At 64.4% G+C, this 112,850-nt stretch carries 107 protein-coding genes and 1 pseudogene (1 of these 108 only partly in view); 58 read left to right on the plus strand and 50 right to left on the minus strand.

The features are described 5' to 3' along the window. The 13 genes from flgC to ACQY6T_RS14505 all read left to right on the plus strand — a co-directional run. Positions 1-302 carry the 3' portion of a flagellar basal body rod protein FlgC gene (flgC, locus tag ACQY6T_RS14445; protein ID WP_428631797.1) on the plus strand. Its footprint begins 109 nt before the window's first position, so the window shows 302 of its 411 coding nt (coding positions 110-411); the start codon falls outside the window, past its left edge; its stop codon occupies positions 300-302. Position 303: 1 nt separating this feature from the next. After that, complete coding sequence (locus ACQY6T_RS14450) at positions 304-597, plus strand: flagellar hook assembly protein FlgD (protein ID WP_428631799.1); 294 nt, start codon at positions 304-306, stop codon at positions 595-597. A gap of 31 nt (positions 598-628) precedes the next feature. Further along, on the plus strand, positions 629-1,456 hold the full coding sequence (locus tag ACQY6T_RS14455) for a flagellar hook-basal body complex protein (RefSeq protein ID WP_428631800.1): 828 nt from the start codon (positions 629-631) through the stop codon (positions 1,454-1,456). 35 nt (positions 1,457-1,491) lie between these two features. Continuing rightward, complete coding sequence (locus ACQY6T_RS14460) at positions 1,492-2,235, plus strand: flagellar basal body rod protein FlgF (protein WP_428631802.1); 744 nt, start codon at positions 1,492-1,494, stop codon at positions 2,233-2,235. 12 nt (positions 2,236-2,247) lie between these two features. After that, positions 2,248-3,033, plus strand: a complete 786-nt coding sequence (gene flgG / locus ACQY6T_RS14465) for a flagellar basal-body rod protein FlgG (protein WP_428631803.1) — start codon at positions 2,248-2,250, stop codon at positions 3,031-3,033. Then, the gene (locus ACQY6T_RS14470; protein WP_428631804.1) at positions 3,014-3,682 is read left to right on the plus strand and encodes a flagellar basal body L-ring protein FlgH; all 669 of its coding nucleotides are present in this window, start codon (positions 3,014-3,016) and stop codon (positions 3,680-3,682) included. The genes flgG and ACQY6T_RS14470 overlap by 20 nt, the downstream gene beginning before the upstream one ends. Before the next feature lie 14 nt (positions 3,683-3,696). Further along, complete coding sequence (locus tag ACQY6T_RS14475; RefSeq protein ID WP_428631806.1) at positions 3,697-4,806, plus strand: flagellar basal body P-ring protein FlgI; 1,110 nt, start codon at positions 3,697-3,699, stop codon at positions 4,804-4,806. Next, a complete protein-coding gene (locus ACQY6T_RS14480) occupies positions 4,803-5,132 on the plus strand; it encodes a rod-binding protein (protein WP_428631807.1) in 330 nt (109 codons plus the stop codon). Before ACQY6T_RS14475 ends, ACQY6T_RS14480 begins: the two co-directional genes overlap by 4 nt. After that, the gene (gene flgK, locus ACQY6T_RS14485; RefSeq protein ID WP_428631809.1) at positions 5,129-6,454 is read left to right on the plus strand and encodes a flagellar hook-associated protein FlgK; all 1,326 of its coding nucleotides are present in this window, start codon (positions 5,129-5,131) and stop codon (positions 6,452-6,454) included. Before ACQY6T_RS14480 ends, flgK begins: the two co-directional genes overlap by 4 nt. A 13-nt stretch (positions 6,455-6,467) precedes the next feature. Then, positions 6,468-7,298, plus strand: coding sequence for a flagellin (locus ACQY6T_RS14490; protein ID WP_428631811.1), 831 nt, complete (start codon positions 6,468-6,470; stop codon positions 7,296-7,298). Between the two features lie 104 nt (positions 7,299-7,402). Further along, positions 7,403-8,266: a flagellar motor stator protein MotA gene (motA, locus tag ACQY6T_RS14495; protein WP_428631812.1), complete on the plus strand. Its 864-nt coding sequence runs from the start codon at positions 7,403-7,405 to the stop codon at positions 8,264-8,266. Next, entirely contained in the window at positions 8,266-9,123 is an 858-nt protein-coding gene (locus tag ACQY6T_RS14500; RefSeq protein WP_428631814.1) for a flagellar motor protein MotB, read from the plus strand. Before motA ends, ACQY6T_RS14500 begins: the two co-directional genes overlap by 1 nt. Before the next feature lie 183 nt (positions 9,124-9,306). Beyond that, positions 9,307-10,368 (plus strand): sigma-54 interaction domain-containing protein, encoded by a 1,062-nt coding sequence (locus ACQY6T_RS14505; RefSeq protein ID WP_428631817.1) that lies wholly within the window; start codon positions 9,307-9,309, stop codon positions 10,366-10,368. 189 nt (positions 10,369-10,557) lie between these two features. On the opposite strand, the gene fliS is transcribed toward ACQY6T_RS14505, so the two are convergent. The 17 genes from fliS to fliE are packed head-to-tail and all read right to left on the minus strand — an operon-like array spanning position 10,558 to position 24,200. Then, complete coding sequence (fliS, locus tag ACQY6T_RS14510; protein WP_428631820.1) at positions 10,558-10,947, minus strand: flagellar export chaperone FliS; 390 nt, start codon at positions 10,945-10,947, stop codon at positions 10,558-10,560. Positions 10,948-10,958: 11 nt separating this feature from the next. Continuing rightward, positions 10,959-12,332 (minus strand): flagellar filament capping protein FliD, encoded by a 1,374-nt coding sequence (fliD, locus tag ACQY6T_RS14515; protein ID WP_428631821.1) that lies wholly within the window; start codon positions 12,330-12,332, stop codon positions 10,959-10,961. Positions 12,333-12,377: 45 nt separating this feature from the next. Further along, entirely contained in the window at positions 12,378-13,517 is a 1,140-nt protein-coding gene (flhB, locus tag ACQY6T_RS14520) for a flagellar type III secretion system protein FlhB (protein ID WP_428631824.1), read from the minus strand. Positions 13,518-13,520: 3 nt separating this feature from the next. Beyond that, positions 13,521-14,300, minus strand: coding sequence for a flagellar biosynthetic protein FliR (fliR, locus tag ACQY6T_RS14525; protein ID WP_428631826.1), 780 nt, complete (start codon positions 14,298-14,300; stop codon positions 13,521-13,523). A gap of 7 nt (positions 14,301-14,307) precedes the next feature. Continuing rightward, complete coding sequence (locus ACQY6T_RS14530; RefSeq protein WP_428632670.1) at positions 14,308-14,553, minus strand: flagellar biosynthetic protein FliQ; 246 nt, start codon at positions 14,551-14,553, stop codon at positions 14,308-14,310. Between the two features lie 28 nt (positions 14,554-14,581). After that, a complete protein-coding gene (gene fliP, locus ACQY6T_RS14535) occupies positions 14,582-15,352 on the minus strand; it encodes a flagellar type III secretion system pore protein FliP (RefSeq protein ID WP_428631828.1) in 771 nt (256 codons plus the stop codon). Then, the gene (locus ACQY6T_RS14540; RefSeq protein WP_428631829.1) at positions 15,342-15,620 is read right to left on the minus strand and encodes a flagellar biosynthetic protein FliO; all 279 of its coding nucleotides are present in this window, start codon (positions 15,618-15,620) and stop codon (positions 15,342-15,344) included. The genes fliP and ACQY6T_RS14540 overlap by 11 nt, the downstream gene beginning before the upstream one ends. Further along, positions 15,620-15,958, minus strand: coding sequence for a flagellar motor switch protein FliN (gene fliN, locus ACQY6T_RS14545; protein WP_428631831.1), 339 nt, complete (start codon positions 15,956-15,958; stop codon positions 15,620-15,622). Before fliN ends, ACQY6T_RS14540 begins: the two co-directional genes overlap by 1 nt. After that, positions 15,951-16,883, minus strand: coding sequence for a FliM/FliN family flagellar motor switch protein (locus tag ACQY6T_RS14550; protein ID WP_428631833.1), 933 nt, complete (start codon positions 16,881-16,883; stop codon positions 15,951-15,953). The genes fliN and ACQY6T_RS14550 overlap by 8 nt, the downstream gene beginning before the upstream one ends. Then, positions 16,880-17,485 carry a flagellar basal body-associated FliL family protein gene (locus ACQY6T_RS14555; protein WP_428631835.1) on the minus strand — a complete coding sequence of 202 codons (606 nt, stop codon included), beginning with the start codon at positions 17,483-17,485 and terminating at the stop codon, positions 16,880-16,882. The genes ACQY6T_RS14550 and ACQY6T_RS14555 overlap by 4 nt, the downstream gene beginning before the upstream one ends. A gap of 17 nt (positions 17,486-17,502) precedes the next feature. Further along, complete coding sequence (locus tag ACQY6T_RS14560) at positions 17,503-18,813, minus strand: flagellar hook-length control protein FliK (protein ID WP_428631837.1); 1,311 nt, start codon at positions 18,811-18,813, stop codon at positions 17,503-17,505. Beyond that, the gene (locus ACQY6T_RS14565; protein WP_428631839.1) at positions 18,810-19,256 is read right to left on the minus strand and encodes a hypothetical protein; all 447 of its coding nucleotides are present in this window, start codon (positions 19,254-19,256) and stop codon (positions 18,810-18,812) included. The genes ACQY6T_RS14560 and ACQY6T_RS14565 overlap by 4 nt, the downstream gene beginning before the upstream one ends. Next, positions 19,253-20,584: a FliI/YscN family ATPase gene (locus ACQY6T_RS14570; protein ID WP_428631840.1), complete on the minus strand. Its 1,332-nt coding sequence runs from the start codon at positions 20,582-20,584 to the stop codon at positions 19,253-19,255. The genes ACQY6T_RS14565 and ACQY6T_RS14570 overlap by 4 nt, the downstream gene beginning before the upstream one ends. Continuing rightward, on the minus strand, positions 20,581-21,180 hold the full coding sequence (locus tag ACQY6T_RS14575) for a FliH/SctL family protein (protein ID WP_428631843.1): 600 nt from the start codon (positions 21,178-21,180) through the stop codon (positions 20,581-20,583). Before ACQY6T_RS14575 ends, ACQY6T_RS14570 begins: the two co-directional genes overlap by 4 nt. Then, positions 21,173-22,204, minus strand: a complete 1,032-nt coding sequence (fliG, locus tag ACQY6T_RS14580) for a flagellar motor switch protein FliG (RefSeq protein ID WP_428631845.1) — start codon at positions 22,202-22,204, stop codon at positions 21,173-21,175. The genes ACQY6T_RS14575 and fliG overlap by 8 nt, the downstream gene beginning before the upstream one ends. Then, positions 22,197-23,843, minus strand: a complete 1,647-nt coding sequence (gene fliF / locus ACQY6T_RS14585; RefSeq protein WP_428631847.1) for a flagellar basal-body MS-ring/collar protein FliF — start codon at positions 23,841-23,843, stop codon at positions 22,197-22,199. Before fliF ends, fliG begins: the two co-directional genes overlap by 8 nt. Before the next feature lie 3 nt (positions 23,844-23,846). Continuing rightward, positions 23,847-24,200, minus strand: coding sequence for a flagellar hook-basal body complex protein FliE (gene fliE, locus ACQY6T_RS14590; protein ID WP_428631850.1), 354 nt, complete (start codon positions 24,198-24,200; stop codon positions 23,847-23,849). Positions 24,201-24,445: 245 nt separating this feature from the next. Here fliE and ACQY6T_RS14595 point away from each other — a divergent pair, with 245 nt between their 5' ends. Further along, a complete protein-coding gene (locus ACQY6T_RS14595) occupies positions 24,446-25,276 on the plus strand; it encodes a flagellin (protein WP_428631852.1) in 831 nt (276 codons plus the stop codon). Positions 25,277-25,424: 148 nt separating this feature from the next. On the opposite strand, the gene ACQY6T_RS14600 is transcribed toward ACQY6T_RS14595, so the two are convergent. The 7 genes and pseudogenes from ACQY6T_RS14600 to ACQY6T_RS14630 all read right to left on the minus strand — a co-directional run bounded on the left by ACQY6T_RS14600 (position 25,425) and on the right by ACQY6T_RS14630 (position 37,961). Next, positions 25,425-28,691: an error-prone DNA polymerase gene (locus ACQY6T_RS14600; protein ID WP_428631853.1), complete on the minus strand. Its 3,267-nt coding sequence runs from the start codon at positions 28,689-28,691 to the stop codon at positions 25,425-25,427. After that, positions 28,688-30,224: pseudogene (locus tag ACQY6T_RS14605) on the minus strand (Y-family DNA polymerase). Before ACQY6T_RS14605 ends, ACQY6T_RS14600 begins: the two are co-directional and overlap by 4 nt. Further along, positions 30,130-30,918, minus strand: coding sequence for an ImuA family protein (locus tag ACQY6T_RS14610; RefSeq protein ID WP_428631856.1), 789 nt, complete (start codon positions 30,916-30,918; stop codon positions 30,130-30,132). The pseudogene ACQY6T_RS14605 and the gene ACQY6T_RS14610 overlap by 95 nt, the downstream one beginning before the upstream one ends. Positions 30,919-31,004: 86 nt before the next feature. Next, a complete protein-coding gene (locus ACQY6T_RS14615; RefSeq protein ID WP_428631858.1) occupies positions 31,005-32,414 on the minus strand; it encodes an efflux transporter outer membrane subunit in 1,410 nt (469 codons plus the stop codon). Then, positions 32,411-35,608 (minus strand): efflux RND transporter permease subunit, encoded by a 3,198-nt coding sequence (locus ACQY6T_RS14620; protein ID WP_428631861.1) that lies wholly within the window; start codon positions 35,606-35,608, stop codon positions 32,411-32,413. Before ACQY6T_RS14620 ends, ACQY6T_RS14615 begins: the two co-directional genes overlap by 4 nt. Before the next feature lie 6 nt (positions 35,609-35,614). Then, complete coding sequence (locus ACQY6T_RS14625) at positions 35,615-36,793, minus strand: efflux RND transporter periplasmic adaptor subunit (protein WP_428631863.1); 1,179 nt, start codon at positions 36,791-36,793, stop codon at positions 35,615-35,617. A gap of 103 nt (positions 36,794-36,896) precedes the next feature. Continuing rightward, positions 36,897-37,961: a LacI family DNA-binding transcriptional regulator gene (locus ACQY6T_RS14630; RefSeq protein WP_428631865.1), complete on the minus strand. Its 1,065-nt coding sequence runs from the start codon at positions 37,959-37,961 to the stop codon at positions 36,897-36,899. A gap of 212 nt (positions 37,962-38,173) precedes the next feature. Here ACQY6T_RS14630 and ACQY6T_RS14635 point away from each other — a divergent pair, with 212 nt between their 5' ends. The 4 genes from ACQY6T_RS14635 to ACQY6T_RS14650 all read left to right on the plus strand — a co-directional run bounded on the left by ACQY6T_RS14635 (position 38,174) and on the right by ACQY6T_RS14650 (position 42,226). Further along, a complete protein-coding gene (locus tag ACQY6T_RS14635; RefSeq protein ID WP_428631868.1) occupies positions 38,174-38,827 on the plus strand; it encodes an RpiB/LacA/LacB family sugar-phosphate isomerase in 654 nt (217 codons plus the stop codon). A 1-nt stretch (position 38,828) separates the two neighbouring features. Further along, the gene (kduD, locus tag ACQY6T_RS14640) at positions 38,829-39,584 is read left to right on the plus strand and encodes a 2-dehydro-3-deoxy-D-gluconate 5-dehydrogenase KduD (RefSeq protein WP_428631870.1); all 756 of its coding nucleotides are present in this window, start codon (positions 38,829-38,831) and stop codon (positions 39,582-39,584) included. A 118-nt stretch (positions 39,585-39,702) separates the two neighbouring features. Beyond that, positions 39,703-40,716, plus strand: a complete 1,014-nt coding sequence (locus tag ACQY6T_RS14645; protein WP_428631872.1) for a sugar kinase — start codon at positions 39,703-39,705, stop codon at positions 40,714-40,716. After that, positions 40,703-42,226, plus strand: coding sequence for a carboxylesterase/lipase family protein (locus tag ACQY6T_RS14650; RefSeq protein WP_428631875.1), 1,524 nt, complete (start codon positions 40,703-40,705; stop codon positions 42,224-42,226). The genes ACQY6T_RS14645 and ACQY6T_RS14650 overlap by 14 nt, the downstream gene beginning before the upstream one ends. A gap of 102 nt (positions 42,227-42,328) precedes the next feature. Here ACQY6T_RS14650 and ACQY6T_RS14655 read toward each other — a convergent pair whose 3' ends face one another. The 3 genes from ACQY6T_RS14655 to ACQY6T_RS14665 are packed head-to-tail and all read right to left on the minus strand — an operon-like array spanning position 42,329 to position 45,077. Next, positions 42,329-43,300: an alpha/beta hydrolase gene (locus tag ACQY6T_RS14655; RefSeq protein WP_428631878.1), complete on the minus strand. Its 972-nt coding sequence runs from the start codon at positions 43,298-43,300 to the stop codon at positions 42,329-42,331. 2 nt (positions 43,301-43,302) lie between these two features. Further along, on the minus strand, positions 43,303-43,701 hold the full coding sequence (locus tag ACQY6T_RS14660; RefSeq protein WP_428631880.1) for a cupin domain-containing protein: 399 nt from the start codon (positions 43,699-43,701) through the stop codon (positions 43,303-43,305). Continuing rightward, positions 43,698-45,077, minus strand: a complete 1,380-nt coding sequence (locus ACQY6T_RS14665) for a pectate lyase family protein (RefSeq protein WP_428631883.1) — start codon at positions 45,075-45,077, stop codon at positions 43,698-43,700. The genes ACQY6T_RS14660 and ACQY6T_RS14665 overlap by 4 nt, the downstream gene beginning before the upstream one ends. 260 nt (positions 45,078-45,337) lie before the next feature. Between ACQY6T_RS14665 and ACQY6T_RS14670 the strand changes: the two genes are divergently transcribed. Together ACQY6T_RS14670 and ACQY6T_RS14675 are read left to right on the plus strand one after the other, a co-directional pair. Continuing rightward, on the plus strand, positions 45,338-48,166 hold the full coding sequence (locus ACQY6T_RS14670; RefSeq protein ID WP_428631885.1) for a TonB-dependent receptor: 2,829 nt from the start codon (positions 45,338-45,340) through the stop codon (positions 48,164-48,166). A 75-nt stretch (positions 48,167-48,241) separates the two neighbouring features. Beyond that, entirely contained in the window at positions 48,242-49,861 is a 1,620-nt protein-coding gene (locus tag ACQY6T_RS14675; protein WP_428631886.1) for a family 43 glycosylhydrolase, read from the plus strand. Here ACQY6T_RS14675 and ACQY6T_RS14680 read toward each other — a convergent pair. After that, on the minus strand, positions 49,858-51,339 hold the full coding sequence (locus tag ACQY6T_RS14680) for a UxaA family hydrolase (RefSeq protein ID WP_428631888.1): 1,482 nt from the start codon (positions 51,337-51,339) through the stop codon (positions 49,858-49,860). The two genes, ACQY6T_RS14675 and ACQY6T_RS14680, sit on opposite strands and share 4 nt — an antisense overlap. 183 nt (positions 51,340-51,522) lie before the next feature. Between ACQY6T_RS14680 and ACQY6T_RS14685 the strand changes: the two genes are divergently transcribed. From ACQY6T_RS14685 to ACQY6T_RS14700, 4 genes are read left to right on the plus strand one after another with little or no spacing between them, the layout of a single operon-like run. Continuing rightward, positions 51,523-52,299 (plus strand): 2-keto-4-pentenoate hydratase, encoded by a 777-nt coding sequence (locus tag ACQY6T_RS14685; protein WP_428631891.1) that lies wholly within the window; start codon positions 51,523-51,525, stop codon positions 52,297-52,299. 20 nt (positions 52,300-52,319) lie between these two features. Next, positions 52,320-53,627, plus strand: a complete 1,308-nt coding sequence (locus ACQY6T_RS14690) for an MFS transporter (protein ID WP_428631893.1) — start codon at positions 52,320-52,322, stop codon at positions 53,625-53,627. Positions 53,628-53,632: 5 nt separating this feature from the next. Then, entirely contained in the window at positions 53,633-55,045 is a 1,413-nt protein-coding gene (uxaC, locus tag ACQY6T_RS14695; protein WP_428631895.1) for a glucuronate isomerase, read from the plus strand. Further along, positions 55,042-56,370, plus strand: coding sequence for a mannitol dehydrogenase family protein (locus ACQY6T_RS14700; RefSeq protein WP_428631897.1), 1,329 nt, complete (start codon positions 55,042-55,044; stop codon positions 56,368-56,370). The genes uxaC and ACQY6T_RS14700 overlap by 4 nt, the downstream gene beginning before the upstream one ends. 85 nt (positions 56,371-56,455) lie before the next feature. On the opposite strand, the gene ACQY6T_RS14705 is transcribed toward ACQY6T_RS14700, so the two are convergent. Continuing rightward, the gene (locus tag ACQY6T_RS14705; protein ID WP_428631900.1) at positions 56,456-57,343 is read right to left on the minus strand and encodes a LysR family transcriptional regulator; all 888 of its coding nucleotides are present in this window, start codon (positions 57,341-57,343) and stop codon (positions 56,456-56,458) included. A 145-nt stretch (positions 57,344-57,488) separates the two neighbouring features. Here ACQY6T_RS14705 and ACQY6T_RS14710 point away from each other — a divergent pair, with 145 nt between their 5' ends. The 9 genes from ACQY6T_RS14710 (at position 57,489) to mmsB (ending at position 65,239) form a co-directional block, all read left to right on the plus strand. Then, positions 57,489-58,928 carry an aldehyde dehydrogenase family protein gene (locus tag ACQY6T_RS14710; protein ID WP_428631901.1) on the plus strand — a complete coding sequence of 480 codons (1,440 nt, stop codon included), beginning with the start codon at positions 57,489-57,491 and terminating at the stop codon, positions 58,926-58,928. Positions 58,929-58,952: 24 nt separating this feature from the next. Continuing rightward, the gene (locus ACQY6T_RS14715; RefSeq protein WP_428631903.1) at positions 58,953-59,900 is read left to right on the plus strand and encodes a polysaccharide deacetylase family protein; all 948 of its coding nucleotides are present in this window, start codon (positions 58,953-58,955) and stop codon (positions 59,898-59,900) included. A gap of 47 nt (positions 59,901-59,947) precedes the next feature. Further along, positions 59,948-60,472, plus strand: a complete 525-nt coding sequence (locus ACQY6T_RS14720; protein WP_428631905.1) for a hypothetical protein — start codon at positions 59,948-59,950, stop codon at positions 60,470-60,472. Positions 60,473-60,495: 23 nt separating this feature from the next. After that, entirely contained in the window at positions 60,496-60,798 is a 303-nt protein-coding gene (locus ACQY6T_RS14725) for an I78 family peptidase inhibitor (protein ID WP_428631907.1), read from the plus strand. Continuing rightward, positions 60,791-61,195, plus strand: coding sequence for a RidA family protein (locus ACQY6T_RS14730; RefSeq protein ID WP_428631910.1), 405 nt, complete (start codon positions 60,791-60,793; stop codon positions 61,193-61,195). The genes ACQY6T_RS14725 and ACQY6T_RS14730 overlap by 8 nt, the downstream gene beginning before the upstream one ends. Further along, positions 61,192-62,337: an acyl-CoA dehydrogenase family protein gene (locus ACQY6T_RS14735; RefSeq protein WP_428631912.1), complete on the plus strand. Its 1,146-nt coding sequence runs from the start codon at positions 61,192-61,194 to the stop codon at positions 62,335-62,337. Before ACQY6T_RS14730 ends, ACQY6T_RS14735 begins: the two co-directional genes overlap by 4 nt. Further along, entirely contained in the window at positions 62,334-63,380 is a 1,047-nt protein-coding gene (locus ACQY6T_RS14740) for an enoyl-CoA hydratase/isomerase family protein (RefSeq protein ID WP_428631914.1), read from the plus strand. The genes ACQY6T_RS14735 and ACQY6T_RS14740 overlap by 4 nt, the downstream gene beginning before the upstream one ends. A 115-nt stretch (positions 63,381-63,495) precedes the next feature. Beyond that, complete coding sequence (locus ACQY6T_RS14745) at positions 63,496-64,278, plus strand: enoyl-CoA hydratase-related protein (protein WP_428631916.1); 783 nt, start codon at positions 63,496-63,498, stop codon at positions 64,276-64,278. Positions 64,279-64,324: 46 nt separating this feature from the next. Beyond that, a complete protein-coding gene (gene mmsB, locus ACQY6T_RS14750) occupies positions 64,325-65,239 on the plus strand; it encodes a 3-hydroxyisobutyrate dehydrogenase (protein WP_428632672.1) in 915 nt (304 codons plus the stop codon). 106 nt (positions 65,240-65,345) lie between these two features. On the opposite strand, the gene ACQY6T_RS14755 is transcribed toward mmsB, so the two are convergent. The 10 genes from ACQY6T_RS14755 to ACQY6T_RS14800 form a co-directional block, all read right to left on the minus strand. Next, positions 65,346-65,579 (minus strand): hypothetical protein, encoded by a 234-nt coding sequence (locus ACQY6T_RS14755; RefSeq protein WP_428631918.1) that lies wholly within the window; start codon positions 65,577-65,579, stop codon positions 65,346-65,348. A gap of 144 nt (positions 65,580-65,723) precedes the next feature. After that, the gene (locus ACQY6T_RS14760) at positions 65,724-67,757 is read right to left on the minus strand and encodes a 3-hydroxyacyl-CoA dehydrogenase NAD-binding domain-containing protein (RefSeq protein ID WP_428631921.1); all 2,034 of its coding nucleotides are present in this window, start codon (positions 67,755-67,757) and stop codon (positions 65,724-65,726) included. Between the two features lie 136 nt (positions 67,758-67,893). Beyond that, positions 67,894-69,096, minus strand: coding sequence for a serine hydrolase domain-containing protein (locus ACQY6T_RS14765; protein ID WP_428631923.1), 1,203 nt, complete (start codon positions 69,094-69,096; stop codon positions 67,894-67,896). Positions 69,097-69,249: 153 nt separating this feature from the next. After that, on the minus strand, positions 69,250-70,053 hold the full coding sequence (locus ACQY6T_RS14770; RefSeq protein ID WP_428632674.1) for an SDR family NAD(P)-dependent oxidoreductase: 804 nt from the start codon (positions 70,051-70,053) through the stop codon (positions 69,250-69,252). After that, positions 70,053-70,829, minus strand: a complete 777-nt coding sequence (locus tag ACQY6T_RS14775) for an SDR family NAD(P)-dependent oxidoreductase (protein WP_428631926.1) — start codon at positions 70,827-70,829, stop codon at positions 70,053-70,055. The genes ACQY6T_RS14770 and ACQY6T_RS14775 overlap by 1 nt, the downstream gene beginning before the upstream one ends. Next, a complete protein-coding gene (locus ACQY6T_RS14780; RefSeq protein ID WP_428631928.1) occupies positions 70,826-71,902 on the minus strand; it encodes a phosphotransferase family protein in 1,077 nt (358 codons plus the stop codon). Before ACQY6T_RS14780 ends, ACQY6T_RS14775 begins: the two co-directional genes overlap by 4 nt. Further along, positions 71,899-72,990, minus strand: a complete 1,092-nt coding sequence (locus ACQY6T_RS14785) for a Zn-dependent alcohol dehydrogenase (protein WP_428631929.1) — start codon at positions 72,988-72,990, stop codon at positions 71,899-71,901. Before ACQY6T_RS14785 ends, ACQY6T_RS14780 begins: the two co-directional genes overlap by 4 nt. A gap of 151 nt (positions 72,991-73,141) precedes the next feature. Next, on the minus strand, positions 73,142-74,431 hold the full coding sequence (locus ACQY6T_RS14790; protein ID WP_428631931.1) for an acyl-CoA dehydrogenase family protein: 1,290 nt from the start codon (positions 74,429-74,431) through the stop codon (positions 73,142-73,144). Positions 74,432-74,543: 112 nt separating this feature from the next. After that, entirely contained in the window at positions 74,544-76,004 is a 1,461-nt protein-coding gene (locus ACQY6T_RS14795; protein ID WP_428631934.1) for an MFS transporter, read from the minus strand. Beyond that, the gene (locus tag ACQY6T_RS14800; protein ID WP_428632675.1) at positions 76,001-76,858 is read right to left on the minus strand and encodes an SDR family NAD(P)-dependent oxidoreductase; all 858 of its coding nucleotides are present in this window, start codon (positions 76,856-76,858) and stop codon (positions 76,001-76,003) included. Before ACQY6T_RS14800 ends, ACQY6T_RS14795 begins: the two co-directional genes overlap by 4 nt. 171 nt (positions 76,859-77,029) lie before the next feature. On the opposite strand from ACQY6T_RS14800, the gene ACQY6T_RS14805 reads away from it, so the two are divergent. The 4 genes from ACQY6T_RS14805 (at position 77,030) to ACQY6T_RS14820 (ending at position 81,112) form a co-directional block, all read left to right on the plus strand. Continuing rightward, on the plus strand, positions 77,030-78,211 hold the full coding sequence (locus ACQY6T_RS14805) for an acyl-CoA dehydrogenase family protein (RefSeq protein WP_428631936.1): 1,182 nt from the start codon (positions 77,030-77,032) through the stop codon (positions 78,209-78,211). A gap of 138 nt (positions 78,212-78,349) precedes the next feature. Then, positions 78,350-79,468 (plus strand): acyl-CoA dehydrogenase family protein, encoded by a 1,119-nt coding sequence (locus ACQY6T_RS14810; protein WP_428631938.1) that lies wholly within the window; start codon positions 78,350-78,352, stop codon positions 79,466-79,468. 163 nt (positions 79,469-79,631) lie between these two features. Continuing rightward, on the plus strand, positions 79,632-80,435 hold the full coding sequence (locus ACQY6T_RS14815; protein WP_428631941.1) for an SDR family oxidoreductase: 804 nt from the start codon (positions 79,632-79,634) through the stop codon (positions 80,433-80,435). A gap of 161 nt (positions 80,436-80,596) precedes the next feature. Then, positions 80,597-81,112, plus strand: a complete 516-nt coding sequence (locus tag ACQY6T_RS14820; protein ID WP_428631943.1) for a hypothetical protein — start codon at positions 80,597-80,599, stop codon at positions 81,110-81,112. 111 nt (positions 81,113-81,223) lie between these two features. Here ACQY6T_RS14820 and ppc read toward each other — a convergent pair whose 3' ends face one another. After that, complete coding sequence (gene ppc / locus ACQY6T_RS14825; RefSeq protein ID WP_428631945.1) at positions 81,224-83,902, minus strand: phosphoenolpyruvate carboxylase; 2,679 nt, start codon at positions 83,900-83,902, stop codon at positions 81,224-81,226. A gap of 224 nt (positions 83,903-84,126) precedes the next feature. On the opposite strand from ppc, the gene ACQY6T_RS14830 reads away from it, so the two are divergent. Further along, complete coding sequence (locus ACQY6T_RS14830; protein WP_428631946.1) at positions 84,127-84,936, plus strand: hypothetical protein; 810 nt, start codon at positions 84,127-84,129, stop codon at positions 84,934-84,936. 55 nt (positions 84,937-84,991) lie between these two features. Here the strand turns inward: ACQY6T_RS14830 and ACQY6T_RS14835 are convergent, their stop codons facing one another. After that, the gene (locus ACQY6T_RS14835; RefSeq protein WP_428631947.1) at positions 84,992-85,417 is read right to left on the minus strand and encodes a YbaY family lipoprotein; all 426 of its coding nucleotides are present in this window, start codon (positions 85,415-85,417) and stop codon (positions 84,992-84,994) included. Between the two features lie 83 nt (positions 85,418-85,500). Beyond that, positions 85,501-86,067, minus strand: coding sequence for an HNH endonuclease (locus ACQY6T_RS14840; protein WP_428631949.1), 567 nt, complete (start codon positions 86,065-86,067; stop codon positions 85,501-85,503). Between the two features lie 170 nt (positions 86,068-86,237). On the opposite strand from ACQY6T_RS14840, the gene gluQRS reads away from it, so the two are divergent. From gluQRS to ACQY6T_RS14880, 8 genes are all read left to right on the plus strand, one after another. Continuing rightward, positions 86,238-87,089, plus strand: a complete 852-nt coding sequence (gene gluQRS, locus ACQY6T_RS14845) for a tRNA glutamyl-Q(34) synthetase GluQRS (protein ID WP_428631951.1) — start codon at positions 86,238-86,240, stop codon at positions 87,087-87,089. A gap of 9 nt (positions 87,090-87,098) precedes the next feature. Then, entirely contained in the window at positions 87,099-87,323 is a 225-nt protein-coding gene (locus tag ACQY6T_RS14850; protein ID WP_428631953.1) for an HIG1 domain-containing protein, read from the plus strand. 29 nt (positions 87,324-87,352) lie between these two features. Next, positions 87,353-87,934 carry a cob(I)yrinic acid a,c-diamide adenosyltransferase gene (locus ACQY6T_RS14855; RefSeq protein ID WP_428631955.1) on the plus strand — a complete coding sequence of 194 codons (582 nt, stop codon included), beginning with the start codon at positions 87,353-87,355 and terminating at the stop codon, positions 87,932-87,934. 239 nt (positions 87,935-88,173) lie between these two features. Further along, positions 88,174-89,442 (plus strand): ergothioneine biosynthesis protein EgtB, encoded by a 1,269-nt coding sequence (gene egtB, locus ACQY6T_RS14860; RefSeq protein WP_428631958.1) that lies wholly within the window; start codon positions 88,174-88,176, stop codon positions 89,440-89,442. 1 nt (position 89,443) lies between these two features. Then, positions 89,444-90,430, plus strand: coding sequence for an L-histidine N(alpha)-methyltransferase (egtD, locus tag ACQY6T_RS14865; protein ID WP_428631959.1), 987 nt, complete (start codon positions 89,444-89,446; stop codon positions 90,428-90,430). Positions 90,431-90,478: 48 nt separating this feature from the next. Beyond that, positions 90,479-91,348, plus strand: a complete 870-nt coding sequence (locus ACQY6T_RS14870) for a 3-hydroxyacyl-CoA dehydrogenase NAD-binding domain-containing protein (RefSeq protein WP_428631961.1) — start codon at positions 90,479-90,481, stop codon at positions 91,346-91,348. A gap of 38 nt (positions 91,349-91,386) precedes the next feature. Further along, positions 91,387-91,875 (plus strand): hypothetical protein, encoded by a 489-nt coding sequence (locus ACQY6T_RS14875; protein ID WP_428631963.1) that lies wholly within the window; start codon positions 91,387-91,389, stop codon positions 91,873-91,875. Between the two features lie 29 nt (positions 91,876-91,904). Further along, a complete protein-coding gene (locus ACQY6T_RS14880) occupies positions 91,905-93,047 on the plus strand; it encodes an epoxide hydrolase family protein (RefSeq protein WP_428631965.1) in 1,143 nt (380 codons plus the stop codon). Positions 93,048-93,069: 22 nt separating this feature from the next. On the opposite strand, the gene ACQY6T_RS14885 is transcribed toward ACQY6T_RS14880, so the two are convergent. The 3 genes from ACQY6T_RS14885 to ACQY6T_RS14895 all read right to left on the minus strand — a co-directional run bounded on the left by ACQY6T_RS14885 (position 93,070) and on the right by ACQY6T_RS14895 (position 95,489). Continuing rightward, positions 93,070-93,390 (minus strand): MliC family protein, encoded by a 321-nt coding sequence (locus ACQY6T_RS14885; protein ID WP_428631968.1) that lies wholly within the window; start codon positions 93,388-93,390, stop codon positions 93,070-93,072. Between the two features lie 14 nt (positions 93,391-93,404). After that, complete coding sequence (locus ACQY6T_RS14890) at positions 93,405-94,040, minus strand: beta/gamma crystallin-related protein (RefSeq protein WP_428631971.1); 636 nt, start codon at positions 94,038-94,040, stop codon at positions 93,405-93,407. A 108-nt stretch (positions 94,041-94,148) separates the two neighbouring features. Beyond that, on the minus strand, positions 94,149-95,489 hold the full coding sequence (locus tag ACQY6T_RS14895; RefSeq protein ID WP_428631974.1) for a NupC/NupG family nucleoside CNT transporter: 1,341 nt from the start codon (positions 95,487-95,489) through the stop codon (positions 94,149-94,151). Positions 95,490-95,605: 116 nt separating this feature from the next. Between ACQY6T_RS14895 and ACQY6T_RS14900 the strand changes: the two genes are divergently transcribed. From ACQY6T_RS14900 to ACQY6T_RS14925, 6 genes are read left to right on the plus strand one after another with little or no spacing between them, the layout of a single operon-like run. Next, on the plus strand, positions 95,606-96,277 hold the full coding sequence (locus ACQY6T_RS14900; RefSeq protein ID WP_428631976.1) for a queuosine precursor transporter: 672 nt from the start codon (positions 95,606-95,608) through the stop codon (positions 96,275-96,277). Beyond that, positions 96,274-97,182: an acetylglutamate kinase gene (gene argB, locus ACQY6T_RS14905; protein ID WP_428631978.1), complete on the plus strand. Its 909-nt coding sequence runs from the start codon at positions 96,274-96,276 to the stop codon at positions 97,180-97,182. The genes ACQY6T_RS14900 and argB overlap by 4 nt, the downstream gene beginning before the upstream one ends. 44 nt (positions 97,183-97,226) lie before the next feature. After that, positions 97,227-97,526, plus strand: a complete 300-nt coding sequence (locus ACQY6T_RS14910; protein WP_428632678.1) for a YggT family protein — start codon at positions 97,227-97,229, stop codon at positions 97,524-97,526. Continuing rightward, complete coding sequence (gene folD / locus ACQY6T_RS14915) at positions 97,526-98,431, plus strand: bifunctional methylenetetrahydrofolate dehydrogenase/methenyltetrahydrofolate cyclohydrolase FolD (protein ID WP_428631980.1); 906 nt, start codon at positions 97,526-97,528, stop codon at positions 98,429-98,431. The genes ACQY6T_RS14910 and folD overlap by 1 nt, the downstream gene beginning before the upstream one ends. Continuing rightward, on the plus strand, positions 98,431-99,105 hold the full coding sequence (locus tag ACQY6T_RS14920) for a hypothetical protein (protein ID WP_428631982.1): 675 nt from the start codon (positions 98,431-98,433) through the stop codon (positions 99,103-99,105). The genes folD and ACQY6T_RS14920 overlap by 1 nt, the downstream gene beginning before the upstream one ends. Then, positions 99,102-99,731: a MarC family protein gene (locus ACQY6T_RS14925; RefSeq protein WP_428631984.1), complete on the plus strand. Its 630-nt coding sequence runs from the start codon at positions 99,102-99,104 to the stop codon at positions 99,729-99,731. Before ACQY6T_RS14920 ends, ACQY6T_RS14925 begins: the two co-directional genes overlap by 4 nt. 55 nt (positions 99,732-99,786) lie before the next feature. Here ACQY6T_RS14925 and ACQY6T_RS14930 read toward each other — a convergent pair whose 3' ends face one another. Next, on the minus strand, positions 99,787-100,476 hold the full coding sequence (locus ACQY6T_RS14930) for an OmpA family protein (protein WP_428631985.1): 690 nt from the start codon (positions 100,474-100,476) through the stop codon (positions 99,787-99,789). 212 nt (positions 100,477-100,688) lie between these two features. Between ACQY6T_RS14930 and ACQY6T_RS14935 the strand changes: the two genes are divergently transcribed. Further along, complete coding sequence (locus ACQY6T_RS14935; RefSeq protein ID WP_428631987.1) at positions 100,689-102,014, plus strand: hemolysin family protein; 1,326 nt, start codon at positions 100,689-100,691, stop codon at positions 102,012-102,014. Positions 102,015-102,246: 232 nt separating this feature from the next. On the opposite strand, the gene ACQY6T_RS14940 is transcribed toward ACQY6T_RS14935, so the two are convergent. The 3 genes from ACQY6T_RS14940 to purD form a co-directional block, all read right to left on the minus strand. After that, positions 102,247-103,176: an alpha/beta hydrolase gene (locus ACQY6T_RS14940; protein ID WP_428631988.1), complete on the minus strand. Its 930-nt coding sequence runs from the start codon at positions 103,174-103,176 to the stop codon at positions 102,247-102,249. Positions 103,177-103,396: 220 nt separating this feature from the next. Beyond that, on the minus strand, positions 103,397-104,194 hold the full coding sequence (locus ACQY6T_RS14945) for a hypothetical protein (protein WP_428631991.1): 798 nt from the start codon (positions 104,192-104,194) through the stop codon (positions 103,397-103,399). Between the two features lie 105 nt (positions 104,195-104,299). Beyond that, on the minus strand, positions 104,300-105,577 hold the full coding sequence (gene purD, locus ACQY6T_RS14950) for a phosphoribosylamine--glycine ligase (RefSeq protein ID WP_428631994.1): 1,278 nt from the start codon (positions 105,575-105,577) through the stop codon (positions 104,300-104,302). Here purD and xseA point away from each other — a divergent pair. The 4 genes from xseA (at position 105,576) to ACQY6T_RS14970 (ending at position 111,443) form a co-directional block, all read left to right on the plus strand. Further along, complete coding sequence (xseA, locus tag ACQY6T_RS14955; RefSeq protein ID WP_428631996.1) at positions 105,576-107,000, plus strand: exodeoxyribonuclease VII large subunit; 1,425 nt, start codon at positions 105,576-105,578, stop codon at positions 106,998-107,000. The genes purD and xseA overlap by 2 nt on opposite strands. Positions 107,001-107,077: 77 nt before the next feature. Further along, complete coding sequence (locus tag ACQY6T_RS14960; protein ID WP_428631999.1) at positions 107,078-107,290, plus strand: DUF2093 domain-containing protein; 213 nt, start codon at positions 107,078-107,080, stop codon at positions 107,288-107,290. Then, positions 107,287-108,222, plus strand: a complete 936-nt coding sequence (locus tag ACQY6T_RS14965) for a M23 family metallopeptidase (protein WP_428632000.1) — start codon at positions 107,287-107,289, stop codon at positions 108,220-108,222. Before ACQY6T_RS14960 ends, ACQY6T_RS14965 begins: the two co-directional genes overlap by 4 nt. Positions 108,223-108,488: 266 nt before the next feature. Next, positions 108,489-111,443, plus strand: a complete 2,955-nt coding sequence (locus ACQY6T_RS14970) for a TonB-dependent receptor domain-containing protein (protein WP_428632002.1) — start codon at positions 108,489-108,491, stop codon at positions 111,441-111,443. Here the strand turns inward: ACQY6T_RS14970 and ACQY6T_RS14975 are convergent. Next, the gene (locus ACQY6T_RS14975; protein ID WP_428632005.1) at positions 111,440-111,853 is read right to left on the minus strand and encodes a hypothetical protein; all 414 of its coding nucleotides are present in this window, start codon (positions 111,851-111,853) and stop codon (positions 111,440-111,442) included. The two genes, ACQY6T_RS14970 and ACQY6T_RS14975, sit on opposite strands and share 4 nt — an antisense overlap. Before the next feature lie 3 nt (positions 111,854-111,856). Here ACQY6T_RS14975 and ACQY6T_RS14980 point away from each other — a divergent pair, with 3 nt between their 5' ends. Next, complete coding sequence (locus tag ACQY6T_RS14980; protein WP_428632007.1) at positions 111,857-112,822, plus strand: aspartyl/asparaginyl beta-hydroxylase domain-containing protein; 966 nt, start codon at positions 111,857-111,859, stop codon at positions 112,820-112,822. The last annotated feature ends 28 nt before the right edge of the window (positions 112,823-112,850 follow it).

The following is a 112,850-nucleotide window of genomic DNA, read 5'->3' on the forward strand; positions in this document are numbered from 1 at the left end:
TCGCGGGCAGCGAGGCCGAAGCCTTTCGCTCGCTTAAACCCGTCTTTCGCACCGTGATGGACAGCCAAGGCCGCGCGACGGTGCAGGTCGACCAGGTCACGACGTCGAAAATGGCGCCGTCGAAACGCCACGACCCGTCGAACCCGCTCGCCGACAAGGACGGCAACGTCTGGCAGGCGGCGGTCGATAGCGCCGCGGAAATGGTCGAGATGGTCGAAACCGCGCGTCAGTATCAGAACAATGTCCAGGTCCTGGAAACCGCCAAGGGCCTGATCAACGAAACCCTCAGGATGGGACAATAAAATGGCCGTGAACAACGTCACCGCGAACAGCAACATCGTGCTCCAGCCCAAGGGCAGCGGGCAGCAGATGGGGCAGAGCGATTTCCTGCGCCTGATGACCGCGCAGCTGTCGCAGCAGGACCCGTTCAATCCGGTCGATAACCAGCAGATGGTTGCCCAGATGGCGCAATTTTCCAGCCTCGCCGGGATCAGCGAAACCAACACGACGCTTCAGACAATTTCCGATCAGCTCACCGCGCAGACCCAGCTGCTGAAAGACATCAAGGCCGCCACCCCGGCGCCCCCTGCCGCTTAAGGCGCACCCACCACCTAAGGAAGGATAAGTCATGTCATTTTATACCTCGCTTTCGGGCCTCAAGGGCGCCCAGACCGAAATGTCGGTCATCTCGAACAACATCGCCAACGCCGGCTCGATCGGGTTCAAGCGTAGCAAGGCGCAGTTCGGCGACATTTTTGCCTCGTCGCCGACCCAGTCGACGAAGATGATCGCGGGTCAGGGCCAGCGATTGAACGGTATCTCGCAGCAATTTACCCAAGGGTCGTATGAATCGAGCGAAAAGACGCTCGACATGGCGATCGTCGGCGAAGGCATGTTCGTCGTGAAGGGCGAACCGCCGCGCGAGCAGGTAACCTACACCCGCAATGGCGCGTTTACGGCGACCCCCGATCGTAATGTGATCGATTCGACGGGCCAGAAACTCCAACTTTTGCCGGTCGATGCGAACGGCAACGTCACCAGCAACACGCTTGCCAGCGCGTTCGATTTCGTACTGCCCGCCGGCGCGCCGAGCGATCCCACGGCCCAGCTGGTCAATGTGTCGGTCGGGCTCGACGGCCTTGTTTCGGCGACCTTCGCCAATGGCGAGGCACAGACGCTCGGCAAGATCGCAATGGCGACCTTCCCGGCGATGGAGGGGCTGCGCCCCGTCGGCGACGCGCATTGGCAGTCGTCGGGCGAAAGCGGCCCGCCGACGATCGACGCTGCGACCAATGGCCCGATGGGCGCGATCCGGTCGGGTGCGCTGGAACGATCGAACGTCGATATCACTGAAGAACTGGTGATGCTGATCGGTGCTCAGCGCAACTTCCAGGCGAACGCCAAGGCGATCGAAGGCGCGTCGCAGCTGTCGCAAACCATCATCAACATGCGCTGATCGAGCGTATTTGGCCGCCTGCCGGGAGCATTCAGATGGACAAACTCATCTACACCAGCCTTACCGCGATGCGGGGCAGCATGTCCCGGCAGACGGCGATCGCCAACAATCTGGCGAACGCGCAGACGCCCGGCTTTCGCGCCGACATGGCCGAGGCGCAGGCGCTGTGGCTGAACGGCGGCGGGCTCGATGCACGCGCCATGTCTTCGGAAGAAGTGCTGGGCGCCGACATGCGCGCCGGCACGGTGACTGCGACCGGGCGCGACCTCGATATCGCGATCCAGGGCGACGCGTTGCTGGTGGTGCAGGCACCCAATGGTGAAGAGGCCTATACGCGGCGCGGCGATTTGCAGGTTTCGCCGAGCGGGCTTTTGACCACCGGCGACGGTCACCCCGTCCAGGGCGGTCAGGGGCCGGTGACGATCCCGCCCGCCGATTCGGTGACGATCGACGTCGAGGGCCGGGTGTGGATCGTACCCGCGGGCGGCGACGCCGAAAATCCGCAGGAAGTCGATAGGCTGCGGCTCGCAACTCCGACCGGTTCGGACATTGCCAAGGGGCTTGATGGCCTGTTCCGCGTCAAGGGCGACGGCATTCTGCCCGACGATCCCGAAGCGCGCCTCGTTACCCGCTCGATCGAAGGATCGAACGTCGCCGCGACCACCGCGCTGGTCGCCATGATCGAAGCAAGCCGCAGCTGGGATACCCAGCTCAAGCTGGTCAGCGACGCGCGCGACATGGACAGCGCGACCGCCAATCTGATGCAGCTTCCCCGTTAAGGAGATAGAATAATGAGCTTCGGTGCCTTGCACGTCGCGCGAACCGGTCTGGATGCCCAAGGCTTCCGGATGCAGGTGATCGCCAACAACCTCGCCAACGTGAACACCACGGGCTTCAAGCGCGACCGCGCCAGCTTTGAAACGCTGAGCTATCAGATGATGACCGCGCCCGGTGCGCCGTCGTCGGCCGAAAACCGCTATGCGACCGGGCTCAACCTCGGCACCGGCGTGTCGCTCGGGGGCACGTCGCGGATCGATACGCAGGGGACGTTCGCCACCACCGGCAACGCGCTCGACATGGCGATCGACGGCGCCGGATTTTTCCAGGTCGAAATGCCCGACGGGCGGACCGGTTATACCCGTGCCGGCAATTTCGGTCGCTCGCCCGACGGCACGATCGTGACCTCCGACGGCAAGCCGCTGACCCCCGCGATCCAGATCCCCGAGGATTCGACCAACGTGTCGATCGGCGCCGACGGCACCGTATCGGCGACCGGCGCCGACGGGACGCTCACCGAATTGGGCCGCATCGAACTGGCACGCTTTGCCAATCCGGCGGGGCTGCAGGCGATCGGCGACAATATGCTCGTCGAAACCGCCGCATCGGGCGCGCCGCAGGTCGGTGCCGCCGGTCTGGAAGGCCGCGGCAGTTTGCGCGGCGGGATGCTCGAGGGATCGAACGTCAACGTCGTCGAGGAACTCGTCGACATGATCGAGACGCAGCGCGCCTATGAGGTCAATTCGAAGATGATCCAGGCCACCGACGAAATGATGAAAAATGCCGCGCAGACGCTCTAATCTGTCCGTTGGTGTGGCATTTGCCCTCGCGCTGGTGCCGGTTGGCGCGGCGGCGAAGGACAAACTGCCGCCTGAAGCCTTTGCGGCCGCGACGCCTGCTCTGCCGGCGCCGCTCCCCGGCAATGGCTCGATCTTTCAGGGCAGCTATGTGCCGCTCACCTCGGGCGGGCGCGCAGGCGCGGTTGGCGACATCGTCACCATCCAGCTCGTCGAACGCACCGCCGCGACCAAAAGCAACGCCGCGGGAACGCAGCGTGACGGCAATATCGGCCTGACGCCGCCCGCCACCGGGCCGCTGTCATTGTTCAACCCCAGCGATATCGCGATGGGCGGCGGCCAGCAGTTCAAGGGCAAGGGCGACGCATCGCAATCGAACGCCTTGTCGGGCGAGGTCAGCGTGACCATCGCCGCCGTCTATCCCAATGGAACGATGCTGGTGCGCGGTGAAAAGCTGCTGACGCTCAATCGCGGCGACGAACGCGTTCAGATCTCGGGCATCATTCGCGCGATGGATATCGGCCCCGACAACCGGATCCTGTCGACCCGCGTTGCCGACGCGAACATTCGTTACGTCGGCAAGGGCGAGATCGCGCGCGCCAGCAAGCAAGGCTGGTTGCAGCGTTTCTTTGCCATCGTCAGCCCGTTCTGAAGAGGATTATTTTCGTGACCCAGCGTCCCACCCTGTTTGCCTTCCTCGCGTTCCTGCTCGCCAGTCTTGCCTTTGCGGCGCCGGCGCAGGCGCAGCGCATCAAGGACATGGGCCAGTTCCAGGGACTGCGCGCCAACCAGCTGACCGGCTATGGCATCGTTGTCGGGCTCGCGGGTACCGGCGACGACAGCCTCGACTATTCGACGCTGGGCATGAAGGGCGCGATCTCGCGCTTTGGCCTGACTTTGCCGCCGGGGGTCAATCCGGCGCTGAAAAATGCCGCGGCGGTGGTGATCACCGCCGAACTGCCGCCCTTTGGCAAGCCCGGCCAGCGCCTTGACGTCACGGTGTCGGCGATCGGCAAGGCAAAAAGCTTGCGCGGCGGCACCCTCGTGCTGGCGCCGCTCTATGGCGCCGATGGCCAGATTTACGCGATGGTGCAGGGCAACCTCGTCATCGGCGGGCTGGGCGTCGATGCCGCCGACGGATCGAAGCTGACGGTTAATGTTCCGTCGAGCGGCCGGATCGCCAACGGCGCAACCATCGAGCGCGCGGTCGATACCGGCTTTGCGTCCGGCGACTGGCTGACCTTCAACCTCCACCAGTTCGACGCCACCAATGCCAAGCGCGTCGCCGACGCGATCAATGCCGCGATCCCGGGCAGCGCGTCGATGATCGACGGCGCCAGCATCGCGATCCGCGCCGTCGGCAATGGCGATGAGCGGATGCGGTTGATGTCGCAGATCGAAAATCTGGGCGTCCAGCGCTCCGAACCCTCCGCCAAGGTGATCGTCAACGCGCGCACCGGCACCGTAGTGATCAACGGCGCAGTCCGCGTCGGCACCGCCGCGGTCAGCCACGGTAAGCTGACCGTGTCGATCAAGGAATCGCCGACGGTCGTCCAGCCCGCCCCGTTCAGCCGCGGCGAAACCGCGATCGAACCGTCGAGCGAAATCGATGTCGCCGAAGATTATCGACCGGCCTTTTTGATGAAACCCAACGCCTCGCTGTCCGAACTCGTCGATGCGATCAACCGTCTGGGCGTGTCGCCCGGTGATCTGGTCGCAATCCTCGAGGCGCTGAGCCAGGCGGGTGCCCTCACAGCAGAATTGGTGATCATATGACGACGCCCATTTCTTCGACCCCCGCCGCGCGGTCGTTCGTGCCGGCCTCGGCCACCCCGACCCTTGGCGGTGGTGGCGGCGACGGTGGCCTGCGCAAGGCGGCCGAGCAGTTCGAGGCGGTGATTTTGCGCCAGCTGCTGGCGTCGATGCGTCAGGCGAAGCTCGGCGAAGACATGATGGGATCGAGCGCGACCGACAATTTCCGCGAGATGGCCGACGCACGCACCGCCGATTCGATCGCCGCAATGCGCCAGTTCGGCATCGCCGACATGGTCGAGCGCCAGTTCCGCGGACGCCTCGGCAGCGCGGCCGGAGGTGTGCAATGAGCGATCTTCTCGGCATCGGCTATAGCGGCCTCAAGGCCTATTCGCGCGCATTGTCGACGATCGGCGACAATATCGCGAACGCGCAGACCCCCGGCTATGCGCGGCGGCGGCTGGATATGATGGAGCCGGTCAGCGGCAGCGATTCGGTTTTCTATCGCGGCAACATCAATCCCAGTGGGGTCGAGATTCGCGGCGTTAGCCGCTCTGTCGACGCCTGGCTGATTGCGGATTCGCGTATTTCTTCGGGCGATTCCGAACGGTCGGCGACCAAGCTCGGCTGGCTGGGCAAGGTCGAAGGCGCGCTGAGCGACGAGAGCAACGGCATCAAGACCGGCCTCACCAAGCTGTTCACCACCGCCGATCAATTGACCGCCGATCCGTCGAACAAGACGCTGCGCAGCCAGTTCCTGCAAGCCGCCGATGACGTCGCGTCGGGTTTTCGTACCGCGGCAGGTGAGCTCGACCGGATGGGCGACGGGATCGAGGGGGCCGCGGCCAGCACGGTCGAAAATTTCAACGCCAATCTGAACGCGCTCGAACAGATCAATATCGGGCTGCGCAAGGCGCGCCCGGGATCGACGAACGAGGCGAGCCTGCTCGACGAACGCGACCGGTTGCTCGATAAATTATCGTCGCAGGCCGGGGTCAGCGCGACCTTTGAAAACAACGGATCGGTGACCTTGCGCGCCGCCGGGTCGGGCGACCTGCTCGTCGGCGGCGGCGCGGTGAACCCGATCGCGGTGACCGCGGCGGCGGACGGACGGCTCTCGTACAGCGTCGGCGGTTCGCCGTTGACGGTGACGACGGGTTCGCTTGCCGGACAGGCGGAGGCGGCCAATCATGTCGCCGATCAGCGCGCCGGGCTCGATACGATGGCGACGTCTTTCGCTGCCCAGCTTAATGCAGCGCATCAGGCCGGCACCGATGCCGATGGCAACCCCGGCGCGGCGCTGTTCACCGGCACCAGCGCCGCAACGATGACCGCCGCGGCACTGGCGCCCGAACAGGTTGCCGCCGCCAATGCGTCGGGCAGCAACGGCAATATGCTGGCGCTCGGGACGCTGCGCGGAGCCAATGATCCAGAATCGCGCTGGTCGGGACATCTGGCGACGCAGGCGCAAACAACCGCGTCGGCGCGCGCCCAGGATGCCGCCGCCATGACGCGCGCCGATGCGGCTGCCGCCGCGCGCGACGGGGTGAGCGAGGTCGATCTCGACAAGGAGGCGGCCGAACTGTTGCGCTTTCAGCAGGCGTATCAGGCGGCGGCGCGGACGATTCAGGTCGCCCGCGAAACGATGCAAACGCTGTTGAGCTCGATCTAGGAAGGCGACGACGATGATTAACGCCGTGGGCAATCGCATGACGCGCGAAATCGCGCGCCAACAGAAACTGACCAGTCAGCTCGAACAGACGCAGATCCAGATCTCGAGCGGCAGGCGAATTCAGCGCATGTCCGACGATCCGGTGTCGGCGCGGCGAATCGCCACCATCGGGACGACCCAGGCCAGCATGTCTGCCTGGACCGCCAACATCAATTCGGGATCGGCGCTGGTGGCGCAGGCCGACGGGGTGATGAAGTCGGTCAGCAATCTGATGACCCGCGCCCGCGAACTGACGCTCGCTGCGGCGAATGACACCGCGAGCCCCGCCGACCGCGCGACGATGGCCGCCGAACTCGGGGCGATCGCCGACGAGATCGATAGCCTGACCGCAACCCGCGATGCGAATGGCGAGCCGATCTTTGCCGCTGGCACCGCGCGCGTGATGCGGTTCGATTCGGATATCAGCTTTGCCCCTGTGCCGTCGGCGGCCGACGTCTTTGTCGTCGGCGGCAACAGCCTATCGACAGGGATCCGCGATATCGCGGCGGCGGTCGCCGGGGGTAACGCACCGGCGATCGGCGCGGGACTTAATACGCTTGAGACCGCAATCGGCCATGTCGCCGACCGGCACGCGGCGCTCGGCCTGTCGGGCGGGCGGCTCGAACGGATCGGCGACGCGCTGGCGGCGCGCGGCATCACGCTCAAGGATGAACGCTCATCGGTCGAGGACACCGATCTGTCGGTGGCGATCGCGCAGCTGAATGCACAGGATCTGACGCTCAGTGCGGCCCAGGCCGCCTTTGCAAAGATCAACCGGCAGACTTTGTTCGATATTTTGAACTGATCGCGCTCAATGTCGCGGCGTTGCTGCCGTTAAGTATAATGACGTCCCTTTGAATTTGCGGGCGCCCGGTTTCCGAACCGGACCCCGAATGGAGTTGACCCCGCATGTTTCCCGTAATCGGCATCGTCGTTCTGATCCTGCTGGTGTTCGGGGGCTTTGCGCTGACCGGCGGCAATCTTGGCCCCGTGATGCACGCGCTGCCGCACGAGATGCTGATCATCGGCGGTGCGGCGATAGGATCGCTGATCATCGGCAATTCGGGCGCTGACCTGAAGGCGCTGGGCGGCGGGCTGGGCAAAGTGTTCAAAGGTCCGAAATATCAGAAGTCGGACTATCTCGACTGCATCCTGCTCGTCTCGACGTTGATGAAGATGATGCGGACCGAGGGTCCGGTCGCGGTTGAACCGCATATCGAAGATCCGGCCAACTCGACGCTGTTTCAGCAATATCCCAAATTGCTCAAGGACCAAACTCTGATCCATCTGATCTGCGACACGCTGCGCCTGGTCGTGGTGTCGTCGGGCACGCTCGATCCGCATGCGGTTGAGGACGTTATGGATGCGGCGCTGAAGAACCATCACCACCACGCGATCAAACCCGCCGACGGATTGCAAAATCTGGCCGACGCGCTGCCAGCGCTCGGCATCGTTGCGGCGGTGCTTGGCGTGGTGAAGACGATGGGCTCGATCGACAAGCCGCCCGAGGTTCTGGGCGGAATGATCGGGTCGGCGCTGGTCGGCACCTTCCTTGGCGTGTTGCTCGCTTATGGCCTGGTCGGTCCCTTCGCGACCCGCGCGCGGACGGTGATCGAGAGCGATGCCGCCATGTATCACACGGTAAAGCAGCTGATCGTCGCGTCGCTGCACGGCCATCCGCAGCCGCTGGTGATCGAAGCCGCGCGGTCTGGCGTCGAGCATGCCAACCAGCCGAGCTTTGCCGAAGTCTTCGACGGAATGCGCGGTCGCTGATGGCCGCGCGTCCCAACCTGCCGCGCCCGATTATCGTCAAGAAGATCATCGAGGCACCGCACGCCGGCCATCATGGCGGGGCGTGGAAGGTTGCCTATGCCGACTTTGTCACCGCGATGATGGCGTTCTTTCTGCTGATGTGGCTGCTCGGCGCGACGACCGAGAAACAGCGCAAGGCGCTGGCCGACTATTTCGCGCCGACGATCGTCGAAACGAAACAGGGCAGCGCGGGCTCGAACGGTCTGTTCGGCGGCGACTCGATCGTGTCGGCCGACGATTACCCGCATGCTGCGGGGCAGACCGGCACGCGCTCGATCACCATTCCCAAGGATGCGGTCGGCGGGCCGAAGGAAGCATCGGGGCGTGAGAGCGAAAAGATGAAGTTCCAGCAGGTCGCCAAGTCGCTGATGGAACGGGTGCAGAAACAGGGCGACCTCAAACGCCTCGCGCGCAACCTGCGTTTCACCGAAACCATCGAAGGGATGCGGATCGACGTGATCGACGATGCCGATTTTTCGATGTTCGCAATCGGCACCAGCCAGCTGACCGCCGATGGCGCGCGGCTGTTCAGCACAATCGCCGAACCGATCGCGACCGTCCCCAACCAGGTCATGGTACGCGGTCACACCGATGCCGCCCCCTGGTCGGCCAAATCGGGGACCAACAATTGGCGGCTGTCGGTCGACCGTGCCGAGGTCACACGGCACTTTCTGGAGTATCGCGGTATCGACAAAACCCGCTTCGCGCGCATCGAAGGCGTCGCCGATCGCGAGCCCTATGTTCCATCCGACCGATTCGATCCGCGCAACCGCCGCATCTCGATCACCCTCGGCTGGCGAACCGCCGCTGACAATTAGTGCCAGTTTGGCAGCATATCGGATCGTTAATAACGCATTTGCGCCGCCAATACATCCAATTTGGCAATAACCCTTTGTTTTGAATGGGTTATGAAGACGTGAATAATCTTTTGTTTACCACTTTCGTCAATCTCTGGATCCATCGAAAAGGCGCCGGATTTGGGGGGCGCGGTGGAGACTGAAATGACCGTGGGGCAGAACAACAGTGCAGCGCTCGAAACGCTGATCATCGGTAGCAGCGCGGCCGCCGCGCAGCTGCGCGACATGATCCGCCGCGTCGCACGATCCAACGCCTCGGTCATGCTCTGCGGTCCCTCGGGGTCGGGCAAGGAGCTTGTTGCCCGCGCCATTCACGATGAAGGCGCCCGCACCGGCAAGGCGTTTTCCGCGATCAACTGCGGCGCCATCCCCGGCGACCTGATCGAATCCGAATTGTTCGGGCATGAAAAGGGCAGCTTCACCGGCGCCCATGCCCGCCGCATCGGCCATTTCGAAGCGAGCGAGGGCGGCACGCTTTTCCTCGACGAAATCGGCGACATGCGTTTTGACATGCAGGTCAAACTGCTCCGCGTGCTGGAGGAACGGACGATCGTCCGCGTCGGCAGCAGCGATGTGAAGGCCGTCGACGTCCGCGTCATTTCGGCCACCCATCAAGATCTCGGCGCCGCGATCGCCGATGGCAAATTCCGCGAAGATCTGTTCTTCCGGCTCGGCGTGGTTGTGTTGCAGGTCCCCAGCCTCGCCAGCCGCGTCGAGGATATTCCCGCCCTCATCCGCCATTTCCAGCGCAAGATGCCGGGCGAAGCCAAGTGCCGCTTTGAAGACGAAGCGATGGTCTTGCTGATGCAGCACCGCTGGCCCGGCAATGTCCGCGAACTGCGCAATTTCGTGGAGCGCGCCAGCGTTCTCCATGGCGGCGAGACGCTGGGCGTCGAAGACGTCACCATGCTCCTGAACCCCACCGCAGCGCTTGCGCCGCGGCAGGCTGTCCCCAGCAGCTTTGCCACGGCGCAGGCCAGCGCGGATGATTTCGCCGCTCCGGCCGCTTCGCACGCCAAAACGCCGATGCCGGGCCGCCCGATCGACCTCAAGCGCGAGATCGAGACGATCGAACTCGAACAAATCCACGTCGCACTCGACCTGGCCGACGGCATCATTTCCGAAGCCGCGCGCCTGTTGACGCTCAAGCGCACGACGCTGATCGAAAAGATGCGCAAATATGGGGTTCAGCAGCAGGCCGCCTGACCGGCGCCCGCGATACGAGTTTCAGCACCCGCTGAAAAAAGGGGGCTCTGGTCCGCCCCTGTACCACCCGGCCGCCCGTCCCCACCCTGGGCGGCCGGGTACCCAGCGGGATCATTTGAAACGGCATCGGCCCGCACCCCTTAACCGGGTTGCGGGCCGATCCTGTATTGGGGAGCGATTAACCCGGGTTCAGCGCAGTTGCCGCCAAGCGGTACTGATTGTCAAAACGCCATCGAGCAGATCGGCCAGCGCCTCGCCGTCATTTTGTGCAACTGCCTCGTCCAGCTTGCGGCGCATACTGCGATAGACCCGCGACAGCGCGGCCGCGACGTCGCCGCCGGCATCGCGGTCGAGCCCGGCGTCGAGGCCGATCAGGATCGCGCGAGCGCGGTGTGCGGGTTCAGTTGCGGAAATGCGCTGGCCTTGGCGCAGCATCGCGCCCAGCACGCCGATCGCGGTTTCCAGCTCGTCATAGAGCATGGTCACCAGTTCGACGGGGTCGGCGGCGGCGGCGCGGCTTTCATGCTGCAACCGGCGATAGAGTCCGGTCGCCCGAACGGTCGAGGCGGTAGCGGTCACGATCAATGCCCCTAGTTACGCTCGTTGGTCCAGAGCTTGATTTGTTGTTCGAGATAGGTCTGCGTCGCTTTGAACGCCGCCAGGCGCGCGTCGAGCGAGCCATATTGCTTCTCCAGCCGGGCGCGATACGCGGTTTCGCGTTGCTCGACCTTTTCAAGCTGCTCGGCCAGATTTTCCTTCAGCCCTTGCAGCGATTTCGACACCCGGTCGATCGCACCATTGGCGCCGATCGCCTTGTCGCGGATCGCGTCGAGCGCAAAGGCGATGCCCGGATCGCTCTGCTCGGTGTGGGTGGCGTCGCGGCGCGGGTTGAACAGCGCCTCGACGGCGCCGGCGTCGGCGGCGAGCACCTTGTCGAGCTTGGCGGTATCGACGGCGAGCAAGCCCTCCTTGGTCGTGGATACCCCGATGTCGCTCAGCTTGTTGATGCTGCCGTGGCTCGAAATCACTTTGCCGATCAGACCCGACAGATCGCGTTCGAGTTCGCGAAGCGCGGCCGTCGATCCCGACGAACTGGCGGCGGCGGTCAGGCTCGTCTTGAGCTGGTTATAGACCGAGACGAAGTCGCCGACGGTCTGCTTGATGATGTCGAGCGGTCGACTGGCGCCGATATCGACCGCTTGTCCGGGCGCCGCCTTCTTCAGCGTCAGCGACATGCCGGGCACGACGTCGTCGATGATGTTCGTGGCGCGGCTGAACGCCACGCCGTCGACCGTGAATTCGGCGTTGGCGGCGCTCTGGCCCAAGGTCATGCCGCCGCCCGTGCCATAAGCAAAGGCGGACAGGGCGGGATCGGCACCGGCATCGACGGCGAGGGTGAAGGCGTTCGCGGCCCCCGATGGGCCTTTCAGGATCAGGCGATGCCCGCCCTCGTCGGCGATGATCGACGCGGTCACGCCGGCGCCGCTCGTGTTGATCGCATTGGCCAGACCGTCGAGGCTGTTATTCGTTGCGCCGATGGTGATCGTCTTGGCGACGCCGCCGACGGTCAACGTCATCGTGCCGGTGCCGATCGCTGCGGCGCGATCGGCGACCACCCCCGAATAGCTGCTTTGGGCGCGCGCCAGCTGGTTGACGACCATCGTTGCAGCGAAACTGTCGGCGTGGAGCCCCGCGCGCGTGGTCGCGCTCAATATGCTGGCATCGGACACCGTCGGGGTGCTCCGCAGCGTCCCGTCGCTGACCATCTGGCCCAGCGAATCGGCAAAGCCTTCGAGGTCGGACCGGGCCTGCGCCAGCGCGCTGATCCGGGTCTGGTTCTGATTCGCCAGGGTCGTGATGCGCGCCACCTTGGGCTCGCGCGACGCCGCCGACAGGTCGGTGACCAGCTGCTTGGTATCGATTCCCGACCCGTAGCCGAGGCTGTTGATGATGGAATTGACCATGGCGAAATATCCTTCGCACCTGTTAACGGCGGCGCGGGGATGGTGTTAAGCTTGGCGGCGCCCTTCAGGGTCGAAATGATGGGTTGGCGGAACGTCAACGACCGGCGGCGCCGCGCCTTCGGCGACCATGCGTTCGAGCTGGAAGACAAAGGCGAGGACGGTCGCGACCGCGACGAACAATTCCTCGGGGATCACGCGTCCCGCGCGCGCGGTAAAATAGATGGCGCGGGTCAGTTGCGGATATTCGAGCAACGGAACATTGGCGCCGCGCGCCAACTCGCGAATCGACAGCGCGACATCGCCGCGGCCGCGCGCGACGACTGTCGGTGCTGCATCGACCCCGGGGCGATAGCGTAGCGCGACCGAAAAATGGGTCGGGTTGGTCAGGACGACGGTCGCATCGGACACCGCCTTGCGCGCTGATCCGCTGAGGATGTCGTGCGCGCGCTGGCGTTGGGCCTGCTTCAGTTCGGGGGCGCCATCGGACTGCCGCATCTCCTCCTTGATTTCCTGCTTGCTCATCATCAGGCGCTGGTTGCGCTGGAACCATTGCACCGGCACGTCGATCAGCGCGATGACGACCAGCCCGCCGGCAAGCACCAGCATCGCATGCCCGATCGCCTGCCCGGCGAGGCCGATCGCGGCGAGCAGGTCGGTCGATGCCATCGTCATGATCGCGGGCAGGCTGTTTTTGACCAGCCAGTAACCGATGGTCCCGAGCAACCCGACCTTGGCCATCGCCTTGCCCAGTTCGGTGACGCCGTGCATTCCGAACATGCGCGTCAGGCCGCTCATCGGGTTCATCCGGTTGCCCTTGAACGCCAGCGCCTTGCCGCGCCACCCGAACGATCCGAGCATCGCCGGACCGGCAATCGCGGCGCCCAGCGCCATCGCGAACAGGCTGGCGAGCGGCAGCAAAATCTCGACCCCGTTGCGCATCAGCGCTTCGGCGGGGGCGAAGTCGGACACGTCGGCGGCGGTCAGCGTCAGGCCGCGGCGCACCAATTCGCCTGCCGATTGCACGAACCAGCCGCCCGCCGCGACGATCCACCCTGCGGCGGCCAGCATCATCAAAGCCGTCGCCAGCTCGCGCGACATCAGCACATCGCCTTCGCGCTTGGAGTCGGCGAGCTTCTTCGCGGTCGGCTGTTCGGTTTTCTGGTCCTTGTCGGGCTGGCTTGCCATCGGTCAGAGCCCCGCGAACATCCGCGCGCCGTCGAGCGCGTCGGACAGGATACGGATGATCGCCTCGGCCATGGCAGGGGTCGCGACGCCGAGCAGGACGATTCCGGCGAGCAAGGTCGCCGGGATGCCGACCGCGAACAGGTTTAACGCCGGGGCCGATCGACCGATCACGCCCATGATGATCTGGACCAGGATGAGCACGAAGCCGACCGGCATCGCGATCGTCAGCCCGGCCGCGAACATCAGCCCGCCGAACCGCAACAGCCCGCCGATCGCGTCGAACGAGGGAAAGGCATTGCCGGGCGGGAGCGCCGAATAGCTGTCGACGATGATGTCGATCAGCACGAGGTGGCCGTCAGCGGCGAGAAACAAGGCGGTCGCGAGCATCGAGAGAAACTGGCCGATCGCCGAGCTTGATGCGCCGCTGAGCGGATCCACCATCGAGGCAAAGCCCAGCCCCATCGCGTTGCTGATCGCCTCACCCGCAAGCAGCGCCGCGGCGAGACCCATCTGGAGGATGAAGCCGATACCGAGCCCGATGATGACCTCGCCGACGACGAGCAAGAGGCCGGGGACCGACACCATCCCTTCGGGCGGCAGCGTCATGCCCGATGCGGCGACTGCAGGCACGCCGACCGCGAGCGCGATCACGAGCCGCAGCTGGACCGGGACGCTGGTCGCCCCGAACACCGGCGCGGCGATGAACGCGGCGCCGGGGCGGATCATCGCCAGCATCCACAACTGCAGCATCGCCTCGATATTTGGGATGTCGGCGGGATCCATCCCTGGATCACTTCACCAGGCTGGGAATCTGGGCGAAAATGTCGCGGGTAAAATCGGTCAGCAGCACCAGGATGCTGCCGCCGAATATAGCGAGACAGATGGCCGCGACGATCAGCTTGGGGACAAAGGTCAACGTCTGTTCATTGATCGACGTCGCCGCCTGAACCATGCCGAGCAGCACCCCGATGACGAGCACCGGCAGCAGCAGCGGCGCCGAAGCGAGCGCAAGGATCCACAGCGATTGCTGCGCCATGCCGACAAAATAATCGGTTTCCACAGCCTTAAGTCCCGAATGAGGCGGCGAGCGAACCCATCGTCAGCGCCCAGCCATCGACAAGAACGAACAGCAGCAGCTTGAACGGCATCGAGATGATCGTCGGCGACAACATCATCATGCCGAGCGACATCAGCGCCGAGGCGACGATGAGATCGATGACGAGGAAAGGCAGAAATATGAGGAAACCGATCTGGAACGCGGTCTTGAGCTCGCTGGTCACAAAGGCCGGCAGCAGGATCGAAAAGGGCACATCCTTGGGGCTCGCATAGGTCGGCGCCTTGGCGATTTTGGCAAACATCATCAGGTCGGTCTTGCGCGTCTGGGTCATCATGAATCCGTGCAGCGCGGTGCCTGACCGAGAGACGGCTTCGCCGATGTCGATCTGTTCCTGACCATAGGGCTCAATGGCGACGCGGTTCACTTCGCTGATCACCGGCTGCATCACGAACAGAGACAGGAACAGGCTGAGGCCCACCAGCACCTGGTTCGGCGGGGTCTGTTGCAGCCCGAGCGCGTGGCGCAGGATCGACAGGACGATGATGATGCGCGTGAAGCTGGTCATCATCAGCAGCAGCGACGGGAGCACCGTCAACAGGCTCATCAGGACGAGGATTTGTAGCGAGAGGCTGAGCGGACGGCCATCGCCGCCGATCTCGTTCACCGCGCGGCTGAGCCCGTCGGTGGCCTGCGCATAGGCGGTCGGCGCCGCAATCAGCAGCGTGAGGCCGCCGATCAGCGCCGCACCGCGCAGGCAGGTTTTGCGATCAATCCGCATGGAAGTCGCCTTGGCTGTCGTCGGCAATCCGCGTAATGCCGTTGCGCGAGACCGCGACCAGGATCCGCTGTCCGGCGAATTCAACCACCGCGAGCTTGGAACCGGGGCCGAGCGGCAGCACGTCGACCATTTCGACCGCGCGCGTTTTCGCGCCGCCACCGACGAGCGGTACGCCCATCTGGACGCGCTTCCACAGCCACAGGCTGCCCCACGCCATGCCGCCGATCAGCGGCAGCAGGATGAGCAGGCGGAGGACATATTCGAACATCAGCCTCTCCGCTCAAAGCCTTCGAGGCCGCGCGCCGGGGCGACGACTTCGGCGACCTGGATGCCATAGCGGCCATCGACGCTGACGATCTCGCCCTTTGCGATCAATGTGCCATTGGCATAGATATCGAGCAGATCGGTCGCGGCGCGGTCGAGTTCGATCACGCTGCCCTCGTCGATTGCCAGCAGCTCGGCGAGCGTCATCGAGGTCGATCCGACCTCGACCGACACGCGCAGCGAGACGCCGGCGAGCAGGTCGAAATTGGGCGCGGCAGCGATATTCTTGTTGTCGCGGCGATCGGTACGGGGCGCCGTCGGGGCGTCGCTGAGATCAGTCATGGTTGGGTCCTTTTTCGATATGTTCGATCATGATGGCGGCGTTGCCATTGGCTTCGCCGATGCTGCCGACCGCAAAGCTGCGGCCCGCGACCGTCACCGGCACATGGCGCGGCATGCCGAGCGGAATGATGTCGCCAACCTCGAGAGCGAGCAGTTTGACGAGGCTGATTTCGGGGCGTGCCAGCACCGACCGGACGGGCAGACGCACGTCGCGCAGCGCCTTGTTGAGCGCGCCGGCCCACACCGGGTTGGCGGCGCCGGGCATTTCGGGCGCGGGCTCGGCCCCCGCGACGCCGCGCAGCGCGGCGAGCGGATAGGCGCAGACGATCGTGCGGCCTTCGAACGGCGCCCCGCGCAGGATGAAGCGCTGGACCAACAATTCGTCGTCGGCGCGCACCGCGGCGAGTTTCGCAGAATCGCCGGTGACGCAGTCGAGCTCGGGCTCCATGGCCAGCTTGTCGCCCCATGCGGCGGCGAGTTGCAGCCCCATGTCGCGGCCCAGCCGTGCCGCGAACCGCTCTTCGGCATCGGTCAGCTCTTCGCGCTCGGCAGCAAGCGCGCCTTTGCCGCCATAGAAAATGTCGACGAGCTGGAGCAGCAATTGCCGCGGCGCTGCAAGCAGCACCGGACCCTTGAGCGGCGGTGCGTGATAGCGCCAGAAGATCGCCGGGGCGGCGGCGGCGCTCCACTCGGCAAAGCTGATCTGTTCGGCGCCCGCGCGCTCGACCTGAACGGTCGGAACGCCCAGCGCCCGGATCAGATCGCGCAAGCTGCGGGCAAATTGGATGGCGACGCTGTCGAGCGCCGGAAAGGCGTAACTGCCTTCGGCCTTGCGCAGCAACAGCGACGCCTTGGCGTCAACCGCCTCGGTGGTCGGGGCGGCGGGCGGCTGCACGGCTTTGACGGATTTTTCGCGAACGGTCACTGGATCACCAGGCTCGTGAAATAGACATTATCGATACCACCAAAGCCTTCCTTCTCACGCAGCACATCGTTGATTGCACCGGTCAATTGCCGCTGCAGTCGTTGTTTCCCCTGCGATGTCGAGAGCAGCGCCGGATCCTGTTCGGCCAGGACCATAAGGACGACCGAACGGATCGGCACCGCCTGGCGTTTGATATTATTGATAACCTTGCCGTCATAAAAGGTCGAAAGGCTGATACCTGCCTGCAAAAAGCCCGACCCGTCGGCGAGGTTCGTCGTGAACGCATCGGTGATCGGATAATAAGTGACGTCATATTTGCGCGGGTCGATTTTGAACTTGTCGTTGGGTACCGCCACGGTCCCAACCTTGAGCGCCGGTTCCTTGTCTTCGCCTTCGGCGGCGGGGGCTTCGTCCCCGACGCTGCGCACGACCAGCTTGGGATAATGATCCTCAGGCTTGGCTTCGTGCGCGGACAGCGCGCCGAAATAGATGCCCGCGCCGGCGCCCGCGCCAATCAGCACGAGCGCACCGACGCCGATGAACAATAGTTTCTTGAACTTGCCCTTCGGTTTGGGCGCGGCTTCGGCTTTATCCTTGGTCATTATGATACCCTTTGTGGTCAGGCGAAGCGGCCGCGGCGGTCGGCGGCCTCTTCGGGATCGCGCGCCTTGGCGCGCTCGGTAACGGTTTCGATCAGGTGGCTGACGTCCTGCGCGGCGGCGCGGCCCTGACCTTGTGACTGGCGGCTGGTGTCGCCGGGGGTACAGGTGACTTCGCTGCCCGCGACGCGGACGCCCTGTTGGCGCAGCTCTTCGACGAGGCGGACCTGCGCGGCGGTGACGATCGTCGCGGTCGCTTCATGCTGAGTGTCGAGTTTCAGGGAGACCCCTTCGTCGCCCATCAGCATCGCGACGTCGAGACGGCCTAGGTGGCGCGGCATCAGGCGAAAGCTGATGTCACCGCTGTCCGATTTGGTCGCGGCGATGTCGTGCACGAGCTGATCGATCCACGCGCCATCGCTGGCAAGGTCGAGGACGCGTTCGGCGATGGTGACCGGCGCAGCGGTGTTGGCCAGCATCGCGGCGGCCGTCGTCAGCGGCTGGATGAACTGGATCGTCATCGGCGGCGCGGCGTCGGCGGGCTTGGCGGCGACCGGTTCGGTGCCGGTGAAAGCGGGGCCAGGCTGCGGCGCGGCGCGCGGCTTGGCCGCTGCGGGCGCTACAACCGCTGTTTGGATGTCGGGCGTGGCGACCTTTGCTTCGACGCTGCGCGGTTTATCGGTGGTCGGCGCGGTGGCGACGGCCTCAGCGGTCGGCGCCGCCTCGCCGGTCGGAAGTTTGGTGGTGTCGTTTGCCTTGACGGGCTTGCCAACGACCGCAGCAACCGCTGCAGCGGCGACAGGCGCTGCGGCGATGGGCAGCGCCGCTGCGGGAACCGGGCTTGCTGCTGCGGCGGGCGCTTCGGGCGTCGCGACCGTTTCGGCGGGCTTGACGGCTATCGTACCGTTTTCAGCTGTCGCTGTGCCGTCGGCCTCGACCTCGTTTTCAACTGCCTTGAGCGATTTCGTTGCGGGCTTGGCCGCGCTGCCGTTCAATTCGATCAGCAATTTTGCCGCCGACGCGGCGACCATGTCGGGGTTGGTTTTGGGCGCAGCGGTCTTGGCGTTCGCAACCGGCGCTTCGACGATGACATCTGCGGCGACGACTTCGCCCGCAGCGGGAATGGCTGAGGTCGACGTCACGACTGCAACCGGCGTCACCGGCGCGGCCTTGGCCGCCGAGGCATCGACCGCCGGAATGGCGGCGAGCAGCTGCTCGAAACCGCCGTCTTCGCCGCCGCCCGTCGGCGTCTGGCCGATTGTGCTCAGGAACGCCGCAAAGCCAGCGGGCATCGACGCCTGCGGGTTGGGCAGGGAGGCCGCGCCCATCATGCCGCGCCGCCTTCGATCAGGCGCAGGCGCATGCCGCCGCGCACGCGGTGCGGGCGGTTGGCGTCGCTGCGCCGTTCGGCTTCGGCTTCGGCCGATTTGCGGCTGCGTTCATACAGGCGGACCGCCGATTCTTCCTTGGCCATCGCGCTTTGCGCGAGCACCCCGGCCTGGTCACGGCGCGCGCTGGCGTTGACCAGCGGTGCGGTCAGATTTTCCTGTGCGAGGTCGAGCCGCATCGCGAGCTCGCCGATCGTGTTGAGTGCGCGGCCGGCAACCGCGCCCTTGGCCATTGCCAAATCGACGCGCAGCGTTTCGAGGCGCCGGGCCAGCTCGACCAGGCTGGCAAGTTCGCCATTGGCCCGCGCCAGATTGGCCTCGGCCATCTGATGCTCGACGGTGCGCACGCGGATGATACGTTTGCGGCGTGCGGTACGGGCGGTCATGCGGAATATCCTTCAATCAGGGTCTGGCGGGAAATATCGTAATCGACCTGTGCCTTGGCGGGCTGGGTCACGAACGCGAGCTGGTCGGCGTGGCAGGCGATGGCGGTGTCGAGCACCGGATCGCCGCCGGCGACATAAGCGCCCATCAGCATCAGATCGCGGTTTTCTTCATAGGCGGACCACAGCTGGCGAAAGCGCGCAGCAGCGGCGGCATGCTCGGGATCGACCGAATCGACCATTGTGCGCGACAGCGACCGCGCGACGTCGATCGCGGGATAGACGCCCTGTTCGGCAAGCTGGCGCGACAGGATGATATGCCCGTCGACAATGGCGCGGGCGCTGTCGACGACGGGGTCGTCGATGTCCCCGCCATCGGCAAGCACGGTGTAGAGCGCGGTGATCGACCCGCCGGTTTCGCGGTCGATGCCGGCGCGTTCGCACAAGGACGGGATCAGCGCGAACACCGACGGCGGATAGCCCTTCATCGTCGGCGGCTCGCCCAGCGTCAGTCCGATCTCGCGCTGCGCATGTGCGACGCGGGTCAGGCTGTCGATCAGCAGCAGGACTTTCTTGCCATCGGCGCGAAACGCCTCGGCGATCGCGGTGGCGCGCATCGCGGCGCGCAGGCGCAGCAGCGGCGGATGGTCGGCGGGAACCGCGACGACGACCGCCTTCTTGCGGACTTCGGGGGGGAGTTTGGTCTCGACGAAATCGCTGACTTCGCGGCTGCGTTCGCCGATCAGGCCGACGACGATGACGTCGCATTCGGTGCCAGCGATCATCTGGCCCATCAGGACCGATTTGCCGACACCCGAGCCCGCGATGATCGCGACGCGCTGGCCTTCGCCGACGGTGAGCAACGCGTTGATCGCGCGCACCCCCATGTTGAGCGGATGGGTGACGCGGCCGCGGCGCAGCGGATTGACCTTGCGCCCGGCGAGTGGCCACTGGAACTGCGACTTGATCGGCGGGCGGCCGTCGAGCGGATTGCCCTGCGCATCCATGATGCGGCCGAGCAGGGTCTTGCCGACCGCAACCATCGAACTGGCGCCATGCGGTTCAACCGGCGCGCCGGTGACCAGCGGCATGTTGGTGTCGAATGGCAGGACGAGGCTGCGATGACCGCGAAAGCCGACGACCTCGCCATAGACATAGTCGTTGTTCGCCGACTTGATGCGGACATTGCTGCCCAGCGGCTGCGGGAAACCCGACACTTCGAGCATGATACCCTCGTGCGAAACGAGGGTGCCGATGCGGCGCGGGCTGGCATTGGTCAGGTCGATCGGATCGAGCAGTTGCTGAGCGGAGAGGGCGAGGCGGCGCGTCATGTCGACGCCCCTTCGCCGAGCGCCACGCACAGTTCGTCGAGATAGACGGCGCGGCCATGTTCGATCCAGCCGGTCGAGGTTTCGATGCGGACGGTGCCGCGCATCATCGCCGGGTCGCTGGCGAGCGCCAGCGGCAGCGCGCAATCGGCGAGCAGTACGGCATCGTCGGGGTGAACCCACAGGGTGCGCGCCTTGTCGGCGTCGGCGACGAGCGCGGCGGCGGTGGCCGCTTGCGCCTGAAGCCATGCGGCGTCGATCGGGGCGTCGGCGACGATCTGATGCACCAGCCGTTCGACGGTGCGCGCGATCAGCTGCGCCAGTTCTTCGCTCGGTTCGTCCTGCAACGCTTCGGCGCCGGCGAGCAGGGCGAGCAACTGGTGGCGTTCAGCGACGTAAGCGGCTTCGGCGACGCGCTGGCCTTCGGCGAGGCCGCGGGCAAAGGGGTCGTCGAGATCGAGATCGGCGGCGCTGCCGCCGACGGCCTGCGTCGCACGCGCGTTGCCACCAAAAGACAAAGGACGAAAGTCGCTGTTGCGCGCCATGGCTGTGGCCAGCGTCACAGTGGCAAAGCCGGTTTCGGTGGCGCGATCAGACATAGTCGTCGCCCCCGCCCGCGATCATAATTTCGCCCGATGCCGCCATCTGGCGCACGATCGTCATGATGCTCTTTTGTGCGTCATCGACGTCGGCGCGCTTGACCATCGTCATTTCGGTCATTTCGTCGCGGATCGTTTCCGAGGCACGCTGCGACATGGTGGCGAGGCATAGATCGACCATCTCTTCGTCGGTGCCCTTGAGCGCGACCGCGAGCTGCGCTGCATCGACCGAGCGCAGCACCGCACCAAGGCTCTTTTTGTCGAGGTCGCGGAGGTTCTCGAAAATGAACATTTCTTCCTCGATCGCCTGCGCGAGCAGCTTGTCGGTCTTTTTGAGCGCGCGGATCGTGCGTTCGCTGAGCGACTTCGGCATCTTCTTCATGATCTTGGCGACATCGCTCGGGCCGCCAATCGTTTGTTTGGCGACGCGCTGGCCATCGACATTGGCGCTGGCGAGCACCGATTCGAGATCTTCGATCGCCGCGGCGGGGACCGAGGTCAGCTGCGCAGCACGCAGCACGAGATCGGCCTGCAGGATCTCATCGAGGGTTTCGATCGCGCGCGCCGCGACGTCAGGGACGAGCACCGACAGGATCAGCGCGCCGACCTGCGGATGTTCCTGGGCCAGCAGGCCGCTGATCGCGTCGACGTCCATCCAGCGGAGGATTTCGAGCGAGGCGGCGCTGCGCTGCGGCGCGACGGCGGCGAGGATATTGTCGGCGCGCACATTGCCCACCGCCTGGTTGATGACGGTGCGGATGCGGACGTCGGCGCCGATGGCGAGCGCGCTGACGTCGCGGCTGCGCACGACGAAACGGTCGAGCGCCTGTCCGATCTGTTGTTCGCTGGCGTTGGCGGTGTCGAACATCGCCTTGGCCAGCTGGCGCACTTCGTCGGGAGCCAGATGGGTCAGGATCGTTGCGGCTTCGCTTTCGTCGAGCAGCATCAGCAGGATTGCGGCAGCGGCCGATCCCTCGATGGCGGGTTTGGCGGACGGCGCCATGGTTTCGGCGGTATCAGGCACGCGCGCCCTCCTGCATCAGCTGGCGGACGACGAGCGCGGCGCGCGCCGAATCCTGGTGGACAAAGGCGCGGACCAGGTTGGCGCGCGTTTCATAGCTCGGCGCCTGTTCGATCATTTCGAGCGTGATTTCGCGGCCTGCTGCGGGGCTGGCGAGCGCGGGGCGCCCGTCGGTCGCAGCGAGCAATGTTTCCTCCAGCGCGGCATTGCGTTCGGCGCGTTCAGCGGCGCGCGCCTTGGCGGCGCGGATCAGCGGACGACCAATGAACAAAAAGGCGAGCAGCGCGGCGAAGATGGCCCCGACCTGCTTGATCAGCGGCAGGAACCAGCCCTGATCGTAAAACGCGGGTTCCTCGGCCTCGACCTGCACGAAGGGGCGCTGGCTGATCGCCACCTGATCGCCGCGGGTTGCATCAAAACCGATCGCGCCTTTGACCAGGCTGTCGATCTTGGTCATGTCGGCCTGGGTCAGCGCCTTTTTGCCCTGATTGAGCGCGACGGCGACCGAGACGCGGCGGAGCTGGCCTTGCGGCTGGTGGGTGACCGAGATCTCGCGGCCGACTTCAAAGGCGCGCGCGGCGTTTTCATTGCTTTCAGTGCTGGGTGTCGGGGTAGCGGTTGGCGTCGGTTGCGGCGCGTTGGCGGTGACCGTCGTCGCCTGCGGTGGCTGGTTCGACAGCGCGCCGGGGATGCCGACGGCGGGCGCGTCGCCTGCGCCGCTGACCGTGCGGGTGATCTGCTCGCTGGTCATCGCGCGATCGTCTTTGGGAAAGCTTTCGCGCGTGGCCTGGCTTTCGGACATGTCGACGTCGGCGTGGACCTCGACGCTATAATTGCCGGCGCCGAGCATCGGGCCAAGCAAAGTGTCGAGCGCGCGGCGGAAGCGGTCCTCGACCTGCACCTGCAACTGGAACGCCTTCATGTCGCTGCCCGATGCGGTATCCGACAGCAGCGCACCGCGCTGGTCGATGACCGACACCTGATCGGCGGTCATGCCGGGAACCGAAGAGGCAACGAGGAAGCGGATCGCCTGCACCTGACCGTCGCTCAGCGAGCGGCCGTTCTGCAGCGTCAGCATCACCGACGCGGTGGACGGCTTGTCGTCGCGGACGAACAGGCTGGGTTCGGCGGCGGCGATATGGACGCGGGCGCTTTTGACTGCATCGATCGTTTCGATCGTGCGCGACAGGTCGGCTTCGCGCGCGGAACGGAGCGTCTGACCCTCGATCGCGCGGCTTGACCCCATCGGAAGCGAGGCGATCAGGCTGTCCCCGCTCGGCTGTGCCTTGGGCAGGCCTTGGCCGGCGAGCGCGATGCGCGCCTGGTGCAATTTGTCGGCATCGACGGTCAGCGCGCCGGTGCTCGCGTCGATGCTGTGGGCGATACCCTGTGTCTGCAGCGCGTCGGCGACCGCCGACTTGTCCATGTCGTCGAGGCCGGCGAACAGCTGCGCCTGGGGCGCCGACTGCATCGTGAAATAGGCGAGCGCGGCGATGCCGACCGCCGCCGACATGGCAATGGCGGGCAGCGCGCGCTGTACCGCGGGCTGGCGGAGGAAGCCGGTTAGCGGCGCGAGCCGGTTGCCGAATGCCGGGACGGGCAAAGCGTTGGGGACGGGGGCGAGGATCTGGGTGTCGGCCATGGGTTAAACCGGCATGTTCATGATGTCGCGATACGCGGACAGCAGCTTGTTGCGCACCTGCAACGTGGTTTCAAAGCCGAGCGAGGCTTTCTGGCGTTCGATCATCACGCTGACGATGTCGTGGGTGTCGCCGCGCTCATAGGCTTCGGTGATCTCGCTCGCCTTGGACTGCTGGGCGTTGACCTGTTGCAGCGCATTGTTGATCGCGGCGCCGAAATCGGGGGTTCCGCCAGCGCCTTCGACGCCGCCCTCGGCGCCGCCAATGCCGCCGCGGCCGGCGGCGCGTTGCAGCGCCTGGTTCTGATTGAGGATCGAACTGCGCATCTGCAGCAGTCGGCTCGGGTCAATCGTGCTCATTGCTTTCCATCCGTCCTGTGTGCAGCGGTGCGCCACACGCAAAGAACAATGCAAAGGCCATGCCAAAAGATTTAATCGATGTTTTTCAATTGCTTGAATTATCACGCCAGTCGCCGTGGACAACCTTCGGCATTTTTTTGACGGGGTGGGCTTAAGCGCCCCCGCTGCCTGCCGTTACTGCTTTCGTGACCGCTCCTCGAGCCCTCACATAACGGGAATGGCCATCGAGGCCGGAAAGGAACATTATGACTGTCATCAACACCAACGTGAGCGCGCTTCGCGCCCAGAATAGCTCGCGTGTTGCCAACAACATGCAGTCGCAGGCGATGGAACGCCTGTCGAGCGGCAAGCGCATCAACAGCGCCAAGGACGACGCCGCCGGCCTCGCCATTGCAACGCGTATGGACGCCAGTGCACGCGGTCTGAACGTGGCAATTCGCAACGCCAACGACGGTATTTCGCTGGCGCAGACGGCGGAAAGCGCCGCGGGCAGCATCTCGAACATCCTGATCCGCATGCGTGACCTGGCGCTTCAGGCCACGACCGGTACGCTGGGCGACGACGATCGTACCGCGATCCAGACCGAAGTCACGGCGCTGATTTCGCAGATCGGCGACATCACGGGCCGCACCACCTTTAACAAGAACAACCTGCTCGACGGCACCGGTGGTGCTGACGCCGACGGCGTGTTCAAGATCCAGACCGGCCTGAACGACGCCGAAACCGTGGATATCACGATTGCCGACCTGACGGCGGCAACGCTGGGCGTCGACGGGCTCGACTTCTCGGATCCGGCTGATGCGTCGGCTGCGCTCGAAACGCTCGACACCGCAATCCAGACGGTTGCTACCGAACGCGCCAACCTGGGTGCGCAGCAGAACCGTCTCGAAGTGACTGTCGACAATTTGACGTCGAGCGTCGTTAATCTGGCAGACTCGAAGTCGCGCATCGAAGACACCGACTTTTCGGCTGAATCGACGAAGCTGGCGGCTGCCGGGATCCTGGCGCAGGCATCGACCGCGATGCTCGCTCAGGCGAACCAGAGCCAGCAGGGCGTGATGAACCTGCTCCGCTAAGCAGCTCGCCTCACCACTTTCAGGCTATATTTGGTTGGTCCCTTAGATAGCCTGATCCGATGCCCCGGCCCCCACAGCCGGGGCATCATCGTTTTTGCGAAGGAGCGGGCCGGTGACGCTTCCGGCGTCAGTCGGAAAACAAATCGCATCAATGAAAATCCCGCGATTTTGGCAGGATGCGGACATCGCGCGGATGGCCGTGCTTCGCCGCATAACCGCGCGGCGCCTGCGGATGCGCGACCTCGTCGGCGCGGCAGAGGTCGGGGCGTATTTCGCGCCCGTCGCCCAGCGTATCGAGCATCGCCGTCCGGTCGATGATTCGCGTCGCCATCAGGTGGATGACGCCTTCCTTGCTGCGCTGGACCTCGCCCTCGGCCAGCATCAGCCGTGACGCCATGACCGCGCGGCGATAGCGTTCGAAATGGCGTGCCCACAGCAGGATGTTGACGACCCCGCCCTCGTCCTCGAGCGTGATAAAGATCGCATTGCCCTTGCCCGGGCGCTGACGGATCAGCACGACGCCCGCGGTGCGGACGATCGAACCGTTCTTTGCCGCCGTGACTTCGGTGGCACTCAGCACAGCTTCGGCCGCGAACGCCGGGCGCAGAAACGCCATCGGATGGCCCTTCAGCGACATCCGCGTCGTCTGATAATCGGTGAGGACATGTTCGACGAGCGGGGTGGGAGGCAACTGTGCATCTTCCTCGGCGCCCAACTCATTGGCCTCGGCCGCCCCGAATAGCGGCAACACCCCCTGCCGGACGCGCCGCGCATCCCACAGCGCGGGGCGGCGATCGAGCCCCATCGAGCGGCAAGCATCCGCCTCGGCCAACAGCCGCAGCGCGCGCGCGGGCAGGTCGGCGCGGCGGGCGAGTTCCTCGACGCTGGCGAAGGGCGTGACCCGTGCCGCGACGATTTGCGCCGCCCACGCCTCGCGAAACCCGTCGACCTGCCGCAATCCAAGCCGCAGCGCGAGGCTGCCGTCGGCGCGCGGTTCGAGACTGTTGTTCCAATCGCTCGCGTTGACGTCGACTTCGCGCACCTTGACCCCATGCTCCTGCGCATCGCGCACCAGCTGTGCGGGGGCATAAAAACCCATTGGCTGTGAATTGAGCAGACCGCAGGTGAAGACGGCGGGGTGGTAATGCTTGATCCACGACGAGACATAGACGAGCCGCGCAAAGGATTGGGCGTGGCTTTCAGGAAAGCCATAGCTGCCGAACCCTTCGATCTGTTTGAAGCAGCGTTCGGCGAAGTCTTTCTGATAGCCACGCCGCACCATGCCGCCGACCATCTTCTCGCCGAAACTCTGGATTGTACCGACGTTGCGAAACGTCGCCATCGCCCGTCGCAGCTCGTTCGCCTCTTCGGGCGTGAATCCTGCCGCCACGATCGCAAGCTTCATCGCCTGCTCCTGGAACAGCGGCACGCCGAACGTATCGCCCAGAACCTCGAATAATTCATCTTGAGGATAATGCGGAGCGGGCGAAGGATATTCGACCTTCTCCTCCTTGTTTCGGCGGCGCAGATAAGGATGCACCATGTCGCCCTCGATCGGGCCGGGCCGAACGATCGCGACCTGCACGACCAGATCGTAAAAAACGCGGGGTCGCAGCCGCGGCAGCATGTTGATCTGGGCGCGGCTTTCGACTTGAAAGACGCCGATGCTGTCGCCCTTGCACAGCATGTCGTAAACCGCCGGGTCCTTGGCATCGATTTCGAGTTCCAGCGTCCGGTCGCCCAGCCCATGGGTCCGCATCAGGTCGAAGCATTTGCGGATGCAGGTCAGCATGCCGAGCGCGAGCACATCGACCTTCATCAATTTCAGTGCGTCGATATCGTCCTTGTCCCATTCGATGAAGGTGCGGCCCTCCATCGCGGCGTTATGGATCGGCACCAGTTCGTCGAGCCGTCCCTGCGTCAGCACGAAGCCGCCAACATGCTGCGACAGGTGGCGCGGGGCTTTCAGCAATTCGCCGACAAAGCGATGTAGTCGCTCGATCTCGCCATTGTGCGGATTGAGCCCTGCTTCGATCAGCCGTTCGACCGGCACCTCATCACCCCAGCTCCCCCAGCTGGTATCGGCGAGTCGCGCGGTGACATCTTCGCTGAAGCCCAGCGCCTTGCCGACCTCTCGGATCGTGCTGCGAGGCCGGTAATGGATGACAGTCGCAGCAATGGCGGCGCGGTCGCGGCCATAGCGGCCATAGATATATTGGATTACCTCTTCGCGCCGTTCATGTTCGAAATCGACATCAATGTCGGGGGGCTCATCGCGCTCGGCGGATACGAAGCGTGAAAAAAGCAGCTTATGCTCGATCGGATCGACCGAAGTCACACCCAGTAGAAAGCAGACGATCGAATTGGCCGCCGACCCGCGCCCCTGACACAGGATCGGCGGTTCCTGTGCGCGAGCGAAGCGGACGAGGTCATGGACGGTCAGGAAATAATAGACGTATTTTCGCCTTCGGATCAGGCGCAGTTCGTTGCCGACGAGCTTCCTAACCTTGGGGGGAAGCGGTGTGCCGTAACGCGCCTCGGCCGCCGTCTTCACCAGATGATGCAGATAGGCGAAGGGTTTCCAGCCCGGCGGTACCGGCTCGTGCGGATATTCATATTGCAGGTCTTCAAGGCAGAATACGATGCGCGCGAGCAGCTTTGTGCTTTCGTTGATTGCCTTGAGATGATGCTTGAAAAGACGCCCCATTTCAGCAGGCCCTTTTAAATGCCGCTCGCCATTGGCGCTAAGCAGTTTGCCCGCTTTCTGGACTGTCGTGCCTTCGCGGATGCTGGTGATGATGTCGTGCAAAGGGCGCTGTGCGATGCTCGCATAAAGCGCGTCGTTCGTCGCGAGCAACGGGACGCCTGTGGCTGCGGACAATCGCTCGAGTTCGACCAGCCGCCGTGCATCGGCTCCTGATCGCGACATGGTTGCCGCCAGCCAGACCGATTTTGGCCGCGCCAGCTTGAGTGTGCGAAGCAGGTCTTCATCACCGTTCATCGCGATCAATAACAGGTCGTCGCAATCAGCGAGCAGGTCCTGCAGATGGAGAATGCAGTCGCCTTTCTGCGCCCGCAGGTTGCCGACCGAGAGTAGCCGGGTCAGCCGGGCCCAACCTTGGCGCGTCGTCGGATAGACGACGATGTCGGGGGTGCGGTCGGCGAAGGCGAGACGCGCGCCGACGACCAGGCGGAAATTCGCGACGGTTTCAGGCTGCTTGACCTGCAGTTCTTTCAGAAACGCCCATGCCCGCACGACCCCCGCGACACTGTTTCGGTCGGCGATTCCGATGCCGGACATGCCGAGGTTGATCGCTGCGGCGACCATCTCGGCGGGATGCGAGGCGCCGCGCAGGAAGCTGTAATTGGTCGCGGCGACCAGTTCGGCGAAGCCGGTTTCGGGCGCGTCACTCATGCGAACAGCCCGTGGATATACCAGCGTGGATCAGGCTTTTCGTCGTACAGCCCGTGGCGAAACAGCCAGTAACGGCGGCCGCGGTCGTCCTCGACGCGGTAATAGTCGCGGGTCAGCCCGGCATTGTCCTTGCGCCGCCACCATTCGCTCGCGATCCGTTCCGGCCCCTCATAGCGGCGGATCGCGTGGGTAGCGCGGCGCCAGCGGAAACGGTGCGGCGGGCCGTCGGGAACCTCGGCGATCACTTCGATCACCTGCGGCGGATCGAAGAGATAGAAGGGGCGCAGCGGCGGCTCGCCGGGTTCGGGGACGGGCCAAGGGGTGGGCGGCGGTGGGTCGATCGCGGGCAAAGCGAGCTGCGCCTGTTCGGGGATATAGGTGTCGGCGGCGATGAGTTTTCGCACCCCGCCGCGGCCGATCCGGGTTGCCAGCCGATCGACCAGTTCAGTGATCGCGGCGGTGCGTACCTCCCCGCCTTCGAGTTTGAGCTGGGTCGCGGCAAGCGCTTCGAGGCGCGGCACCGCGAGGCGCATCATGTCGAAGCCGAAGCCGGGATCGAGCGGATCGCGCAAAGCATCCATCCGTTCGGCGAACAGGCGCATGACGAGGCCGCTGTCGCGCGTGGGATGACCGGTCTCGACCGCGATGCTGCGCGCCAGACCATCGCTGCGAAAAAAGGTGGCGCGAAAATGGCGCCCGCCTTTGCCGCGCCCGCCAAGGTCCAAGATCGCTTCGCCGACCAGTTCGGCGAGGATCTGGGTGGCGTGGGGGGGTGCTGGCGACGGGTTCGGCAAAGCGGCGTTCGGCGACCACCGGCGGCGGAGCGATGCGTGGATCGAGCGGACTGGGCGCGTCGCCGAGCAGGCGGCGCAGCGCGGTCGCGGCGTCGGCGCCGAACCGCGCGGCGATATTCGCCATTGGGCGCGCCGCGAGGTCGCCGATCGTCTTGAGCCCGGCGCGGACGAGCGCGGTCGCCGCCTCGCTGTCGAGTTCGAGCGCAGCGACGGGCAGGCGGCGGATCGCGGTGGCCTCGTCAGGGGCGGGGCGTGTCTGATAACGCGCGAGGGCGCGGGCGGCGTCGGCGGTGGGGCCAAGCGCATGGCGCAACGTCATGCCGAGCCGGGTCAGGCGCCTATCGACATCGTCGATCAATCCTGCCTCGCCATCGAACAAATGGGTACAGCCGGTGATGTCGAGGATCAGCCCGTCGGGGGCATCGAGCGCGACGAGCGGGGTGTAGCGCGAACAGCCTTGGGCGAGCCGGTCGAGCCAGGCATGATCGAGAACGGGATCGTGCGCCACGATGGCAAGGTCGGGCACCTGCGCCCGCGCGTCGGCGAGCGGCATGCCGACGCGAAGCCCGAGCGCCTGCGCGCGGGCATCGACGCTTGCGAGGCGCAGCGCACCGCGCTGCTTCTCGGCAAAGACGAGGGGGAGGTCAGGCGGCTTCGGCACCGAGCGGGTGAACCGCTCGGCGGGCAGCCACGGGAAGAACAGCGCCAGATAGCGCCGCGTCCCTGAAAGCTTGCTCATCTTTATCCCAATCGAGTCGCCAGTGGGTTCCGGCAGGGCCGCCGCGCCAGCGCAGCAGTTCGAGGTCGAAGGCGGGGGCGCCGGGAGCGTCGGCTTCGAGCTCGCGCGACGGTGCGGCGACGATGTTCCAGCGCGTTTCGGCGACGCTCGGCGTCGGCGCGGCATTCAGACGCAGCATCAGCAGCGTCGTCCCCGCATCGCGCGCGCCGAGCGTCAGGCGGCGGCCCGCGGTGAGATCAAGCAGGGGGAATTTCCCCCAGCTTTCGACAATCACCGCCGCCGATCCCGCACAGCGCACGGCATCATTGGCGCAGGCGAGCAGCATTTTGAGATCGGCGGTCTCGATCAACAGCAGCCGGTCAGGATCGCCGCCGAGTTCGGCAATGCCAGGGGCATAGATATGGCCGGTGCGGCGTCCGGCATCGACGGTACGCAGCCACAAGAGCGGCGCCTTGCCGGGCGTGCGCAGCGCGAGCAGCGCGGCGAAGGCCGCGGCGCTGGTCGCGTCGAGCGCGTCGGCGGCGAAAAACTCATGCGTGCGCCCGATCATCAATCCACCGCTGATCGCCGCATCGAACGCGTCATGCCCCGTCGCCAGCCAACCTTCGACTGGGCGGCTTTCGGGGCCACCAGTGGCGGCAAGCCGGGCGATGCGTTGGCGCAGCCCGGCGAGTTGAGGAGACGACTCGCGCATATATGTTCCTGATTTGTTCTATTAGCGCTTTCGAGGCGGCGCTTGTCAAGAAGAGTCAGGAACGAGTGAAGTTACGGCGCAGGTGGTTAAGGTGCCGAACCCGCGCTGCTGTCGCCGCCCAACGCGCGGAACAACGCGATGCGGGTTTGGACGAGCAGCAGCTGCGTCGCGATTTCGCTGCGCCGCGCCGTATAGAGGCTGCGCTGCGCATCGAGGCTGGCGAGGAAGCTATCGACGCCGCCCTTGTATCGCGCGTCGGTCAGCATAGCCGTATCGGCGGCGGCCTCGGTGTTCGCGGCAGCCGCGCGCGTTCGTTCGGCGATCGTGCCCTGCACCGCGAGCGCGTCGGCAACCTCGCGAAAAGCGGTCTGGATTGCGCCTTCATACCCCGCGAGCGCGGCATCGCGCTGCGCTTCGCTGACGGCGACGCCGGCGCGGCGGCCCCCGGCGTCGAATATCGGCGCTGTGATGTCGCCGCCCCCCGACCAGTTGAACGACCCGCTGTCGAACAGGCTGGACAGCGCGTTGCTGGCAAAGCCGAGTAATCCGGTCAGCGAAATCGACGGGAAAAGCTGCGCGCGCGCGACGCCGATGTCGGCATTGGCGGCGCGCAGGCCATATTCGGCCTCGATCACATCGGGGCGGCGCAGCAGGATTTGCGAGTTCACCCCGGCCGGTAAGGACGAGATCGCCGGCGTCACTTCGGCGAGGCCCGTCGGCAGCAGCGCGCGATCGACATCGCCGCCGACGAGCAGGCGGATGAGATTTTCGTCCTGCGCCAGCGCGGTCCTTTGCTGTGCGATCGCATCCTCGGCGGTCGCGAGTATCTGTTCGGCCTGACGCAGGTCGGTGCGCGGCGCAACCCCGCCGTCGAGCCGTGCTTTGGTCAGCCGCACACTTTCGCGCGCATTGGCGGCGGTGTCCTCGGCGATTTTCAGGAGGTCGCGGTCGGCGCCATAGGTTGCCCAGGCGTCGGCGAGATTGGCGATCAGCGCGAGGCGTACGGTGCGTGAAGCTGCCTCGGTCGCCAGCGCGCGGTTGCGGTCGGATTCGGTGGCATTGGCAAGCTTGCCGAACAGGTCGATCTCGAACGCGGTCACGCCGCCGCGCAGCGAAAAGTCGCCGCTGCCGCCTCCGCCGCTTGTGCCGTTGCCACCACCGTCCGAATAGCCCGCGCCGCCGCTGATCCCGACGGCAGGGAATTGGCCCGAACGGGTGACGCGCGCCTGCGCGCGTGCCGCGGCGACATTGGCATAAGCGACGCGCAGGTCGCGATTGTTGGTCAGCGCCTGCTCAGCCAGAGACTGGAGGCGCGGATCGGTGAAGACGCTCTGGTAGGAGAGGATCGGCAGCGCCGCCTCGCTTTGCAGCAGATAGGCGTCGCCGACCGGCCAGCTTTGCGGAACCGGCGGCGTCGGCAGCACCGTCTTGGGCGCCAGCGAGCAGCCCGCGAGCGCGAGCGTGCTCGCGAGCAGCAGGGCGCGGGTTCCGATCATGCCGGCACCTCCGCCGCGCCGTCGGTCTTGCCCTTGCCAAAGCGGCCGCGCACTGCTGCGATCCCATCGCGCACGCCGCGGCGGACGAGGACGAAGAACAGCGGGATGAAGAAGATCGCCAGGAAGGCGGCGGTCAACATGCCGCCGATCACCGAGGTGCCGATCGCGACGCGGCTGTTCGCCCCGGCGCCGGTCGCAATCGCGAGCGGCAACACGCCAAAGATGAAGGCAAAGCTGGTCATCAAAATCGGGCGCAGGCGAATGCGCGCCGCGGCAATCGCCGCCTCAATCACGCGCTTGCCCTTGCGCTCTTCCTGTTCGGCAAACTCGATCATCAGGATCGCGTTTTTCGCCGCGAGTCCCATCGTCGTGAGCAAACCGATCTGAAGATAGACATCGTTTTCGAGCCCGCGCAGCGACACCGCGACCACCGCGCCGATCAGCCCGAGCGGGATGATCAGGATCACCGCGAGCGGGATCGTCCAGCTTTCGTAAAGCGCCGCCAGGCACAGGAAGACGACGAGCAGAGAGATGCCATAGAGCAATGGCGCCTGCCCCGACGACAGCCGTTCCTGATAGGAGGAGCCCGACCAGGCAACGCTGGTTCCGGGCAACTGGCCGGCCAGTGCCTCGATTTCGTCCATTGCTTCGCCCGAACTGGTGCCGGGCGATGGCTGGCCCGAAATTTCAAAGGCGGGCACGCCCTGAAAGCGCGAGGTGCTGCTAGGCGTCGTCGCCCAGCCGGTGCGAGCAAAGGCCGAGAAGGGCGCCATTTCGCCATTGGTGCCGCGCACATACCATTGGCTCAGATCTTCGGGCTTGGCGCGATAGGGGGCATCACCTTGAACATAGACGCGTTTGACGCGCCCCTCGTCGATGAAGTCGTTGACGTAGCGCCCGCCCCACGCGGTCGCGAGCGTCGCGTTCACATCGTTATTGTTGATGCCATAAGCGGTCAGTCTTTGCGTATCGACGTCGATCTTCAGCGTCGCAACATCGGGAAGATCGCTGAGGCGCACCCCAGTCAGCTTGGGATTGGCATTGGCCATTGCTAGCAGCCGGTCGCGCGCCGCGACGAAATCCTCGCGGCTCATCCCGCCGCGGTTCTGCAACTGCATCGTGAACCCCGATGAATCCCCCAGCCCGCGGACGGCGCCCGGAACCAGCGCAAACACTTGCGCATCGCGCAGCCCGCTCAGCGCCTTTCCGGCGCGCTCGGCGATCGCATCGGCGGTATTTTCCTGGCCCGGCCGGTCATCCCAATGGGTCAGGTTGACGAAGCCCTGTCCGGTATTCTGGCCGACCGCGCCGCCGCCGCCGCCGCCAGCGACCAGGAACAGGGTTTGTGCATTCGCCTTTTCCTGGGTCAGGAAATATTTCTCGACCGCATCGCGCACTTCCAGCGTCCGCCCCTGGGTGGCGCCGGCGGGCAGGCGGAATTGCACCTGGACGCGCCCCTGATCCTCGCCGGGTAAAAAGCCGCTGGGCAGGCGCAGAAACAGCACTGCCAGCACCGCGAATATGATCGCGTAGATGCCGAGGAAGAGCCATTTGCGGTCGACGACCTTGGTCACGCTGCCGACATAGCGTTCGACTGTGCGGTCAAAGCGCGTATTGAAGCCGTTTTTGGCGCGTTCGAGCATAGCGCGGGCGCGCGGGAAACGGCCACCGGGTGCGGTTTCGCCGTGCGTCTTCTGCTTGAGCAGGGTGGACGTCAGCGCCGGGCTGAGGATCAATGCGACCAGCACCGACAGCATCATCGCCGAAATGATCGTGACCGAAAACTGGCGATAGATGACGCCGGTCGAGCCGCCGAAAAACGCCATCGGCAGGAATACCGCCGACAGCACCAGCGCGATCGCGATCAGCGCGACCTGCAATTCCTTCATCGACTGGATCGTCGCCTCGCGCGCCGACATCTCGGGATGCTCTTCCATCAACCGTTCGACATTTTCGACCACGACGATGGCGTCGTCGACGAGCAGACCGATCGCCAGCGTCAATCCGAACAGCGTCATCGTGTTGATGCTGAACCCCAGCATATAAAAGATTGCAAAGGTGCCGAGCAGCACGACCGGCACCGCGATCGCGGGGATCAGCACCGCGCGCCAGCTTTGCAGGAACACGAACATCACGACGATGACGAGCAGGATTGCCTCGAACAGCGACTTTTGCACTTCGCTAACCGACAGCTTGATGAAAGCGGTCGAATCATTGGCGTAGGAATAAGCGAGGCCGTCGGGGAAATCGACGGCAAGTTCTTCCATGCGCGCCTTGACGCGGTCGGCGGTTTCCAGCGCGTCGGACCCCGGCGACAGCGAGATCGACATGCCCGCGCCGGGATGGCCGTTGATGCGGCTGACGACGCTGTAATTTTCCGCGCCGATCTCGACCCGCGCGATGTCCTTGATCCGCACGCTCGATCCGTCGGGCTGCGTTTTGAGCACGATATTCTCGAACTGCTCGACGGTTTGCAGGCGCGACTGCGCGGTCACGGTCGCGTTGAGCATCTGGCCCTGCGGTGACGGCAGGCCGCCGACCTCGCCCGCCGCGACTTCGCTATTCTGGGCCGTGATCGCGGCGATCACCTCGCTGGGCATCAAAGACACCGCCGCTAGCCGCTGGGGGTTCAGCCAGATCCGCATCGCATGCGGCGCGCCGAAGATATTGACGTCGCCGACCCCCTCGACGCGCGACAGCGGGTCCTGGATATTCGACGTCATATAATCGGACACGTCGGCGTTCGCGCGGGTGTCGGTTTCGTCATAAACGCCGACGAGCAACAGCGAGTCGGCGTTGGATTTGGTGACGCGCACCCCCTGCTGCTGCACCTGTTGCGGCAGACGCGAGATCGCCGACTGGACCTTATTCTGGACCTGCACCTGCGCGATGTCGGGGTCGGTTCCCTTTTCGAAGATCGCGGTGATGCTCGCCTGACCGCGTGAACTTGATTGCGAGCTGAAATAGAGCAGGCCATCGATGCCGGTCAGTTGCTGCTCCAATATCTGGGTGACGCTGTTTTCGATCGCCTCGGCCGACGCGCCCGGATAGCTGGCGCGGATGTTGACCTGCGCCGGCGCGATGTCGGGATATTGTTCGATCGGCAGCGAAAACAGCGCGCCGACCCCGCCCAGCATCACGATGATTGCCAGCACCCAGGCAAAAATGGGACGATTGATGAACAGACGGGACATGGGGGGCTATCGACTCGTTTCTGTCTTGGTAGCGGGCACCCCCACCCGCTGCACGCTGCTCGCCGGAACCGGCTTGATCGGTGCACCCTGTTTCAGCGTGCCGACCCCCTGCGTAATGACGCGCTCGCCGGCTTTCAGCCCGGCGGTAACGACCCAGTTGGCGCCGATGGTGCGATCGGCGGTGACCTTGCGCCGCAACGCTTTGTTGTCCTTGCCGACCAGATAGACGAAGGCCGACCCGTCGAAATCGCGCTGCACGGCTTGTTGCGGCACCAGGATTGCGGCCGGATTGATCGCCTGATCGAACAACGCGGTCACGAACATGCCGGGCAGCAGCACCCCCTTGGGATTGGGAAAGCGCGCGCGCAGCGTGACGGTACCGGTGGTTTCGCTGACCGTGATGTCGGAAAACTGGACCGTGCCGGCAAAGCCATAGGCGCTGCTGTCCTCCAGCCGCAGCCGCACCGAGGTGCTGCCCGCGGCGACGCCACCGCTATCGAGCGCCTGACGCAAGGTGGTCAGCTCGGCGCTCGACTGCTGCATGTCGACATAGATCGGGTCGGTTTGCTGGATGACAGCCAGCGGTGCCGCCTGGCTCGCGCTGACCAGCGCGCCGGGGGTGGCGAGGCTGCGGCCGATGCGGCCGCTGATTGGCGCGCTCAGCGTCGTGTAGCGCAGGTTGATCCGCGCGGTTTCCAGCGCCGCATTGTTTTGCGCCACTGCGGCGCGCGCGACGCGCGCCTCGGCCAGCGCGTCGGTATAATCCTGCTCGGCGATCGCCTGCATCTTGGCCAGCGGGGCGAAGCGTCGCACCCTTTCCTCGGTCGCCTGCGCGCTGGCGCGGGCGCTCGCAAGATTGGCCGATGCCTGATCGACGGCGGCCTGATAAAGGCTGGCATCGATCTGGTAGAGCGGCTGGCCGGCGCGCACGAAACCGCCCTCGGTAAACAGGCGGCGGCGGATCAGGCCGTTGACCTGCGGCCGCACTTCGCTGGTCTCGAACGCGACGGTGCGCCCGCCCAGCGACGTCGTAACCGGCACCGCTTCGACTTTCACGACGACATAGCCGACTGCCGCCGCGCCGCGGCCATTCTTGCTTTCGTCGGTCTGGCCCGAGCAGGCGCCGAGCGACAGGGTCGCGGCACACAGGACTCCGGCCAGCAACAGCGACCTTTTTTCCAGCATAATGATGTTTCTCGTATTCGGTTCGCCGGGGGGCGGGGAGGAATTGGCCCTATTCAACCGATTGGTTTGCCGCATGCAAGCGCAATGCGGGCGTTGCGACAAATTACGACAATTTTGTCGCGCTGACTGCCGCGACGGACTGGCGCTGGATAAAGGTCGATGCAAGGACCGCTGCCTCGTTGTCATCGGCTTTGCTGGTCAGCGGCAAAAAGTCTGGGACAAGGGTCTTGGCCGCGCGCACCCCCATTTCGCGGATCGGCCAGCGCACCGTGCTGAGTGCGGGCCAAATGTGCGTCGCGGTGGGGCTGTCGTCGAAGCCGATGATCGACAGCGCGCCGGGTACGTCGATGCGCTTGGTATGCGCAACGCTCATCACCCCGGCGGCCATTTCGTCGTTCGAACAGAAGATCGCGGTCGGCGGCGCTGACAGCGAGAGCAAGGCCTCGCCCGCCTCGACCCCGGCAGCGTAACGATAATTGCCCGGCGCATTGAACGCGGCGGGAAGGTCGAGCCCTGCTTCGGCCAGCGCTTCCATAAAGCCCTTTTCACGTTCAGCCGCCGATCGGAAGCCGACCGGGCCGCGTACGAATCCAATGCGGCGATGCCCGAGCGCGATCAGCGCACGCACCGCCTCTGCGACAACTTCGCGGTCGTTCGACGACACGCAATGCTTGGCGTCGTCGAGCGGCGCCGATCCGACGCGCACATAGCGCACGCCCAGGTCTTCGCAGAGCGCCGCGAGATCGTCGTTTTCCGAGATCGGCGGCAACAACAACGCCCCGATCGGCCGCTGTTTTTCCAGAAACGTGCGGACGTCGTCGAGCATCCGGTCCGATCCGCGGTCGACCGGACGCACGAGCAGCGCGAGGTCGCTGTCCTTGATCGCGTCGAGCACGCCTTGCTGAAAGTTGAGCACGGTCTGGGCATTGGGGTTGTCGTGGAGCAGCGCGATCAGGAAATTGCGCCGGAATGCCAGCGCGCGGGCCTGCGGGTTCGGGACGAAGCCGAGCGTCTCAATCGCCTGTTCGACGGCTTTGCGCGTCTTTTCGGTCAGAAATTCCGAACGGTTGATCACTCGGCTGACGGTCTTTTTCGAAACCCCGGCGAGCGCGGCGACGTCGTTGATTGTCGGCTGCTTGCCCCCCGCACCCTTTTTTTGTGCCGTCATATGCGCTTCATCCTTTGCGGGTTCCGGCTGTGCTGTCCCGCCATTCGCCCGTCGTGATGGGCGCTCGCCGCCTTGAAATCAACCGCGACAATTGCCGTCTGGCGAAAACTGATACCGGTGTCCAGATTGCTTCCCGTCGGTCAACGGCGCTATTATTGACACCGGTTACCAAAATGTCTAGCATGTCGCAAAACCAGCAAAGGAACCGGATCATGAAGATCGCGCTGATTACCGAGAACAGCCAAGCCGCCAAGAACAGCATTATCCACGAAGCGCTGACCACGGTCGCCGAACCGCTGGGCCATGAAGTTTTCAATTACGGAATGTATTCGGCAGACGACACTGCGTCGCTGACCTATGTCATGAACGGCCTGCTGGCCGGCATCCTGCTCAACAGCAAGGCCGCCGATTTCGTGGTCACGGGTTGCGGCACGGGCATGGGCTCGATGCTCGCCTGCAACGCGATGCCGGGCGTTTTCTGCGGTCTGGTGATCGACCCGACCGATGCGTTTCTGTTCGGCCAGATCAATGACGGCAATGCCATGTCGATGCCCTATGCCAAGGGCTTCGGCTGGGCGGCTGAACTCAACCTTCAGGATGTCTATCGCAAGCTGTTCGATGGCGAGCGCGGTCTGGGTTATCCCAAGGAGCGCGCCGAAATCATGCGGACGAACCGCGGCATCCTGAAAGATCTCAAGGCTGCCTCGTGCCACGACATGCTGACGGTGCTGAAGACCATCGATCAGGATCTGCTGCGTGCGGCGATCGCGGGCGAGAAATTCGCCGAGTATTTCTACGCCAATTCGCAGGACGACGCGATCAGCGACTATCTGAAGAGCGTGTCGGCGGAGCGGGCGCTCGCCTGACATGGCCGCGCTGTTTGATCTGTCGGGCCAGGTCGCGCTGGTCACCGGCGCCAACACCGGCATCGGCCAGGGAATCGCGCTCGCGCTCGCCGAAGCCGGGGCGGATATTGCCGCCGCGGGGCGTTCGGCGGCGAACGAGACGGTCGGCAAGGTGCGTGGACTTGGCCGGAAGGGCAAAAATTTTGCCGCCGACCTGTCGAGCGTCGGCGCGGTGCAGCCACTTGTCGATGCGGTGCTCGCCGAATTCGGGCGCATCGACATATTGGTCAACAATGCCGGAATCATCCGCCGCGCCGACGCGGTCGATTTCACCGAGGAAGATTGGGACGCGGTGATGGACACCAATCTGAAGACTTTGTTCTTCCTCTGCCAGGCGGCGGGAAAGCATATGATCGCGCGCGGTTCGGGCAAGATCATCAACATCGCTTCGATGCTGACCTTTCAGGGCGGCATCCGGGTGCCAAGCTATACCGCGTCGAAATCCGGCGTCGGCGGGCTGACCAAGCTGCTAGCCAACGAATGGGCGGCGAAGGGCATTCAGGTCAACGCGATCGCGCCTGGCTATATTGCGACGAACAACACCGCCGCGCTGCAAGGCGACCAGGTGCGCAATCGCCAGATCATGGATCGCATCCCGGCGGGGCGCTGGGGCGATCCCAGCGACATCGGCGGTGCGGCGGTATTCCTGGCGTCGCGTGCGTCGGACTATGTCCAAGGCCACATCCTCGCCGTCGACGGCGGCTGGCTGGCGCGGTAGCAACAACCCAAGACCGTTCGTGCTGAGCTTGTCGAAGCACCGTCCTGTCTTCTAGAGTTCAAAGAAAAAACAGCCTTTCCCCCGGATCAGTTCCGGGACCAGGGCGAACGGAGTAGGGATGGCGCAAGGCAAGCTAGTCTTTTTCGGCGAATTGCTGATCCGCCTGACCGCGCCGGGCAACGAGCTGCTGATGCAGTCGCCCTCGCTGGCGCTCCATGTCGGCGGCGCCGAAGTGAATGTCGCGATCGGGCTCGCGTATCTCGGCCATGATTGCGCGATGGTCAGTACAATCCCACCGAATGCTCTGGGTAGCGGAGCCGTGGCGGCGGTGCGCGGCGCAGGCGTTGATTGCACTGCCGTCACCACCGGCCCCGGCCGCATGGGGCTCTATTTCCTCAGCGTCGGCGCGGGACTACGCTCGTCCGAAATCGTCTATGACCGCGCGGGGTCGAGCTTCGCGGCGACCGGTACCGACGACTATGATTTTGAAGCACTGCTTAGCGGTGCCCGCTTGCTCCACCTGTCGGGGATCACCCCCGCGCTCGGGCCGCGTTCGGCCGAAGCGGCGCTCGCCGCGGCGCGCGCGGCGAAACGTCTCGGCGTGCCGGTCAGCTTCGACGGCAATTACCGCGCGATGCTGTGGGAGGCTTGGGATAGCAATCCGCGCGCCATCCTGTCCGAACTCATCGGCCTGACCGACATATTGTTCGGCAACCACCGCGATCTGTCGCTGGTGCTGGGCCAGGAATTCAGCGGCGAAGGCGCGGATCGCCGCCGTGAGGCGGCAGAGGCGGGTTTTGCCCACTTCCCTGACCTCCAACTGATCGCTTCGACCGCGCGCCACACGGTCACCGCCGACCACCACCGCATCGCGGCGCGCGTCGATCTGCGCGGCGGCGGGCACCAGACCGACGAGATCGACGTCACCGGCATCGTCGATCGCATCGGCGCAGGCGATGCCTTTGCCGCCGGGGTGCTCCACGCGCATCTTGCGGGCGGCGATGCGCAGGCCATGGCGCAAAGTGGCCTGGCGCTCACCGCGCTCAAACATTCGCTGCCCGGCGATGCGAGCCGCTTCGGGCAGGCCGATATCGACGCCTTCCACGGCGGCGGGCTCGATGTCCGGCGATAGGCTGACGCGGCGGCGCGTGCTGGCGGCCGGCGCGGCGTCGCTACTTGCGCCAATCGCCGCGAAGGCCGAGATTTTTACGCCGATTCATCATGTTGGCGGGGTCGAGGCCCGGGACGGCTTCTATCGATCAGGTACGCGGCGAAGCATTGGCGATGGGTCGGCGTGGGCCTTTACCGGGATCCGCTACGCCCGTGCCGCGCGCTTTGCGGCGCCGGTCGCGGTGACCAGCGCCGAGCAGCTGAACGGCGACGCCTTCGGTCCGGCCTGTCCGCAGAGCGGCGACCGCTATCAGCCGCAATCAGAGGATTGCCATTTTCTCAACGTTTGGACGCCCGACATCGAGAAACAGCGCAAGCGCCCGGTGATGGTCTATTTCCACGGCGGCGCTTATTCGACTGGCAGTGTGACCGATCCGATCAACGACGGCACGGCGCTCGCCGCACGCGGTGATGTGGTTGTCGTCACCGTCAACCACCGGCTGAACGCGCTCGGCTATCTCTATCTCGCGCGGCTCGATCCGCGCTTTCCCGACAGCGGCAATGCCGGACAGCTCGACCTGATCGCCGCGCTGATATGGGTCCAGCGCAATATCGCGGCGTTCGGCGGCGATCCTGCCAACGTCACCGTGTTCGGCCAGTCGGGCGGCGGCGCCAAGATCGCGACCTTGATGGCGATGCCCGCCGCGAAAGGTTTGTTCCACAAGGCGATTACGATGAGCGGGCAGCAGGTCACTGCTTCTGGGCCGCTCAACGCGACGAGGCGCGCGCAGGCTTTCCTCGCGAAGCTGGGCGACGGCATCGATCCCGCGACCGCGCCGGTCGAGCAACTTGTTGCGGCGCTGGCGGCGACCGATCCGATCCTCGGCGGCGGGGTGTATATGGGGCCGGTGCTCGACATGCGACATCTGACGCGCCACCCCTTCTGGCCCGACGCGGCGCCGCAATCGAACGGCATCCCGATGATGCTCGGCAACACGGTGCTGGAAACGCGCGCCTTTTACGCGCCCGAGGGCAAGCAGCTCGCGGGGCTGAGCTTCGACAATCTTGCCGCCCGGATCGCGCCGGAAATGCGCATCGATGCGCATCCCGAATGGGTCGTGGATCAGTTCCGCGCCCGTTATCCAACGGCCGCGCCGCTCGATCTGTTCCACCGCATCGTCACCGCCGCGCGCAGCTGGCGTGGGCAGGTCGAGGAGGCGGAGGCGCGCGCGCGGGCGGGTGCTCCGGCGTTCGTCTATCAGCTCGATTTCGCGGATGCCAAGCACGCCGACGATATCGGGCTCAGCTTTGGCACCATCCCCGATCCGACCCCCGCGCAGCAGGCGATGAGCGATAGGGTTATGGACGCGTTCGTCCGCTTCGCGCGCACCGGCAATCCGGGGTGGCCCGCCTATGATCTGATGCAGCGGCAAACGATGGTGTTCGATACAAACAGCCGGGTCGTGAACGATCCGCGCCAATGGGAACGCGAGCTGTTCGCGCGGGTGCCGTATATCCAGCCGGGTAGCTAGGGCATCTTCTTACATTGTCGTCATCCCGGCGAAGGCTGGGATCTCACCGGTGCGTCAGGCCGTGAGGTCAAGAACCCGGCCTTCGCCGGGATGACGGTCTGGTCAGACGATCCCGTGCGCGCCGAGCCAGTTCCACAGCAATTCAGGCCAGATCGCGACGGGCAGCCCCGCCGTTTTCATCAAGCCGAAACCATGCTCGCCGCGCTCGAAAAAATGCGCTTCGCACGGCGCCCCGACGTCGCGCGTGGCTTCGCGCAGCCGGATGCTGTTGTCGATCTTCACGACTCTGTCGTCCTCGGCGTGAAGCAGCCACAGCGGCGGCTGGTCGGGGCGGACATTGCGTTCGGGTGAGTAAAGCTTTTCGCGCGCCGCGTCGGGGTTGGCACCGATCAGCTTCTCACGGCTGACAGCATGGGCGATCGCCGGGTCCATAGAGACCACGGGATAAATGGCGGCGAGCGCGTCGGGCCGCGCTGATAACGTATCGGCCGGATCGACCGACGCATAAACTCTGGCATCGAAGCGCGTGAGCAGGCTTGTCGCGACCTGCCCGCCCGCCGAAAAGCCGCCAAAGGCAACGCGTGTGGGATCAATGCCGTCGATCTTCGCCCTGCTGCGCACCAGCCGCACTGCGCGCTGCGCATCGGCTAGCGGGACATCGGACCCGTTCGTCCAGCCGTCGCCGGGCAGGCGATAGAAAAGCACGTAAACGGTGACGCCGCGGTCCTTCAGCCAGCGCGCCAGTTCATAGCCCTCCTTGTCGATCACGACGTAACGATAGCCACCGCCAGGGGCGAGGATCACCGCGGCGCCATTGGGCTTGGCTGGACGGAAAATGTCGAGGCGCGGGCGGGTGATGCCTTGCAGCATGCGGTCGCTCGCGTCCGGATCATCGCTGCGCTGCACCACCTGTTCGACGAGACCAGACGGCGGCTTGACATGGCCGTCGGGCCACAGCGCAACGCTGGCGTCGGGGGTCAGGCCGGCGGGGCGCGTCCACGCCGCCTGTACCGCTCCGCTCGCGAACGGCAGCGCGAGACTAGCGGTCAGCAGCGCGCGGCGGCCCAGCGCCACCGCTAATCCGCCGCCTTGTTCGGATAGGCGATGATCAGCACCAGTGGTGCAGCGCCGGTCTGGCGGATGCCAACCTTGGCGCCGCTGTAGAGCCACGCCGCCATTCCCGCCTTCAGCTCTTTCTCCGTGCCGTCCGAATGGACGATGCCGGTTCCCGAAAGCACATAATAGATTTCGTCATGATCGATCGGATGGACGCCGATCGCGGCACCGACGTGCAACGCGCGCTTGCGGAACTCGAAGCTGCGCGGCGCCGGAACGTTGTCGCTGATCCGGTAGGCGGTCGACATCCCGATCGCGCCGTGCGGCGGCGCTTCTTCGCGCACCGTATCGGCCTCGTCGATGACGACCATCGCGGGGGCCGCCGCACCCGCGAGCAGCGCGGCGAGCCAAGTGTTCATTTCACACCGCCCCGCGAATCGAGGTCGCGCGCCGACAGATGCTCTTGGGGCATCGGCGCCGTCTGGGCGGGATAGAGCCCCGAACGCGGCTCCATCGTCGCCAGGTCCCAGTCGGCCTCGGCAAAGGGCGCGCGAACGGGCGGACCGGACTTCGGATAACCGCTGACTTCCTTCTCGTCGTCGATCACGTCGCCGCGCCCTTCGGCGACGAAGAACAGCACGCGAATCTCCTCCGCATCGCGCGCCCAAGGCCGAGCGCCCGCGGTCGCGAGCACCGACGTCTCGACATCGCGCACCGGCAGGATATTGTATCCGGCGAGCGGCGCCAGCGGCGCCTTGGCGCGGATCAGCTGCGCGCGCGTTTCGCCGTATCGACCGAATTCGGGGAGCGGCTGACCGTGGCGATCGACGAACAGATTGTCCTTGCCATAATATTCGAGATCGCCGTCACCGCCGAGCATCAGAAAGGGCAGGTCGGAATCGGTGTCATTGCCGCCGCGCATCGCATTGCCGACCGCGGTGATCTGGCCCGTAACGTAGGCGTGGCCGACCCATTCGAGGTTCATCAGGTTGTAATGCACCGCGCGGTGCTGCGGGTTATAGATCAGATTGTTGATCATCAGCGCCTGCGCGCCGCCTTTGATCAGCGGGTTCCGCTCGACATTATGCGCCCAGACGTTGCGGTAGAAAACGATCCCGGTCGCATTGTCGTGGATCAGCGACCCCTTGCTATGTTCGCCCTTGGGGTGGCTCGCATCGGCGAGCCCTTCGGCGGCCAGATTGTTCGAAAAGGTGACGTTCCGGCTCGTCCCCTCGCGCCATTCGGCGACGGTCTTGCCGGTGAAGCGTGGACCGGAGGCGGACATGTTTTCGTCGAGCGCCCACAGAAAGGTGCAATGATCGACGATGACATTGTGCGCGGCGACGGTCGAAAAGGCATCGGCCTCCCACCCGCTGCGCTTGGGTTGGCCGTCGACCCCGGTATAGACGCGCAGGTGGCGCATCACGACATCGTGGGTCTTGACGTCGATCCCGGTGCGGATGAGCGTGATCCCCGGTCCCGGCGCGGTTTGGCCCGCAATCGTCAGAAAGGGATGTTTGATCTCGATCGTCTTGCGCCCCATGTCGATCACCCCGCCGACCTCGAACACAATGATGCGCGGCCCCGGGGTTTCGATCGCTGCTTTCAGTGATCCTGGTCCGTCGGGCGACAGCGTGGTGACGCGGAGAATCTGGCCGCCGCGTCCGCCAACGGTATGGGCGGCGGGACCGACTGCGCCGGGGAATGCCAGCTGTGCCGTATCCGCCGCGAATGCGGGGCTCGCAGGTAGTGCAAGCGCCAGAAAAAGCGCAGCAAACCAAGTCTTTTTGAGCATCCCGTCTCTCCGTATCTTTGGGGTATTGACACGACTGTTCCAATCCCTCTATCTTCCTGACACCGGTTACCCCAATCGGTCAACGAGAAAATATTCCAAGGGAGAAGGGATTGGGCAGCCAGTCGCAGCAGCGACGGCGCCATTATCGCTCTCAAAAAAATTTCTGGCCAGGCGATCGCGCCGATTTTTCTGGTCTCGCAAAGTAACCGGTGTCATTTCTTGCGCAATCAGGAATGATGGCCGATCAAGGGAGGATGATAATGGCTATTCATGCAACGCGGGGCTTTGGCATTTTGACCAAATTGGTGTGCGGTGCTTCGCTTGCCGCGCTGGCGGTGTCGCCGACTTACGCGCAGGATACCGCGCCAGCCGCTGACGACACGGTCGCGCCCGAAGACGAGATCGTCGTCACCGGTTTCCGCGCCTCGCTCGACAAGGCTCTCGACGTCAAGCGCGAGTCGGTCGCCGCGGTCGATGCGATCGTCGCCGAGGATATTGCCAAATTTCCCGACCAGAACCTCGCCGAATCGCTCCAGCGCATTCCCGGCATCACCATCCAGCGCGACGGCGGCGAGGGTCGCGGCATTACGGTGCGCGGCCTCGGCTCGCAATTCACCCGCGTCCGCGTCAACGGGCTCGAGACCGTCGCCACATCGACCGACGGAGCGTCGGCGAACCGCGACCGCGCCTTCGACTTCAACGTCTTTGCCTCCGAACTGTTCAGCTCGATCGTCGTCCACAAGACCGCGTCGGCGGAACTCGACGAAGGCTCGCTCGGCGCAGTCGTCGATCTCAACACCGGCAATCCGCTCGCGGGCAAGAGCGGCTTTACCGCCGTGCTGTCGGCGCAGGCCAGCTATAACGACCTGTCCGAAAAGGCAGGCCCGCGCGTTGCCGGGCTGCTGAGCTGGGTCAACGACGCCGGCACACTTGGCTTTGCCTTGTCGGCTGCCTATTCAGACCAGAAGACTCTCGAGCTGGGCAACAACAGCGTCCGCTGGGCGCAGGCGCGCTTTGACTCGGTCGATGGCACGCCATGCTGGACGACCGCCAACGCCGGCGGCACCTATGTGCCAAGCACCGCATGCAACGAAGTCTCGCTCGCGTTCCACCCGCGCATTCCGCGCTACGGCGAGATCGCGCATGACAAGAAACGCCTCGGCGTCACCGGATCGATCCAGTTTGCGCCGACCGACGCGACCAAAATCTCGCTCGACGGGCTTTATTCGAGCTTCAAGCATCAGCGCCGCGAGCGCTGGGCCGAAGTGCTGCTGCGCAGCAACGAGCGCTCGATCAACGTCAGTGATTACACGATCGACGGCGATAACAATCTGATCTCGGCGACACTCGACGATGCGTGGGTCCGCACCGAACATTATCTGCGCAAAGCAAAGACCGAATTTTATCAGTTCGGCGCGACTTGGGACCAGGATGTCAGCGACAGCTTCCGCTTTACGCTGCTCGGCGGTATGTCGAAATCGACGGCGTCGATCCCGCTCGAAACGACGATCGTTTTCGACGATCGCGACGCGCAGGATTACAGCTACGATTATAGCAATATGGCGCGCCCGGTGCTGACATTCGGGACCAGTGTCACCAATCCGGCGAATTTCCAGCTTGCCGAAATCCGCGACCGCCCGTCCGAGGTCGAGAACAAATTCCGCACCGCCCAGCTGCGCACCGAATGGGACGTCGCCGACGGCTTCACGGTCAAGGCGGGCGGCGTCTATCGCCGGTTCGATTTTTCCAGCATTGCTTTCACGCGTGATACCGTTGTGTGCGGCAACGGCGGCGTCGACCGTGTCCTCGGCACGCTCGCCTGCTCGCCGAGCTCGGCGTTCGGGCCAGCGGCGGTCTATGGTTTTCCGGTCACGTCGGGCCTTGCCGACTTGTTCACGCTTGGAAAAGCCGGCCAGCCGGCGGGTACGACGACCGAGTGGCTGGTTGCCAACCTCGACGCGACGACGGACTTCACCAAGCTTTACGACCGCGTCGCGGCGGTCGATGCCGGTAACAACCGCGCTGTGCGCGAAGAGGTGACCGGCGGTTATCTGCAGTTCGACGCGAAGGGCGAGCTCGGCGGCCTGCGCTACGCGCTCAACGCCGGCGTTCGCTATGTTCACACCGACCAGACGTCGAGCGGGCTGAACAGCGGTGCGGCGGTCACCGTCGAGCGAAGCTATGATGACTGGTTGCCGTCGATGAACCTCGCGCTGTTCCCGCACGACGATATCATCATCCGCGCCGCGGTGGCCGATGTGATGACGCGCCCGACGCTCGGCAACCTGACGCCGGGCGGGTCGGTCGATGGCTTCAACTACCGGATCAACTACGGCAACCCGTTCCTCGATCCGTTCCGCGCGACGTCCTACGATCTGGCGTTCGAATGGTATTTTGCACCCCAGTCGATCTTCTCGGTCGCCTTGTTCAAAAAGGATATCGCGAGCTTCCCGGTCGCGACGACGAGCAGCGGCACCTTCGCCTCGACCGGTCTGCCGCTGTCGGTCATCCCGCCGAGCAGCCCTGGCGCGATCAACCCCGAAGGCCAATTGTGGACGATCACCTCGATCGGCAATGGCGCAGGCGCGAAGTTGAAAGGTGTCGAAATTTCATTGCAGGCGCCGTTCACCTTCCTGCCCGGTTTCCTGTCGAACTTCGGCGGTCTTGCCAACGCGACCTTCGTCGACTCCGATGCCGATTATACGGTGGCGGGGCCGTCGGTGGTCCCGGGCGGCGCCAACGTCTCGGCAGTTCGCAACGGCACGCTCTTCAACCTGTCGAAACGCGCCTACAACGGCACGCTCTATTATGACGACGGCAAGTTCAGCGCCCGCGCCTCGATCAGCTATCGCAGCCGTTACGCCGACGCCAACAGCGGCACCGGCAATGTGTTCGAAGGCTATGGCTCGACGATCAACGTCGATGCGTCGATGCGCTATGCGATCACCGACAATATCGAATTGTCGGTCGAGGGCATCAACCTGACCGACGAATATCGCTATCGCTTCACCGATATCGATGCCGACCGCAATTACGAGAACAACCATTTCGGCCGCACCTTCCTGGTGGGTGCGCGCGTCAAGATTTGACGCACATAGGATAGTCCCGGTGAGGCCCGGTCTTCGCTTGCGGGGGCCGGGTCTTTCTTTTTCGAGGAATGCAAAATGACCGATCGCCGCGACATGCTGAAACTGACCGGGACAGGTCTGGCTGGCGCAATAATCGGCGGGTTTGGGCTGCCGGGGGGGGCAAGGGCGCAGCCGCAGCCGGCTCCCGCGCCGACGTCCGCTGCACCGGCTTGGGCCAAGGGCTTCGACGGTCAGCGCAAGGCCGACCTCGGCGACGGGCGCTTCCTCAATCCGATCATGGCCGGCGACCATCCCGATCCGTCGATCCTGAAGGATGGCGCCGACTATTATATGACCTTTTCGACCTTTGACTCCTATCCGGGGCTGGTCATCTGGCATTCGCGCGATCTGGTGAACTGGCGGCCGATTGGTCCTGCACTGACCCGCAATATCGGGTCGGTGTGGGCGCCGGAACTGTGCAAGCATGGCGGGCGCTACTTTCTCTACATTCCGACCAAGGGTCCGAACACGAGCTGGGCGATCTGGGCCGACAAGATCGAGGGGCCGTGGAGCGACCCGGTCGACCTCAACCTCCCCAACCATATCGATCCCGGCCATGCGGTGGGGGAGGACGGGTCGCGCTGGCTATTTCTGTCGGGCGGCGACCGGGTGCGGCTATCCAACGATGGTCTCAGCCGGGTTGGCGAGCCGGAGCATATCTATGATCCGTGGCGCTACCCGTCCGACTGGGTCGTCGAGGGATTCGCACCCGAAGGCCCGAAGATCACGCGCCACGGCGGCTATTATTACATGATCACCGCGGTCGGCGGCACTGCGGGGCCGCCGACCGGCCATATGGTCATCGCGGCGCGATCGCAGTCGATCCACGGACCGTGGGAAAACTGCCCCGCGAACCCGCTCGTCCGCACCACCTCGGCGGCCGAAAAATGGTGGTCGCGCGGCCATGCGACTTTGGTCGAGGGACCGGCGGGCGACTGGTGGAGCGTCTATCACGGGTTCGAGAATGGCTATTGGACCCTCGGCCGTCAGGCACTGCTCGATCCGATCGAGTGGACCGACGACGGCTGGTTCCGAATGACCGGCGGCGACCTCTCGCAGCCGATCGCCAAACCGAAGGGCGGCGTGGCGGGGCCGCACGGCATGGCGCTGTCGGACGATTTTGCGACGCTGGCGCTTGGTGCGAAATGGAATTTCTTCCGCCCCGCTGCTGACGAGCGCGACCGGGCGCGGGTCGAAAACGGCGCGCTGGTGCTGAAAGCGCGCGGCAAGGCGCCGGTCGATTCCTCGCCGCTGCTGCTGATCGCGGGCGATCAGGCGTATCGGTTCGAATGCGATATCGAAGTTGCCCCCGGCGGGACTGCGGGGCTGATCCTCTTTTACGACGACCGGCTCTATTGCGGGCTTGGCTTCGACGGCGAGCGTTTCGTCACCCACCAATATGGCATCGAACGCGCCCGCCCCGCCAACCCGCATGGCAGAAGCATGCGGATACGCGTCACCAACGACCGCCATATCATCACCTATGATACCAGCGGCGATGGCGGGAAAACGTGGGTCAGGTTCGACCGCGGCATGGAAGTGTCGGGATATCACCACAATGTCCGCGGCGGATTCCTGATGCTGCGCCCGGGACTCTATTCGGCGGGCGCGGGCGAGGCGCGGTTCACGAACTTCATCTTCCGCGCACTCGACTAAAGCGTCACGCCCGATTTCCATATCGCGATGTCGCGTTCTTCGTTGGCCTCGGCTTTGGTAAGGCGGCCCGACGCGGTGGCGATAATCAGGTCGAGCAGTGCGTCGGACGCCGCTTCGAAGCCGTCGCCGATCACTGTCCCGGCATCGAAATCGATCCACCCTGACTTGCGCGCGGCAAGCTCGCTGTTCGAGGCGATCTTCAGCGTCGGCGCCGGAAAGCCTAACGGTGTGCCGCGGCCGGTCGTGAACAGGATGACCGTTGCGCCCGCGGCGGTCAGCGCGGTCGACGAGACCGCGTCATTGCCCGGTGCCTCGAGCAGGGTGAGCCCGGGCAGCGTGGCTTCGCCGCCATAAAGCTGGACATCGACCAGCGGAACCTGCCCGCCCTTCTGCACCGCGCCGAGCGATTTTTCCTCCAGCGTCGTGATCCCACCCGCAATGTTGCCCGGCGAAGGGTTCTCGCTCACCGGCTCGCCGTTACGCGTGAAATAGGCTTTGAAATCCTGCACCAGCTGGGCCGTCCGGTCGAACACATCGCGCGACATCGCGCGGTCCATCAACACCCGTTCGGCGCCGAAAATTTCTGGAATTTCCGTGAGGATGACCTTGCCGTCCGCCGCTGCGACCGCATCGGCCATCCGGCCAACCAGCGGGTTGGCGGTCAATCCCGACAGCCCGTCCGATCCGCCGCATTTGACCCCGAGCACGAGCTGCGACAGCGGGGCGGAGGTGCGCGGCATATCGGCGCAGCCATCGACGAGTTCGTCGATCAGCGTCAGACAGGCGGCTTCGTCATCCTCGACCGCTTGGGCAGACAGGGTGCGGATATTCGCGCGGCGGTCGGCGGGTATGCGTTCCAGCAGCGCGCCGAGCTGGTTGCTCTCGCACCCCAGCCCGACGATCAGCACGCCACCGGCATTGGGATGCTGCGCGAGCGCCGCGAGCAGCCCGCGCGTATGGCCAAGATCGTCGCCAAGCTGCGAACAGCCGAACGGATGTTTGAACGCATGGATGCCATCGACGCGCCCCGCATGGCGCGCGCCCGCGATCCGCGCGACGCGCGCCGCCAAGTTGCCGACGCAGCCGACGGTGGGCAGGATCCAGATTTCGTTGCGCGTGCCGACGCGCCCGTCGGCGCGGGCATAGCCCATGAAGTGGTGCTGGCGCTGCTTGGGAGGCAGGACGGCGAGGGGCGGCGTATAGACATAATCGTCGCTGCCGGTCAGCGCGGTCGCCAGATTGTGGCTATGGACATGCGCGCCCGCGGCAATGTCAGCGGTCGCGATGCCGATCGGAAAGCCATATTTGATCACGTTGTCGCCGCGCGCGATCGGGGCGAGTGCCACTTTGTGGCCGCGTCCGATCGCCTCGGTCACGGTCAGATGCATCGCGCCGATGGCCAGAGGGCTGTCTGCCGTCAGGTCGGCAAGCGCGGTGGCGACGTTGTCGGCCGCGTGGATATGTAGGGCACCCGTCATTTGCCGTCTTTCGCGGTTGTTTGTTGCGTCATAATTCCCGCACCTTCTGCGCCGTCGTCCGGGAGACCTGCGCGCGGCTGGTCCACCGCCAAAAACCGTCGATTGTTCACAGTTGCCAGCTATTCGCTTGCTTTTGACACCGGTGTCTCTTAGATCGTTTCGCGGAAGAGGGAAATCACAAAGATGCTGGCAACCCCTGAACAAGAAAACATCGCCCGCGCTTTTCTGGCGGCTCGCGCCGAAAAGACACCGCTTACCTTGTATCCTGGCGCGATGCCTCAGACGATGGCCGATGCCTATGCGATTCAGGGTGCGGCGATCGGCTTCGACGGCCGGCATGTCGGTGGCTGGAAGGTCGGACGAATCGCCCCCGATCTGGTCGCGCATTATGGCAGCGATCGCATCGCCGGACCGATTTTTGCCGACGAGATCACGGTCGATGGTGCGGCCATGCCAATCTATGCCGACGGCTTTGCCGCGGCCGAAGCAGAAGTGCTGCTGTGTCTGGGCGATGTCGGCCTCGGCGACCATGATATCGAATCGGTCCGCGACTGTATCACAGAGGTGCGTACCGGGATCGAGATCGCGAGTTCCCCCTTTCCCGACATCAACCGTCATGGCCCCGCGGTCACCGCGTCAGACTATGGCAACAACAAGGGGCTGGTGCTCGGACCGCCGATTGCGGATTGGCGCGACCGCGACCTGATCACCATGCCGGTCGAAATGACGATCGACGGCACGCCGGTCGGTGCCGCGACAATGGAAACGATGCTCGACGGCCCGTTCGGATCGGCGCTGTTCCTGATCCGCACCCTGCGCGCGCGCGGCATCGTCATCGCACCCGGCACCTGGGTGTCGGCGGGCGCAATCACCGGGGTGCATGAAATTGCGGTGGGCCAACGCGCCGAAGCGCTGTTCGACGGAAAAATCCGCGTCGGCTGCTCGATTACCGGCTATTAAAACCATAACGGGAGAGAATGATGGCACAGGCATTCGCGAGCGGAGGTGCGGCGCCGCCGGTGCCCAGGGCCGGGCGGTACCGCTGGCTAATCATCGGACTGTTGTTTGCCGCAACGACGGTCAACTACATCGACCGCACGATGCTGGGCCTGCTCGCCCCCGTGCTTGGCGACGAGCTTGGCTGGAGCGAAAATGATTATGGCAACATCGTCACCGCCTTTCAGGCCGCCTATGCGCTAGGTTTCCTGCTCATGGGCTGGCTGATCGACCGCTTCGGTCCCAAGATCGGTTACAGCATCGCCATTACCATCTGGACCATCGGCCATATCGCCCACGGTTTTGCCGGCTCGGTCGTCTCGTTCATGGCGGCGCGCGTCATCCTGGGGGTTGGCGAAGCGGGGCATTTCCCGTCGGTGGTCCGCGCCAGCAGCGAATGGTTCCCGCAAAAGGAACGCTCCTACGCGATCGGCTGGGTCAACAGCGCGACGACGATCGGCGTCATCCTGACCGCCCCGACCATCGCGCTATTCATGCGCTATTTCGGTTTCGACTGGCGTCAGACCTTCATCTACACCGGCGCTTTCGGCGTCGTCTTGCTGGTGCTCTGGCTCTGGCTTTACAGCAACCCGCGCGAGAGCGGGAAGGTCAGCGAGGCAGAACTGGCGTGGATCGAACATGATCCGCCCGAACAGGTCGAGCGCCTCGGCTGGTCGAAAATCGTCACCAAGCGCGAAGCCTGGGCTTTCGCGGTCGGCAAGTTCCTGACCGATCCCGTCTGGTTCCTGATGCTGTTCTGGCTGCCCAAATATTTCAGCTCGACCTATGACGTCGACCTCAAGATCGTGCTGCTGCCGATGATCATCATGTATCTGCTGTCGGACGTCGGCAGCATCGTCGGCGGCTGGACATCGTCGAAGCTGATCCAGACCGGGCACAGCGTCAATTTCGCACGCAAGGTCACGATGCTGGGCGCGGGGTGCTGCGTCCTGCCGCTGCTGTTCGTGACCGGAATCGACAATATGTGGCTCGCGGTGGTGTTGATCGGCATCGCGCTGGCGGGGCATCAGGCCTTTTCGTCGACGATCCTGTCGATCCCGCCCGACATGTTCCCCAAACGCGCGGTCGGGTCGGTGATCGGGCTCGGCGGGTTCATGGGCGGCATCGGCGGCATGATCATGGCGAAATCGACCGGCCTCGTGCTCGACGCGACCGGCGGCAATTACACGATCATCTTTGCGGTCTGCACGACGACCTATTTCCTCGCGGTGCTGGCGATCCATCTGCTCAGCCCGAAACTGGCGCCGGTGCGGGTCGAAAGCGAGGCTTGACCCAGATGACCCGCCCGCTGATCCTGCACCCCGACCGCCTGTTCCCGTCCGATCCGAGACAGCGGGATATAGCGCGGCGGCTCTATGCCGAGGTGGCGGAGCTGCCGATCATCAGCCCGCACGGGCATACCGACCCCAGTTGGTTTGCGGGCAACGCGCCGTTCGGAAACGCCGCCGAGCTGCTGCTGCATCCCGACCATTATGTGTTCCGGATGCTCTATTCACAGGGCATCCCGCTCGACGCGCTCGGCATCCGCAATCCGGATGCCGACCCGCGTGAGAGCTGGCGCTTGTTCGCGCAAAACTATCACCTCTTCCGCGGCACCCCGTCGCGGATGTGGATGGACTGGGTGTTCGCCGAAGCGTTCGGGATCGATGTGCAGTTCGAGGCGGCGACGGCGGACCTCTATTACGACCGCATCACCGCGGCGCTGGCGACCGACGCCTTTCGTCCGCGCGCGTTGTTCGACCGATTCGGGATCGAAGTGATCGCAACGACCGAAAGCCCGCTCGATACGCTCGACCATCATGCTGTCGTCCGCGCTGCCCATGCCAGCGGCGAATGGGGCGGGCGGGTGATCACGGCCTATCGGCCCGATCCGGTGGTCGATCCCGAATTCGAAGGCTTCTACGCCAATCTCGCGCGCTTCTCCGACCTGTCGGGTGAAGATGCGTACAGCTACGCCGGCTATCTTGCCGCGCACCGCAACCGCCGCGCTTTCTTCGCCAGCATGGGCGCGACCTCGACCGATCATGGCCACCCCACCGCCGCGACAGCGGACTTGACCAAGGTCGAAGCCGAAACGCTGTTCGCCCGCGTCACGCGCGGCGAGGTCAGCGCCGCCGATGCCGAACGCTTCCGCGCGCATATGCTGACCGTCATGGCGGGGATGAGCCTCGACGATGGGCTGGTGATGCAGATCCACCCCGGCGCTTCCCGCAACCACAACCGCTGGCTGTTCGACCATTATGGGCGCGACAAGGGCGCCGATATTCCTACCGAGACCGACTATGTCCACGCGCTGCGCCCCCTGCTCGGCAAATATGGCAATGAAGCCAGGCTGACGATCATCCTCTTCACGCTCGATGAGACCAGCTATGCGCGTGAACTCGCGCCGCTCGCGGGCCATTATCCGGCGCTGAAACTCGGCCCCGCCTGGTGGTTCCACGACAGTCCCGAGGGGATGCGACGCTTCCGCAACCAGACGACCGAGACCGCAGGCTTTTACAATACGGTGGGTTTCAATGACGACACCCGCGCGTTTCTGTCGATCCCGGCACGCCACGACGTCGCGCGGCGGATCGATTGCGGTTTCCTCGCGCAGCTTGTCGTCGAGCACCGACTTGAGGAATGGGAAGCCGCCGAACTCGCGGCCGACCTCAGCTACAATCTCGCCAAGGCGGCCTACAAGTTGTGAGGCTGGGTCCCGACACGCCGCTTCCCTTGTCGGTGCGGCAACCACATTATGATCGTTCGGTGCAGGCGGCGGGGATCGTCCATATCGGGATCGGCGCGTTTCACCGCGCGCATCAGGCGGTTTACACCGATGATGCAATGGGCGCGGGCGACCGCGACTGGGGCATCATCGGCGTATCGCTACGCTCGGGCGATGTCGCGGCGCAACTGAACCCTCAGCAGGGGCTGTACACCGTCAGCACCCGCAGCGCTGCAGAGACCGAACTTCGGCTGATCGGCGCAGTGCAGAAGGTGCTGGCCGCGCCTGAAAATCCGCAGGCCGTGATCAATGCCATCGCCGCGCCAACGACGCATATTGTCAGCTTTACGGTGACCGAGAAAGGCTATCTGCGCCGCCCCGACGGATCGCTCGACCTTGCCGCCGCGACTGGACGATCCAGCCTCTATCGCTTCGTCGCCGCGGGACTGGCGGCGCGCAAGGCGGCGGGCGTAGGCGGGCTGACGCTGCTCAGCTGCGACAATCTGGCGGCCAATGGCGCGGTGCTCGGCGGGCTGATGCGCGAATATCTTGCCGCCGCGCTGCCCGATCTTGTGGACTGGTTTGACCGCGAGTGCCGGTCGCCGGCGACCATGATCGACCGCATCGTCCCCGCGACAACCGATGGAGATCGGACGGCGGTAGAGGCAATATTGGCCGCGCGCGACGATGGCGCGGTGGTGACCGAAGGCTTCAGCCAATGGGTGATCGAGGATGATTTTGCCGGCCCGCGCCCGCGCTGGGAAGCGGTGGGGGCAGAGCTGGTCGCCGACGTCGCGCCCTATGAAACCGCCAAGCTGCGGATGCTCAACGGCGCGCATTCGGCGCTCGCTTATATCGGCCTTGAGCGCGGGCATGAATTTGTCCATCGGGTGATCGCCGATCCCGTGGTCCGCCCGGTGATCGAGACACTGATGCGGGACGAAGCCGCGCCGACGATCACCGCGGCGCCGGGGCAGGATTTGTCAGCCTATGCCGATGCGTTGCTCGCGCGCTTCGGCAATCCGGCGCTGCATCATCGGCTGCTCCAGATCGCGATGGACGGCAGCCAGAAGATTCCGCAGCGCTGGCTCGAAACGCTGGCGTGGCACCAGGCGCGGGGGCAGCATTGCCCTTCGCTCGAAGCGGCGGTGGCGGCGTGGATCGCTTTCCTGCGCAGCGATCACCCGATCGACGACCCGCTCGCGGACCAGCTGCGCGAAGCGGCGGCGGGGCCGGATGCGATCGAAAAGCTGTTCGGCGTTGGCGGTTTGATCGCGTCGGAGTGGCGACCGGAGCTGGCTACCTAAATCCGTCATTGCGATCGTAGCGAAGCAATCCAGAGTGTGCATAAATCGCTCTGGATTGCTTCGCTTCGCTCGCAATGACGAGGGTTTAATCCGGCAACAACAGCCCCCGACTCTCGCGCACCTCGGCATCGAGCCAGTCGATGAACGCGCGGATGCGCGGCTGCGGCGCGACGTCGCGGTGGAGCGCCAGCCAGAAACTGCGCCCGATGACCTGATCGGGCCGCACCCGCACCAGCGCCGGATCGCCCGCCGCCAGGAAACAGGGGAGGATGCCGACGCCGGCGCCGCCGGCGATCATCCGCCGCTGCGCCAGGATCGATGACGACCGAACCGCCGCGCGCAGGCCGGGTTCGATCTCGCCCAGATAATCGAGTTCGGGGGCGTAGAGAATGTCGGGCACATAGCCGATCACCGGAATGTCCGCCCGCGACAGCGGCAGCGCGGTGGCGGCGGCTTGCCAGTCGGGGCGGTCGGCGGGCGCGTAGAGGCCAAGGCTATAGTCCGACAGCTTGCGGGTGATCAACGGACCCTTGCGCGGCCGCGCCAGCAAAACCGCCATATCCGCCTCGCGCCGCGAGGGGTTGAGGAACCCCGATGAGGCGACCAGGTCGATCTCAATTTGGGGATGTGCGGCGGTGAAGGCCGCCAGCCGCGGCGCGATGAAACTGTTGCCGAACCCCTCGGACACGCTGATCCGCAATTGCCCGGACAGCGCCGATCCGCCGCTTTCGGCCGCATGGATACGCGCCGCCGCCGTCGCCATCGCTTCGGCATGGGGGACAAGGGCGCGGCCGGCCGCAGTCAGGACGAACCCGCCCGGCGCGCGTTCGAACAGGGTCTGCTGTAACGCGCTTTCCAGACTACCGATCCGCCGGCTGACCGTCGTGGCGTCGACTTTCAACACCCGCGCGGCGCGCGAGAGGGTGCCCTGTCGCGCCACGGTCAGGAAGATTTGCAGGTTATCCCAGTCCATGGCCTGCAAATATGCAGTTACAGGCTGCATGTCCATTGGTTGCGCGCTGAGCCGTTGAAGGACTATGATAAAGGTAACGCACCCTCGGTTCTCGATGCTTTCGAGTCTTGATGATGGAGTGCGCACGGTTTTTGGAGTGGATCATATGGCTCAGGCAAATACCCTCGAACGTCCGCAGGACGACAGCGTCGCCGCAAGCGAAGCCGCAGAAGTCGCGGCGCTCGTCGCCCGATCGCGCGCTGCACAGGCGCAGATCGAAAACTATAGCCAGGAACAGGTCGATGCCCTGATCCGCGCTATGGTCTGGGCGGTCGCCAAGCCGGGCGTTGCCGAAATGATCGCACAGCACACCGTCGATGAAACCCAGCTCGGCAATTACGACGGCAAATATCTCAAAATTTTCCGCAAGACGCGCGCGACGCTGATGGACATCATCGACGACAAGTCGGTCGGCGTGATCGAAGAGGACAAGGCGCGCAACATCGTCAAGATCGCGAAGCCGGTCGGCGTCATCGGCGCGCTGTCGCCGTCGACCAATCCCGAAGCGACCCCGGTGATCAAGGCGATTTCCGCGGTCAAGGGCCGCAACTCGATCATCGTCGCGCCGCATCCGCGCGCCAAGCTGACCAACAAGCTGATCTGCGACCTGATGCGCGAGGCGATCGTCAAGATGGGCGCGCCCGCCGATCTGGTGCTCAGCATCGACACGCCGTCGGTCAACAAGACCAACGAGCTGATGATACAGTGCGACCGCGTCCTCGCCACCGGCGGCGGTGCGATGGTCACCGCGGCTTATTCGAGCGGCACTCCGGCGCTCGGCGTCGGGGTGGGCAATGCGGTGATCACTGTCGACGAAACCGCCGACCTTGACGATGCGGCCGAGAAAATCCGGATGTCGAAGACGCTCGACTTGGCGGCATCCTGCTCGTCGGACAACAGCGTGATCCTCGTTGATGCGATTTACGACGCGATGCTCGCCAAGTTGATCGAAAAAGGCGGTTTTGTCTTGGACGATGCGGCGAAGGCAAAGTTTCAGAGCGTGCTGTGGACCGACGGTCATATCAACGCCAAGGTGGTGGCGCAGCCGCCGCAGTTCATAGCCGATTTCGCGGGCTTCGACATTCCCGAAGGCACGCAATTCTTCATCATCCCCGAAACCGGTCATGGCCCTGACCATCCCTTTTCGGGTGAGAAGATGACCGTCGCGATGGCGCTCTATCGCGCCAAGGACATCGACGAAGCGATCAAGCTGACCAACGATATCCAGTCCTATCAGGGACAGGGGCATAGCTGCGGCATCTATTCGCAGTCCGACGCCAATATCATGAAGCTGGCCAATGCGACGCGCACCAGCCGGGTGATGGTCAACCAGCCGCAATCGGCGTCGAACAGCGGGAATTTGTGGAACGGCATGCGCCAGACCTTCTCCCTGGGCTGCGGCAGCTGGGGCGGCAACGGGACGAACAACAACATCACCTGGCGCGACCTGATCAACGAGACCTGGGTATCAAAGCCGCTGGCGACGCCGAAGACGCTGCCGAGCGACGAGATACTGTTCGGCGACGTGATGGCGCGGTTGGCGTAGAGTGAGCGACCGGAAGGTCGGTCGATGAGATCCGCGCTGCGGCGCCTGCTCCTGCCTTTGCTGATCCTCTTGCTGTTGCCGGTTCCGGCGGCAGCGCAGAAGATGATCGCGCTGTCGTTCGACGACGCCCCGCGCAGGGCGGGCGCCTTCTTCACGCCCGACGAGCGCACGCAGCGTATCATCGCCGAACTGAAAGAAGCGAAGGCGCCGCAAGCGGTCTTCTTCGTCAATCCAACCGCGATCGGGCATGGCGACGGCGTCGGCGGCGCGGAGCGCATTGCTGCCTATGTCGCCGCTGGCCATGTCATCGCGAACCACAGCAACAGCCACCCGCGCCTCAGTACAACCGACACCACGGCCTATCTCGCCGACATCGACGCAGCAGAGGCGTGGCTCAACGGGCGTCCCGGCTATCGCCCGTGGTTCCGCTTTCCGTTTCTGGACGAGGGCGGCAAGGACAAGGCAAAGCGCGATGCGCTCCGCCAAGGCCTTGCCGCGCGCGGCCTGCGCAACGGTTATGTCACTGCCGAATCGTCGGACTGGCATCTCGAAAACCTGACGCGCGACGCCGTGCAAGCTGGGAAGACCGTCGACCGCAAGGCGCTCGGCGCCCTTTATGTGACCTGGCATGTCGAGGCCGCCGACTTCGCCGATGCGATGATGAAACAGGTGACCGGACGCCAGCCGGTGCAGGTGCTGCTCCTCCACGAAACCGATCTGGCGGCGCTGTACATCGGCGATCTCGTCCGCGCGCTGCGCAAGGCCGGCTGGACCGTGGTCACCGCCGATCAGGCATATGCCGACCCGATCGGCAAAGAAATGCCCGACACCCCGTCAGCAAACGGCACGTTGACCGAGGCACTGGCTTGGGCCGCGGGCGCCCCTGCGCCGCGCTGGTATCGCTATAACCAGACCGACCTGGCGACCGCCATGTTTCGCACGAAAGTGCTCGGCGAAGGCGAGGCCGAATGAAACCCGCGCGCCGCACCGGGCATTTCTCCTGTCGAAGGAGATTGTCGATGACCCGCCTGATGCTTCCCACCGCCTTGTTGCTGCTCAGCGCGTGCAGCGGCGGCGAGGACAAGTCGCAGTCCGAAGACACGGCAGCGATCTCGCCGCTGCAAAAGACCGAGCGCGCTGCGCCGCCTGAGACGACGGTCGATGCGGATATGCCGCAAGCGGCCGACGAGTCACCGCCGAAACCCGAAGCCGAAACGGTTGGCGACGGCACGGCGATCCCGCCCACAATCCGGGGCCGTTGGGCGCTCGACGCCGCCGATTGCCCCAAAAAACCTGGCACCGATCTGACGGCGCTGACAATCGACGCGGCCAATTTGCGGTTCCACGAATCGCACGGCGAACTCGCGCGGGTGCGCGAACGTGACGCCAGCCGGATCGTCGCCGATTTCAAGTTCAGCGGCGAAGGCATGGAATGGGAGCGCCAGATGATCCTCGACGCGCAGGATGGCGGCAAGACGCTGATCCGCCGCGACTATGGCGAGGGTGCCGCCGCCGGTCCAATGCGCTATACGCGCTGCACCTGATAGTTTTGAAAGGGACATTCACGATGGACATTCGCCTGTTAGCCATTGCCGCCGTGCTGCCGCTCGCCGCGTGTACGCAGGAGCGGCCGCCCGTCGAATCGACTCCGATGCCGCCTGTCGAGGGCGCGTGTAATGCCGGCAGTGTGCAATCGCTGATCGGCCAGACTGCCACCGCTGAAGTCGGCGGCCAGCTGATCAAGGGCAGCGGCGCGACGACGTTGCGCTGGGTGCCGCCGCGCACCGCGGTCACCATGGATTTCCGTCCCGACCGGCTGACCGTCTCCTACGACGACGCGCTCAAGATCGACCGGATCAGCTGTGGCTGACACCCGTCGCCGCAACTATGGCTCTGCATCCCCGTTCGAACCGATTTACGGCTATAGCCGCGCGGTTCGGGTGGGCGACCGCATCGACGTCGCGGGCTGTGCGCCGATCGAGGCCGACGGGTCTTCGACGCCTGGCAATGCCGGGGTGCAGGCAGCGCGCTGTATCACGATCATCGGCGACGCGCTGACCGCGCTTGGCGGCAGTTTTGCCGACGTCGTGCGCACCCGCATGTACATCACCGACCCCGCCGACGCGGACCTCGTCGGCCGAGCCCATGGCGCGATATTCGGGGATATTCGTCCGGCATCGACGATGCTTGTCATCCCGGCGCTGATCCGCCCCGAGTGGAAGGTCGAAATCGAGGCCGAAGCCATTCTTATCGAGAAAACCGCATGACCGACCAATTCCAGCTTAACGAAGACCAGCTCGCCATTCAGGATATGGCGCGCAAATTCACGGCCGATGCGATCACGCCGCACGCCGCGGAATGGGATGAAAAGCACATCTTCCCGCGCGAAACGATCAAGGCAGCCGCCGATCTCGGCTTTGCGGCGATCTATGTGTCCGAGGAATCGGGCGGCATCGGGCTCGGACGGCTCGAATCGGCGCTGATCATGGAAGCCATGGCCTATGGCTGCCCCGCGACCAGCAGCTTTATATCGATCCACAATATGGCAAGCTGGATGATCGACGCGTTTGGCGGTGCCGAGGTCAAGGCGAAGTTCCTGCCCGGCCTGGTGACGATGGACAAGATTGCGAGCTATTGCCTGACCGAGCCCGGCAGCGGGTCGGACGCCGCGGCGCTCAAGACCACGGCGACGCTCGAAGGTGACCATTATGTCGTCAACGGCACCAAACAGTTCATCTCGGGCGCCGGGGTCAACGACATCTATGTCACCATGGTTCGCACCGGCGGACCCGGACCCAAGGGCATTTCCTGTCTCGTCATCGACAAGGAGATGGAGGGGGTCAGCTTTGGTGCCAAGGAGCGCAAGCTCGGCTGGAACGCCTCGCCGACCGCGGCGGTGATCTTCGACAACGTCAAAGTGCCGGTCGAAAACCGCGTTGGCGCCGAGGGCGACGGCTTCCGCTTTGCGATGGCGGGACTCGATGGCGGGCGGCTGAACATCGGCGCTTGCTCGCTGGGCGGCGCGCAGCGCTGTCTGGACGAGGCAATCGCCTATACCAAGGAACGGCAGCAGTTCGGCCAGCCGATCGCCGATTTTCAGAACACCCAGTTCATGCTCGCCGACATGGCGACCGACCTCGAAGCGGCACGCGCTTTGCTCTATATGGCGGCGGCCAAGGTCACCGCGAACGCCCCCGATAAGTCACGCTTCTCGGCGATGGCGAAACGGCTGGCGACCGACAATGGCAGCAAGATCGTCAACGACGCGCTGCAATTGTTCGGCGGCTACGGCTATTTGAAGGATTATCCGATCGAGCGTTTCTGGCGCGACCTGCGCGTCCATTCGATCCTTGAGGGCACCAACCAGGTGATGCGGATGATCATCGGAAGGGACCTGCTGCGCCAATGACCGACGATGTGCTGATCAGCGTCGACGGCCGCTCCGGCCATCTTTCGCTCAATCGCCCCAAGGCGATCCACGCGCTCAACCTCGCGATGTGCGAAGCGATGATCGACGCACTGCTCAAATGGCGCGATGACGACGCCATCGAAGCGGTGATCATCGACCATAGCGAGGGCCGCGGCTTCTGCGCCGGCGGCGACATCCGCATGCTCGCGGAAAGCGGCGCGAAGGACGGGAAGGAGGCGCGCGCCTTCTTCCACACCGAATATCGCCTCAACCATCTGCTCTTCACTTACCCCAAGTCCATCGTCGCCTTCATGGACGGCATCACGATGGGCGGCGGGGTCGGCATTTCGCAGCCGGCGAAATATCGCGTCGCGACCGAACACACCCGCTTCGCGATGCCCGAAACCGGGATCGGCCTGTTTCCCGATGTCGGCGGCGGCTGGTATCTGCCGCGTCTCGAAGGCCGCGTCGGGGTGTTTCTCGCGCTCACCGGGGCGCGGCTCGACGGGGCGGATTGCCTCGCGCTCGGCCTCGCGACCCATTATCTGCCGTCCGAAAATCTTGCCGAGGCCAAGGCGCGCATCGCCGCGCATCCCGATCGTATCGGCGGCATATTGGGCGAGCTGTCGGTCACCGCGCCGCCCGCCGCGATCACGCATCAGATCGACAAGATCAACCGGCTGTTCGCCAGCGATACCTATGAGGAAATCCTTGCCGCGCTCGAGGCCGATGGCGGCGAATGGGCGACAAAGGAACTTGGCGTGCTGCACGGCAAATCGCCGCAGACGTGCAAGGTCGCGCTGCGCCAGCTGATGGAAGGCGGCGCCATGCACGACTTCGCGGCGCAGATGACCCAGGAATATGCGATCGGCAGCCGCGTCGTGCAGATGCACGACTTCCTCGAAGGCGTGCGCGCGCTGATCGTTGACAAGGACAACAGCCCGAAATGGGATCCGCCGACGCCCGAAGCCGTCACCGACGACTGGATCGACGCGATCTTTGCGCCGCTGCCGGACGATGAAAAATGGACCCCGATCAGCTGACAACCGCCCACCCAACTTTGTCACCCCGGACTTGATCCGGGGTCCCGCTTCTTCACCGTCGTAAAGCGGGATGCCGGATCAAGTCCGGCATGACGATAATCCGGAGATTGCTCGAATGACCTACGAAACCCTCCTTGTCGAACAGCGTGGCGCCGTCACGCTGGTGACGCTCAACCGTCCGCAGGCGCTCAACGCGCTGAACTCGCAGGTGCTCGACGACTTGATCGCGGCGTTCGCGGCGTATGAAGCCGACCCCGGCCAGCGCTGCGCCGTCCTGACCGGGTCGGGCGACAAGGCGTTTGCTGCCGGCGCCGACATCAAGGAAATGGCCGATAAGCCCGCGTCCGATTTCTACCTCGAGGATTTCTTCTCGAAATGGACGAGCGATTTCGTGAAAAAGATCCGCAAACCGTGGATCGCCGCGGTCAATGGCTTCGCGCTCGGCGGCGGCTGCGAACTCGCGATGATGGCCGATTTCATCATCGCCAGTGAAAAGGCGAAATTCGGTCAGCCCGAAATCAAGCTCGGCGTGGCGCCCGGCATGGGCGGGTCGCAGCGGCTGACCCGCGCGGTCGGCAAGGCAAAGGCGATGGAGATGTGCCTGACCGGCCGCATGATGGACGGCGCCGAGGCCGAACGCTCGGGCCTCGTCGCGCGCGTTGTCGCGCATGAAAATCTGGTCGACGAAGCAGTGAAGACCGCGACCGTCATCGCCGCGATGCCGCCGATGGCCGCGATGGTGAACAAGGACATGGTCAACGCGGCGTATGAAACGACGCTCGACCAGGGGCTGATCTACGAACGCCGCCTGTTCCAGATCCTCGCCGCGACCGAGGACAAGGCCGAAGGCATGGCCGCCTTCATCGAAAAGCGCGAAGGCGTGTGGAAGGGGCGTTGAGCCAAGCGTCATCCCAGCGAAAGCTGGGATCGGTGGCGTCCTGACGATAGCGGCCCCAGCTTTCGCTGGGGCGACGGAGAGAAACATGAAAATCGCATTTATCGGACTCGGCAATATGGGCGGCGGCATGGCTGCGAATCTGGCCAAGGGCGGGCACGACGTGCGCGCCTTCGACCTTAGCGAAGAGGCGCTGGCGCGCGCGGTCGAGGCGGGCTGTTCGCGCGCGGCATCCGCCGCCGAAGCGGTCGCGGGCGCCGAGGCCGTCGTGACGATGCTCCCTGCGGGCAAGCATGTCGCGTCGGTCTATGAAGCCGATGTCTTTCCGAACGCCGCGGCGGGCACGCTGCTGCTCGATTGCTCGACGATCGACGTCGCGACCGCACGTTCGAACATCGCGGCGGCAACCGCAGCCGGTCTCGTCGCGGTCGATGCGCCGGTGTCGGGCGGCATCGCTGCCGCTAATGCCGGTACGCTCACATTCATGGTCGGCGGCACCGATGACGGTTTCGCCCGCGCGCAGCCGATCCTCGCCCAAATGGGCAAGGCGGTGATCCACGCCGGCGACGCCGGCGCAGGGCAGGCGGCAAAGATCTGCAACAACATGCTACTCGGCGCGTCGATGGTCGCGACGTGCGAAAGCCTCGCGCTCGCGCTCAAGCTCGGGCTCGATCCGCAGAAATTCTTCGACATCGCCAGCGTGTCGTCGGGGCAATGCTGGTCGCTGACCAGCTACGCGCCGCTTCCCGGCGTCGGGCCGACAACCCCCGCCGACAATGACTATAAGGGCGGGTTCGCCGCGGCGCTGATGCTCAAGGATCTGCGCCTCGCGATGGAGGCCGCGGCAAGCGTCGATGCGGCGGTCCCGATCAGCAGTCACGCGCGCGATCTATACGAAGCGTTCGTCGCGGCGGACAAGGATGGGCGCGACTTTTCGGCGATCATCCAGACCTTGCAGGGCTGACAAACGCTCTCATTCCATTTGTGCCGAGCGAAGTCGAGACACCCACCGGGGCAGCGCAAGATCGAGAGGCACCTCGACGCCGCTCGATGCTAACGGAATTTCGGGGTCAGTAAAAGTCCGCGGTCTCGCCACCATCGTTCCGCTCGGTGCGATGCAATTGCGTTGGCGCGCGGCGGTCACCGGTCCGCACTTCGATCCGTCCCTCGACCCGGCGCACTTCGGCGGGCGCCAATATCCGCGCCCGTGCGATGCCGACGGCGCTTGCCGGCGGCGCCGCGGTGGGCGGCGTCGATGGCGCGGCGGCAAGGAACAGGATGGCGAGCAACGACATGCGGATCATGGTCCGCCTTAACGGCAGCCGTTACCACGTCTTTAACCATCAATTTCCCAGATGATGTAAAGCTGCCGACGGCACGGGCGCAAAAGAAAGGCCGCCTGCCCCGCGCTGGGACAAGCGGCCTCCTGTTCGTAAGCTGAAGGGGGCTTAGAAGCCCGACTTTGTCTCGGCCTTTTCCTTGAGCAGCGGCGCGACGGCAAAGCCGTGCTTTTCCAGCGCCGCGACGATCTTGTCGGTGCCTTCCAGCCCCGCCCAGAACATCGGACCGCCGCGATAGACCGGCCAGCCATAGCCATAGATCCACACGACATCGATGTCCGATGCGCGCTGCGCCTTGCCTTCGCTAAGGATCAGCGCGCCTTCATTGACCATCGGGTACAGCGTGCGCTCGATGATCTCCTGGTCGCTGATCTCGCGCTTCGCCTTGTTCGACCGCGAACGGAAATCCTCGATGATGTCGGCGGTTTCGGCGCTCGGGCTCGGATTGCGCTTTTCGTCATAGTCGTAAAAGCCCTTGCCGGTCTTCTGCCCCCAGCGCCCAGCGGCGGCGAGCGCGTCGCGGATGCTTTCGATCCGCGTCGGGTCGCGGTGCCAGCCGATGTCGACGCCCGCCAGATCGCTCATCTGGAACGGCCCCATCGGCATGCCGAATTCGACATGGACCTTGTCGATCTGTTGCGGCGTCGCGCCTTCCATCAACAAATTCATCGCCTCGACCTGACGCGGCTTCAGCATCCGGTTGCCGATAAAGCCGTCGCACACGCCCGCGACCACCGCGACCTTGCCGATCGTCTTGCCGATCTTCATCGCGGTCGCCAGCGCATCGGGCGCGGTCTTGTCGCCGCGCACGACTTCGAGCAGCTTCATGACGTTGGCGGGCGAGAAGAAATGCATGCCGAGCACGTCGCCGGGGCGGCTCGTCGCGGTCGCGATTTCGTCGACGTCGAGGTAACTGGTGTTCGACGCCAGGATCGCACCGGGCTTGGCGATTTTGTCGAGCTTCGCGAAAATCTCTTTCTTGACGTCCATATTCTCATAGACCGCCTCGATGATCAGGTCGCAGTCGGCGAGGTCTTCCAGGTTCAGCGTCGGGGTCAAAATGCCCATCATTTGCTCGACCTGCTCGGGCTTGAAGCGGCCCTTGGCGGCCGAAGCTTCGTAATTCTTGCGGATCACGCCGGTGCCGCGGTCGAGCGCGTCCTGCTGCATCTCGGCGATCGTGACGGGGATGCCCTTCTGCAGAAAGTTCATCGAAATCCCGCCGCCCATCGTGCCGGCGCCGATGACGCCGACTTTCTTGATGTCGCGCAGCTGGGTGTCCTTGGGCAGGCCGTCGATCTTGGCGGCCTGACGCTCGGCAAAAAAGATGTGACGCTGCGCCGCCGACTGGCTGCCGAACATCAGTTTCATGAACTGCTCGCGTTCGAACGTCAGCCCCTCTTCGAAGGGCAGGCGCGTCGCCGCCTCGACGCAGGCGAGGTTGGCATAGGGCGCCTCGAACCCGCGCCAGCGCTTGGCGTTGGCGGTCTTCAGCTGTTCGATCACCGCGACGTCGCCGAACACCGGGCGTTCGCGCGTCGGGCGCGGGCCGTCGGCGATCTTCGCGCGCGCAAAGGCGATCGCATCGGCGGCGAGACTGTCCTCACCCGCGAGCTCGTCGACAAGGCCGAGTTCCTTCGCCTTGGCGGCGGGGATCGGATCGCCGGTCGAGGTCATCGTCGCGGCGGCTTCGACCCCGACGACGCGCGGCAGGCGCTGCGTGCCGCCTGCACCGGGCAGCAGGCCGAGCTTCACTTCGGGCACGCCGAGCTTCGCCGAGGGCACCGCGATGCGGTAATGGCAGACGAGCGCGGTCTCCAGACCGCCGCCGAGCGCGGTTCCGTGGATCGCCGCAACGACCGGCTTCGACGCCGCCTCGATGCTGTTGAGCACCGCGTTGAAATCGGGGCCGCGCGGGGGCTTGCCGAATTCGCTGATGTCGGCGCCCGCGATAAAGGTCGCGCCGGCGCAGCGCAGCACGATCGCCTTGACGCTCTCGTCGGACAGCGCGGTGGCGAAATGATCTTCGAGCCCCTGGCGGACGTGCCAGCTCAGCGCGTTGACCGGCGGGTTGTTGACGATGATGACGGCGACGTCGCCGTCCTTCTCCAGCGTGACGCTGACGGGGGTTTCTTCAGACATTTCAAGCTCCTTCAATCCCAAACCCGTTCGTGTCGAGCGAAGTCGAGACACCGTGAAGGCATGCGCCAACGATGGGCATCTCGACTTCGCTCGATGCGAACGGGAAACGGGTTTTCATTGCAATAAGGGTTTCATTTCAGTCATCGATCGCGGCGTGGACCAATGTCTTGACCTCGCGCCGCACGGGATAGGTGGAAGAGGGCATCAGCTGGGTCATGAAGACCATGCAGATTTGTTCGACCGGATCGACGAAGAATCCGGTCGAGAACATGCCGCCCCAATAATAGTCGCCGACCGAGCCGGGGGTCATCGTCTGTGCCGGGCTTTCGTTCACGGCGAAGCCGAGCCCGAAGCCGACCCCGGCATTTTCGGCCTCGGAAAAGATACCGACGCTATGCTGGACAAGGTCGCCGCCGCCAACGAGATGGTTCGCGGTCATCAGTGCAAGGGTCTTGCGGCTGATGATACGGGTGCCATCGAGTACGCCGCCGCCGAGCAGCATCAGGCAGAAACGGTGATAGTCGGCGAGGGTCGAAACAAGCCCGCCGCCGCCCGAATGGAAGCTGCGGTCCTTGGCCCAGCGGCTCTTCGCGCCGCCGTCGAAGGGCTTCATCTTCGCCTGCGGGTCGAACATATAGCAGTCGGTCAGCCGGTGCTGCTGCTCGGCAGGCACCTTGAACCCCGTGTCGACCATGCCGAGCGGGCCGAAGATGCGGTCCTGCAACACCTGTGCAAAGGGCTTGCCCTCGATCCGTTCTATCACTGCGCCGAGCACGTCGGTCGCCATCGAATAATTCCAGTGCGCGCCGGGGTCGAACTGCAGCGGGATTTTCGCCAGATCGGCGATGAAGCTGTCCATCGTGTAATCGGCATCGAAATCGTCGATCCGCGCCTTGCGATAGGCGGCGTCGACGGGGGTGCGCTCCTGGAAACCATAGGTCAGCCCCGCAGTGTGGCGCAGCAGGTCGACCATACGGACCGGCTGTGTCGGCGGGCGCGTCAGGAAGGGGACATTGCCGCCGCCCGCGACGAAGACGCCGGTGTCCTTGAACTCGGGGCAGAACTTTATCAGCGGATCGGACAGCGCGACCTTGCCTTCCTCGACCAGCATCATGAAGGCGATGCTGGTGATCGGCTTGGTCATGCTCGCTATACGGAAGATTGCATCCTCTTTCAGCGCCTCGCCCGGCCGCGCCTCGCCGACGCATGACAGATGCGCAATCTCGCCACGCCGCGACACCAAAGTCGCGGCATGCGGCAGCCGGCCGGTGCCGACATATTTGGCCTCGAGAAAAGCCGGGATGCGGTCCAGCCGCGCCGTATTGAAACCCTGAGTCATGGCATTCCTTTTGACTGTGACGGCTTCGGGTCTTCCCTTCCTTCCCGTTCGTGTCGAGCGAAGTCGAGACACCCCGAAGCCGCGCGCGACTGATAGGCATCTCGACTTCGCTCGATGCGAACGGAGAAAGGGAGGCGGATCAAACCCATCATTTCAATGCGAGGTCTGGCCAAGCAACTGGCGCGTCACCGGATGCGAACTGGTGAGCCCGCCGTCAACCGCGATCGCCTGCCCGTTGACATAGCTCGCCTGATCGCTGGCGAGGAACAGCGCCACATTGGCGAGCTCTTCGGGCTGCGCGGCGCGGCGAAGCGGGTTGAGCTGGCCCAGCTTGTGCGTGACCTCCTTGGCCTTGGCATAATCGAAAGTCGGCTTGGTCATACCGGTTTCGGTCAGGCCGGGGCACACCGCGTTGACGCGCACGCCGCTGGTCGACAGCTGCTGCGCTGCGGTCTTGGCGAGGTTGATGACCCCCGCCTTCGACGCCGAATAAGCGCCCGGACCTGCGCCCGAATTGAGCCCCGCGACGCTCGCGGTCAGCACGATCGCGCCGCCGCGGCCCTGATCGACCATCGCTTTGCCGGCGTGCTTCACCATCAGCGCCGGGCCAATCAGATTGACACGCAAAGTCTCGGCCCAGGCGATCGGGTCGAAGTCGAAGATGCCGCCCATGTCGCCGATGATCCCGGCGTTGGCGAAGGCGATATCGAGCGCGCCATAAGTGTCTTTCGCGGTCGCGACGAGCTTTGCGACGTCGGCCTCGACGCCGGCATCGATTTCCAACCCGACGGCCTCGCCGCCAGCATTCTTCACCAGCTGCGCTGTCTCATGCACCGCCGCCGTTTTGTCGCCGAGCACCAGCCTGGCCCCCTCGGCGGCGAAGCGCAGCGCGCTTGCGCGGCCGATGCCCGAACCGGCACCTGTGATAATTGCGATCTTGCCGTCCAATGCGCCCATCATGCGCCTCCTGAAATCGTGGCGCCGCCATCGCATACGATGGTCTGGCCGGTGGTAAATGCGCCTGCGCGGCTCGCGAGAAAGACCGCGGCACCCGCAATCTCGTGTGGCTCGCCGATGCGCTTGAGCGTCGAGGCGGCGGTCGATCGTTTCAGATTTTCGGGATTTTCCCACAAGGCGCGCGCCATGTCGGTGCGCACCAGCCCCGGCGCGATACAATTGACCCGCACCCCGCTCGGCCCGAATTCGACCGCGAAATTGCGCGCGACCTGCATGTCGGCGGCCTTCGAAATGCCATAGGCACCGATGATCGGGGATCCCTTGAGCCCGCCGATCGAGCTGATGATGGTAATCGATCCTTCGCCGCGTTCGAGCATCTCGGGCGCGACCATAGAAATCAGCCAGTGGTTCGACAGGATATTATTGTCCATGATCTTGCGGAACTGGTCGTCGCTGATCCCGAGCCCGGGGCCATAATAGGGGTTGGACGCGGCGTTGCAGACGAGCGCGGTGATCTTGCCGAAGACGCGGCGCGTCTCGTCCACGAGGTTCTGAAGGTCATCCTTCGACGAGATATTGGCGGCGACTGCGATCGCAGTGCCCTCGCCGAACTTCGCGTTGATTTCGGCTGCGGTGGCGTCGCAGGCATCCTGCTTGCGGCTCGAAATCACGACCTTGGCGCCCTGCTCGGCCATCGCCTCGGCGGTCGCCTTGCCGATGCCGCGCGACGATCCGGTGATCAGCGCGACCTGGCCGGTCATGTCGAACAGGCTCATGCCCCGGCCTTTCGTGCAAAGTCCCACGCCTTTTCGGCGAGCGGGCGGACGCGTTCGGACATGTCCTTCGCATGCTGCGACGAGGCGGTGCCTTCGATCACGCGCTTCTTGATGCCCTGGATGATCCCGGCGAGGCGGAAGAAATTATAGGCGAAATACCAGTTCATGTCGGGCACCCCGTCACGCCCGGTGGCGGCGCAATAACGCTCGACCATCGCATCGAGCTCGGGAATGCCGAGCGCTTGGCGATCGAGGTCCATCACCCCCGAACGCCCGCCATTCTCGGTCACCCACGCCATCGCGACATAGGTGAAATCGGCGAGCGGATCGCCCAGCGTGGACAGCTCCCAGTCGAGCACCGCGAGCACTTCGGGCCGGTCCTTGGCAAAGATCATATTGTCGATGCGGTAATCGCCATGGACGACGCTGGTGCGCGTCTGTTCGGGCAGGCTCGCGGGAAGGAACGCGATCAGCTGTTCCATCTCGTCCATCGTTTCGGTCTCGGCAAGGCGATATTGCTTGGTCCAGCGATCGACCTGGCGGCCGAAATAATTGCCGGGTTTGCCGAAATCGGACAGGCCCGCGGCCTCGACGTCAACCGCGTGCAGCGCGGCGAGCGTGTCGATCATCGCTTCATAGGTCGCGCGGCGGTTTTCGGGGGTCGATCCCGGCATCGCGCCGTCCCAGATCGTGTGACCGTCGACCATCCCCATCACGTAAAACCAGCTGCCAGTGACGCTGTCGTCGGTGCACAGGCCATATTGACGCGCGACCGGATAACCCATTTTATGCAGACCCGACTGCACTTTATATTCGCGGTCGACGGCATGGGCGGAGGGCAACAGGGGGCCATAAGGTTTGCGGCGGAGGACATAATTGCCCGAAGGTGCGCTGATCTTGTAGGTCGGGTTCGACTGCCCGCCAGCGAATTTATGCTGGGTCAGCGGCCCTTCAAAACCCTCGACATTCGCCTCCATCCACGCGGTCAGCTTGGCCTCGTCAAGCACATCGGCGCCTTCGGGGGCGACCGTGCCGCTAAAGGCTTTTTGGGCATCCATCGGCGGCGTGCTCATTGGTCGAAAACGATCACCGACCGCGCGGCATCGCCCTTCTTCATCTTGTCGAACCCGTCGTTGATCGCCTCGAGCGGGATCGTTTCGGCGACGATGCTGTCGAGGTCGAGCAGCCCGCGCAGGTAGAAATCGACGAGCCGCGGGATGTCGACCGGGAAACGGTTGCCGCCCATGATCGCGCCCTGCAATTTCTTGCCGCTGAGCAGGTCCATCGCCGACAGGCCGACCTTCTCGGTCAGCGGCATCATGCCCAGGATCGTCGCGGTACCACCGCGGCGCAGCGACGCGACCGCGAGCGCCGCCGAGGCCGGACGCCCGACGGCTTCGATCGCATGATCGACCCCGCCCTTGGTCATCTCGACGATCTGCTTCGCGGCGCCATCGGCCATGGCATCGATAACGTCGGTCGCGCCCAGCTTCATCGCCAGTGCGCGTTTTTCGGGCATCGGATCAGCGGCGATGATGCGCCCCGCGCCCGCGATCTTCGCGGCGTTGATTGTCGCGAGGCCAACCCCGCCGCAACCGACGACCACGACCGTCTCGCCCGGGGTCACCTTGCACGCGTTGAAGATTGTCCCCGCACCGGTCGTCACCGCGCAGCCGATGACAGCCGCGCGGTCGAGCGGCATGGCGGGGTCGATCGCGACGCAGGCATGCTCGTGGACGAGCATCGTTTCGGCAAAGGCCGACAGGTTGAGCATCTGGTTGACCAGGCTGCCATCGGGGCGCGTGATCCGCGGCGCCGAACCGACCGGGCGCCGCGTATCGCCGCCCATGCACAGCGACATGCGCCCGCTGACGCAAAATTCGCAATGACCGCAGAACGCCGACAAGCAGGTCACGACCGCATCGCCGACCTTGACCGTGCGCACCTCGCTGCCGACCGCCTCGACGATGCCCGCGGCTTCATGGCCGGGAATAGCCGGAAGAGGATGCGGATAGGCGCCGTCGATGAAATGCAAATCCGAATGGCACAGCCCGCACGCCGCGGTGCGGATGCGCACCTCGTGCGGGCCGCAATCGGCGATCTGCACCGTCTCGATGACGAGCGGCTTGCCGGGCTCGATCAGAATCGCGGCTTTGGTCATGTGAAGTGCAACCTTTCCCAATTATATCGGGCGAAGCCCGCTTGGCCATTCGCGTCATTGCGAACGGAGCGAAGCAATCTCCAGCTTGGATTATGGCGCAAGGCCGATGGCTGGAGATTGCTTCGTCGCTTCGCTTCTCGCAATGACGATATTAACGCGAAACGCCGATGTCGCCCGACGAAAAGCCCGGCTCGGCCGCTTCGCTATGCTTGGCAAACTCGATGCGGGCAATGGCGCGTTCATGCACTTCGTCGGGACCGTCGGCGAGGCGCAGGGTGCGCTGATGCGCATAGGCTTTCGCCAGTCCGAAATCTTCGGACACGCCGCCGCCGCCATGCGCCTGGATCGCGTCGTCGATGATCTTCAGCGCCATGTTCGGCGCCTGCACCTTGATCATCGCGATTTCGGCCGCAGCCGATTTGTTGCCGACCTTGTCCATCATGTCGGCGGCTTTCAGGCACAGTAGCCGCGTCATTTCGATGTCGATGCGCGCCCGGGCGATGCGATGTTCCCAGATGCTGTACTCGGCGACCTTCTTGCCGAATGCGACGCGTGACTGGAGGCGCTTCGCCATCTTGGCGATCGCTTCCTCGGCAACGCCGATCGTGCGCATGCAGTGATGGATGCGGCCCGGGCCAAGGCGCCCCTGCGCGATCTCGAAGCCGCGGCCCTCGCCCAGCAGCATCGCTTCCTCGGCGTTAACGCGAACGTCCTTCAGCTCGATTTCCATATGGCCGTGCGGCGCATCGTCATACCCAAAGACGGGCAGGTGTCGCAGGATGTTTACACCGGGCGCATTCAGCGGCATCAGCACCATCGACTGCTGGGCGTGGCGCTTGGCGGCAAAATCGGTCTTGCCCATCACGATCGCGACTTCGCAGCGCGGATCGCCCGCGCCCGACGACCACCATTTCGTGCCGTTGATGATATAGTCGTCACCGTCACGCTCGATGCGGGTTTCGATGTTGGTCGCGTCGGACGAGGCGACCGCGGGCTCGGTCATCAGAAAGGCCGAGCGGATCTGGCCGTTCATCAGCCGTTTGAGATATTTTTCCTTCTGCGCCGCGGTGCCGTAACGGTGGAACACTTCCATATTGCCGGTGTCGGGCGCCGAGCAGTTGAACACTTCGCTGGCGAAACCGACGCGGCCCATTTCCTCGGCGCACAGCGCATATTCGAGGTTGGTCAGCCCGGGGCCTTCGAATTCGATCGTCTCGTCGACATGATGATGCGCGGCCGACTTGGGCGGCATGAACAGGTTCCAGATGCCGGCGTCCTTCGCCTCGGCCTTCAGATCCTCGACGATCTGGATGACCTTCCAGCGGTCGCCGGTCTTGTCCTGTTTGTCGTAGGTCGGGACGGCGGGGCGCACCTTGCGATCGATGAAATCACGAACGCGGTCGCGCCAATAGACCTGCCGGTCGGTGAGGTCGAAATCCATGTCTAGCATCCTTCCCTTTACGTTCACGTAAGCCTTTGGACCGATTCGTCCTGATTTGCCAACCCCTGCGGGCCGATTATTACCCCATTCCGTCGCGGGCTGATATTTTCCGCTACGGATGCAGCCCGCTCGCATCGGGCTCGGCGCGTGCCGCATCATCGAGCAGTGCTAGTCGCGCTTCGTGATCGGCGCGCGAGATCGGAAATTTCCGCATCACGATCAGGCCGAGCACACCGATGATAAGGATGGCGAGCGCGTAGCCGAGCGCAAGATTGCCAAGGATCGCGTCGCTGACCTGCCCTGGTTTGGCGGACGCCGGAAAGGCCGCAAAGGACAGGATCAGCCCTGCGGCAAAAATGCCGATGCCGGTCGCGCATTTCTGCATGAAGAAATACCCCGCGAAGAACAGACCTTCGGACCGGCGCCCGGTCTCGCTCTGCGACGCCTCGACGACATCGGCCATCATCGAAGACGACAGGATCATCAGGACGATCGAAAAGCTGTTGGAGATGAACACCAGCGCAAACATCGTCGCGACGCTGGGTTTGCCGGGCAGGCCGGGGAACACGCCCTCGATCCACGCGAAATAGATGCCGCTGTTGACCAGCAGCGCAATTGCGCCCGCCACGATCGCCCCGTCGCGCTTGCCGAGCTTTGCCGACAAGGGCGCGACGATCACGAAGGCGGCGATCATCGAAGCGAACAGCAGGAACACATAAGCGACCATCTCGCCCTGCGTGAACTGCCAGAAAAAGCCGAGCAGATAATTGTTCATCGAAAAGGTGATGCCCTGATTGACGAAGCCGAACAGCGCCGCAAAAATCAGCCACAGAAAAGCGCGGTTCGACAGCGTGTCGCGCATCTCGCGCAAGATCTGCCGCAGCGTCATCACCGGCTTCACGTCGGCGAGGTTCGACACCGCGATTCGTTTATGCTGTCCCGCGGCCGATATCACCACCGCGCCCGCCATCATCAGCGCGCCGGCGAGCGCGTAGGGGAAATAGCCGGCAGGATCGACGAGCCCCTTCGCGCCGCCGAAAAACACACCATACGCCAGCAGCAGGATGAGCAGTCCGCCGCCCCAGCCGAACAGAAAGCGATAGCGCATGACCGCGGTGCGCTCGTCATAATCGCCAGTGAGTTCGGGGACGATCGCGACCGACGGTACCTCGCACATCGACACCAACGACCGCACGATGATCGCAAAGCCGATCAACCAGGCGACGGTCATCGTGTCGCTCATCGCGGGCGGGCTCCACAGCAGCATCCACGCGATCGCGAGCGGGATCGGCGCGCCATAAAGCCACGGCAGGCGGCGACCCCAGCGGCTGCGCGTGCGATCGGTGAGTTCGCCGATCACCGGATCGACGAACGCGTCGGCGATCAGCGCGACCATGATCGCGGCGCCGACGATCCCGGCGTCGAGCCCGATCACCTGATTGTAGAATAGCAGCAGAAAGGTCGAAAAGCCGTTGTCTTTGACGCCATAGGCGATGCTGCCGAGCCCGTGCACCGCCTTCAGCCAGACAGGCAGGCGTTTGGGCGCCGGAACCGTGGCGGTGGCTGTGCTCACGCCGCCGCTCCGGCCTTGGCACCCTCCTCCATCGCGACCAGCGCGTCGAATATCCCCGGCGCTTCGGGGTCCCAAGCATGACGCTGGCCGATTGTCAGCCCGCCATCGACCAGCATATGGGTACCGGTCATGAACGAGCTATCTTCGCTCGCCAGATAGGCGACGGCGTTGGCGATATCCTCGGGCTGACCGCCGCGCGCGACCGGCTGTGCGGCCTCGCTCACCCCCGCGATGATCGCTTTCGCCATCTCCTTGCTTTCGTCGGGGACGTCGAGCGAGGCGGTGAAAATATTGGTATTGATGAACCCCGGGCAGATCGCGTTGACGCGGATACCATAACGCGCAAGGTCGGTCGCCGCGACCTTGGACAGGTGGAGTACGCCCGCTTTCGCGACCGCATAGGCGGTCGGCGAATAGCCCGCGCCGAGCGCGGCAACGCTCGCAGTGTTGATGATCGACGCGCCTTTGCGGCCCTTCATGTGCGGGCTCGCATAGCGGATTCCCATCGCGACCGATTTCAGCACGAGGTCCATCGTATGGTCCCAGCCTTCGGGGGTAATCTCATCGATCGGCGCACGGTCGCCGCCCGCGGCGGCGTTGTTGAACAGAATGTCGATGCCGCCGCCCTTCGCCGCCGCTTCGTTCATCAATCTTTCGATGTCGGATGGCTGGGTGACATCGCAGCGGATGAAATCGATCTGGCCGTTCGACGCGGCAGCGAGCGCCTGTCCGCCCACTTCGTCGATGTCGGCAGCAAAGACGTGCGCCCCTTCGCCGGCAAGCTTCAAAACCGCGGCTTTGCCGATTCCCGACGCAGCTCCGGTGACGACGGCAATCTTGCCTGCGAATCGCATACCCATTCTCCCGTTTTCTTTTGCCACTTAGCTTAGGGGGCAAAGGCGACGCGTCAACGCTGGCCTCACCGACGCTACGGCGCCGTAACGGCAGGTGCGCCCGCCCAAGTTGACGCTTGCGTAAAGCGGGCGACTGCTCCTAGATTTGGCACAGGAAGAGGAGCCTGAAACATGAGCGATCTGGACGCTTTTCGCGCCGAAGTGCGCGGCTGGCTGGAGGCGAACTGCCCCGCCGAAATGCGCGAACCCATCCGCGAGGAAGGCGATGTCTGCTGGGGCGGACGCAACTGGGTGTTCAAGAATGACGCCCAAAAGCAGTGGCTCGAAGTCTGCGCCGCAAAGGGTTACACCGTCCCCGACTGGCCCAAAGCCTATGGCGGCGCTGGGCTGACTCCTGAGCAGACCAAGATCTTCAAACAGGAAATGAAGCGCATCCACGCGCGTTCGCCGCTCGACAGCTTCGGCATCTGGATGCTCGGCCCCGCGCTGCTGCAATTCGGCACCGAGGAACAGAAGGTCGAATATCTGAACCCGATCGCGCGCGGCGAAATCCGCTGGTGCCAGGGCTATTCGGAACCCGGCTCGGGCAGCGACCTCGTTTCGCTCCAGACCTTCGGCGAGGACAAGGGCGATCATTGGGTCGTCAATGGATCGAAGATCTGGACGAGCTATGCTGACCAGGCCGACTGGATCTTCTGCCTCGTCCGCACCGACAAGGCGAATAAATATCAGGGCATCACCTTCATGCTCTTCGACATGGCGAGCAAGGGGGTTACGACCAAGCCGATCCTCCTGATTTCGGGCAACTCGCCCTTCTGCGAAACTTTCTTCGACGATGTCGAAGTGCCGAAGACGCAGTTCATCGGCGAAGTGAACCGCGGCTGGGACGTCGCCAAATATCTGCTCGGCCACGAACGCGAGATGATCTCGGGCGGCGGCGCGGGCGGCGACATGGTCAGCATCGGCGGCGCCTTTGCCAAGGCATTCGGCAAGAATGCCGCGGGCGAACTCGACGATCCGATCCTGCGCGCCGAAATGGCGGCGTTCGACGTCGATGTCTTTGCCTATCGCGCGATGGGCGAGCGGTTCATGGATATGTGGAAGACCGGCCGCGCGCATCCGGCCAGCTCGAACATGATGAAATATGTCGGCACCGAACTCAACAAGCGCCGCCACGAACTCGTCATGTCGGGCGGTGGCAGCGAAGCGCTCGAATGGGACAGCGAAGAGACCAAGGGCGGCGCCCGTGCGCGCGGCTGGCTGCGCACCAAGGCCAATTCGATCGAAGGCGGGACAAGCGAAGTCATGCTCAACGTCATCGCCAAGCGTATCCTCGATCTGCCGGGGGCGTAGTCCTTCTCCCCTCCCGCTTGCGGGAGGGGCAGCGAGGCTTGCGAACTTGTTCGCTAGCCGCAGCGGGGTGGGCAGACGCAACGTCGCTGGCCCACCCCTAACCCCTCCCGCAAGCGGGAGGGGAACTGGAGAAATAAAATGCCGCTTTATCACAATGACGACCAGGCGATGCTCAAGGACAGCGTCGCGCCCTTCGTCGCCGAACAGGCGCCGGTCTCGCACCTGCGCAAACTGCGCGATACCGCCGACGCGACCGGCTTCTCGCGCGATCTCTGGTCGCAATTCACCGACATGGGCCTGCCCGGCATGCTCGTTCCCGAGTCGCATGGCGGGCTCGGCATGGGGCATATGGAGGCGGGCATCGTGCTCGAGGAAATCGGCCGCAACCTGACCCCGTCGCCCTTCCTGTCGACCAGCGTCGGCGCGGTCGCCGCGCTGGCCAAGGCGGGCGGCACGCAGGCGGGTCGCTGGCTCCCCGCGATCGCGTCGGGCCAGGCAATCATTGCACTCGCGATCGACGAGGGCGCCAAGCATCGTCCCGACCGCATCGCGACCACCGCGACGCGCGCCGGCAACGGCTTCCGCCTTGACGGCAAGAAAAGCTTTGTCCTCCACGGCCATGTCGCCGACATGAGCATCGTTGCGGCGAAGACCGACGGCGGCATCACCCTGTTCGCGGTGCCGAAGGATGCCAAGGGCGTCACCGCCGACCCGCGCCGCCTCGTCGACTCGTCGCTCGCGAGCCATGTCACGCTCGACGGCGTCGAGGTCGACGCCGACGCGGTGATCGGCGAAGTCGATGCCGGCGGCGACATCCTCGACGCGCTGCTCGCCGCCACCCGCACCGGTGCCGCCGCCGAAATGGTCGGCGTCGGGCAGGGCGCGATGGACATGACCGTCACTTATCTCAAGGAACGCAAACAGTTCGGCAAGCTGATCGGCGAATTCCAGGGCCTCCAGCACCGCGCCGCGCATCTCTATGGCGAAATGGAGGTCGCGCGCGCGACGGTGATGAAGGCGCAGCAACTGCTCGATGAGGGCAGCGAGGGCGCCAAGCTGATGGTCTCGGTCGCCAAAGCAAAGGCCGGACGCGCTGCCAATCTTGCGGTGCGTGAGGGCGTCCAGATGCACGGCGGCATCGGTATGACCGACGAATATGACATCGGCCTCTACATGAAACGCGACCGCGCGCTGGCGGAATATATGGGTGATGTACATTACCACATCGACCAGGTCGCGCGGATGAACGGCTACTGATTTCTGATTACGCCCTCCCCTTCAGGGGAGGGCAGCGAGACTTGGTCCGGCGTTAGCCGGGCCTTTGGTCGAGCGGGGTAGGGGCCATCGGCCTTGCGCAACGCCGGCAGCCCCCACCCCAACCCCTCCCCTGAAGGGGAGGGGCTTTAAAGGAGCTCATATTATGAACCTTCAAGACATGTTCGGCCTCGACGGCCGCATCGCGCTCGTCACCGGCGGCTCGCGCGGGATCGGCAAGATGATTGTCGAGGGCTATCTCGCCGCAGGCTGCGCACGCGTGTACATTTCGGCGCGCAAGACCGCGCAGATCGAGGAAGCCATCGCCGATTTCGACACCCGCTACCCCGGCAAGGTCATCGGCCTGCCGGTCGATCTCGCTACCGTCGAGGGCTGCCGCGCGCTGGCGAAAGAACTCGAAGCCCGCGAGAAACGCCTCGACATCCTCGTCAACAACGCCGGCGCCGCATGGGGCGAACCGTTCGAGGGTTTCCCCGAAGCGGGCTGGGACAAGGTGATGGACATCAACGTCAAATCGCCCTTCTTCCTCACCCAGGCGCTTCACGGATTGCTCAAGGCGGGCGGTTCGCACGAACGCCCGGCCAAGGTGATCAACATCGGTTCGATCGACGGCCAGCGGCTCAATCCTTGGGAAACCTATAGCTATCACGCTTCGAAAGCCGCGATCCTCTACCTCACCAAGCGCCTCGCGGCGCGGCTGGTCACCGACCATATCCTCGTCACCGCGATCGCGCCGGGCGCCTTCCAGTCCGACATGAACAAGGCGGCGCGCGATCACGGCGACGCGGTGGCGCAAAGCATCCCGGTCAAGCGCATCGGCGTGCCCGAGGACATGGCGGGCGCCGCGATCTTCCTTGCGTCGAAAGCGGGCGACTATGTCGTCGGCGACACGATCACCGTCGATGGCGGGCTGGTCCACGGCGATTTGCGGACTAGCATCGACGCATAGCAAGACCTTCGCGCTGCTTCGTCACCCCGGGCTTGATCCGGGGTCCATGACTGCGCGGGCGGGATGGATGCCGGATCAGGTCCGGCATGACGAGGGAGACGAGCGTTGACTCGCCAATTCTCAAGGTGTATTATATAACTAATGCACCAAGGAGAATCCCCATGCGCCTCGCGTTCCTGATCCCCCCGATGTTGCTCCTCGTCGCCTGCGGGCAGAATGAGAAAGCCAAGGACGCCACCGAAGTCTCGATCAACGCCGGCGACGAGCATGGCGGGGTCCAGATCAAGACCGGCAAGGACGGCGGCAATATCAAGATCGGCGGCGACGGCGCGTCGATTGACATCGATATTCCGGATTTCGTTGACATGGATATCGAGAGCGATTTCGATATCGACGGCGTGAAGCTTTATCCGGGCAGCAAGGTCACCAAGGTCGATGTCGATGCGAACGACAAGAGCGGCGCTGACAAAGCGACGGTTAAGCTCGGCTTCACCTCGCCCGCCGCGCCGACGAAGGCCGCCGACTGGATGGCCGGCGAATTTGCCAAGAAGGGCGTCAAGGTCACCCGCACCGGCGACACGCTCGCGGGCAAGGACAAGGACGGCGCCGATTTCCGCATCAACTTCGCCCCCGACGGCGCGAACGCCAAGGGCGAGGTCGTGATCGTCAAGAGCTGACGGCCAGCCGAACACCCACCTCCGTTTGTGTCGAGCGAAGTCGAGACACGCTTGCTCGGCGTTCACGTGTCTCGACTTCGCTCGACACAAACGGAGGTGGGTAGCTATTCGCTACCCGCTATTCCGCAATGCCGTCGCGATCGCATTGATCGTCAGCTGAATCCCCTCTGCAATGCGCGGGTCGGTCTCCCCGGCGCGATGCCGCTTCATCAGCTCGATCTGCAGCAGGTTGAGCGGCTCGATATACGGCAGCCGCAACCGGATCGACGCCTCCAGCGCCGGGTTCTTGTCCAGCAAGCGTGTCTGTCCGGTGATGTCGAGCAGCCCGTCATGCGCGCGGTGCCATCCATCGCGGATGCGGCCAAAGATCGCCTCATGCCCGTCGATGTTCGCCGCCAGCTCGGCATAGCGCGCCGCGATCCCCATGTCGGATTTCGCCAGCACCATCTCCATATTGCCGAGCAGCGCCGCAAAAAACGGCCAGCCCGCCGCCATGTCGGCGAGCAGCGCCTTGTCGCCGAACGCCGCAAAACCCTCGCCGGTGCCGTACCAGCCCGGCAGCATCGCACGCGCCTGCGCCCAGCTGAACACCCACGGGATCGCGCGCAGATCCTCGATCGCGCTGCTCTTGGTCCGGCTCGAAGGGCGCGACCCGATCTTGAGCGTCGCGATCTCGGCGATCGGGGTCATCGCGCGAAAGAAATCCTTGAACGTCGGGGTGTCGTACACCAGCCCGCGATACGCCGCGAAGGCGCTGTCCGACACCGCATCCATCGCCGCGGTAAAACGCGCCGCATCCTTGTCACTCAGCGCCTCGGGCTCCAGGCTCGCGAGCAGGCTCGCCGACACCATCGCCTCCAGATTCGTCGCTGCGCTCGCCGCGGTGCCATATTTCGCCGCGATCACCTCGCCCTGTTCGGTGATGCGGATGCGCCCCTGCACTGTGCCCGCAGGCTGGGCGCGGATCGCGGCAAAGGCGCTGCCGCCGCCGCGCCCGACTGCGCCACCGCGGCCGTGGAACAATTGCATTGCGGTATCGGCCTCGTCGAACACCGGGGTCAGCGCTTGCGACGCCTGATGCAACCCCCAGGTCGAGGTCAGATAGCCGCCGTCCTTGTTCGAATCCGAATAGCCGATCATCACTTCCTGATGGCCGCGCTGGCCGATCTGCGGCCCGATTTCGGGCATCGCGAAGTAACGCGCCATGATCGCGGGCGCCTTGTCGAGATCGGCGATCGTCTCGAACAAAGGAACGACCATCAGGTTCGATTGGCCCGCCGCCTCGCCGCTCCGCCACAATCCGGCCTCGCGGGCGAGGACATGAACTTCGAGCAGGTCGGACAAGGTCTGCGCCATGCTGATGATCCACTGACAGATCGCGTCCGGTCCCAGCCTCGCGCGCACATCGGCGGCGGCGTGGACGATCGCGAGCTCGCCCGCCGTCTCGTCGCTCCACTGGTGCCACGGCGCCGCGAGCGGCCGGTCGCTTTGCAATTCGGCGGTGAGCAGTGCGACGCGCGCCTCTTCGTCCAGCGCCAGATAGTCCGGGCACACGCCCGACACGCTGAGCAATTCGGCGAGCACCCGCTCGTGCACCGCGCTATTCTGCCGCATGTCGAGCGTCGCGAGGTGGAATCCGAACACCTCGACCGCGCGGATCAGCCGCCCGAGCGCGCCGATGCCGCCAAACTGCCCTTGGCTGTTCGAAGACAGCCCGTTGGCGATGGTGACAAGGTCACGGCGGAAATCAGCGGGGGTGGCATAGGGCGCGCCGCGCAGCGCCGAAGGGCGCGGCGGCGCCTTGCCAACGATCTGTGCATAAGTGGCACACAGCCGCGCATAGATGCCCGACAGCGCGCGGCGATAGGGCTCGTCGCGGCGGCTCGGCGCGCCATCGCCGCTCGCCTCGGCCAACGCTTCGACCGCGTCGGGCACCGCGGCAAGGCTCGCCGACACCGACAGTTCGGCGCCCAGCCCATGGACCGCGTCGATATAATGGCCCAGCACCGCCGCGGCATTGCGCCCCGTCGCCATGACCATCGTCTCGGCGGTGACGAACGGATTGCCGTCGCGGTCGCCGCCGATCCAGCTGCCGACGCGCAGAAAGCTTGCGGGCCGCTGCCCCAGCTCGGCTTCCCAGCGCGCATAAAGCTTGGGCACCACGGGCAGGAAGACGTCGCGGAGATAGGTCAGCGCATTGTCGATCTCGTCGGCGACGAACAATTTCTCCATGCGCAGCGGGCGCGTTTGCCACAACAGGACGATCTGCCGCCGGATCGCCTCCTCGACGACATCACCCTCGGCCGTCTCTTCGGCGCCGCTGTCGCGCAGCAGCATGAGCTCGGCGATGCGGTTCTTGTGGTCGAGCATCGACTTGCGCCGCACCTCGGTCGGATGCGCGGTCAGCACCGGCGCGACGAGCGACGCGCTCAGCAGCGCCGCGATCGCATCGCCATCGATCCCGTCGGCCTTCAGCTGCGCGATCGCCGCCGCGATGGTCGCCTCGGGCTCCGCCGCCACCCCCTGCCGGTCCTCGGCCAGATTGGCGAGCATCGAAAACAGCATGAACCCGCGCACGAACGCGACCGTGTCATCCAGGCTCAGCGCATCGAGTCCCGGATCGATCGCCTCGGCCCCCGCGATGCCGCGGTGCCGGTCGACACTCGACGATCGGATATATTCGGTCTGGCGAAACAATTTGTCGCCGCCATAGGCGCGAATGACGTCGCCCAATATCCGCCCCAGATAGCGGATGTCGGGATTTTGCGAGATCTGGATTGGAGGCCCCATAGCGCGATTGCTGCACCTGCGAAGGCGCAGCGTCAAGCGACAGCGCGCGCGCATAGCTATGCGCCACATTTTGCTATGGGATGCTGCCGAACCGAGCGCAAACGGGAGAGCGACTGGCGGACATACACAAACGCCGCGACGGCACACCGGTTCATCCCCGTCGTTGTTTCGATAATTAAAGGCGGTTAGCCCTTCACGCTGGTTGTGCGAATGGGAGAAATGCAATGCTCGCACTGATGCTGATGCTGTCACAGGCCTCGTCTCCGGCTTCGATCCCCCCGTCGGAGGAGCAGATTGTTTCACCGGCCGATCAACAGCTGCTTCAGCAGTCCGCTTCTATCGGCACAATCCTCTATGCCCTCGACAAAGCGGCGCGCGTGAGTACCGACGCCCTGCTTGAAAAAATGGATCGAGCGCAGCTCGCCGGACCGGGTGGCTATGTCATTGAGCGCGCGTCCGGTTCGGCGCTGCGGGCCACATATTTTCGCGGCGTGGGCAAAGACGCGCGCGCGTTCTTCGTGGCCGAAGTTGAAGGCGAGGAATTGTTACGTTCCGAACTCCTTCCGGCACCGGTGCCGCTGACCGCGCGCCAGGCGGAGCTGGCGGCGGCCCGGGAGGCTGCCGCGAAGATCGCCGTCGCCGAGGGCTATAAACCTTGCTCGGCGGCGCCGTTCAACACCGTCGTGGTGCCGTCCTCCGATGGCCCAATCGGGGTGTATCTCCTCACCGCGCAAACGACAGCAGCAAGCTATCCCATCGGCGGACATTTTCGCGTCGTTGTCGGGCCGGATGGGGAAAAGTGGTCAAGCCGTCCGTTTAGCGCGAGCTGCCTCAATCTTGACCTGCCCAAATTGCCGACGGGAAGCGAGCCGGTTGCGTTGGTGACCAGCAATCGCCTCGACCCGGTGCCAACCGAAATATTTGTGTTCGCGTCCCATTCGCTGGGTTTGCCACTTTATGTTGCCACGAACGATCAACGGCTTTGGCAGGTCGATGGTCGCAAAATCGAACTGCGACCGGACAAAATCAACTGACGCCCGCGCACATGCCGCGGTTCGCTCGCCGTCGTGGCGGAGCTTGCGTTGCTTATCAGTTGGTCTTGACCAGCATCAGCATACCCATGTCGATCTCCGACCCGCCATCGAACGTCACGCTGTTGCGCGTATCGGTGATGAACATCAGTTTCCCGGCGTCGTCGGTGATCCGCGCCGACACCGCATAGCTGTGCCTCGGGTCGATCGCGCGACGATCAAAGCGCATCAGGAAAGCGATCGGAACCTGCTGCCCGTCGGCGCCGAATGCCTGCCGCGCGATATTGCGCGCGGGCGCGTCGGCCAGGCTGACATCGTCGAGTCGGACTTCGATCTGCGCGCTCGGCGGCAGCGCGATGCGCTCGCGATAGGCGATTTTGCCGGAGACGGTCGTCCACTGGTTCTCGGCCTCGCCGGTTGAGGCGCAGGCGGACAGCGCGAGAGTCGAAAACCCGAGGGCAAAAGCGGCGGCGAGACGAAGCATCGGTCTTCTCCTTACCAAGCTATGTACCCCTGCCTTCGCAGGGACATGCGAAATATGGGCATAGCTGAAACCGGCACGGTTTTCTAACCCTCCAGTTCGACATCCCAATACAGCCAGTCGATCCAGCTCGTGTGCAAATATCCCGGCGGGAACGCCCGGCCATTATCCTGCAATTGCCAGCTGGTCGGGCGCCACGGCTGGCGATAGATCGGCATCCGCGCCTGTTGCGGGGTGCGGCCGCCCTTTTTCAGGTTGCACGGCGCGCAGGCGGTGGTGACATTTTCCCAGCTCGTCCTGCCGCCCAGCCGGCGCGGCACGACATGGTCAAAGGTCAGGTCTTTGCCCGACCCGCAATATTGGCATTCGAACCGGTCGCGCAGGAACAGGTTGAAGCGGGTGAAGGCGGGGTGCTGCGACGGTTTCACATATTGGCGCAGCGCGATGACGCTGGGGATCGGCATCGTCCGCGTCGGCGAATGAATCTCGCGTTCGTAATTTTCGATGATGGTGACGCGGTCGAGGAAAACCGCCTTGACCGCGGTTTGCCATGGCCACAGGCTCAAGGGATAGTAACTGAGCGGCGTGTAGTCGGCATTCAGGACAAGCGCAGGACAATTATCGGGATGCCGGGCGAGATCGGGATGGAACATGGCTTTAGGACGCTGCCCCCATATTTGTGCAGGTTGGCGCGCCACTGCCTTCCCCAAGTGACATGCGTATTACATGGCGCATCAGAATCTGACGTCAAGGGGGCATCTGCCGCAAGATATGGAAGCATTCGGGTGACCTCGGCACAGTATATGGAATCTTTACCAGCTTGATGCTGACCCGCTTCGCGCCCAGCCCGACCGGTGACCTCCACCTTGGCCACGCCTATAGCGCGGTGCTCGCGCACAGCGCGGCGCGCGCGGCGGGCGGCCAATTTCTGATCCGCATCGACGACATCGACGGCAGCCGATCGCGCGAAGCCTATGTCGGCGCGTCGCTTGCCGACCTCGCCTGGCTCGGCCTCGCGTGGGAAGGTGATCCGGTGCGCCAGTCGGCGCGGCTCGGCGATTATGCCGCCGCTCTCGATACACTCCGCGCCCGCGACCTCGTCTATCCCTGCTTCTGCACCCGCGCCGATATTGCGGCGAGCCTGAGCGCCCCGCACGGACCGTCGGGGGCAGTCTATCCCGGCACCTGCCGCGACCTCACTCCTGCCGAACGCGAGCGGCGGATCGCCGCCGAGCCGCATTGCTGGCGCCTCGATACCGCCCAAGCTCTGGCGGTTGTCGGTGATCTTGGGTGGGCAGAACAGGGGCAGGGGATGCGCCCTGCGGACCCGCTGGCGCATGGCGACATTGTGCTGGCGCGCAAGGATGCGCCCGCCAGCTATCATCTCGCGAGCACCCTCGACGATGCAAATATGGGGGTGACGCACGTCATTCGCGGCGCCGACCTGATCGCTTCGACCGATGTCCACCGGCTGCTTCAGGCACTGCTTGATCTGCCGACCCCCGTTTATCGCCACCACCCGCTTGTCTGCGGCCCCGATGGTCAGCGGCTGGCGAAGCGCGACGCGGCGGCTTCGCTGGCGTCGTTGCGCGCAAGCGGGGTCGCTGGCGAAACGCTGGCGATCAATTTGCGCGCCGGGCGGCTTCCCACTGGATATTCGCTGCAAATGCCCTAAATTGGCGCCATGAACATTTTGCTGATCATCGGCGTCGTCGTGGCGGCCGGCTTCGTCCTGTTCTCGCTCGCGCGGGGGCTTTTCTATTTTTCGCAAGGCCACCAAGCCGTGATCGACGGAAAAGCCGAAGAAAATCAGATCCTGCAAAACAAGATGATGATGTCGCGCGTCAAATGGCAGGCGATCACCATCATCCTGATCGTGCTGATCGGCCTGCTCGCCGCCGGGCAATAAGGCCGCCGCTCCCTCACCGGTCAGGCACCATGGTCAAACTGAACAAAATCTACACCCGCACCGGCGACGACGGCACCACCGGCCTCGTCGACGGATCGCGCGTCGCCAAATCGTCACCGCTGATGGCAGCCATCGGCGATGTCGACGAAGCGAACAGCGCGATCGGCATGGCGGTCGCCGCGCTCGATCCCGCCAGCGCCGCCGCTGCGATGCTGGTGCGAATCCAGAACGAGATGTTCGACCTCGGCGCCGACTTGGCCACCCCCGCCGACATCCAGTTCGGGTTCGGCCCGCACGACATGGCGCTGCGCATCGTTCCCAGCCAGATTGCGCGGTTGGAGGACGAGATCGACCGAATGAACGATGATCTCGATGCGCTCAAAAGCTTCATCCTGCCCGGCGGCACCGACGCCGCGGCGCGGCTGCATCTGGCCCGCGCCGTGACCCGCCGCGCCGAACGGGCGGCGGTCGCGGCCGGGAGCGAGCGCGACCTCAATCCGATCGCGCTGACCTATCTCAACCGCCTGTCCGACCATCTGTTCGTGCTCACCCGTCATCTGAACGCTGCCGCGGGCGGCGACATCCTGTGGAAACCCGGCGCGACGCGCTAGTTTGATAATCCTCCCTGTCGCGAAGCGATGGGGAGGTGGCAGCGCGAAGCGCTGACGGAGGGGCGATAGCGCGACGTCGCTGCCCCTCCACCATCGCCTGCGGCGACGGTCCCCCTCCCCATGCTTACGGCACAGGGAGGATCGAAATCGTTCCCCAAATGTTCTAGACATTTCATCGCGGCGTAACCATATTCGATCTTCATGCGAAACCGAATCGCACTTCGGGGGATTGTCTCATCATGGCCAGCCAAACCGACGCTCCGCCGACGACCGAAATACAGGGAACGCTAGCTCGCCGCTTCGCCGCGACCCGGCGGCTGTCGCTCGACCTCGTCGCCACACTTTCCGACGCCGATGCCAGCGCGCAATCTATGCCCGATGCCTCGCCCGCCAAATGGCATCTCGCGCACACGACCTGGTTTCTGGAAACCTTCATCCTGCGCGATCATGTCGCGGATTATCGGCTCCACGACGCGCGTTACCCCTATTTGTTCAACAGCTATTATGATGCCGAGGGGCCGCGTCACGCGCGGCCGCAGCGCGGCCTGCTGACGCGTCCGTCGCTCGACGAAATCTGCATCTGGCGCGCCCATGTCGATACCGCAGTGCAGACCGCGCTGCCCGACCTGCCGCCCGCGGCGCAAGCGCTGATCGAACTCGGCATCGAGCACGAACAACAGCATCAGGAATTGTTGCTCACCGACATCAAGCATCTGTTCGCGCAGAACCCGATCGGCCCGGCGGCGTGGGAGAAAACGGGAATCGCGTGTGAAGTTGCGCCGTTTTCCGCGATGAAATGGATTGCGGGCGCTGTGGGCGTGGTCGCGGTCGGACGGGACGGCGACGGCTTCGCGTTCGATTGCGAAGGCCCGCGCCACGATGCGCTGCTCGCCCCGCATGCGCTGGCCAGCCGGCCGGTCAGCAATGGCGAATGGCAGCAATTCATCGCCGACGGCGGTTATCACACGCCGTCGCTGTGGCTCAGCGACGGCTGGGCGTGGGTGCAAGGCGAAAGCATCGACGCACCGGCCTATTGGGACGGCGACCGTCAGTTCACCCTGTCGGGCTGGCAAGCGATCGACCCCGCCGCGCCGGTCACCCATATCAGTTTCTTCGAGGCCGACGCCTTCGCCAGCTGGGCTGGCGCGCGCCTGCCGACCGAGTTCGAATGGGAAGCTGCCGCGGCTACGCTCGATCCGGCCGCGGGCCAGCAACTCGACGCCGCAGGGCCGGTGCAGCCTGCTGCGTCCGCCGATGACACCGGCTTGCAACAGATGTTCGGCAGTGTGTGGGAATGGACCGGCAGCGCCTATCGCCCCTATCCCGGCTTTCGCGCCGCGCCGGGCGCGGTCGGCGAATATAATGGCAAGTTCATGAGTGGCCAGTTCGTGCTGCGCGGCGGCAGCTGCGCGACCCCGCGCGGTCATCTGCGCGCCTCTTACCGCAATTTCTTTTACCCCCACCAGCGCTGGCAATTCACTGGCGTGCGTTTAGCCAAGGATCTCTGAAATGGGCGTTGTTCGCAATCTACGGCAGGTCGACGCCGATGCAGCGGGGGTCGATGTCGCGTTTCGTGCCGACGTTCACGCCGGGCTTGGCCAGACACCCAAGGCCATTCCGGCGCGCTGGTTCTATGACGCGACCGGATCGGCGCTGTTCGAAGATATCACCGCGCTTCCCGAATATTATCCGACGCGCAGCGAAACCGATCTGCTCACCCGCCATGCGCCCGATCTGGCCGCGGCGATCGGTACGGGACGCGCGGTCGTCGAGCTCGGTTCGGGCAGTTCAACCAAGACCCCGCTGCTGCTCGATGCGATCGCGCCTGCCGCTTACGTTCCGGTCGATATTTCCGGCGATTTCCTGCGCGAGAGCGCGGATGCCTTGGCTGCGCGGTTTCCGGGCCTGCCGATCTATCCGGTCGAGGCCGATTTCACGCAGCGCGTCGCTCTGCCGCGCGAGATTTGTCCGTTGCCAAAGCTTGGCTTCTTCCCGGGCAGCACGATCGGCAACATGGTCGCGCGGACCGCGATCGACTTGCTTCGCAACTGGCGCGAGACGCTGGGCGAGGAATCGCTGATGCTCATCGGCATCGATCGCGTCAAGGATGTGGGCGTTCTCGAACTGGCCTATGACGACCCGGCAGGGATTACGGCGGCGTTCAACCTCAACGTCCTTGAGCGGATCAATCGCGAGCTCGATGGCGACATTGCGGTCGCCAATTTCTCGCACCGCGCGATCTGGAACGATGTCCATGCGCGGATCGAAATGCATTTGGTTGCCGCCTGCGCGATGGACTTCACCGTGGACGGTCATCGCTATCATATGGCGAAGGGCGAAACGATCCACAGCGAGAACAGCCATAAATACGGGCCGCGCGACGCGAATCTGTTGCTCCGTGCGGGTGGCTGGACCCCGGTTGCGACGTGGGACGACACCGATCCGGCCTTTGCGCTGATCCTGGCTGAAGCGACCGCCTTCCGTTCGGCCCCTTGACGCAAGACGCCGAGGGCTTAGGCAGCGGCGCAGCAGCGAAAGGGACGAATGATGATCGTGGGGGTAATTGGCGCGGGGCAAATGGGGGCGGGCATCGCTCAGGTTTCGGCCGGGGCGGGACACGACGTCCTGTTGTCCGACATCGATCTCGCCCGCGCCGAAACGGGCAAGGCCGGCATCGCCAAAGCGCTTGCCCGCCTCGTCGGCAAAGAGAAGATGAGCCAGAGCGACGCCGACGCGCTGCTCGCCCGCATCACCCCAGTCGCGGACCACAGCGCCTTTGCGCCCGCCGATCTTGTCATCGAGGCCGCGACCGAGCGCGAAGAAATCAAGCGCGCGATCTTCGCGAGCGTCGGCCCGCATCTCTCCGCCACCGCCATCCTTGCCAGCAACACCAGCTCGATCCCGATCACGCGGCTGGCGCAGGCATCGCCCGACCCGGCGCGCTTCATCGGGGTGCATTTTTTCAACCCAGTGCCGGTGATGGGCCTGATCGAACTGATCCGTGGCCTCGCCACCAGCGATGCGACGCTGAAAACGGTCGAGGCATTCGGCCGCGGTCTCGGTAAGGAAATCGTCCATGCCAACGACGCGCCGGGCTTTATCGTCAACCGCGTCTTGATGCCGCTGATCAACGAAGCGGTGTTCGCGCTCGGCGAAGGGGTCGCGACGATGCAAGACATCGACGCCGGCTGTCGTTTGGGCCTCAACCATCCGATGGGGCCGATCACGCTGGCCGACTTCATCGGCCTCGACACCTGCCTCGAAATCATCCGCGTCCTGCACAGCGGCACCGGCGATCCCAAATTTCGCCCGGCCCCGTTGCTCGTCCAATATGTCGAGGCGGGCTGGGTCGGCAAAAAGGCGGGCCGCGGCTTTTATGACTGGACGGGAGCCGAACCGGTTCCGACGCGTTAGCAGCTTATGCGGTCAGGGGGCCGCCAAGGAGGCGTGATATGCACAGGAAAATTCTCGCAGGATTGTCAGTCGCCGCGCTGGTCGTCGCGGCACCATCGTCGGCGCAGTCCGGGTCGCCGGAAGATTCGACCATCAAGGACACCGCCAACAAGGTGACCGAACCTTTTGATGGCAAGGAAGCACCCGCCAAGCTGGTCGCGATTCAGGGCGACCCCTATTCTTTGGCGGGCATGCGCAAATGCGCCGCGATCCAGCAGGAAATCGTCGAACTCGACGATGTGCTCGGTCCCGACGTCAATGAAACCGAAGAACAAAGCACGGCGAAAAAGCGCGAGCGGACCGCAGGCCGCGTGGCGGGCAGCGTGGCCGGCTCGATCATTCCCTTTCGCAGTCTGATCGGCGAAATCACCGGCGCCAACGCCGAACGTCGCCGTTATGCCGAGGCGGTCTATGCCGGCACGGTCCGTCGCGGCTTCCTCAAAGGTATCGGGCTGGAACGCGGTTGCAAGGCACCCGCACGGCCTTGAAATACTGACGGCGAGGGGAGGGGTTTTCCATGAACGTCGACAATATCCGCAGCTTCACCATCGATATGCCGCAAGCGGCGCTCGACGATCTGAAAGACCGACTGGCCCGCACGCGCTGGCCCGAGAAGGAAACGGTCGACGACTGGGATCAGGGTATCCCGCTCGCCTATGCGCAGGAACTGTCGGCCTATTGGCGCGACAGCTATGATTGGCGCGGCGTCGAAGCGCGACTGAATGCGCTGCCCAATTATCTGGCGACAATCGACGGCCTCGACATTCATTTCCTCCATATCCGCTCGAACAATCCGGCGGCCCGCCCACTGGTCCTTACGCATGGCTGGCCAGGGTCGGTGCTTGAGTTCCTTGATGTGATCGAACCACTGTCGGGGGACTATCATCTGATGATCCCGTCACTGCCCGGCTATGGTTTTTCCGGCAAACCGGTCGAGGCGAAATGGAGCGTCGAACATATTGCCGCGGCGTGGGACGCGCTGATGCAGGCGCTGGGCTATGACCGCTATTTCGCGCAGGGCGGCGATTGGGGCAGCGCGGTGACCTGCGCGATCGGGATGAACCACGCCGATCATTGCGCCGGCATCCACGTCAACATGGTGGTCGGTGCACCGCCGCCCGACCTGATGAACGATCTTAGCGATGCCGAGAAACTCTATCTGGCGCGCTTCGGCTGGTATCAGGCGAAGGACAGCGGCTATTCGACCCAGCACGCCACCCGGCCGCAGACGATCGGTTATGCGCTGACCGATTCGCCGGTTGGGCAGATGGCGTGGATCGCGGAAAAATTCCACGGCTGGACTGATTGCGGGCATCAGTCCGGCGGCCAGTCGATCGGCGGCCACCCCGAACAGGCGCTGTCGAAAGACGCGATGCTCGACACTATCAGCCTGTATTGGCTGACTGCCAGCGCCGCCTCGTCGGCGCGATTATACTGGCACAGCTTCCGGAATTTTTCGGCGGGCGAAATTCTGGTGCCGACCGGGTGCAGCCTGTTTCCGAACGAAATCATGCGCCTGTCGCGGCGCTGGGCTGACCGGCGCTACAAGAATATCGTGCACTGGAACGAGCTACCGCGCGGCGGGCATTTTGCGGCGTGGGAGCAACCCGAACTGTTCGTCGATGAAGTCGGCGCGGCGCTGGGCAAGATGACGCTTTAGCAAGCCGGCGGCCCGCCAAAGTTTACATCGGCGTATAAACAACCCGGCAGTTTTCGGGGGCCGAGCGCAGCGCGGTGTTCCAGATCACATCATTGCCTTGCCGGTGTAACCGTGCGCCGCTCTTGTTCTCGTAAATCTGCCCTTCGTTCGCCGGGGTCGATTTGAGCACCATTGTCCGGCCGCCGTTGACGCGGACGATCGCACCATCGCCGACATAATCGACTTTGAGCCGGGTGCCGCGATTGCATTCATAGCTGGTGCCAGTGTTGCGGGGGACCGAAGAACAGCCTGCGACGGCCAACAGGGACGCGGCGACGGCGAAAATTGCGATCGACTTTGTCATGGAACCTATCCCCTTCAATATCCCGACCGGACGCACAGCACGTCGGCGAGATAGACGCGGCCGTTGACGGTTTCCTGATGTTCACGCGCCGACCCGTTCCAGCCGATCGACCGGCACCAGGTGTCGGCGGTCTGCGCCGCGCAAGTGGCGGTCGCCGATCCGCGGGCGCAGGATAGCACGCGATAGTTGCGTTCGGCCGGCTGGGTATGGAATTCCGCGAAATTTCCGCGCGCGACCTGATCATTGGCGGGTGGTTGCCCGCCGCCCCCGCCGCCCCCGCCGCCCCCGCCGCTTCCGACCGGGCGGATCGACTGGATGGTAATCCCGCGCAGCACGTTGTTCAGCATCGGAGTGTCGCGATCGACCGTCCGGCAGTTGCCGCGATAGCGGGTCTTTTCGCATAATTCCCAGCGCCCGCTCGGAACGCGGATCGAGTTGACGGGCCACGCGAGGCCGAGGTTCGGCTTTTCCTCGTCAATGAACACCGCGGGGCCGCGATAGGCGGCGTCGCGATAGATCGTCGCTTCGGGCGGACGATCGGGACGGTATCGCTCGGTTTCGGCGGTCTGGGCATGCGAAGTGGCGAGAAACCCCGCCCCCATCGACGCCGCAACTGCGGCAAGGATCGACCAACGATAAGCGGTTTTCATGACACCCTCCTGTTGCGACGCGGCCCGGGGATTCGTGATGTCCGCGAAGTTTATTCCATTCAGCAGCGGCTGGCAAATACTTGCAATCAGCCGCGCCGTGACCGCAGATCAGGGCGCTTTGGCGGGTGATGGGTCGGCGGGCGTCGCCGCAGCGGGCGCTGTGGCCGGGGCGGCGACGGTTTCGGAAATCGGCGGCGCCAGCGGCGGCGCGATTCCCAACATCAGGCCGGCGAGCGCCGCCGACATCAGGTTCGACAGGCTGCCCGCGAGCAGCGCCTTCAGCCCCAGCTTGGCGATCATGGGCCGCTGGTTCGGGGCGAGGCCGCCGGTCACCGCCATCTGGATCGCGATCGAGCTGAAATTGGCGAAACCGCACAGCGCAAAGGTGGCGATGGCGACCGCCGCCATCGACATATCGCCCTGCGCCCGGCCCAGATCGATGAAGGCGACGAATTCGTTGAGCACGACCTTGCTGCCGAACAGCCCGCCGACGACCGCGCTTTCATCCCACGGCACCCCCATCAGCCACATCACCGGGCGGAAAATGGTGCCGATGATCGCCTGGAACGTCAGCCCGTCGACCCCGAACCAGCCGCCGATCCCGGCGAGCAGCCCGTTGGCGAGCGCGACAAGCGCGACGAACGCCATCACCATCGCGCCGACCGCGACCGCCAGCTTGACGCCGGTCTGCGCGCCCTGCGCCGCCGCCATGATGATATTGGCGGGCTTTTCCTCGTCATGGCTCGCCTCGGGCATCACGACGGGTTCGATGCCGATATCCTTGGGATCGTCGGGCATCATGATCTTGGCCATCAGAATCCCCCCGGGCGCCGACATAAAGCTGGCGGCGAGCAGATAGGGAAGCAAGTGCGGGCCGATCATTCCGGCATAAGCGCCGAGGATCGTGCCGGCGACCCCCGCCATGCCGACGGTCATGATCGTGAACAGCTGCGGCGGGGTGAGACCGGCGAGATAGGGTCGGATGACGAGCGGCGATTCGGACTGGCCGACAAAGATGTTCGCCGCGGCGCCCAGGCTTTCGACCTTGGTGATGCCGGTGACCTTCTGGATCGCGCCGCCGACCCATTTGATGATCAGCTGCATGATCCCGAGGTAATAGAGCACCGAGATCAGCGAGGCGAAAAAGATGATCACGGGCAGCGCCCCGATCGCGAACACCGCTTTGCCATAAGGCGCCTGGGTCAGCACTTCGCCGAACAGGAATTTCGTGCCCTCGTCGGCATAGCCGAGCAGGTTCGTCACGCCGTTCGACATCGTCTGGATCACCGCGCGGCCCCACGGGGTGCCGATCACCAGGATCGCGAAACCGGCCTGGAGCAGGAAAGCGGGGACGACGATCCGCAGGCGGATCCAGCGGCGGTTCGACGAAAACAGCACGGCAATCGCAAGCAGTGCGATAATGCCGACGAAACCAATCAGGCGTTCCATATTCTTATGCGTCCCCCGCAAGTTTATTACGCCTTGTCTAGCGGGCTTTGGCGGGGGGGCAAGTGCTGGTGCTGCACCCATCTTTCCAGCGCGGCTAAAACCGACTATCGCGCGGCATGACCGACACCACATCGACCGCGCTACCGCGCGCGCTCTCGCCCTCGCTTTTCCTTTTCACCATCATCTATGGCGGCATGGTCGTGCTCGCCGGGGTGCTGGGGAACAAGCAGGTCGCCCTCTTTGGCGGGCTGGCCGTGGAGGCTGGAATTTTCCCGTTCCTGATCCTTGTCGCGCTGTCGAGCACCGTGTCGGAACTGCAGGGTCAGTCGATCGCGAACCGGCTGGTGCTGTGGGGTTTCGTGCCGCTGGTCCTCTCGATCATGCTGACATCTTTGGTCTATTTCTTGCCGGCCGCGCCAGAAATGGACCCAGCCCGGTTGGCATCGTTTGAAATGATACTGGGCCAGACGCCGCGCCTGATGGCGGCGGGAATCGTTGCTTATGGGACGTCGCAATTCCTGAACGTCACCATTTTCAGCAAATTGCGCGGGCGCGCAGGCGCGGGCACGAGCTGGCTCGCGATCCGCGGCGCGATCGCCAGTGCGCTCAGCCAGATCGTCGATACCCTGCTGTTCGTCACCATCGCCTTTTACGGCGTCTTTCCGATCGCCAATCTGATGGGCGGCCAGATGCTGGCCAAGGTCGCGCTGTCGGTGCTCGTCATTCCCTTCGTCATCGCCGGGTTGGTCGCCTTTGGCCGCAGCCTTGATGCGAAGAACGGCGGATGATGGCGATGACCGATCCTTCGAAAATGCCCGATCTGCTCGCCAAGGCCGAAACGCTGGTCGAGGCGCTGCCCTATTTGCAGCGCTATGCCGGCGAAACTTTCGTGATCAAATATGGCGGCCATGCGATGGGCGATGCCGAGGCGCAGCGCGATTTCGCCGAGGACATCGTGCTGCTGAAGGCCGTCGGCATCAACCCGGTCGTCGTTCACGGCGGCGGGCCGCAGATCGGCGCGATGCTGAAGAAACTCGGCATCCAATCGTCTTTTGTCGGCGGGCTGCGGGTCACCGATGCCGCAACTGCCGAGGTTGCGGAAATGGTGCTGGCGGGCAAGATCAACAAGGAAATCGTCGGCTGGCTGGCGGCGCTCGGCGGCCGCGCGGTCGGTATTTCGGGCAAGGACGCCAATCTGGTGCTCGCCGAAAAGGTCCGCCGGACCGAGCCCGACCCGAATTCGGGGATCGAGCGGCATGTTGATCTGGGCTTTGTCGGCGAGCCGGTGGCGGTTGATCCGACGATCCTGATCAACCTGACCAAGGATAATTTCATCCCGATCGTCGCGCCCGTCGCGCTCGGGGCCGATGGTGCGACCTATAATATCAACGCCGACACAATGGCAGGCGCGATCGCGGGAGCGCTCGGCGCAAAACGCTTTTTCCTGCTCACCGACGTCGCCGGGGTGCTCGACAAATCGGGGGCATTGCTGACCGACCTTGACCGCCCCGCGATCGAGACGCTGAAAGATGATGGAACGATCACCGGCGGCATGATCCCCAAGGTCGAAACCTGCGTCGCTGCCGTCGATGCGGGGGTCGAGGCGGCGGTCATCCTCGACGGGCGAGTGCCGCACGCGATGCTGCTGGAAATTTTCACCGCAAGGGGTGCGGGGACGCTGATTCACCGCTAAGACGCCTGAAACACCTATTTAACGGAGAATTCGCCTTGGTCCTCATGATCCTCCAGATCGTCCATATCATCCTGACGGTCCTGTGGTGGTTCATCATCGCGCAGGCGGTGATGTCGTGGCTGATCGCCTTCAACGTCATCAACACCCACAATGATTTCGTCAATCAGCTGTGGACCGTGCTCGACCGGATTACCGAGCCGCTTTACCGCCCCTTCCGCCGCATCATGCCCGATTTCGGCGGGCTCGACCTGACCCCGATGCTGGTACTGATCATTATCATCATTCTCGACGGGCCGGTGCTCAATTATTTCGGGCGGCTCGCTTATGCGAACGGCATGGCGTGATGGCGGTTGAAACCGCCGCGCAGGTAATCGACGGCAAGGCTTTTGCCGCTGGTCTGCGCGGACGAATTGCCGACGCTGTCCCTGCATTTGTCGCCGCGACCGGCCGCGCGCCGGGACTAGCGGTGGTGCTCGTTGGCGACGATCCGGCAAGCGCCGTCTATGTCGGGTCAAAGGGCAAGGCGACGATCGCCGCTGGAATGGCGAGTTTCGAGCATCGCCTACCCGCCAGCGCATCGCAGGCCGACGTCGAGACGCTGCTTGGGCAGCTCAACGCCGACGAGACGGTCGACGGCATTCTCCTCCAATTGCCACTGCCGAACCATCTCGACGAACAGGCTGCGGTCGCGGCGATCGATCCCGGCAAGGATGTCGACGGGTTGACGCCGGTCAGCGCCGGGCGGCTCGCGCTCGGCATCCCCGGCATGGTGCCGTGCACGCCCTTTGGCTGCCTGCTGCTGCTGCAGGATCGGCTCGGTGATCTGTCAGGAAAGGATGCGGTCGTCGTCGGCCGCTCGATCCTTGTCGGCAAACCGATGGGCCAGTTGCTGCTCGGCGCCAATTGCACCGTCACCATGGCGCATAGCCGCACGAAAAACCTGCCCGATCTGGTTCGCCGCGCCGATATTGTCGTCGCCGCGGTCGGGCGCGCCGAAATGGTGAAGGGCGACTGGATCAAGCCCGGCGCGGTCGTCATCGATGTCGGGATCAACCGGCTGGCACCAGCCGACGGCGAAGCCAAGGGCCGACTGGTCGGCGACGTCGATTTTGCGGGCATCGCGGCGGTCGCCGACGCGATCACCCCGGTTCCCGGCGGGGTCGGGCCGATGACGATCGCCTGCCTGCTCCGCAACACCCTCGTCGCCGCGCACCGCCGTGCCGGCCTTGCCGATCCGAAAGGGTTCTGATGCGCCGCCTGTTCATCGCTTCGCTCGCGCTTTCCTTGCTCGCCGGTTGTGTCGGCGATCCCAACGACGTCCGCAACCGCCCGCTGGGGCCGAACCCCAGCGCCTTTATCGCCGCCGAAATCGGTTTTGCGCGGCTAGCGCAGGAAAAGGGGCAATGGACCGCGTTTCGCGAAACGGCGCACCCCGATGCCGTGATGTTCGCGCCGCAGCGGGTGAAGGCGCGCGACTGGCTGAAGACGCAACAGGATCCTGCCGAAGCGGTCAAATGGCAACCGCACGCCGTTTATGTCAGCTGCGACGGCAATGTCGGCGTGACCACCGGCGAATGGCAAAAGGGGCCGGCGAATGGCTTTTTCAGCACCGTCTGGATGCGCGATCCGCGCAGCGGAAAGATCAACTGGATCCTCGACCATGGCGACGCACTGACCAGCCCGCGCGAAGCTCCCGAATTCATCGCATCGAAACAGGCGGTGTGCGGATCGCGCCCCGCCGTCGCGATTGAAGCCGGCGCCGAAGGGGACGACATGTCGGTCGGCCTGTCTCCCGACCAGACATTGAGCTGGACGTCGACGGTGCGCACCGACCAGTCGCGCCGCGTGACGATCCGCCTGTGGGACGGCACGGCGATGGCGACAGTGATCGACGATCAGGTCGCGGCGCCGAAACAGCCATGATCGACCTGTTCATCTCGGCGTTCGTGACGCTATTCGTGGTCATCGATCCGCCGGGCTGCGCGCCGATCTATGCCAGCCTGACCACCGGGGCGAGTGCCGCCCAGCGTCGGTCGATGGCCATCCGCGCGACTGTGATCGCCGGGCTAATCCTCGTCTTTTTCGCCATGTTCGGCGAAGCCTTGCTCAGCTTCCTGCACATCGACCTCGACAGTTTCCGCATCGCGGGCGGCATCATGCTGTTCATTATCGCGATCGACATGGTGTTCGAAAAACGGACCGAACGCCGCGAGCAGCGTGCCGAAAAGGTCATGGCGACACCTGAAATCGACGATGTGTCGGTGTTTCCGATGGCGATGCCGATGCTCGCGGGACCGGGATCGATCGCGTCGGTGATGCTGCTGGTGTCGCAGAATAACGGGCTCGACCGCGCCTTTGTCATCTTTGGCGCCTTGCTGCTGGTGCTGCTGCTGACGCTGGCCGCGCTGCTTGCGGCCGGACCGCTGATGCGGGTGATCGGCAACAAGGGCGAAGCGGTGATTACCCGCCTGCTCGGGGTGCTGCTCGCCGCGCTCGCTGCGCAATTCGTGATCGACGGGCTGAAGGCCAGCTTCCCCAGCCTCGCATAAAAAGGGCGCCGCCCGCAGGCGACGCCCTTTATCATTCCGCGGGAATGGAACGAGTTTACCGTGCGGCGTTCACATCGGCCTGGGTGACCGGCGCGATGCGGATTTCCACGCGGCGGTTGCACTGATAATCGGCCTCGCCGCGTTCGGGTGAGCATTTCAGCTGCGATTCGCCAAAGCCCTGCGTCGCCATGCGCGCGCGCTGAATGCCGCGGCCGCCCAGATAATCGGCGACCGATGCGGCGCGGCGTTCGGACAGCCCCTGATTATAGCTGTCGCTGCCGGTCGAATCGGTGTGGCCATACACATCGATATAGGTGCTGGGATATTCGGCCAGCGTCGACGCGACATTGTCCAGAGCGCTGCGGAACTGCGATTTCACAAGAGCGCTGTTGTAATCGAAGGTCACGTCGCCGGGCATGTTGAGCACCAGCTGGTCGCCTTGGCGCTCGACGTCGATCCCGGTGCCCGCGGTCCGTTCGCGCAGCTTCTTTTCCTGCTCGTCCATGTAATAGCCGACGCCCGCGCCGGCGACGGCACCGATACCAGCGCCGACGATTTCTTCGGTCCGGCTGTTCTTGCCGCCAATCAGATCGCCGAGCAGATAACCGCCGAGCGCGCCGCCGATGCCGCCGATCGCGGCGTTGGAAATGCGCTTTTTGCCGGTGTCCGGGTCGGTCACACAGCCGGTCAGCGCCATGGCACCGATACTGGCGAGCGCGGTTAGTTTGATGATCTTGATGTTCATTGTTCGCTCCCTTTTTTGCGGCCGCATAGGTCCTGCGCGCACCGCCATTCCTGCCGATAACATATGGCTGGCGATCTAGTTCCCGAATCCTGCTGAATGGTCCCTGAGGCGGGCGTTCAGGCGCCATTGTGCAATGCCGCAACTTTGTCCTATAAGCACCCTATGACCGACGCTGACAGGGGCCGGGCGCCGAAGCGCCAGATTGCCGCCCAATGACCCCTTTTCCCTGGTCCGACGTAGCGATCATCGCCGTCCTCATCCTGCTCAACGGCGTTTTCGCGATGTCGGAACTTGCGATCGTGTCGGCGCGCGCCCCGCGTTTGCAGGCCGCTGAAAAGCGCGGCAGTCGCGGCGCTGCCGTCGCGCGTCAGCTCGGCGCCGACCCGGGGCGTTTCCTGTCCACGGTGCAGGTCGGCATTACGCTGATCGGGATCCTCGCTGGCGCCTATTCGGGTGCCAGCCTGGGCGGCCCGGTGGGCGACCGGTTGCAGGCCCTGCTTGGCCTCGACGATGAAACTGCGCTGACCGCGGGTTTTGCTATCGTCATTGCGGTGACGACCTATTTCTCGCTGATCGTGGGCGAGCTGGTGCCCAAGCAATTTGCCCTGCGTGCGCCCGAACCGATCGCGATCTTCATGGCTTTGCCGATGCTGTGGCTGTCGAAAATCGGGGCGCCGCTGGTGTGGCTGCTCGATCGTAGCTCGGCGCTCGTCTTTCGCGCGCTGGGCCTGAATCGCGAATCCGAAGATCGCGTTACCGCAGAGGAACTGCACCTGATCGTCGCCGAAGCATCGAAATCGGGATTGATCGAAGAAAGCGAACGCGCAATTATTTCCGGCGTCGTGCGGCTGGCCGACCGTCCGGTGCGCGAGGTGATGACGCCGCGCAAGGACGTCGACTGGATCGACATCTCGCTTGATGCGCAGGGGGTGCGCGACAAGCTGGTCGAATCGCCGCACAGCCGCCTGCCCGTCGCGCGCGGGTCGGTTGACGACATCGTCGGAGTGGTCCAGGCGCGCGATATCGCTGCCGCGCTGTTCCGCGGCGAGGCGCTGGACCTGGAGACATTGACGCGCTCGGCCAAGGTCATCCACGATCAGATCGACGCCATGGACGCGCTTGAAGCGCTGCGCGTCGCCGACGTACCGATGCTGTTTGTCCATGACGAATATGGTCATTTCGAAGGGCTGGTGACCCCCGCCGACCTGCTCGCTGCGATCGCCGGCGAATTTGCGTCCGATCAGGATATCGGCAGCGAGCCGTTCGTGGTCGAGCGCGAGGACGGCAGCCTGTTGATCGCGGGATCGATGCCGGCCGACCAAATGGCCGAACGGTTGGGGATCGAGCTGGGCGAAGACCGCGATTATGCCACTGCGGCGGGTCACGCGCTCGCGATTTTGAAGCGTCTGCCTAAGGAGGGCGAGCATTTCGCCGACAAGGGCTGGCGGTTCGAGATCATCGATATGGACGGGCGCAAGATCGACAAGCTGCTGGTCACCGAGGTGCGGAAGCCGAAGGATGATGCGGACGCGGAATAGGCGTGCGGCCAAGCGTAATTCATTCCAAAGGCCACGAAGAACACACACCGCCCCTTATTATTACCCGTCCGACGCCGGCTTTGGGGTGGTTTCTCGTCCGGCCGGTTTTGATGATGGAGGGAGCGATAGCTGCCGTTCCCGGCACGTTAAGCTTTCCCGAACTGACGATGAAATGCGGAAGCGCCGACCCCCTGAATTGAACCACTAGACTTGGGTCATGGTAGCGACTGCGTCACAGCACCTTTATGTCTTGCAGCCATTGCTTGACCTGCCCCGGCCATTCCGTCGTGATCGGATCGGCCGTGGGCCGGATGCCGAAGGCATGGCCGCCCCTCGCGTAGAGCCGCATATCGACTGGCACGCCTGCATCATTCAGCGCCAGCGCATAAGCCATCGGCTGCCGGATATTATCGACGGGATCGTTCATGGCATGAATGATAAGCGTCGGCGGTGCCTTCGCGCTGATCGTCACCCAAGGTGCTAGTTCGAGGTTGTTCTTCCCCTTGCTGGTATCCAACAGGCGCGCCGTATAAGCGATGATCGCGAAGTCGGGCCGCGGGGATTCTCGATCAGCCGCGTCAGTAAGGGGATATGTGCGCGCTTCCGTATTGCTCATATTTGCCACAAGATACGCGCCAGCAGAAAACCCGATCACCCCGATCTTGTGCGGATCAATGCCGTAGGTGGAAGCCCGATGCCGCAGCAACCCCATTGCGCGCTGGGCATCTTCCAAACCCAATAGCACCTTCGGCCGCTGCTGCCACCCATTCTCCTTCGGCCACACTTGCGGCGTCCGGTATTTCAGCATGGCGCAAGTCATACCCTGTTGGATCACCCAATCGCAGATTTCAGTGCCTTCCAAATCCGTTGCTACGGCATGAAACCCGCCTCCCGGCAGGACCAGCATCGTCGCACCGGTATTGTGTCCAATGGGGGCGTAGATGGTCATGGTCGGTCGCGTTACATAACTTGCCCAGTGCCATTTGCGCCCACCGACGAGAGGCGAGCCATTGCCGGTTGCCTCGGGACGATCGCCGGTGTCAGGTTTTGCGAGAGCGATGTTCGTAGCCCAGAGCGGAACCTGCGTTCCGCCAGCTGTCGGTTGCCATACACCCTCCTCTTCTACTTCCGGAACGTCGACCCTGGCGAGCGAACTCTCCATCTCATTTGCCTGAGACCAGGCTACTCCAGCGCCGCCGATTGCGAGGAGCGAAGGAACAATGAACCGGAATCGCGACAAACCGTGTCTCCTGTTTCAAGGGCAACTCGCTTCACGACCAGCCTCGCTGCAGGACGGGGGGGGGCTGGCTAAGACAGTCACGGCCACCAGAGATAGTGAAACGGGAAAGTTCGTGCAGCTCGAACGGCGAGTTCGGGACCTGTCAGAGTTCGCCGCCGAGCGCGCCGTACTTCGCCTCGAACCCTGCTTTATCGCCGCGTGCGAGATAGCCCGCCTGATCGACGATATTGTCGCGGGCGATGCGGCCCTGAAAGGCACCGAGCTGCGGGTCGATCGCGGCGACGTCGGCGTCGGTCCAATCGGCGATCTGCTGGAAACGCGTGACGCCGAGGCCGTTCAGCAGGACGACAAGTTTCGGACCGACGCCTTTGATCAGTTGCAGATTGTTGGTTGTCGTAGCGGGCGCGGAGGCCGGGGCGGATGTTGCCGCTGCCAGCTTCTTGGGGGTCGCGGTGGTTTTGGTCGGGGTGGGCGCAGGCTTGACCCTTGCCGCCGGAGCTTTGGGCGCGGCCTTCGCTACGGGCTTTGCGGGGGGTTTCTCCACCGGTTCCTTGACCGCCGCCTTCTTGGCTGCGGGTTTCGCGGCCGTCTTGGGCTTTGCAGCAGCTTTCGGGGCCGCGTTTTTTGGCATCGGAGAAGCTGGCTCGGCCACCGGTGCGGGCGCAGGGGCGGGGGCAGGCGGGGCTTTGGCGATCGGCTGGAGCGGCGGCGGCGCGGGGGCGACGGGTTGGGCCTTGGGCTCGATCGGTTTGAATCGCGCCGGTTCGGCGGCGATGATCTGGGGCTTTACCGGTTCGAGCGGCTTGGCGGGCTTGGCCGGTTCGACGGCAGGCGAGGCAATCTCTGCAGCTTTCGACCGCCCGAAAAACCACCAGAGGAGGAAGACCGCAACGACAAGTCCGACGACTGCGATAATGTAATTTTCCTGTAGCCAGGCCATGATCTTCTCCCAATGTTGCGGGTAGCCTATTCGGCCTTAGCGACTTGGTCGACCTATATTTATTCGTCGTCCCGGCCTTCGCGTGGATGACGAAATGGGGGTAAGCTACTCGGCTTCCCGCGCCACTTCCCGCCAGCCAATATCTCGGCGACAGAAGCCTGTCGTGAAATCGAGCTTGTCGACCGCAGCATAGGCGCGCGCCTGCGCCTCGGTCACCGTGCGGCCCGTCGCTGTGACGTTGAGCACGCGCCCGCCGGTGGCGACGATCTGGTCGTTACTGCGCGCGGTACCTGCGTGGAAAACCCGCACCCCGCCGCTTTCGGCATCACCGATGCCGTGAATCGCGCCGCCCTTTTCGGGCGCTGTCGGGTAGCCGTTGGCGGCCATCACAATGGTCAGAGCATAGTCGCTGGCAAAAGCCGGCGGCGCCGCGCTCGTCAGCGCGCCAGTCGATGCGGCATAAAGCAAAGCGGCGAGGTCGCCCACATAGCGCATCATCAGCACCTGACATTCGGGGTCGCCAAAGCGCGCATTATATTCGATCAGCCTGGGACCCGTATCCGTAAGCATCAGGCCGGCGAACAGCACGCCGACATAGGGCGTCCCTTCGGCGGCGAGCGTTGCCACCGTCGGGCGGATAATGCGGTCCATCACCGCGGCTTCAAGGTCGGCGGTGAGCACCGGCGCGGGGCTGTAGGCACCCATGCCGCCGGTGTTCGGCCCCACATCGCCGTCGCCGACGCGTTTATGGTCCTGCGCGCTGCCAAACGCCATCACGTCGGTGCCGTCGGAAAGGGCGAAGAAGCTCGCCTCCTCGCCGGTCATGAACTCCTCGATCACCACTTCTGCGCCCGCGCCGCCGAACGCGCCGTCGAACATGCCGGCGATGGCCGCTTCGGCTTCGGCCTGCGTTTCGGCGATGATCACGCCCTTGCCTGCGGCGAGGCCGTCCGCCTTGATCACGACAGGAATCGAAAAGCCGCCGAGAACCGCGAGCGCTTCGTCGGCGCTGGTGCAGCGGACATAGGCGGCGGTCGGGATTCCGGCACGGGCGCACAAATCCTTGGTAAAGCCCTTCGACCCTTCCAGTCGCGCTGCCGCCGCTCCGGGGCCGAAGACTGCGATGCCGCGTTCGCGCAACCGGTCGGCTAGCCCCGCGACGAGCGGCGCTTCGGGGCCGACGACGACGAAGTCGATGGCGTGCGCTAGGCAAAAGGCGATGAGGCTATCGAGGTCGTCGGCGGCGATCGCCACGCATTCGGCATAGGCTTCGATCCCCGGATTGCCGGGAGCGGCATAGAGCTTGGCGCAGCTTGGCGATTGTGCCAACTGCCAGCTGAGCGCATGTTCGCGGCCCCCCGATCCGACCAGCAGGATATTCATGGCAGTCCCTTTTCCCGATCCGGCGTCCGACACCGACCCCGCGGCGCGGCTGTTAGCCGAGGCGGCGCCCGGCGACAATGTTCCACCCTTATCGGTTAGCCAATTGTCGGCAGCGATCAAGCGGACGGTCGAGGACGGCTTTGCGCGCGTGCGCGTGCGCGGTGAATTGTCAGGGGCGAAGCGCGCGGCGTCGGGGCACTTCTACGCGGCGCTGAAGGACGATAATGCACTGATCGATATGGTGATGTGGAAGGGGCAGGCGGCGCGCCTCGCCTTTCGCCCCGAGGATGGGATCGAAGTGATCGCGACCGGCAAGCTCACCACCTATCCCGGCCGTTCCAAATATCAGCTGGTCGTCGATACGCTCGAGGTCGCAGGCGAAGGCGCGCTGATGCTGCTGTTCGAGAAGCTGAAGGCGCGTCTCGGCGCCGAGGGACTGTTCGAACCCGAACGCAAGCATCCGCTGCCCTATATGCCGCAGGTGATCGGTGTTGTCACCTCGCCGACCGGCGCGGTGATCCGCGACATCCTTCACCGGCTGGCCGATCGCTGCCCGACCCATGTCATCGTCTGGCCGGTGCTGGTGCAGGGGGACGGCGCGGCGGCGCAGGTCGCCAATGCGATCCGCGGTTTCGACGCGCTGGCGCCGGGCGGGCCGGTACCGCGCCCCGATCTGGTCATTGTCGCCCGTGGTGGCGGTTCGATCGAGGATTTGTGGGCGTTCAACGAGGAAGTCGTCGTGCGGGCGATCGCCGATTGCCGCATCCCGACGATCAGCGCCGTCGGTCATGAGACCGACACGACGCTGGCCGATTATGCCGCCGACCGAAGGGCGCCGACGCCGACGGCGGCGGCCGAGATCGCCGTCCCGGTGCGGGCAGAATTACAGGAACTGCTGGCGAACAGAAGCAGCCGGATCATCGGTGCGGCGAACCGGCATCAGGCGCTGGCGAGCGAACGCCTGACCGCGCTGGCTCGCCATCTGCCGAAACGCGAGGCGCTCTACGCGCCGCAGCGGCAGCGGCTCGACGATAGCGGCGACCGGCTTGATCGCAGCCAGCGCCAGCGCCTCGCGGTCGTTGCCGAGCGGCTGGGGACGCGCAGCGCGGCGCTGCGGCCCGCGCTGCTGGCGCGGCGCTGGGACCGTGATCGCGCTCGGCTGGAGGGTTTGGGGCGGCTGCTCGATAGCCTCGACCCGCGCGCGCTGCTGTCGCGCGGCTATGCGATGGTGCGCGATGCGGGCGGCGCGATCGTTACCACCGCGGACAAGGCGCGGGACGCTGGAGCTATGAAATTGCTGTTCGCCGACGGCGAGGTGCCGGTTCAGGTGCTCGGCGGCGACATCGTTCCGCCCGCGCCGCCACGCCCGGCGCGAAAGCCATCGGCAGCCGCGCCGAAACGGGGGCAGGGTGAGCTCTTCTGACGCAGCCGGGGGGTGGCCGCGCCGCGCTGGGCTGTTATAGTGGTGGCTATGACGCATCCTCGAACGGATCTTGAATCATGCTGATCGCCAGTCGCAATCGCCTTGCCCGCCTGCAATATGGCCCCAACGGATTTCGGGTGCTGTCGCCCGGCGACCATGTGCTGTGCGCGGTGACAAGCGCGCCGATTGGTCTCGATGAGCTCCGGTACTGGTCGGTGGCAAGACAGGAACCCTATGCCACCGCCGCGATTTCGGTGCAGGCCGCACTGGACGCCGCGCGCGGCGCATGATTTTGAGGAAGCAGGATTGGCCGCGCTATGGTGCGGCGATGACGTTGCTGGTCGTGGCCGCCAGTTGCGTCCCGCCGGCCGGTTCGCGCGATATCGCTGCGTCGCCGCAAACGAGCATGCCTGCGCCTGCGCCGGCGCCGGCGCCCGTGCGGCAGCCGACGCTCGTTCTGGGCGAATTCATCCTTCGCGGCAATCCGCAACAAGGGGATGTGCTGCGCGGTGTCGTCCCTGGCCAGACCCGCGCACTGACGCTGGATGGTGCACCCATCTCGGTGACCGGCGATGGTGATTTTCTGATTGCCTTTGACCGCGATGCCGCTGCGCGTGCGCGGCTTGTGGCGACGGTCACCGATGGACGGCAGGTGGTGCGCGATCTCGAGGTTGCGCCTGGCACCTGGCGGATCGAATATATCAACGCGCCGTATCGCGGCGGCGCCTCGAGTGACGCCGACTTCGAGCGCCGCCGCCCCGCCGAACTGGCGCAGATCGCCGCGGCGCGCAACACGCTGGTCGATTCCGGGGGATGGAAGCAACGCTTCCGCTGGCCGGTGACCGGTCGTCTTTCAGGCTTTTTCGGGTCGCAGCGCGTGTATCAGGGCAAGCCCGGGACCTATCACGGCGGCACCGACATCGCGGTGCCCGCGGGAACCCCGTTCGTTGCCCCCGCCGACGGCGTGGTGGTGCTCGCGGCGGCGGCGCCGTTCACGCTCGAGGGTAATCTGCTGATCGTCGATCATGGCATGGGACTGAACAGCGCCTTCCTCCACTGCCAACGGCTCGACGTAAAGGTCGGCGACCGGGTCGTGCAGGGGCAGGTGCTGGGGACGGTCGGACGGACCGGGCGGGCGACGGGGCCGCATATGCACTGGGGGCTGAAATGGCGTGATGCCCGGCTCGATCCTGCCAAGCTGGCCGACCCGATCGGCGGCTAGTACTAGTACACCTCAAGGTAAATTGGTTGCCGCTGAAACAATATGTCGCAGATACTTCGTTGGTGCATATTGTATTTCGCCAGATGCCACGGCTGTTGCAAATACGTCACAATGCTTTCTGAAACGGCTGTTTAGGCCGGAAATTCCCTTTACTCGACCCGAGGTAAGGATCATTCCGCACGCCATCAGAGCGTTTGCGCGTCGGCCGGGTGTCGCCGCGTCAAGGGCTCGGGTAATTCAATCCACCAGTAGCAAGGGACTGCACTGTGAAGAAAACCCAATTTTCCAAGCTGAAGCTAGGCGCTGCGCCGCTCGTACTGAGCGTCGCCCTGGTTTCGGTTCCTGCCTTTGCGCAGGATGCCGCCGACGAAGTCGCCACCGACAGCTCGGAGATTGTCGTGACCGGTACGCTGGTCCGCAACCCGAACCTGCAATCGTCCAGCCCGGTCAACGTGACCTCGGCCGACGAAATCCAGCTTCGCCAGTCGAACGTTGCCGAAGACATTTTGCGCGACGTTCCCGGTGTGGCCGCTAACGTCGGCTCGTCGGTCAACAACGGCAACGGCGGCGCCTCGTTCGTCGATCTTCGCGGCCTTGGCCCGAACCGCAACATCGTGCTGCTCGACAGCCAGCGGATCACGCCGGCCAACCTGAACGGCAACGTCGATCTCAACAACATCCCGCTCGCCCTGGTTGAGCGCGTCGATGTGCTGACCGGTGGTGCGAGCACGACCTACGGCGCCGACGCCGTTTCGGGCGTTGTGAACTTCATCACCAAGCGTGACTTTGCCGGTGTCGACCTTTCGCTCGGCCAGCAACTCACCGAGCGCGGCGACGGCAACATCTTCCGCGCCGACCTCACCATCGGTGCGAATTTCGATGACGGCCGCGGTAATGCCGTTCTCAGCATCGGCTATCAGCAGGCAGACCCTGTGTACTTCGGCGGTGAACGTCCGGGTTCGGATTTGACCATCGATTCGTTCGACGGTTCGGGATCGGGTGCTTCGGGCACCGCATCGCCGTCGCGCTTCTCGATCGTCGATGGCGGCAACCAACAGATTGATCCGGCAACCGGCAACTTGGTCCCGCAATACGCGCTCTTCAACTTCAACCCGTTCAACATCTTCCAGACGCCGTTCGAACGTTACAACATGTTCACCGCGGGTCGGTATGAAGTGAGCGATTCGGTCGAAGTGTTCGCGCGCGGCCTGTTCTCGCAGAATACCGTCAAGACGATCATCGCACCGTCGGGCGCGTTCAGCAGCCCGGTCTTCATTCCGCTCAGCAACCCGTTCATGACGGCTGGCGCGCGCAACACCTTCTGCGCCAATAATGACTTCAATCCCAACGTGGACGGTGTGCAGACGCTGACGGCCGCGCAGTGCGCGGCTGCGGCGACGGCAACCAACCCCAACGATCCCAACTATCGTGAAGTTTCGACCAACCTGGGTCGTCGTCTTGTCGAAGCTGGCGGTCGCGTCAGCAGCTACAAGACGCAGATCTTCGACTTTATGGCGGGTGTGCGCGGGTCGATCACCGACACGCTGAACTATGAAGTTTCGGGCAACTATGGCCAGAGCGAGAATACGCAGACGATCTTCAACTATGTCTCGATCCCGCGCTTGCAACAGGCGCTGCGGTCCACCAACACGACGAGCTGCTTGGATTCGTCGGGCGGCTGCGTTCCCGTCAACGTCTTCGGTGCCTCGGGAAGCATTTCGCCCGACCAGGTGAACTTCCTGCTCGTTCCGGCATCGTCGGGTAACCGCACCTCGCTGGCGCAGGTTCGCGGCTTGGTCTCGGGCGAACTGATGACCTTGTCCGAAGGCGCTGAACCCGTGTCCTTTGCCGTCGGTACTGAGTATCGGAAATATACTGCTGAAGTCTTTGCCGATCAGCTCGCACAGGATCCTGGCGCGCTCGGCGGTGCCGGCGGTGCCACTGTTCCGGTCAAGGGCGGCTATGACGTTCGCGAAGTTTTCGGCGAAATCGTCGCTCCGCTCTTCGCAGGTCTGACGCTCGAAGCCGGCGCTCGCTATTCCGACTATAAGGTCGATGCGCCCGGCAACCCCAAATATAACACCTTCACCTGGAAGGGCGGCGCAACCTGGGAGGCATTTGACGGCCTGAAGCTGCGCGGCAATTATCAGCGCGCGGTGCGTGCGCCGAATATCGGTGAGCTCTTCACGCCGGACGCGGTCGGCCTAGTTAACTTGAGGCGGGATCCCTGCCAGAGCAACGGCACCACGATCCTCGCGACGTCGCTCCTCGGTCAAGTTTGCCGGGCGCAGGGCGCTCCGGTTAACGCGGGCGGCTTCGTCTCCAGGATCGACGCGCCGTCGGCTGGTCAGATCAACGGTTCGTTCAGCTTTTCGACGAACAACAAGCCCGAAAAGGCTGACACTTGGACGGTGGGCGGCATTTTCCAGCCCAGCTTCGTGCCGAAACTGACGCTGTCAGTTGATTATTACAACATCATCATCAACAATGCGCTGTCGACCCCGACGGTCGGGGACATTCTCACGAAATGTTTCGCCAACCTGACGGCAACAAGCGCCACTTCGACGGCTTGCACCTCCATCCAGCGTGACCCGGCAACCGGTGGCCTTGACGGTGATGCGAGCACAACGCCGGGCGTTCCGCAGCCGCTGACCAACAGCGGCCGCTTCGCGACCGACGGTATCGACGTCTCGGCGAGCTGGTCGACCGATCTGAGCGATGACATTGCGCTGTCGCTGAGCTTTGCGGGTAACTACACGCTCAACTCGAAGTTCCGTGCCGAAGCGGGCGGTTTCAATCGTGAATGTACTGGGTATTACAGCATCAACTGTACGTCGGTTGGTTCAATCCTGCCCAAATTCTCGTTCAACCAACGCACCACGCTCGCGTTCGGCGACGTCGATGTTTCGCTTCTGTGGCGCCACATCTCGGGGACGAAGCAGGAACCCTTCGATGCTGACACAACGCAGTTCGGGACGAACGGCCCTGCCTTCCCGGCGTTCCAAAAGGTCAAAGCCTTTAACTGGTTCGATCTGACGACCCGCGCCAGCGTCACCGAGAATTTCGACCTGACGCTTTCGGTCATCAACCTGCTCGACAAGGATCCGCCGACAGTCGGTTCGAACATCGGTTCGACGACCTTCAACAGCGGCAACACCTATCCGTCGACCTATGACGCGCTGGGCCGTCGTTATGCGGTTGGTGCACGGTTGAAGTTCTAGTCGCCGACTTTAATCCAAAAAAAGAAAAGGCGGGCCTTGTGCCCGCCTTTTTTTTTGCCTGAACAGCGGACGTCGGTTATCGCGGCAAGATGAGTATTTCGGATGTCCTGGACTTGGTAACCGCCGCCGCCCAAGCGCGGCGTGAAGGTGACATCGCGCGGGCGGTCGACCATTTGCTCGCGGCCCTTTCGCGCGCGCCCCACGACCCGGCCGTCCTGAACAGCCTGGGGATGATGCGCCTGGACGAGGGCAAATTGGCCGAAGCCTGTGATTATTTCGGGCGGGCGATCGTAGCGGACGCGTCGTCCCCGGACCTGTGGATGAATCTTGCCAAAGCGCACCGGCTCGCAGGCAGTGACGAGCAGGAAGCCAACAGCCTCGATCAGGCACTCGCGATCGATCAGCGCCATTTTATGGCCAATGTACGCCGTGCCGAACTACACGAAAGGCGCGGCGAGACCGCGGGTGCCATGCACCGGTGGTCGGGCGTCATCGCACTGGCGGAGGGCAACGGCCAGGCGAACGCATCGCTCGATCAGATGCTGGCGCATGCGCGTGGCTATATAGGGGGGGTCACCCAAGGTCTCGAAAACAGCCTTTCACCGCGGCTGACGGCGTTTCGTGCCAGCGAAACAAACCCTTTGGCGCGGCGACGCGTCGAAGCCTGTGTCGGCGCTGTGCTCGGTCGGCGTCGCATCTATGTCAACGAATGTCACGGGCTGCATTATCCCTTTTTGCCCGCCGACGAATTTTTCGATCGCAGCCACTTTCCCTGGCTCGAACGGCTTGAGGCGCATACCAATGTCATTCGCGACGAACTGCTGACGCTGTTGGCAACCGACAGCGACCGGTTGGAACCCTATGTCCGCCAGGAACCGGGAACGGCGCAAAACAAATGGACGGCGCTCGACAACTCGCCCGACTGGAGCGTTCGCTTTTTGTGGAAGCATGGGGTGCGCCAGAACGACGCGTGTGCGCGTTGCCCGCAAACGGCAGCCTTGCTCGAAACATTGCCGATGTCGGATATTCCCGGCCGTTCACCGAGCGCCTTTTTCTCGCTTCTGCGTCCGGGCGCACATATCCCGCCGCATACCGGGGTCACGAACGTGCGCGGTATCGTCCATCTGCCCCTTATCATACCCCCGGGGTGTACGTTCCGCGTCGGCGCCGAAACGCGAGTCTGGGAAGAGGGGCAGGCGTTCGTCTTTGACGATACGATCGAGCATGAAGCGTGGAACACCAGCGATGCGCCGCGCGTGGTTTTGATTTTCGATGTCTGGAACCCCCATCTTTGCGAATCCGAGCGGGATATGCTGCGCGGGCTATTCCAGGAAATGATCGATTATGGGCTTGATGAAGGTACCGGTATCGATGATTGATGGACGAGATTGAGGCAATATTGTAGCT

Source organism: Sphingopyxis sp., assembly GCF_965279725.1.
Classification (GTDB): Bacteria; Pseudomonadota; Alphaproteobacteria; order Sphingomonadales; family Sphingomonadaceae; genus Sphingopyxis.

What these genes read in the sequence shown, in the direction of transcription:
- ACQY6T_RS14870 (WP_428631961.1), top strand. Translation starts at nt 90,479, where the DNA reads ATGATGATCGTGGGGGTAATTGGCGCGGGGCAAATGGGGGCGGGCATC.
- ACQY6T_RS14920 (WP_428631982.1), top strand. Translation starts at nt 98,431, where the DNA reads ATGCGCCGCCTGTTCATCGCTTCGCTCGCGCTTTCCTTGCTCGCCGGT.
- ACQY6T_RS14755 (WP_428631918.1), bottom strand. Translation starts at nt 65,579, where the DNA reads ATGATCCGCATGTCGTTGCTCGCCATCCTGTTCCTTGCCGCCGCGCCA.
- argB (WP_428631978.1), top strand. Translation starts at nt 96,274, where the DNA reads ATGATGGCGATGACCGATCCTTCGAAAATGCCCGATCTGCTCGCCAAG.
- ACQY6T_RS14875 (WP_428631963.1), top strand. Translation starts at nt 91,387, where the DNA reads ATGCACAGGAAAATTCTCGCAGGATTGTCAGTCGCCGCGCTGGTCGTC.
- purD (WP_428631994.1), bottom strand. Translation starts at nt 105,577, where the DNA reads ATGAATATCCTGCTGGTCGGATCGGGGGGCCGCGAACATGCGCTCAGC.
- ACQY6T_RS14680 (WP_428631888.1), bottom strand. Translation starts at nt 51,339, where the DNA reads ATGACGGGTGCCCTACATATCCACGCGGCCGACAACGTCGCCACCGCG.
- flgG (WP_428631803.1), top strand. Translation starts at nt 2,248, where the DNA reads ATGAGCTTCGGTGCCTTGCACGTCGCGCGAACCGGTCTGGATGCCCAA.
- ACQY6T_RS14470 (WP_428631804.1), top strand. Translation starts at nt 3,014, where the DNA reads ATGCCGCGCAGACGCTCTAATCTGTCCGTTGGTGTGGCATTTGCCCTC.
- ACQY6T_RS14635 (WP_428631868.1), top strand. Translation starts at nt 38,174, where the DNA reads ATGAAGATCGCGCTGATTACCGAGAACAGCCAAGCCGCCAAGAACAGC.
- ACQY6T_RS14625 (WP_428631863.1), bottom strand. Translation starts at nt 36,793, where the DNA reads ATGCTGGAAAAAAGGTCGCTGTTGCTGGCCGGAGTCCTGTGTGCCGCG.
- ACQY6T_RS14615 (WP_428631858.1), bottom strand. Translation starts at nt 32,414, where the DNA reads ATGATCGGAACCCGCGCCCTGCTGCTCGCGAGCACGCTCGCGCTCGCG.
- ppc (WP_428631945.1), bottom strand. Translation starts at nt 83,902, where the DNA reads ATGGGGCCTCCAATCCAGATCTCGCAAAATCCCGACATCCGCTATCTG.
- ACQY6T_RS14600 (WP_428631853.1), bottom strand. Translation starts at nt 28,691, where the DNA reads ATGAGTGACGCGCCCGAAACCGGCTTCGCCGAACTGGTCGCCGCGACC.
- kduD (WP_428631870.1), top strand. Translation starts at nt 38,829, where the DNA reads ATGGCCGCGCTGTTTGATCTGTCGGGCCAGGTCGCGCTGGTCACCGGC.
- uxaC (WP_428631895.1), top strand. Translation starts at nt 53,633, where the DNA reads ATGACCCGCCCGCTGATCCTGCACCCCGACCGCCTGTTCCCGTCCGAT.
- ACQY6T_RS14910 (WP_428632678.1), top strand. Translation starts at nt 97,227, where the DNA reads ATGATCCTCCAGATCGTCCATATCATCCTGACGGTCCTGTGGTGGTTC.
- ACQY6T_RS14735 (WP_428631912.1), top strand. Translation starts at nt 61,192, where the DNA reads ATGACCGACCAATTCCAGCTTAACGAAGACCAGCTCGCCATTCAGGAT.
- ACQY6T_RS14720 (WP_428631905.1), top strand. Translation starts at nt 59,948, where the DNA reads ATGACCCGCCTGATGCTTCCCACCGCCTTGTTGCTGCTCAGCGCGTGC.
- ACQY6T_RS14820 (WP_428631943.1), top strand. Translation starts at nt 80,597, where the DNA reads ATGCGCCTCGCGTTCCTGATCCCCCCGATGTTGCTCCTCGTCGCCTGC.
- ACQY6T_RS14770 (WP_428632674.1), bottom strand. Translation starts at nt 70,053, where the DNA reads ATGGGCGCATTGGACGGCAAGATCGCAATTATCACAGGTGCCGGTTCG.
- ACQY6T_RS14960 (WP_428631999.1), top strand. Translation starts at nt 107,078, where the DNA reads ATGCTGATCGCCAGTCGCAATCGCCTTGCCCGCCTGCAATATGGCCCC.
- ACQY6T_RS14500 (WP_428631814.1), top strand. Translation starts at nt 8,266, where the DNA reads ATGGCCGCGCGTCCCAACCTGCCGCGCCCGATTATCGTCAAGAAGATC.
- ACQY6T_RS14785 (WP_428631929.1), bottom strand. Translation starts at nt 72,990, where the DNA reads ATGACCAAAGCCGCGATTCTGATCGAGCCCGGCAAGCCGCTCGTCATC.
- ACQY6T_RS14665 (WP_428631883.1), bottom strand. Translation starts at nt 45,077, where the DNA reads ATGCTCAAAAAGACTTGGTTTGCTGCGCTTTTTCTGGCGCTTGCACTA.
- ACQY6T_RS14760 (WP_428631921.1), bottom strand. Translation starts at nt 67,757, where the DNA reads ATGTCTGAAGAAACCCCCGTCAGCGTCACGCTGGAGAAGGACGGCGAC.
- fliR (WP_428631826.1), bottom strand. Translation starts at nt 14,300, where the DNA reads ATGGATCCCGCCGACATCCCAAATATCGAGGCGATGCTGCAGTTGTGG.
- ACQY6T_RS14775 (WP_428631926.1), bottom strand. Translation starts at nt 70,829, where the DNA reads ATGAGCCTGTTCGACATGACCGGCCAGGTCGCGCTGATCACCGGATCG.
- ACQY6T_RS14490 (WP_428631811.1), top strand. Translation starts at nt 6,468, where the DNA reads ATGATTAACGCCGTGGGCAATCGCATGACGCGCGAAATCGCGCGCCAA.
- ACQY6T_RS14900 (WP_428631976.1), top strand. Translation starts at nt 95,606, where the DNA reads ATGACCGACACCACATCGACCGCGCTACCGCGCGCGCTCTCGCCCTCG.
- ACQY6T_RS14935 (WP_428631987.1), top strand. Translation starts at nt 100,689, where the DNA reads ATGACCCCTTTTCCCTGGTCCGACGTAGCGATCATCGCCGTCCTCATC.
- ACQY6T_RS14925 (WP_428631984.1), top strand. Translation starts at nt 99,102, where the DNA reads ATGATCGACCTGTTCATCTCGGCGTTCGTGACGCTATTCGTGGTCATC.
- gluQRS (WP_428631951.1), top strand. Translation starts at nt 86,238, where the DNA reads ATGCTGACCCGCTTCGCGCCCAGCCCGACCGGTGACCTCCACCTTGGC.
- ACQY6T_RS14765 (WP_428631923.1), bottom strand. Translation starts at nt 69,096, where the DNA reads ATGACTCAGGGTTTCAATACGGCGCGGCTGGACCGCATCCCGGCTTTT.
- ACQY6T_RS14840 (WP_428631949.1), bottom strand. Translation starts at nt 86,067, where the DNA reads ATGTTCCATCCCGATCTCGCCCGGCATCCCGATAATTGTCCTGCGCTT.
- flhB (WP_428631824.1), bottom strand. Translation starts at nt 13,517, where the DNA reads ATGGCAAGCCAGCCCGACAAGGACCAGAAAACCGAACAGCCGACCGCG.
- ACQY6T_RS14560 (WP_428631837.1), bottom strand. Translation starts at nt 18,813, where the DNA reads ATGATGGGCGCGGCCTCCCTGCCCAACCCGCAGGCGTCGATGCCCGCT.
- fliN (WP_428631831.1), bottom strand. Translation starts at nt 15,958, where the DNA reads ATGACTGATCTCAGCGACGCCCCGACGGCGCCCCGTACCGATCGCCGC.
- ACQY6T_RS14565 (WP_428631839.1), bottom strand. Translation starts at nt 19,256, where the DNA reads ATGACCGCCCGTACCGCACGCCGCAAACGTATCATCCGCGTGCGCACC.
- ACQY6T_RS14965 (WP_428632000.1), top strand. Translation starts at nt 107,287, where the DNA reads ATGATTTTGAGGAAGCAGGATTGGCCGCGCTATGGTGCGGCGATGACG.
- fliP (WP_428631828.1), bottom strand. Translation starts at nt 15,352, where the DNA reads ATGCGGATTGATCGCAAAACCTGCCTGCGCGGTGCGGCGCTGATCGGC.
- ACQY6T_RS14855 (WP_428631955.1), top strand. Translation starts at nt 87,353, where the DNA reads ATGGTCAAACTGAACAAAATCTACACCCGCACCGGCGACGACGGCACC.
- ACQY6T_RS14685 (WP_428631891.1), top strand. Translation starts at nt 51,523, where the DNA reads ATGCTGGCAACCCCTGAACAAGAAAACATCGCCCGCGCTTTTCTGGCG.
- ACQY6T_RS14570 (WP_428631840.1), bottom strand. Translation starts at nt 20,584, where the DNA reads ATGACGCGCCGCCTCGCCCTCTCCGCTCAGCAACTGCTCGATCCGATC.
- egtB (WP_428631958.1), top strand. Translation starts at nt 88,174, where the DNA reads ATGGCCAGCCAAACCGACGCTCCGCCGACGACCGAAATACAGGGAACG.
- motA (WP_428631812.1), top strand. Translation starts at nt 7,403, where the DNA reads ATGTTTCCCGTAATCGGCATCGTCGTTCTGATCCTGCTGGTGTTCGGG.
- ACQY6T_RS14670 (WP_428631885.1), top strand. Translation starts at nt 45,338, where the DNA reads ATGGCTATTCATGCAACGCGGGGCTTTGGCATTTTGACCAAATTGGTG.
- ACQY6T_RS14810 (WP_428631938.1), top strand. Translation starts at nt 78,350, where the DNA reads ATGCCGCTTTATCACAATGACGACCAGGCGATGCTCAAGGACAGCGTC.
- ACQY6T_RS14540 (WP_428631829.1), bottom strand. Translation starts at nt 15,620, where the DNA reads ATGTTCGAATATGTCCTCCGCCTGCTCATCCTGCTGCCGCTGATCGGC.
- ACQY6T_RS14630 (WP_428631865.1), bottom strand. Translation starts at nt 37,961, where the DNA reads ATGACGGCACAAAAAAAGGGTGCGGGGGGCAAGCAGCCGACAATCAAC.
- ACQY6T_RS14780 (WP_428631928.1), bottom strand. Translation starts at nt 71,902, where the DNA reads ATGAGCACGCCGCCGATGGATGCCCAAAAAGCCTTTAGCGGCACGGTC.
- ACQY6T_RS14975 (WP_428632005.1), bottom strand. Translation starts at nt 111,853, where the DNA reads ATGGCGCTGATCGATCGCGAGTGCCTGATCGAGGCTGTTGGCTTCCTG.
- ACQY6T_RS14530 (WP_428632670.1), bottom strand. Translation starts at nt 14,553, where the DNA reads ATGGCGCAGCAATCGCTGTGGATCCTTGCGCTCGCTTCGGCGCCGCTG.
- ACQY6T_RS14620 (WP_428631861.1), bottom strand. Translation starts at nt 35,608, where the DNA reads ATGTCCCGTCTGTTCATCAATCGTCCCATTTTTGCCTGGGTGCTGGCA.
- ACQY6T_RS14715 (WP_428631903.1), top strand. Translation starts at nt 58,953, where the DNA reads ATGAGATCCGCGCTGCGGCGCCTGCTCCTGCCTTTGCTGATCCTCTTG.
- ACQY6T_RS14675 (WP_428631886.1), top strand. Translation starts at nt 48,242, where the DNA reads ATGACCGATCGCCGCGACATGCTGAAACTGACCGGGACAGGTCTGGCT.
- ACQY6T_RS14790 (WP_428631931.1), bottom strand. Translation starts at nt 74,431, where the DNA reads ATGGATTTCGACCTCACCGACCGGCAGGTCTATTGGCGCGACCGCGTT.
- ACQY6T_RS14830 (WP_428631946.1), top strand. Translation starts at nt 84,127, where the DNA reads ATGCTCGCACTGATGCTGATGCTGTCACAGGCCTCGTCTCCGGCTTCG.
- ACQY6T_RS14945 (WP_428631991.1), bottom strand. Translation starts at nt 104,194, where the DNA reads ATGGCCTGGCTACAGGAAAATTACATTATCGCAGTCGTCGGACTTGTC.
- ACQY6T_RS14980 (WP_428632007.1), top strand. Translation starts at nt 111,857, where the DNA reads ATGGCCAATGTACGCCGTGCCGAACTACACGAAAGGCGCGGCGAGACC.
- fliF (WP_428631847.1), bottom strand. Translation starts at nt 23,843, where the DNA reads ATGGCCGACACCCAGATCCTCGCCCCCGTCCCCAACGCTTTGCCCGTC.
- ACQY6T_RS14690 (WP_428631893.1), top strand. Translation starts at nt 52,320, where the DNA reads ATGGCACAGGCATTCGCGAGCGGAGGTGCGGCGCCGCCGGTGCCCAGG.
- ACQY6T_RS14895 (WP_428631974.1), bottom strand. Translation starts at nt 95,489, where the DNA reads ATGGAACGCCTGATTGGTTTCGTCGGCATTATCGCACTGCTTGCGATT.
- ACQY6T_RS14460 (WP_428631802.1), top strand. Translation starts at nt 1,492, where the DNA reads ATGGACAAACTCATCTACACCAGCCTTACCGCGATGCGGGGCAGCATG.
- ACQY6T_RS14745 (WP_428631916.1), top strand. Translation starts at nt 63,496, where the DNA reads ATGACCTACGAAACCCTCCTTGTCGAACAGCGTGGCGCCGTCACGCTG.
- ACQY6T_RS14890 (WP_428631971.1), bottom strand. Translation starts at nt 94,040, where the DNA reads ATGAAAACCGCTTATCGTTGGTCGATCCTTGCCGCAGTTGCGGCGTCG.
- xseA (WP_428631996.1), top strand. Translation starts at nt 105,576, where the DNA reads ATGGCAGTCCCTTTTCCCGATCCGGCGTCCGACACCGACCCCGCGGCG.
- ACQY6T_RS14650 (WP_428631875.1), top strand. Translation starts at nt 40,703, where the DNA reads ATGTCCGGCGATAGGCTGACGCGGCGGCGCGTGCTGGCGGCCGGCGCG.
- ACQY6T_RS14455 (WP_428631800.1), top strand. Translation starts at nt 629, where the DNA reads ATGTCATTTTATACCTCGCTTTCGGGCCTCAAGGGCGCCCAGACCGAA.
- ACQY6T_RS14725 (WP_428631907.1), top strand. Translation starts at nt 60,496, where the DNA reads ATGGACATTCGCCTGTTAGCCATTGCCGCCGTGCTGCCGCTCGCCGCG.
- ACQY6T_RS14705 (WP_428631900.1), bottom strand. Translation starts at nt 57,343, where the DNA reads ATGGACTGGGATAACCTGCAAATCTTCCTGACCGTGGCGCGACAGGGC.
- ACQY6T_RS14850 (WP_428631953.1), top strand. Translation starts at nt 87,099, where the DNA reads ATGAACATTTTGCTGATCATCGGCGTCGTCGTGGCGGCCGGCTTCGTC.
- ACQY6T_RS14940 (WP_428631988.1), bottom strand. Translation starts at nt 103,176, where the DNA reads ATGGAGAGTTCGCTCGCCAGGGTCGACGTTCCGGAAGTAGAAGAGGAG.
- ACQY6T_RS14480 (WP_428631807.1), top strand. Translation starts at nt 4,803, where the DNA reads ATGACGACGCCCATTTCTTCGACCCCCGCCGCGCGGTCGTTCGTGCCG.
- fliD (WP_428631821.1), bottom strand. Translation starts at nt 12,332, where the DNA reads ATGGTCAATTCCATCATCAACAGCCTCGGCTACGGGTCGGGAATCGAT.
- ACQY6T_RS14610 (WP_428631856.1), bottom strand. Translation starts at nt 30,918, where the DNA reads ATGCGCGAGTCGTCTCCTCAACTCGCCGGGCTGCGCCAACGCATCGCC.
- ACQY6T_RS14555 (WP_428631835.1), bottom strand. Translation starts at nt 17,485, where the DNA reads ATGACCAAGGATAAAGCCGAAGCCGCGCCCAAACCGAAGGGCAAGTTC.
- ACQY6T_RS14815 (WP_428631941.1), top strand. Translation starts at nt 79,632, where the DNA reads ATGAACCTTCAAGACATGTTCGGCCTCGACGGCCGCATCGCGCTCGTC.
- ACQY6T_RS14710 (WP_428631901.1), top strand. Translation starts at nt 57,489, where the DNA reads ATGGCTCAGGCAAATACCCTCGAACGTCCGCAGGACGACAGCGTCGCC.
- ACQY6T_RS14930 (WP_428631985.1), bottom strand. Translation starts at nt 100,476, where the DNA reads ATGAACATCAAGATCATCAAACTAACCGCGCTCGCCAGTATCGGTGCC.
- ACQY6T_RS14800 (WP_428632675.1), bottom strand. Translation starts at nt 76,858, where the DNA reads ATGCGATTCGCAGGCAAGATTGCCGTCGTCACCGGAGCTGCGTCGGGA.
- ACQY6T_RS14645 (WP_428631872.1), top strand. Translation starts at nt 39,703, where the DNA reads ATGGCGCAAGGCAAGCTAGTCTTTTTCGGCGAATTGCTGATCCGCCTG.
- ACQY6T_RS14740 (WP_428631914.1), top strand. Translation starts at nt 62,334, where the DNA reads ATGACCGACGATGTGCTGATCAGCGTCGACGGCCGCTCCGGCCATCTT.
- folD (WP_428631980.1), top strand. Translation starts at nt 97,526, where the DNA reads ATGGCGGTTGAAACCGCCGCGCAGGTAATCGACGGCAAGGCTTTTGCC.
- ACQY6T_RS14450 (WP_428631799.1), top strand. Translation starts at nt 304, where the DNA reads ATGGCCGTGAACAACGTCACCGCGAACAGCAACATCGTGCTCCAGCCC.
- ACQY6T_RS14885 (WP_428631968.1), bottom strand. Translation starts at nt 93,390, where the DNA reads ATGACAAAGTCGATCGCAATTTTCGCCGTCGCCGCGTCCCTGTTGGCC.
- ACQY6T_RS14505 (WP_428631817.1), top strand. Translation starts at nt 9,307, where the DNA reads ATGACCGTGGGGCAGAACAACAGTGCAGCGCTCGAAACGCTGATCATC.
- ACQY6T_RS14595 (WP_428631852.1), top strand. Translation starts at nt 24,446, where the DNA reads ATGACTGTCATCAACACCAACGTGAGCGCGCTTCGCGCCCAGAATAGC.
- ACQY6T_RS14805 (WP_428631936.1), top strand. Translation starts at nt 77,030, where the DNA reads ATGAGCGATCTGGACGCTTTTCGCGCCGAAGTGCGCGGCTGGCTGGAG.
- ACQY6T_RS14575 (WP_428631843.1), bottom strand. Translation starts at nt 21,180, where the DNA reads ATGTCTGATCGCGCCACCGAAACCGGCTTTGCCACTGTGACGCTGGCC.
- ACQY6T_RS14880 (WP_428631965.1), top strand. Translation starts at nt 91,905, where the DNA reads ATGAACGTCGACAATATCCGCAGCTTCACCATCGATATGCCGCAAGCG.
- ACQY6T_RS14660 (WP_428631880.1), bottom strand. Translation starts at nt 43,701, where the DNA reads ATGAACACTTGGCTCGCCGCGCTGCTCGCGGGTGCGGCGGCCCCCGCG.
- flgK (WP_428631809.1), top strand. Translation starts at nt 5,129, where the DNA reads ATGAGCGATCTTCTCGGCATCGGCTATAGCGGCCTCAAGGCCTATTCG.
- fliE (WP_428631850.1), bottom strand. Translation starts at nt 24,200, where the DNA reads ATGAGCACGATTGACCCGAGCCGACTGCTGCAGATGCGCAGTTCGATC.
- ACQY6T_RS14835 (WP_428631947.1), bottom strand. Translation starts at nt 85,417, where the DNA reads ATGCTTCGTCTCGCCGCCGCTTTTGCCCTCGGGTTTTCGACTCTCGCG.
- egtD (WP_428631959.1), top strand. Translation starts at nt 89,444, where the DNA reads ATGGGCGTTGTTCGCAATCTACGGCAGGTCGACGCCGATGCAGCGGGG.